The organism is Mesorhizobium oxytropidicola, assembly GCF_056174625.1.
Map to the genome: position 1 here is coordinate 3796170 of NZ_CM149692.1, position 113217 is coordinate 3909386.

Below are 113217 nucleotides of genomic sequence, written 5' to 3' on the forward strand. Positions count from 1 at the left end.
GTGAGTTCACGAAATCTTTTCGGGTTTGTATTACTGGAAATCACGGGGTGGGTGCGCGAGCATGAAATATATCGTCTTCATTCTCTTTACGGTCATGACCAATGCCGCTGCGCAGCTGATGCTGAAGCAAGGCATGATGTCGCTTGGGCCAATCTCGTTCGAGGGCGTCAATCCGCTCGTCAAGCTGCTGCGGATCGTCTTCAGCCCCTGGGTGTTCCTCGGCCTATGCACCTTCGTGATCTCCATGGCCTCGCACCTCTATGTGCTGTCCAAGGTCGAGCTTTCCTTTGCCTATCCCTTCCTCAGCCTTGCCTATGTCGCTGTCGCCATCTTCGCCTATTTCGTCTTCCGCGAAGACCTCAATGGCTGGCGCATCGCCGGCATCGCCTGCATCTGCGTCGGCACCGTGCTGATCGCGCAAAGTGGGCGAGGGCATGAAGACCAGACCGCTTCCATCACGCCCGACAAGATCCCAGCAAACGAGATCGTTCGATGAGACATGTGATTTTCGGCGGTGACGGTTTCGTCGGCCGTCACCTTGCCCGAAACTTGTGGCCGATGGCGAAGAGGTCGTCGTCGCCGACATCGCCAGGAGCGAACTTGCGCACTACCGCAACGTCCGCTTTATCCAATGCGATGTCACCGATCCGGGTTCGGTCGCCGCGGTCGGGCTCAAGGCTGACGACATGGTCTACAATCTGTCGGCCAAGATGCTGTCGCCGATCCAGGTGCGGGCCAAGCGGCACGACTTCTTCTTCCCGGTCAATTTCCACGGCACCGAGCACATCATGCAGGCCATGGACAAGGCTGGCGCACTAAGGCTCGTCCACTACACGACCGACATGATTTACGGCCACACGGTCACCCAGCCGATGACCGAGGAGCATCCGGTCGCGCCGCTTGGCGAATATGGCTGGTCGAAACAGAAGACTGAGGAACTGGCGGCCGAATGGCGCAAGCGCGGCATGTCGATCTCGCTGTTCCGGCCGCGTCTGATCATCGGCCCCGGCCGGCTCGGCATTCTCGAAAAACTCTTCAAGCTGATCGACTGGAATCTTCCGGTGCCGATGATTGGCTCCGGCAAAAACCCCTATCAGTTCATCTCGGTGTTCGACTGCGCGGAAGCTGCCCGCGCGGCCTGGAAGGCCGGCGTGCCCAACGAGGCCTATAATCTCGGCTCGCTCAACCCGCCGCCGGTGAAGAAGTTGCTCGGCGACCTGATCCGCCATGCCGGATCGAAATCGATCCTGATCCCGACACCGGGCTGGGCGGTCAAGCGCACGCTCGACCTGCTCGACCTGATGAACATGCCGATCATGGATCCGGAGCAATATCTGATCGCCGACGAGGAATGCGTGCTCGATGTGTCCAAGGCCGAGCGTCAGCTCGGCTGGGTGCCGCAATATCGCGACGAGGACATGCTGATCGCCGCCTACAGCGAATACCGCGCCAAGAAGGCCGGGCACGCCATCGCCACCAAGCATGTGCCCGCCGAATAGTGGGCTCGCCAAACAGTTTACGGCGCACGACGCTGGTCGTAGCGCGGACAGGAGATTGAAATGACCGTCATGGCCAAGCCGGAACAGACGAATGCACGCACCATGGTGAGCGCGCCGGCGCTGTCGCCCGCTACCATCGCCAAGCCCGATCTGATCAGCGTCGAGCAGGCCAAGGCGATGGACGTCGCCCGCATGACCGACCTGTTCAAGGCGCATCTCAACCCTGGCCAGCTGCATTTCATGAAGCTGCTCGGCTTCCACAAGATCAAGATCGAGCGCGCCGAGGGCATGTTCTACATCGACCAGAACGGTCGCAAGATCCTCGATTTCTTCGGTGGCTTCGGTTCGCTGGCCTTCGGCCACAACCATCCGCGTATCCTCGAAGCGCGCAAAAAATTCCAGGAGGAGAAGCGCCAGGAAATCGCCATCGCCTTCATGTCGCAATACGCGGCAGCGCTCGCACACAATATCGCCAAATGCTCGCCCGGCGATCTCGACATGGTGTTTTTGGGCTCGTCCGGCTCCGAAGCGATGGAAGCGGCGGTGAAGCTCGCCGAACGCGCGGCGGGGCCGAAGCGGCCGAAGGTGGTCTATGCCGAAAATTCCTTCCACGGCAAAACCAAGGGCGTGCTGGGCATCACCGACGGCCAGCTCTACCGTGCCGACTTCAAGATGGCCAACAATACGGTGCGCATTCCGTTCGGCGATATCGAGGCCGTCGAGCGCCTGTTCCGATCCGATCCGGAGGTCGGCGTCATCGTGCTCGAAACCATCCAGGGCGGCGGCGGCATTATCCAGGCACCAGCCGAATACTGGCAGAAGCTGCGTGCGCTCTGCGACCAGTATGGCGTGCTGTGGGTGGCCGACGAAGTGCAGTGCGGCTACGGCCGCTCGGGCCGCTTCTATGCCTTCGAACATTACGGCGTGGTTCCCGACGTGACTGCGCTGGCGAAGTCGCTTGGCGGCGGCAAGGCAGCGGTCGGCGCGATGATCGCCAGGCGAGATGTCTACATGAAGGCCTATGGCACGCCAAAGACGGCGATGATCCATGCCATGGCCACCTTTGGCGGCATGGGCGAGGCCTGCGTCACCTCGATCGAGGGCCTCAACGTGCTCTATGACGAGGGGCTGATCGACAACGCCGCCGTTACCGGCGATTATTTGCTCGCGCGCCTGCAGGCGCTTAAGGACAAATATCCGAAGATCATCAAGGATGTGCGCGGCAAAGGCTTTATGGTCGGCCTTGAGTTCCACGACTTCTCGCAGACCTTGCCGATGGTGCTGCGCCCGATCGTAAGCGTGCTCGACGACAAGCTGAAGGGCTCGCTGTCCGGCTTCGTCGGCGCACTGCTCTTGCGCGACTACGACGTGCTCGTCGCCTTCACCGAATACAACCGCAACGTCATCCGGCTCGAGCCGCCGCTGATCTGCCAGCGCGAGCATGTCGACCGCTTCGTCGATGCCTTCGACAGTCTTTTGTCGCGCGGCATCGTGTCGATCGTGAAGGATTTCGTCAAAAGCCAAGTCCGTTAAAAACGAAAGTCCGTTGAGCAACGATGCTGACCAAGTCACCCGCTCCGCAGAACATGCTCGACCGCCTTGTCCAGGCCGGTCTGGCGTGGGGCGAGGGGAGTTATGCGCGGCTGGCCGCACCGATCGGTGCGGCGGCCTTCGCGCTCTACATCCTTCTGACGGCATTCACGGCATGGGTGATGCCCGACGCCAATTGGGACATGCTGCCCTATCTCGCAATATCGGAGGAAGGCAGCTATCCCGATGTGCAGGCGCTGCATGATTACGCCTACAGCACCGTCAAATCAGGCGTGTCGGCGGGAGATTACAAAGCGCTGACCGACGATGGCGGCGGCTTCCGCAGCCACATGACGGAGAATGCCGCCGACTTCCATTCTCTGCTCGGCATGTACCGAATAAAATTCCTCTACGCCGAGATCCTGTCGACGCTGAGCGCGGTGATGTCGCCGGTCGAGGCGATGCGCCTGGTGCAGCTGTTTTCGGTGCTGTTGTTCGGCGCGATCGCGCTGCTCTGGTTGCGCTCTGAAAAGGCCTTGGCGCTGGCGCCGGTGGTCGGTGCGGTCCTGATCATGGCTGGTTTGGGCGATGCGGCGCGGGCCTCGACGCCGGACCTGCTGACGTCGGCGCTGCTGCTCGGCGGGCTCTACGCCTATGTCAGAGGCCGCGAGGTGGCGACGGCGATCTTGCTCTTCCTCGCTTTCATGGCGCGGCCGGACAATATTGTTTTCCTTGCCGTTTTCGCGGTGCTGCTGGTCGCTTTCCGGCAAAAGGCCTGGGGCGCGCTGGCCGGCTTTGCCGCGTCCTTCGTCGCCTATTTCGCCATTTCGCACTGGGCCCATCATCCCGGCTGGTGGCCGCATCTGTGGTTCTCCAGCATCGAGCAGCACTACAATATGGACGGCTTCGAGCCGGCGTTTTCGGTCACCGCCTATCTCAGGGCGTTTGCGGCCTCGCTGCTGCGTGCCGTCAATCTGAACAGCTGGGTCGGTGTTTCGGTGCTGGCACTGGCCGGCTGGTTCGCCGCCAGCCGCGCCGGCTTCCGCCTCGACCGCCGCGCCGGCATTTTGTTCGCGGCGCTGGTGCTGGGGGCACTGGCCAAGTTCACGGTCTTCCCGATCCACGACACGCGCATCTATTTTCCACACCTGATCCCGCCCTTCCTGCTGCTGGCGACGCCGTTCATGGCGCTGTGGGCAGCGGTGGCGCGCGGCCAGCATCGCGCCGCCTTGCACATCATTCCCGGAGACAAGCCATGAGTTCGCTATCCAATCTGGCGCGCATCGCCTTGTCGCTCGGCCTTCCCTCAGGCCTGCTCGATCGAGGGCCTTCGCTGCGCGGTACGAAATTCCTGGCCAAGGCGGCGCTGAAGGCACGCTTCGGTGGGGCAGGGCAGCCGTTCCAGATGGTCAATGTCGGCGCTTGCGACGGCGCGCTGTTCGACGACGTCACGCCATGGCTGCACAGGATATCCGGCGCCCGCGCCATGCTGGTCGAGCCGATCCCGTACAATCAGAAGCGGCTGCGCGCCAACTATCCCGACACGAACCGCTTCATCATCGAGCCGGTGGCCGTCACCAAGGCGAAAGGCACGATCACCGTCCACACCTTCGATGCCGCCGCGCTCGAGGCGGGCACGCTGCCGATCGAGTTCATCGGCTGCTCCTCGGTTACCGACACCAATCTGATGTCAGGCAAGAACGCCTGGGGCGAGGCCGACGCGAACTTCAACAAATTCGCGCCACACCTGAAAGACATCGAGGTGCCCTCGGAAACGCTGCAGACCTTGCTCGATCGCAACGGCATCAGCCACATCGATGCCTTCCTCGTCGATTGCGAAGGCGCCGACTGGATCGTCTTCGAACAACTCGACCTCAAACGCTATCGTCCGGGCATGATCAAGGTCGAGGTTGGTGCGTTGCCGGCCCCGGAGATCGGCCAGGTCGTGGTCAAACTGAAGACGGCGGGTTACCAGGTCGGCTTCCAGGCCGAGGATATCTGGGCCTTCGCCTGAGCTTCGCCGCCGACCTTCGTCCACAACAGCAATCAGTCCCGGTTGCCGCGCCGGCCAAATGCGCTTGACAAAATAGCGCCGGCCCATTCAACTTGGAGCATTCACCAGGGGAGTCCCGGCAAGGGGCTGAGATACTGCTGGCTTCGCGGCGCAGTGACCCGTTGAACCTGATCCAGTTCATACTGGCGTAGGGACGGTGCAAGCGCTTTGCGGGAGTTCACGCCCGAAGTCCTGTTTTTCAAGCAGGGCGACCGAAGCGTCTCATCCTTCCGGCACAGAACTGGGTCTCCAATGCAATGAGCAAAGGAGCCTCAAGATGAATGCCCTCACCCCAGCCGTCTCGACGGGACCGCTGCCTGCCTCACGGAAAATCCACAAGTCCGGCGTCCTCCATCCGCACATCAGGGTGCCGATGCGCGAAATCTCCGTCCATCCGACGGCAGGCGAACCGCCCGTCACCGTCTACGATCCGTCCGGCCCCTATACGGACCCGACTGTCGAAACCAGCATCGAAAATGGCCTCGCCCGGCTTCGCCACGAATGGATTACGGCACGCGGCGATGTCGAGGCCTATGACGGCCGCCATGTTCGGCCCGAAGACAATGGATTCGCCGTGGGCGAGCGCCTGACGCCGGAATTTCCGGTCCGCAACCGGCCGCTCAGGGCCAAGGCTGGCAAGGCAGTGACCCAGCTTGCCTACGCGCGCGCCGGCATCATCACGCCCGAAATGGAGTTCGTCGCCATCCGCGAGAACCTTGGACGCGAGATCATGCGCGGCAAGCTGCCGCGCGACGGTGAGAGCTTCGGCGCGGCTATTCCCGATTTCGTCACGCCGGAATTCGTGCGCGACGAGGTGGCGCGCGGGCGGGCGATCATTCCAGCCAACATCAATCATCCCGAGAGCGAACCGATGATCATCGGTCGCAGTTTCCTGGTGAAGATCAACGCCAATATCGGTAACTCGGCGGTCACCTCATCGATGGCCGAAGAGGTCGAAAAAATGGTCTGGGCGATCCGCTGGGGCGCCGATACGGTGATGGACCTGTCGACCGGCCGCAACATCCACAACATCCGCGACTGGATCGTTCGCAATGCGCCGGTGCCGATCGGCACGGTGCCACTCTATCAGGCGCTCGAGAAGGTCGGCGGCATTGCCGAGGACCTGACCTGGGAGGTGTACCGTGACACGCTGATCGAACAGGCCGAACAGGGGGTTGACTATTTCACCATCCACGCCGGCGTGCGGCTGCACTACATCCCGCTGACCGTTGACCGGGTCACGGGCATCGTGTCTCGCGGCGGTTCGATCATGGCCAAATGGTGCCTGCACCATCACCGGGAAAGCTTTCTCTATGAGCATTTCGCGGAGATATGTGACATCTGCCGCGCCTATGACGTGTCCTTCTCGCTAGGCGACGGCCTTCGTCCCGGCTCGATCGCCGATGCCAACGACGCGGCGCAATTCGCCGAGCTGGAAACGCTCGGCGAGTTGACGCAGATCGCCTGGGCAAAGGACTGCCAGGTGATGATCGAGGGCCCCGGCCACGTGCCGATGCACAAGATCAAGGAGAACATGGACAAGCAGCTCGCCGTCTGCGGCGAGGCGCCGTTCTATACGCTCGGACCGCTGACGACCGACATCGCGCCGGGCTACGACCACATCACCTCAGGCATCGGCGCGGCGATGATCGGCTGGTTCGGCACCGCCATGCTCTGCTACGTCACGCCGAAGGAGCATCTCGGCCTTCCCGATCGCAACGACGTCAAGATCGGCGTGATCACCTACAAGATCGCCGCCCACGCCGCCGATCTGGCGAAGGGCCATCCGGCAGCAAAAGTCAGGGATGATGCCCTTTCCCGCGCGCGCTTCGAGTTCCGCTGGGAGGACCAGTTCAACCTCTCGCTCGATCCCGAAACCGCGCGGTCTTTCCACGACCAGACCTTGCCCAAGGAGGCGCATAAGGTGGCACATTTCTGCTCGATGTGCGGACCGAAATTCTGCTCCATGCGTATCTCCCACGACATCCGCGCCGAGGCACAGAAAGAGGGCATGGCGGCGATGGCGGCGAAATACCGCGAGGGTGGCGATCTCTACATGCCGGCTGACAAGACCGGCGTACCGCTCATGCCAGAGGTGCCGGAGCCGTCATGAGGGTGCTCGTCAAAGGGGCTGGCGTCGCCGGCCTCACCGCGGCCTTCGAACTCGCGATCCGAGGCGCGGCGGTGACCGTCGTCGAGACCCGGCATTGCCTCGGTGGCAATGCATCGTGGTTTGCCGGCGGCATGCTGGCGCCATGGTGTGAGCGAGAAAGCGCCGAGCAGCCGGTGCTGGATATCGGACGCGACACCGCTGACTGGTGGGATGCGGTGCTGCCGGGTCAGGTGACACGGGCCGGAACGCTGGTCGTGGCCGCCCCGCGTGATGCTGGCGAGCTCGACCGGTTCGCCAGTCGCACGTCGGGGCATCGGCGTGTCGATGAAGACGAAATTGCGCTCCTGGAGCCCGACCTCGCCGGCCGCTTCCGGCGCGGATTGCTGTTTCCCGATGAGGCTCATCTCGACCCGCGCCAGGCGATGGCAGCACTTCATGACAAGCTCGTGGCCATGGGCGTCGAATTCCGCTTCGGGGCCGACGCCCAGCCTGTTTCCGGTTTCGAATGGCAGATCGACTGCACGGGAATGGCAGCAGCCGATGACAGGCTGCGCGGCGTTCGCGGCGAAATGCTGATCCTGCGCACGCCTGACATCTCGCTGTCGCGCCCGGTCCGGCTGCTGCATCCGCGCCTTCCGCTTTATGCGGTGCCGCGCACTGACCAGCGTTTCATGATCGGCGCAACGATGATTGAAAGCCAGTCCGCCGGACCGGTCACGGCGCGTTCCATGATGGAGCTGTTGGGTGCTGCCTATGCCCTCCACCAGGCCTTTGGCGAAGCCGAGGTCGTTGAAACCGGTGTCGGCGTTCGTCCGGCCTTTCCCGATAATCTGCCGCGCGTCGAAACGAGCGGAGACATCGTTGCAATCAATGGGCTTTACCGCCATGGCTTTCTTCTCGCCCCCGCCATGGCGCGCCAGGCTGCCGACCTGGTTTTCAGCCAAGACAGAACCAGGGAGCTTGCTCATGAAACTGACCGTCAACGGCGAAGCGCATGAGGTTGCCGCCACCACGCTGGCGGAGCTGCTTGCCGTGCTCGACTATGAGGGCGATTGGCTCGCCACCGCCGTCAACAGCGACCTCGTGCACAAAGCCAAGCGGGCGGAGTTCCAGTTGAGCGACGGCGACCGGATCGAAATCCTCTCGCCGATGCAGGGAGGCTAGCATGTTCGATCTTCTTGGAACCACGCTTCCTTCCCGCCTGCTTCTCGGCACGGCGCAATACCCTTCGCCGGCCATCCTTGCCGATGCGGTCAAGGCGTCGGGCACGTCGGTGGTAACCGTCTCGTTGCGCCGTGAAATGGCAGGCGGCAGGGCTGGCGAACAATTCTGGTCGTTGATCCGCTCGCTGGGTGTAAAAATCCTGCCCAATACCGCCGGCTGCCACTCCGTCAAGGAAGCTGTCACGACCGCGAAAATGGCGCGCGAAGTCTTCGGTACTGGCTGGATCAAGCTCGAAGTGATCGGCAATCATGACACGCTGCAGCCGGACGTGTTCGGCCTAGTCGAAGCTGCCCGTATCCTGTGTGAGGACGGTTTTACGGTATTTCCCTATACCACCGACGATCTTGTCGTCGCCGAGCGGCTGCTGGAGGCGGGCTGCAAGGTCTTGATGCCATGGTGCGCGCCGATCGGCTCCGCCCTCGGACCTGTCAACATCATGGCGCTGCGTTCGATGCGCGGACATTTTCCTGGGGTCCCGCTGATTGTGGATGCAGGGCTCGGACGTCCGTCGCACGCGGTGACTGTCATGGAACTCGGCTTTGACGCTGTGCTCCTGAACACAGCGGTCGCCAAGGCGGCCGATCCGGTCGGCATGGCGCGCGCATTCGGCAAGGCGGTCGATGCCGGCCGTGAGGCCTTTTGCTCGGGCATGATCGAGCCGCGCGACGTCGCCGTGCCATCGACGCCGACGATCGGCAGGCCAGTTTTCTCATGAAGCTCGATCCCTTCTACCTGATCGTCGACAGCGCCGCCTGGATCGAACGGCTGGTGCCGCTCGGCGTCAAGCTGGTGCAGCTTCGCATCAAGACCATGGATGATGCCGGGTTGCGCGCCGAAATCAGCAAGGCGAAGGCCTTGTGCGCCGAGCAGCAATGCCAACTCATTGTCAACGACCACTGGCGGCTGGCGATCGAGGAAGGTTGCGACTTCGTGCATCTTGGCCAGGAGGATTTGCAGACCGCCGACCGCGCGCGGATTCGGGCAGCCGGTCTAAGGCTTGGACTGAGCACACATGATGATGTCGAACTGGAAACGGCGATGGCCGCCGAGCCTGACTATATCGCGTTGGGGCCCGTCTATCCCACGATCCTGAAGAAGATGAAATGGGCGCCGCAAGGGATAGAACGGATCCGCGAGTGGAAGCGCCGGGTCGCACCGATACCCCTGGTCGCCATAGGCGGCCTCAACCCTGACCGGCTCGACGGTGTCTTCGCCTCAGGCGGCGACAGCGCGGCGGTGGTCACCGACATCACATTGAATGCCGATCCCGAAGCGCGCACGCGGGAATGGATCGAAAAGACGGACCGATGGCGCTGAAGCGAGACCCTTATGTGCTTGTCGTCGGTGGATCGGACTCCAGCGGTGGGGCTGGAATTGCACGCGATATCGAGACGATCTCTTCCATTGGCGTGCGCACCTGCCTTGCTGTCACTGCACTAACGGTGCAGACGCACGAAGCCGTCACGGCAATCCATCATGTGCAACCCAGTCTGGTCGCAGATCAGATGCGAGCGGCGTTGCAGGCCAACCATGTGGCGGCCATCAAGATCGGCATGCTCGCAACCGCCGAGATCATCGCTGCCGTTGCCGCCGTGCTGCGCGAAAATCCGCAGGTGCCGGCAGTGCTCGATCCCGTGCTGGCCTCGACGTCAGGCCGGGCGCTCCTGGAAGCAGGTGCCATCGCCGCCATGAAAAGTGATCTGATGCCGCTTTGCCGTCTCGTCACACCCAATCTCGTCGAACTGGCGCTCCTTGTTGGCTCGGAACTGGCGGTGGACGAGGACGGCGCAGTGTTGCAAGGCCAGGAATTGATGGCCGCCGCAGCGCAGGCCCTGGTGATCAAGGGCGGCCACGCATCGGGGCCTCGATCAACTGACATTCTGTTGCGCTCCGATCAAGAGCCAATCCGCTTCGACACACCGCGCCTTGCCGCATCGATGCGCGGGACGGGCTGCATGCTGGCCAGCGCGATTGCGGCGCATCTGGCGAAGGCGAACCCGCTTGAAGACAGCGTGCGCGAAGGCAAGCGGCTTGTCTTCGAGAAGCTCCTGGGGAGTTTCGAATGCGAATCCAACTCTGTCGCGTAAAGGAATCCCCACCAGTGCTGCCAGGGGAAGCGTGTTCGGCCCTCAGGGTCGCTCGGCTTTTTGCCAATGTCGCAAACAGGCTTCATCAGGCCTACCGCTCCGCCCTATAGTCCGCCCGCTTTATCACTTTGGAGTCGCGGGCAATGGCAGAGTTTCCGAAAAAGGCGAAGGTCGTCATCATTGGCCTCGGCGGTATTGTCGGCGCATCGATCGCCCACCACCTGATCGAGCGGGGATGGGACGATATTGTCGGCATCGACAAGTCGGGCATCCCGACCGATATCGGCTCGACCGCACATGCCTCTGACTTCTGCTACACGACCAGCCACGATTTCCTGTCCTGCTGGACGACGCTCTATTCCATCGATTTCTACGAGAAGATGGGCCATTACGCGCGCATCGGCGGTCTCGAGGTCGCGCGCGTCGGCGATGACAGCCGCATGGACGAGATCAAGCGCAAGATCGCCTCGGCGAAAGCTTTTGGCACACGCGCGCGCCTGATCGAACCGGCCGAGATCAAGGAGAAATTCCCACTGATCGAACAGGACATGGTTCAGGGCGGCCTGTGGGACCCGGATGCCGGCCTCGTCATCCCGCGCTCACAGACCGTCGCCGGCAAGCTGGTCGACCAGGCGGAAGCGTCGGGCAAGCTGAAATCCTTCGCCAACACACCGGCCAAGTCGCTCGTGGTCAAGGACGGCCGCATCAGCGCCGTGGTGACCGACCGCGGCACCATCGAGGCCGACTATGTCATCGTCTGCGCCGGCATCTGGGGCCGGCTGATCGCGGAAATGGTCGGCGAGGATTTGCCGGTGATGCCGATCGACCATCCGCTGACTTTCTTCGGACCCTACAACGAGTTCGCCGGCACCGGCAAGGAGATCGGCTGGCCGCTGCTGCGCGACCAGGGCAACTCGGCCTATATGCGCGACACCGGTGATCCCAAGACCGCCGAAGGCGGCCAGATCGAGTGGGGCTACTACGAAGAAAACAACCCGCGCCTTTGCCATCCGCGCGACCTGCTCGAAAAGCATGAGGCGCGGCTGTCGCCGTCGCAGCGCGACCTCGACATGGAGCAGATCCTGGCGCCGCTCGAGCGCGCCATGGAACTGACACCGATCCTGGGCGAACTCGGCTATAACGAAAGCCATTCCTTCAACGGCCTGCTGCAGGTGACCGCCGACGGCGGCCCGTCGATGGGCGAAAGCCAGAAGGTGAGGGGTCTCTGGTATGCCGTCGCCATCTGGGTCAAGGACGGCCCGGGCATGGGCAAGCTGATCGCCGACTGGATGACCGACGGCCGCACCGGGATCGACCACCACGCCATCGACTATGCGCGCTTCTATCCGCACCAGACGAAGGAACAGTTCATCTGGGATCGCTGCACCGAAACGGCGATGAAGGTCTATAATCCGGCGGTGCATCCGCGCGAGCCGTTCTCCAAGGGCCGCAACATCAGGCGCTCGCCGTTCTGGGAGCGCGAGAAGGAGCTCGGCGGCTATTTCATGGAACTGGGCGGCTGGGAGCGCGCCCACGGCTATGCCGCCAACGAGCACCTTCTGGAGAAGTATGGCAACCGGGTACCCGTACGTGAGAACGAGTGGGACAACCGCCATTTCTGGCGCGTCTCCAATGCCGAGCACCTGGCGATGAGCGAGGATTGCGGCATCGTCAACCTCTCGCACTTCTCGATGTATGACGTCGAAGGGCCAGACCATGTCGCGCTGCTGGAATGGCTGTGCGCAGCCAAGATCGGCGGCGACAACAACATCGGCAAGGGCATCTACACCCACTTCCTCGACGAGGAAGGCATGGTGCGCGCCGATTTCACCGTCATCCGCATGGCCGATCGCTGCCGGGTGATCGACGGCGCCGACGCCGGCCCGCGTGACTTCCGCTACATGCAGCGCACCGCGCAGGACAAAGGCTTTGACGCCACTATCACCGATGTGACCGAGAAATACGTCACCATCGGCATCTGGGGCCCGAATGCCCGCACCACCTTGCAGAAAGTGGTCGAGAATCCCGAGGGCCTTTCGATAGAAAACTTCCCGTTCGCGGCGATCAAGCCGGTCAGGATCGGCGGCAAGGATGTCACCGCGTTCCGCATCTCCTATGTCGGCGAGCAGGGCTGGGAACTGCATATGCGCTACGAGGACGGCCTGGCCGTCTGGGACGCGCTGCGCTCGACCGGCGTCATGCCGTTCGGTGTCGAGACCTATGCCAATACGCGGCGCATGGAAAAGAGCCTGCGGCTGCAGAACGCCGACCTCTTGACCGAGTACAATCTGCTGGAAGCCGATCTCGCCCGTCCGAAGGTCAAGGAGAACGATTTCTGCGGCAAAGCCAAGCATGTGGAATACCGCGCCCGCGAGCATCAGCCTGCGACCTTGTGCACGCTGGTGATGACCGAAAACACCGATTCCAAGGGTGTGGCGCGTTATCCCGTGGGCACCATGCCGGTGCTGGATCCCGCCACCGGTGAGACGCTGGTCGACGAACTCGGCCGCCGCTCCTTCACCACATCGGTCGCCTATGGCCCGACCATCGGCAAGAACATCGCGCTTGCCTATCTGCCGCGGGCGTATGCGCAGGAAGGCCGCAAGCTCAATGTCGAGTATTTCGGTGAGACCTATCCGGTCGAAGTCGCAGGCGTCGGCTACAAGCCGCTCTACGACCCGGAGAACCTCAAGCCGCGCAGCTGAGGTTTCGGCCGGAGCAACGGACTGATCGCAAAAGCCTGGCTTCGAGCCGGGCTTTTGTCTTTTTAAGCGTGCGATTTTCGCTTACCCTTGCGGCATGTCTGCTTTCCCTTGTGCAAGACATCTCCTTTCCGGCTGTGCGGCGCTGGCGTTGCTGCTCTGGCTGGCGCCTCCGTCTCGCGCAGACGAGCCGGTCGATGTCGAGCTGGTGCTGGCCGTCGATGTTTCGCTGTCGATGTCGGCGGACGAGCTCGAGATCCAGCGTCACGGCTACGCGGCGGCGCTGACGCATGACAATGTGCTGCAGGCGATCGCCGATGGCGCCTATGGCAAGATCGCCGTCACCTATGTCGAATGGGCCGGCACCACATGGCAACGCGTCATCGTGCCATGGACGGTCATCGCCAACCGTGCCGATGCGGAGCGGGTGGTCGCGCAATTGTCCGCCCAGCCGCCGAACAGCGCACGACGCACCTCGATCTCCGGTGCGTTGGAGTTCGGCAGCGACCTTTTCGCCGAAAGCGGCTACCAGGGGACCAAGCGGGTCATCGACATTTCGGGCGACGGACCCAACAATCAGGGCGCGCCGGTCAATCTCACCCGCGATGGCGTGGTCAGGCAAGGCATCATCATCAACGGCCTGCCGCTGATGACCCGGGGCGGCTTTTCCGGCGCCTACGACGTCAACGATCTCGACCGCTACTACAGCGACTGCGTCATCGGAGGGCCTGGCGCCTTCATGATCCCGGTCAACGACTGGACGCAATTTCCCGAAGCCATACGCCGCAAGCTGGTGCTGGAACTTGCCGGTCCGGCGTCACCGCAATGGGCGGCGGAGGAGGCGGATCATCCGCCAGTGGTACTGGCGCAGGACAAGCCACCCGCCGACTGCCAGATCGGCGAGAAAATGTGGCGCAACCGCAGCTGGATGTTGGACAGTCGCTAGCTCGGGCTGCGGGCTGGAGCATTGGCAAACGGTCCGGACCGCGCTATCCAGCGGTGGGGACCGCGGTCGAAACCGAGGAAATAAGAGATGAAACGCCTTGCCATCCTGACAGCTGTCGCGTCCGTGCTTTTTGCCGACGGCGCCAGCGCCCAATACAACGACCAGCCTGCCTGCGTCATGTTCGAGCACGCGAATTTTCGCGGACGATCCATCGAAATGGCGCCCAATGATTCGGTAAGTTTTCGTGGCGGTCAGTTCTGGAACGATCGTGTGTCGTCGGTGTTCGTTAGCCGCGGCTGCACGCTCATAGCCTATGAGGATACGCGGATGGGCGGCAGTTCGATTGAGATCAGCCGCAGAGCCCGCTATCTCGGAGGCGACTGGAACGATCAGATCTCGTCCGCCGAGTGCGTCTGCGACGGCTATTGACGGGCACGGCTTCTGCCCGGCTGAGCGTCGGCGACGAGGCAATCGCGGCGACCGTGCCGCCGAACACGTTCCTGTTGATTGACAAGCCGATTGGCGTCTGTGAACAATTTCCCTCAAGACAAACAAAAGGGGAACTCACATGAACCGGATCGCCGTTTTTGCCGCGACTTTGACGCTTGCCGCCAGCCTGTCCGCGCCGGTGATGGCCGCCACATCGGTCACCATCGGCATCAGCGGCTGGACCGGCTTTGCACCGCTGACGCTTGCCAAGCAGGCAGGCCTCTTCGAGAAGCACGGCCTCGACGTGACCTTGAAGAAGGTGCCTCAGGCCAGCCGTCCGCTCGCTATCGCCAGCGGCGACCTGCAATGCGCCGCCACCACGGTCGAGACCTGGCTGGTGTGGAACGCCAGCGGGGTGACCACCAAGCAGATCTTCCAGCTCGACAAATCCTATGGCGCCGACGGCATTGTCGTGCGCAACGACATCAAGACCGTCGCCGATCTCAAGGGCAAGAACGTCGCCTCCTCGGCGCCCGGCACGTCGCCCTATTTCATGCTCGCCTGGGTGCTGAACAAGAACGGCATGTCGACCAAGGATGTGACGGTCGTCAATCTAGAGCCGGACGCGGCGGCGCAGGCCTTCCTTGCCGGCCAGAACGATGCCGCCGTCACCTATGAGCCGTTCATTTCGGCGGTGCGTGACAAGGCCGACCAGGGCCACATACTGGCGACCACGCTCGACTACTCGATGGTGCTCGACACGGTCGGCTGCACGCCCGAATTCCTCAAGGCCAATCCCGATGCGGCCAAGGCGCTTGCCGACAGCTATTTCGAGGCGCTCGACCTGATCAAGAAGGACCCGCAGAAATCCTATGAGATCATGGGCGCTGACGTGAAGCAGTCGGCCAAGGAATTCGAGGATTCGGCGAAGTACCTGAAATGGGCCAACAAGGCCGAGAACAAGCAGTTCTTCACCAAGGAATTCCTGGACTTTTCCAAGACCGCCGGCGACTTGCTGCTGCAGATGGGGCTGATCAAGGAAGCGCCCGATGTCGCCACGCTGGCCGATACCAGCGCGGTGTCCAACTGATCGTCCGGCCTTTGCGCATCCTGCGGCGGCGCCTGGCGCCGCCGTCTTCTCCTGGACAAGTGACGATCTGAAGATGGGGACGATTTGAAGATGCGCCCCTTGCATCCAGTCTCGCCGGCTTTGCGAACCGTGCTCGGCATTGCCTTCTTCGTTGTGTTCATTGCCTTCTGGGCCTGGATCACCCTTGGCGGCCACGTCAACCGCATCTTCCTCGCCGATCCGCTGTCGATGCTGCGGGACGGCTGGCGGCTGCTGGTCGAGGACCGTTTCTGGCTCGACATACTGATCACCATCTGGCGCGTCTTCGGCGGCTTCGTGCTGGCCTCGGTCGTCGCCGTGCCGATCGGCATCGCCATGGGCGCCTGGAAGCCGGTGGAGGCGTTCCTGGAACCCTTCGTCTCCTTCGCCCGCTATTTGCCGGCCTCGGCCTTCATTCCTCTGCTCATCCTGTGGGCCGGCATCGGCGAGCTGGAAAAGTTGCTGGTCATCTTCGTCGGCTCGGTTTTCCAGATCATCCTGATCGTCGCCGTCAAGGTCGGGTCAACACGGCGCGACCTGGTCGAGGCCGCCTATACGCTGGGCTCGACCAACAACGGCATCGTCAAACGGGTGATCATGCCGGCCAATGCGCCCGAAATCGCCGAGACGCTCCGGCTGGTGCTCGGCTGGGCCTGGACTTATGTCATCGTCGCCGAACTGATCGGCTCGTCCTCCGGCATCGGCTACATGATCATCAACAGCCAGTCGCGGCTGGCGACCGGACAGATCATTTTCGGCATCATCGTCATCGGGCTGATCGGGCTGTTGTCCGATTTCGCCTTCAAGGCCTTCAACCGCTGGCTCTTTCCGTGGAGCCTGGCGTGAGCAAGCTTCTCGTCGAGGGTGTCTCGCGCACCTTTGCCGGCGTGCGCGGCAGCCAGCCGGTCAAGGCGCTGATGCCGATCGATCTGGCGGTTGCCGCCAATGATTTCATCACCATCCTGGGGCCGTCCGGTTGCGGAAAGTCGACGCTGCTGAGGATCGTCGCCGGTCTTGAGGCGCCAAGCGAGGGCCGCGTGCTGCTCGACGGCAAGGCGGTGACCCGACCGGGGCCGGATCGCGGTATGGTCTTCCAGTCCTACACGCTGTTCCCGTGGCTGACGGTGGCGGAAAACATCGCCTTCGGCCTGCGCGAACGCGGCATGGCGCAAAAGAGCGGGACGGGATCGTCGCGTCCTATGTCGATCTGGTCGGGCTGAAGGGGTTCGAGAACCATTGGCCGAAGCAGCTGTCCGGCGGTATGCAGCAGCGCACCGCGATCGCCCGGGCGCTCGCCAACGATCCCGAGATCCTGTTGCTGGATGAGCCGTTCGGCGCGCTCGACAACCAGACACGCGGGCTGATGCAGGAGCTTTTGCTCGGCATCTGGGAGCGGCGCAAGAAGACCGTGCTGTTCGTCACCCACGACATCGAGGAGGCGATCTTCATGGCCTCGCGGGTCATCGTGATGACGGCGCGGCCCGGCCGCATCAAGTCGGATGTCGCCATCGACCTGCCGCATCCCCGCCACTACACGCTGAAGACCAGTCCGGAATTCTCGGCGCTGAAAGCGCGGTTGACCGAGGACATCCGCGTCGAGGCGATGCACACGGCTCAGGCGCAGTCCGCCGAGATCTGATCTGCGGATCAGGCCGCCAGCAACTGCTTGCGGTCGACGCGCTCCTGCTGCGGCGAGCGGGCATAGAGCTCGCGGTAGCATTTGGAGAAATGCGAGGCCGAGACGAAGCCGCAAGCGACAGCCACTTCGACCACAGGCATCGACGACTGGATCAGCAGATGCCGGGCGCGGTCGAGGCGGATTTCCAGATAATAGCGGGCTGGCGACCGGCCCATCTCGGTGCGGAACAGCCGCTCGATCTGGCGGCGCGACAGGTCGACATGGTCGGCGATCTCGATCAGCGAGAGCGGTTCGGAGAGATTGCCTTCCATCAGCTCGATGATGGTCAGCACTTTCGAGTTCTGCACGCCAAGGCGCGCGCGCAACGGCAGGCGCTGGCGGTCGGTCGGGCTGCGCACGCGATCGGTCAGCACCTGCTCGCAGACCCGGTTGACGAGGCTCTCGTCGAAATCGTCGCCGATCAGCTTCAGCATCATGTCGAGCGCGGCGGTGCCGCCAGCGCAGGTGTAGATGTTCTGGTCGATCTCGAAGAGGTCGGCAAAGACATTGGCCTTCGGGAACGCCTCGGAAAAGCCCGGCAGGTTCTCCCAATGGATGGCGCAGCGCTTGTTGGACAAGAGGCCGGCCGCGGCGAGGATATGCGCGCCGGTGCACAGGCCGCCGACAGCGACGCCACGATTATATTCCTCACGCAGCCAGGCGAAGGCCGACTTGTTCTGATAGCGCTCGACATTGATGCCGCTGCAGACGATGGCCATGTTTGGCCTGTCGGGCCCGGCCATCTTCTTGCGCTCTTCCTCCAGCGAGGTGTTGACCGCGCATTCGACGCCGTTCGAGGCGCGCACCGGCTTGCCGTCGATGCTGGCCAGGCGCCAGCGATAGGCCTCGTAGCCGAGCATGCGATTGGCGGAGCGCAGCGGGTCGAGTGCGGTCGCAAAAGCGATCATGGTGAAATCAGGAATAAGGAAGAACACAAACGATCGCTTGATCGGATGCTTGACGGCGTTCACGGGAACCTCATCTGGCCATGACGCGAACAGGATGTCGCGAATAGCATAGCGACATCAGGAAAAACCTTGGCTGTCAATTGGCTACGCTGCCTCAGTGAGACAAAATTTGCGACATGGGTCGCAAATGGGCAATTGCTGTGCGGCCATGCTCTTGGAACATGCAGTCATGTTCCGGGGGAGCAGCATCAATTGTTCAAGCGACAGGCAAAATGTGCAAAGGCAAAACAAAAACGCCGCCGTGGCTGGAGCCAGGCGGCGTTACAGTCTTGAAGCAGCGGCAGGGAGGCGCTGCCCTGGAAATTGTCAGGCGACGAAGCCGAGGCGCGCCGCGGCCATCGCGCCGGTCTGGCCGGGCATGGTGTTGGCAAGGCGCTGACGCTCGAGAGCGGTGGTCAGGTTCATTTCGCGGCGGGCGAAGAGGCGGGCAAAAAGCTTCATAATCATCTCCTATCGGTTGCTCAGACGGGTCGCCTTCGCTTGATGGAGTGGGGCAGCTCGTTTGCTGGTGGTCATATAGGCTTGTGCTGCGTGAAACTAAATCGCAAAAGCGAAGCGCTTGATATGAAATGCGACACCGAATGCGACAAATTTGGGCAATCTGCTCGAAATTTGTGATTGTTTACAAGGCATTAATTCGAAATCAGAGCCGCTATGCGGCTTGCTCATATGCGCCATGCGTCGGCGACATGGCTCCCAAACTCATTTGAATGCAAACAAAATGCGGAAGGCCTGGGCAAAATAGAGAAGGCCTGCCGGGCTGGGTCCGCGCGGCAGGCCTTCAGCATTTGCTACACACGGTTTACTTCGCTCCAGCCCAGGATCCAACGCCGTTGCGAATGCCGGTCTTGGTGTCGGAAGCCTCGGGCCAGCCGATATCCTTCTGCAGTTCGATCGGCAGTGAGCGGATGGCGCGTTCGGTCTGGTAGCGGGCGCGGGCCGCGCTGAATTCAGTCGCGATGCGACCGAGGGACGACAGGATAGACATTTCATTCTCCTTTGGTGGCGGGCCGGAGACATTCCGACCTTTGAGGCTTGGGGCCTTACACGCGGCGTGTTTCAACCCCATTTCATGTCGATTGCAGGTCTGTGACATGGTCGTTTCGTGGCTGCTTGTGGCAGCAACCTGCCTCGATGGAGTTGACTATCCTCCCAATTCGGTGTTCAATCAAACGAAATGGAATGATGCTTTGTATCAGAAAAATTGAAGGTCAGTTCCCATGAACGCCCCACTCAATCATCCACTGCCGCTGCTTGATCTCGACGTTTTGCGCACTTTCGTGGCGATTGCCGAGACCGGCAGCTTTACCACCGCCGCCAATGCCGTCTTCCGCACGCCGTCCGCGGTCTCCATGCAGATCAAGAAGCTGGAGGACATTCTTGGCCGCTCGGTGTTCGCGCGCGACGCCCGCTCGGTGTCGCTGACCACGGATGGCGAGGTGCTGCTCGGCTATGCCCGCCGGCTGCTGTCGATCAACCGCGAGGTGGTGTCGAAGTTCATCATTCCCGAGATTGTCGGCGTGGTGCGGCTCGGTTCGCCGGATGATTATGGCGAGCGCGTGCTGCCGCATGTGCTGAAGCGTTTCGCGCAGTCGCATCCCTCGATCGCCGTGGACGTCACCATCGACCAGAGCAGCAATCTGCGCCGGCGCATGGACGACCGCGCGCTCGACATCACGCTCCTGACCAACTCCTACAAGACCAGCGCGCTCGGCGCCGAGGTGCTTTTGACCGAACCGATCGTCTGGGCCGGTGCCAAGGGCGGCTGTGCGCATCTGCGCGAACCGCTGCCGGTTTCATTGTGGGAAGAGGGATGCGCCTGGCGTGCCGGTGCGCTCGAAGCGCTGGGGCGCGAGGGCCGCAACTATCGCGTCGCCTATATGAGCGCGCACACGGCCGGCCAGCGTGCCGCAATCATGGCCGACCTCGCGGTCGCGCCGCTGCCGCGATCCTTCCTCGGCAACGACATGGTCGAACTCTGCCCGAAGGACGGCATGCCCGATATCGGCACCTACAATCTTGCCATGGTGGTGGCGCCGGACGCCAGCGCGCCGGTGAAGGCGGTGGCCGACCATATACGCGCGACCTTCGAAGTGTTCCGGGAAACCGGCAAGTTCTGATCCGTCAACAGGATCGGACCGAAAGCAGAAGCGCTACTGCGCCGCCTCGGCGGAGGGCGCTTCGAACCTTGTTTTCCTATCTGACCTGACCGGCGAGCGCTTCTCGCTGAGAAACGCCGCGATGTGCTGGCGTGCGCGTCGTGCTTCCGGCATGTCGATCAATGGCCAGGCATGGAACATGCCTTCCTCGTGGACGACATCAATCTCGACACCGGCGGCCCGCGCCTTTTTCGCGAAGATCAGGTTGTCGGGCGTCAAGAGATCGTGCGAGCCGGTCAAAAGCAGCGTTTTCGGCAGCACCGACAGGTCGCCATAGATCGGGCTGATGTGCCAGTCGCTGCGATCGATGCCGGCGCTGTACATCCGGATCGCTTCGAGGCCGCCGGGGATACCGAGCCAAGGGTCGTTGCGCTCGGCCTCGAACAGCTCGGGGTTGGAAAGCGACATGTCGAGGCCGGGTGAGATCAGGACGTGGCGCGAGGGCAGGGGCAAGCCTTCTTCCGCGGCCATCATGGTCAGCACCACGGCCATGTTGCCGCCGGCGGAATCACCCATGAAGATGATGTCTTGCGCCTCCGTCTCGTCGAGCATCTGGCGATAGACGTCGCCGACCATGCCGAACATGGCGTGGAAGTCGTGTTCCGGGGCGATAGGATAGATCGGCACGGTGATGCCGTAGCCCAGCCGGTCGGCCATGTCGGCGATCAGGTGCCAGTGATAGGGCGTGATCTCAAAGACATAGGCGCCGCCATGCAGATAGAGAATCCGCCTCTGCTCGCCGGCCCTCGGAGCGATCTCATAAACCGGAAAGCCGTCGACCGTGCGCGTCTGGATGTCGAGACGCTGCTGCAGCGAGACCGGGGGGTGATGGTCCTCGGTCTTGCGCGCGGCCGCGATCCAGCGCTGCAGGTTTTCCGGGCTGGAAAAGGCCTTTTTGCGGCTGTACCTCAGCACGAAGGATACGAAGTGGCTTTTCAAACTTGGCATGCGGACACGCGAACTTCGGCTGCAGCCGACTAAGAGAATTCCCCTCTTTTGCGAAGATCGTACCTTGGCCAAAAATGTCAAGTTTTACGCAGTGGTCCACACGGCGGCGTGATGCACGCCGGCGTCAGCGGCGCGGCAAAAGTGCCGCGCGCAGCCGGTTGCTGGTTGCCGCCGGGGATATCCGAGATCCCCGGCGCCTGCCGAGCAATTTGCATTTGTCGGCGAAGGTCATCAGCGCGCCGTACCCAGAAGCAGCGACGTGAGCGCGGCCTGCGGGTCGGTGGGCGGCGATGCCGGCCAGCCAATGTCCTTCTGGACATGCGCCGGCAGGCTGTTCAGCGCGCGGATCGCCTTGTTCCTGGCATGGGTCTGCCTGATGGTCACACCGAAGCGGCCGAGATTTCCAAACATCGACATTTTCATCTCCCTTGAAGAACAGCGGGAGCCGAGGATTATCTTCGGCCGCCGTTCGATGCGGGGTAAATGCGCCTGCCATGTATCGGGTGGATTTCGCGAAAACAGCGGTTTGGTTTCCGGATCGATTCGATCCGGAAACATTTGCATGCAAATGAGTTTGGGATTTCGAGGCGACCTGTGAAGGTTGCTTCTATTCCCGGCTGCGCCTTGCCGCGTGGCCTTCGCGTGAGCGCCGGCGTGGGGTGGCGTCGCCGGCGACACCGTCCTCGCTAACCGTCTTGCGCGGCGGCAATTTCACCGCCGCCGACAGTTTCGGGAACGGATCGACCTTGTTAGGCAGCGCCATGGCGTAGACGAAATGCTCCTGGAATTTCGGTTCCAGCGCGGTCTCGATCTTCTCGATCTGGCTCACCGTCTCCTCGATCTCGCGGCGATAGCCGCGGTTCAGGAGCGCCATGCGGGCACCAGCACCCGCGGCGTTGCCGACGGCGGAAACCTTGTCGAGGTCGCAATCGGGGATCAGGCCCAGCACCATGGCGTATTTCGGATCGATGAACGAGCCGAAGGCGCCGGCGAAGTGGATGCGGTCGACATGCTCGGTGTTCTGCTTTTCCATCAAAAGCTTGGTGCCGGCATAGAGTGCTGCCTTAGCGAGCTGGATGGCGCGCACGTCGGTCTGGGTGATGGTGATCTTCGGCTCGCCTTCCTTCAGCACGTAGGAGAAGGTGCGGCCGTTGGCGACGACCCGCGGCGAGCGCGCGGCAAGTGAGCCGTCGACGACGCCATCCTCCGAGATGATGCCGGCGAGATACATCTCGGCCACGATCTCGATGATGCCGGAGCCGCAGATGCCGGTGACGCCGGTCGCCTGCACGCTGTCGAGGAAGCCCGGTTCGTCGGACCACAGTTCCGAGCCGATGACGCGGTATTTTGGTTCCAGCGTGCCTGGATCGATGCGCACGCGCTCGATAGCGCCGGGCGCCGCACGCTGGCCGCCGGAGATTTCGGCGCCCTCGAAAGCTGGGCCGGTGGGCGAGGAGGCGGCGACAACACGCGTGCGATTGCCAAGCACGATCTCGGCATTGGTGCCGACGTCGACGATCAGCATCATCTCGTCCTGGCGATGCGGACCTTCCGACAGCGTCACGGCTGCCGCGTCGGCTCCGACATGGCCGGCGATGCAAGGCAGCATGTAGAGGCGGGCACCCTGGTTGAGCTTGAGGCCGATGTCGGAGGCCTTGATGCGCACCGCGCCCCAGACGGCGAGCGCGAAGGGCGCGCCGCCGAGTTCGGTCGGATCGATGCCGAGGAACAGATGGTGCATGATCGGATTGCCGACGAAGACGGAATCCAGAATGTCGTTGCGCTGGACATTGCCTTCCGCGCAGACCTTGTCGACGAGGCTGGAGATCGCCTCGCGCACGGCAACCGTCATGCCTTCGCGGCCATCCGGGTTCATCATCACATAGGAGACGCGGCTCATCAGATCCTCGCCGAAGCGGATCTGCGGGTTCGAGGTGCCGGACGAGGCGGCGACGCGGCCCGACAGCAGCGACACCAGATGCATGGCGATGGTGGTCGAGCCGATGTCGCAGGCCAGCCCATAGGCCTCGTTCTTGAGGCCCGGCCACAGCGCGATGACGCGCGCGATGTCGCTGTCGGCATCCTTGTGGATGGCGGCGGTGGCGGTCCAGTTGCCCTTGCGCAGGATGCCTTGCACCTGCGGCAGCAGGTAGAAGTCGAATTCGAGGTTCTTGAAGCCCCAATCCTTCATCAGCGCGATCTTCAGCCGGTCGAGATCGCCGAGCGGCTTGTGCATGTCGGGCTCTTCGATTTCGACATAGCACATGCGGATCGCCGTATCGCGGGCGATCACCCTTGTGTCGGCATCCTTGCGGATGGTCTGAGCATTGATGACGGTGTCCTGCGGCACGTCGATGACGAGGTCGCCCAGAATCTGCGCCGAGCAGGAGAGGCGGCGCCGTTCAGGCAGGCCGCGCACGCGTTCGTAGCGCTCTTCCTTGGGTCCCTTGGGCGAGATGTGGTCGTTGGAGGAGACGATCTTGTGCTTGGCGAAATTGCCTTCCTGCACCTCGATCTGGCAGCGCCCGCACGTGGCGCGGCCGCCGCACACGCTCTCGACATAGACGCCAAGCTGGCGCGCGGCATCGAGCACCGGCGTGCCGACTGGAAACCGCCCGCGCTTGCCCGACGGCATGAACAGCACGAGTGGATCGGTGATGTTGGCAGGTGAATTCACGATTGCGCGCTTATCCCCGGCCCATCCGGGCCTCACGGCCGCCACGGCGGCGACCGCCATTGCCGGCGCCCTCGCCAGGGGCGTTGACCGCCGTCGGCGCCGCGACCGCATGGCCGCCTTCGGCCGGCTTGTAGTCCTTGTAGGTTCGGATCCAGTTGGTGCAGTTCTCGTCGGTGCCGTTGAGCACATTGGCGCCGCGCACGGCTTCCATTTCCTGCGGCCGCACCGGGTTCATGATCGCCGAGGTCATGCCGGCGCCGATCACCATGGGGATGAAGGCGGCGTTGATGCCGTGGCGATGCGGCAGGCCGAACGAAATGTTGGACAGGCCGCAGGTGGTGTTGACCTTGAGCTCCTCGCGCAGCCGACGCAGCAGCGCGAACACCTGGCGGCCGGCGTCACCCAGCGCGCCGATCGGCATGACCAGCGGGTCGACGACGACGTCATGAGCGGGAATGCCGAAATCGGCACAGCGCTGGACGATCTTCTTGGCGACGGCGAAGCGCACGTCCGGATCCATCGAAATGCCGGTCTCGTCATTGGAGATGGCGACGACCGGCACGTTGTATTTCTTGATCAGCGGCAGGATGGCTTCGAGTTTTTCCTCCTCGCCGGTGACGGAGTTGACCAGCGGGCGGCCCTTGGCGACCTTGAGTGCTGCCTCGATCGCGGCGGTAACCGAGCTGTCGATCGACAGCGGCAGGTCGACGAGGCCCTGGACGATCTCCAGCGTCTGCACCAGCAGCGCCGGCTCGGTCGCATTGGGGTCGACGGCGGTGACGCCGGCATTGACGTCGAGCATGGTGGCGCCGCAGGCGGCCTGCTCCAACGCGTCCTTGATGACGGTCTCGAAATTGCCGGCGACCATCTCGGCGGCGAGCTTCTTGCGGCCGGTCGGGTTGATGCGCTCGCCGATGACGCAGAAGGGCTGGTCGAAGCCGATGATGATCTCTCGTGTCGCCGAGGCGACAATGGTCCGGGTCATGAAGTCTCTCCGCCTTGATATAAAGTGCTTCTTTATATCGTCTCTGGTTTCGTTCCAGGGTCTGGTGACCGGCCGCGCTTAGTGCGCGGTCTTTACCATGTCCACCTGCGTTTCGGTAATCTCGTCGTGCAGTATATGATCGAGCCGGTCGGCAACCATCTGGTCGTCGCGGCGGATTTCGCGCTTCCAGGGCTGGCGGCCCTTGAGCACGCCCGATTCATCGACGATCTCGGCGACATATTCCTCCTGCCGGTAGGCCATCACATGGATGCCCGAGATACCGGGGATTTCCTTCACCTCGTTGATGATGTCGATGCAGAGCTGCTTGCCTTCCTTCTTCTGGTCCTGGGCGCCCTCCAGCCGCTTGATGATGGCGTCCGGAATGTGGATACCCGGCACGTTGGAGCGGATCCACTTGGCGGTCTTGGCCGAAGCGAGGGGGCCGACGCCGCACAGGACGAACACTTTTTCGGTGTGGCCGAGATCGCGCGCCTTCTGCATGAAGGTCCTGAACATCGGCACGTCGAAACAATACTGCGTCTGCACGAACTGTGCGCCGGCGGCGATCTTCTTGCCGAGATGGATCGGGCGGAAATCGAAGGGCGGCGCGAACGGGTTGACAGCAGCACCCAGGAAGACCTGCGGCGGCGTCGTCAGCTTGCGGCCGGACAGGAACTTGCCGTTGTCGCGCATGATGCGGACGGTTTCGAGCAACGACATGGAATCGAGGTCGAACACCGGCTTGGCGCCGGGCTGGTCGCCGGCCTGCACGCCGTCGCCGGTCAGGCACAGCATGTTGGCGACGCCCATGGCCGCGCCGCCCAGCACGTCGCCCTGGATGGCGATGCGGTTCTTGTCGCGGCAAGCGATCTGCATGATCGGGGCATAGCCCATGCGGGTCAGCAGCGCGCAGATGCCAACCGACGACATGTGGCAGTTGGCGCCCGAGGCATCGACGGCGTTGATGGCGTCGACCCAGCCGTCGAAGATTTTCGCCCTGTTATAGACGTCCTCGGGGTCGGCGCTGTCGGGCGGATTGAGCTCGGTCGTCACCGCGAACTCGCCGCGCCGCAGCACACGTTCCAGCCGGCCGCGGGACGAGTGACCGGGCAGGGGATCGAGCGGCAGGTGAATGCCGGCGGGGTTCTCGTCGCGCTGACGGGCGGTCATGCGGCGGCTCCGGTCTTCGGCGCGGCCGCGGCTTCACGGGCGGCGGCCGCCTGCGCGGTGACCCGCAGCCAGGCCGAGGTTTCGCGCAGCGACTGGTCGACCGGCTTCTGCACGGCCAGGATCTTGTCGGAATTGACCATGTTCTGCGAACCTTCCCAGGCCTTGACCCAGACGCAGGGCATGTCGGGCTCAACCTCGCAATTGCCGTTGGCGCGCACGCCGCCGCAGGGACCGTTGCGCAGCTGCTCGGGCAGTTCATCGGGCATGACATGCCGGTCGAGGACAGGATGCACTGGCCGCACATGCGGCAATCGAACATGAAACCCTTGACGCGCTTTTCGACGAATTTGATCGGGGCCTCGACGCGACCGTAGCCGATGCCCTTCCACAGAGGGTGGAGGAGCAGAAACATGTCGGCGAAACGGGAATAGAACCATTCGAGCAGGCGCGAATGCCGGATCGACCACAATCTCACCGCGAAAGAGCGCTGCACGCGCCGCTGCGGCGACACGTCGGCCGGCTTGTAGTCGGACTTCGGCGCTGCCTTCTTGACCAGAGTGGCCTGGGTAACCGCCGGATTTGTCTCAGACATTGTCTTTGCCGCCTGCCTTGACCAGAGCGACCAGCCGCTCGCGGTCATATTTCGTGTCGAGGTCCAGAAAAGCCTTCTCGACCTCGGCTTCGAGATCGTCGCCGACGGGAACCGGATCGGCCTTGCGCCATTCGGCCAGATAGTCGTCGGTGCCGCCGGCGCCGGTGCGCATGGCGCACATGTCGATGGCCTCGGTGAAGCGCAGCGGCAGTTCGCGCTTGGCGTTCTGCCGGCCCTTCTTGACGATGACCTGGGCAGGAATGTCGCGCCAGTAGACGACGATAAGATCGGCCATGAATTCTCGCTCCTCGAACTGTCGAGCATTGCCGCATGCGCAGTGGGGCCGCTTGTTATGGGACGACGCGCGCGCATTCAAAAGCGACGCATTTCAATGTCGTAAAATGAAAGGTGCGTTTATTCGTCCGCGGCGCGCACAGGAGGCAGGGTCGGCGCACCGAAAAAGCCGTCTGGCATTGTGTGACTCAGGGCTGACAAAGCCTACCAGATTCCGGTTCTGAGGCCGGTCCAGACGTAGAACCAGATCGTCGGATGATACCATTGTTTCGAAGGCAGGCCGGGATCGATCGTCGTGAGTTTTCCAGCCAGCGCATCGCTGATGGCCTCGACGCATATGTCGCGCGAGAACGCCGCCTGGCGTAGCGCGTGACTTGAGATGGTGTCGCCTTTTTTCGGTCTGCCGCACGCCTGCTTCAGCACGCCGCCAGTGTCGACGCCGGCGTCGACGAGGTGGACAGTCGTGCCGAAATTCTGCGCATCACCTGATACCAGAGCCCAATAGCCGCCGTTCATGCCGCGATATTTCGGCGTGATGCCCGCATGATAGTTGAGCACCGGGCAGGGCATCTTGCTCAGCATCCCGGCCGAGATCAGCCGGCAACCGTTGAGCAGCACAACGCCTGGCTGGATTTTTTGGATCGCCTGCAGGCACTCAGGCCCATTGGCCGAGGCCACTCGGATGATTTCCTGGTCTGGTCGCGGCTCAACGTCCAGTTTCTCCTCCGCGATCAATCGCGCGCTATGGCTAGCCAGGAGCCGCTTGCCCAGCCTGCTCAGCACCATGGTGCCAAGCTGGCCGATGGCCGAGACCCAGCCCTGGCGGCGAGCCCGACCGCGCAGCAATTGCTTTTTGGATTCAGGGGTTTCGAGGACGACGCTGACAGGACCAACGCGATCGGCGATTGCGTTGATCATGGCCCAGACATGCTGGCCGCCGCCGGTCACGACGACGATCGGCGCGCTGGTTCCAACCGGTGAAGACATAACCTGCTTCCCTGCCTTGCACGCGGCCGCCTGCCGCGCATTGCTGGCCGGAATTTGTGCCGGAATGGGGTTAAATCTTGATGACCACGCTCAGCGCTTGAACTCGATGATGTCGAGCTTCGATTCGTAATAGGGCGCGGGAAGTTCGATGCGCCATTCCCTGGCGCCGGTGCGGAAGGCGTAGCCGACCTGGTCGGTCTGCGGACCGCTGCCATAGGGCTTTGCCCGATCGTCGTTGACGGAGCCGGAACCGAGATAGATCGAGCGCTTCTCGCCATCGTCGAAGAAGCGGCCCTGGGTGCGTTGCGAGCCGCTGATCTTTTCCAGCCGCCAGCCGGAGCCATCGTCAGTCACCTTGCACTTGAACCAGCCATAGATGACAAGCGGGCTCAACCCGCCCGCCTTGATTGTGCGGCACTTCCAGTTGCCGGTCAGGTCCTTGTCGGAGAACGATACCAGCGGCTTCGCCAGCAAGGCATCGAGCTGTTTGACGTCGGCCGGGTTGCCGGCCTTCGCCTCGGCGAGCGCCGCCTTGCGCGTCTCGCCATATTTGTCGAGGCGGGCCTTGTCGGCAGGCGTGATCAGCTTCTGCACCTGGCCGTCGGCAAGGGCGGGCAGGGTGCAGCAAAGCAGGCCGATGGCTGCAAGCAGTGGACGAAGGATCATCTGGAACTCCCTGGATAAAATGGCAGTGATAAAAATGGCAGTTAATGTCTGGAGCGGCGCCGTTGCCGGCCGATGCCTGATTTTATCGGGTCGCCCGCGCCTGTCATCCGTGCTTAACAGCGTCACCGTCAAAAATCATGGTGACGCATGCGAATCTTGCTCACGGGATCGTCGGGTTGGCTGGGCAGCGCGCTGGCGCCGCGCCTGCGCGCGCTTGGCCATGAGGTGATCGGTCTTGACCCGGTTCCATCTGTTGAAACGCAGATAATCGGCTCGATCGCCGATCGTGACCTGGTCATGCGGGCGGTCGGGGACAACGGAATCGAAGCCATCATTCACAGCGGCGCGCTGCACAAGCCCAACATCGAGCATTTTGAGAACGCGGACTTCGTCGCGACGAACGTTCAGGGCACGCTGAATCTGCTCGACGCGGCGGTGGCGGCCGGCGTGCAGCGCTTCGTCTTCACCTCGACGACTTCGCTGATGATCTCGCAGGCGATACGTGACGGGTTCAAGGGCGGTGCCCGCAAGGCCGCCTGGCTGACGGAAGAGATGTCGCCCGAGCCGCGCAACATCTATGGCGTCACCAAGCTTTCAGCCGAACATCTCTGCCGCCTCTATCATCTTCAGCATGGCCTGCCGGTGGTCGTGCTGCGCACGGCCCGCTTCTTTCCTGAAGCCGATGACATGGCGCATGCGATCGAACAGTCCGATGCCAACACCAAGGCAAACGAATTGCTGTTCCGCCGGCTGACGGTGGAAGATGCGGCGGAAGCCCATGTCGCCGCGTTGGAGAAGGCGCCGCAGCTGGGCTTCGATATCTTTATCGTCTGCGCGCCCACGCCTTTCCAACCGGAAGACTGCGCGGAATTGATCGCCGATGCGCCGTCGGTTGTAACACGCTACTTCCCGGATTATCCGCGGCTCTATGCCAGGAGGGGCTGGACGATGTTTTCATCGATCGATCGCGTCTACGATCCGTCGCGGGCCAAAGAGCGGCTTGGTTTCGTCTGCAAGGCGAGCTTCGCGGATGTGCTTGCGGCGCTGGCGATCGAATAGAAGCACAGCTATTGTTGCGACCGTTTCTCGGGGAGGCGTACGTGGGAGTGACAATCCACTTTGAGGGGCAACTGCTTGACGACGACAAATATGCTGCGCTGTTGCAGGAAGCGGCGGCGGTTGCCGCCACTCGGGGCTGGCCATTTCGGGAAATAAATGAAGCCCAAATGGTTCTCAATCGGGTCATTGATGAACGCAGCGTGGACTATCTCGGCCCGGTTACAGGAATGGAACTTCTGCCGCATCCCCGGGCGGATCCTCTGCGGTTCGAATTCGACAGACACCTCTTCATGCAGCAATATTGCAAGACCCAGTTTGCCGGGTCGGAGGCTCATATTGAAATCATAGGGCTGCTTCGTAAAGTTGCCCCTATTTTTCAGAAATTCGATGTCTTCGACGAAGGCCAGTACTGGGAATCCGGCGACCGCTCAATTCTGCAGGGAAACCTCGACACTGTCGACGCCATGATTGCCGAAGCGATGCGCAAAGACCGGTCCGCAACAGGCCCACTCCGGCTCGAAAGCGGTCGCGTTGTCGACTTCGTGTCGGATCCCCAACCAAGATCTGATGATCCGAGCGTCTAACGCAATTCCTCCGCATGTGCTGATGCCCGGACGAGCTCGGGCGTCAGGTCGCCGTAGCCGGTCGCCCGGCGCTCATAGGCGAGGCCGAGCAGGGCGGCGGCCTTTTCCGCGACCTTGTCGAGTTCCGGGTCGTTGGTCTGGGCGAGATAGACCAGCTTCTCGTAGTTGCCGAAATAGTCCTTGATCAGCTCGGGGTGCTTGTCGAGGCCGAGCGGCTTCATGAAGAAGGCGTCGAATTGGCGGCACAGGAAGTCCGTCATGTAGAAGGACATCATGTCGTCGTCGGCGACCTTCGCATAGGCCTCCATGCCTTGATAGAAGGCGAAGCAATGCGGGCCGGCCATGCGCTCGACGCCATGCTTCTCGATGACGCGGTCGAGCAGGCCGCCAGTGCCGCAATCGGCATAGCCGACGAAGATGTGCTCGTAACCTTGCGCCTTGGCCTTCTCGATCGCCTTGTCCATGGCGGGCGCGATGCGGTCGGGATAGAAATGAAACTCCGCCGGCAAACAGGTCAGTTCGAGGTGATCGAGCCCGAGCTGTTCCTTGACGGCCAATACCTCACGCGCAATCATCCCGCAGGCGATGACGAGCAGCCTGTCGTCTTGATTCGGTTTCGTTTTCTGTGTTTTGGCCATGGAACCAGTCAAGCCGGCCTTCGTTGCTATGGGGCTAATTTATCTGTTGAGGGAGACACCGTCCATGAAACTGCTGCGCATCGCACCGATTGCCATTCTTGCCTGTGCCTTGGCCCTTACGGCTTGCGCGAACACCGTCCGCGGCGTCGGCAAGGACGTCAAATCGACGGCAAGGGCGGTCAAGGACACTGTCGCCAACTGATCGGCAGCCTCGTCCATCATCTGGGAACGAAAAAGCCGCGCTGCAAGGCGCGGCTTTTCTTGTCTTTCCATCCTGATGCCTTGGGTCAGGCGGAAGCGCGAACGTTATGCTTGCGCTTCATGAAGTCCTTGGCGGTCTCGACCGCCACCGCGGCATCGCGGCAATAGGCGTCGGCGCCGACGGCCTTGCCGAATTCCTCGTTGAGCGGCGCGCCGCCGACCAGCACGACATAATCGTCGCGGATGCCCTTTTCCTTCATCGTGTCGATGACGACCTTCATGTAGGGCATGGTGGTGGTCAAAAGCGCCGACATGCCGATGATGTCGGGCTGATGCTGCTCGATCGCATCGAGATATTTTTCGACCGCATTGTTGATGCCGAGATCGATGACGTCGAAACCGGCGCCTTCCATCATCATGCCGACCAGGTTCTTGCCGATGTCGTGGATGTCGCCCTTGACGGTACCGATCACCATCTTGCCCTGCTTCGGCGCGCCGGTGGCGGCGAGCAGCGGACGCAGGATAAACATGCCGGCCTTCATGGCGTTGGCGGACAGCAGCACTTCGGGAACGAACAGGATGCCGTCGCGAAAATCCTCGCCGACGATGCGCATGCCTTCGACCAGCGCCTCGGTCAGCACCTTGTAGGGCACCCAACCGCGCTCCAGCAGGATGCGCGTGCCTTCCTCGATCTCTTCCTTCAAGCCGTCATAGAGATCGTCGTGCATCTGCTGCACCAACTCGTCGTCGGAAAGTTCAGAAAGGATGATCTCGTCGTCGGACATTTTTATCCAGCTCCTCACGGCATCGCGACTGTGTCGCAAGGCACAAAATTTTGGCGTTCATACCTACCCCGCAATGGGCGGGTATCCATAGCTGATTTGCGACTTCCCGCAAAAGGAAAGCGACTGGAAAATCTATTGGTTTTCTTGTCGATTTTGCGACAGGCGTTGGCGCGGACGGGCCGTTTCGAATAGGGTGCATGGCTACGATCCGGCGAAAGCCGCGCCATGCGGCCGCAACGGTTACGGACCAGCCATCGTCAGGCCAGGCCATATTCAGGGAAGAGCGATCATGAGCGAACACGCGGCAGTCGACCAGGAAGCGTCAAACGCGCGACGTGGGCGCGGTGCGAGCGGCGGAGCGGCGGCCAGGCGCGCGGCGCGCTCCGGCGGCGGACCCGGCACGCAGCTCACCTATATCAAGCGCAAGATCAACGTCTATGAGGTGCTCGACGAGGAAGGCCTGGCGCTGATCGAGAAGAACACCGATACGGTGCTCGAGGAAATCGGCATCATCTTCCGCGATGACGCCGAAGCGCTGCAACTGTGGAAAGAGGCTGGCGCCGACGTCAAGGGCGAGCGCGTGCATTTCCCGAAGGGGCTTTGCCGTTCGCTGCTGAAGACCGCGCCGTCCGTCTACACCCAGCATGCCCGCAATTCGGAACGCTCGGTGCAAATCGGCGGCAACGCCACTGTTTTCGCGCCGGTCTATGGCCCGCCCTTCGTACGCGACCTCGACGGCGTCCGCCGCTACGCGACGATCGAGGATTTCCGGAATTTCGTGAAACTCGCCTATATGGCGCCGTCGATCCACCATTCGGGCGGCACGGTGTGCGAGCCGGTCGACGTGCCGGTCAACAAGCGCCACCTCGACATGGTCTACAGCCACATCAAATATTCCGACAAGCCGTTCATGGGCTCGGTGACGGCGCCGGAACGCGCCGAAGACACCGTCGCCATGGCCAAGCTCGTCTTCGGCGACGATTTCGTCGAAAACAACACCGTGCTGACCAGCCTGATCAACGCCAACTCGCCGATGGTGTTCGACGAGACCATGCTGGGCGCGCTGAAGGTTTATTCGCGCCACAACCAGGCCTGCATCGTTACCCCGTTCATCCTGGCCGGCGCGATGAGCCCGGTGACGGTGGCTGGCACGCTGACGCAGGTTCTGGCCGAAGTGCTGGCTGGCGCATCGTTCACGCAGCTGATCCGGCCGGGCGCGCCGGTGCTGTTCGGCACCTTCGCCTCGTCGATCTCGATGCAGTCCGGCGCGCCGACCTTCGGCACGCCGGAGCCGTCGCTGGTGTCCTATGGCGCCGCACAGCTCGCACGCCGGCTCGGCCTGCCGTTCCGCACCGGTGGTTCGCTCTGCGCGTCCAAGGTTCCAGATGCGCAGGCGGCCTATGAAAGCGCCAACACGCTGAACTCGACGATCCTTGCCGGCACCAACTTTGTCCTTCACTCGGCCGGCTGGCTCGAAGGCGGGCTGGCGTCCTGCTACGAAAAATTCATGATGGACATCGACCAGCTCGGCATGACCCAAAAATTCTCCGAGGGCGTCGACCTGTCGGAAAACGGCCAGGCGATGGACGCCATCCGCCAGGTCGGCCCGGGCAGCCACTATCTTGGCTGCGACCACACCCAGGCCAATTTCCAGACGGCGTTCTACCGCTCCAACATTGCCGACAACAATTCCTACGAGCAGTGGCTGGCCGAGGGCGAGAAGACCGCGCCGCAGCGCGCCAACGAACTCGCCCGCCGCTGGCTGGAAAGCTATGAGGCGCCGCATCTCGACCCGAGCATCGACGAAGCGCTGAAGGAGTTCATCGCCAAGAAGAAGGGGTCGATGCCCGACGCCTTCACTTGAAAGGAGCCCGAGTCAGGCGGGGCTAAAGTCGCCAACATCATCCACAAGGAAGTCTGGCGGAGCGCCTTCTCCGATCCGGACAAGAAGGGATGATTCTTGCGCGCGGCATGATCGAAGGGATCACGGCCGCGCTTGGCGCCAACGGCCTCATCCTGCGCGGCGTTTTTGTTTTTTCCGATAACGACGACGCCGCGCATGGCGCCTCGGGCGTACCGGCAAAATCCGTGCTGCTGGTCGGGCAAGCGGGTGCGGCGCCCTGGCCGCATTTCCTGCGCTGGCGCGAAAGGCAGCCACAGCAAATCGCCAATCCGCTCGACAGCTGGTCACGGCAGGTCATCGGCGATGTGGCGGCGGCATTCGGGGCACGCGCCGTTTCACCGTCCGACAAACCCTATCTGCCGTTCCAGCAATGGGCGATGCGGGCCGAGGGACTGAAACCGTCGCCGCTTGGTATTCTCATGCACCCGCAATACGGGCTTTGGCATGCCTATCGCGGCGCGCTGCTGTTCGAGGACGAGATCGCGCTTCCGCAGCAGGGCGAGATGATCCATCTCTGCGACGCCTGTGTCGCAAAACCCTGCCTGAAATCCTGCCCGGTCGATGCATACTCCAGGGAAGGGTTCGCCTATCAGGCCTGCCTTGCGCATGTTCGGGGAGCGAATGGCGGACCATGCCGGAGCGGCGGTTGCCTCGACCGCAATGCCTGTCCCTATGGCACGGAATATCGCTATCCGCCTGATGTCCAGGCCTTCCATATGGCGAGCTTCGCATTGGCCGCCGGTTGATCCAGCCTTCCACGTCGAGCCTCGGGAGTCTGCGAGCGCGTCACGCCATCCTGCACGAAATGTTGACGGGTACTTTCAAGGAATGCCTTGCCGTGGCAGCTCGCGCGGATATGTATCGCGCATCTGAAAAACGGAGCAGGCAATGACCAAGCAGGACCTTCGGATCAAGACCCATCACGGCGTGGCGAAGGCGGGCCTGTTCGGCTCGGCCAAGGCGTCCCCGGCCAAGGCCGGTGTCATTCTCTACCAGGATGCTTTCGGTCCGCGCCCGGCGCTTGACGGCATGGCCGAGCGGCTGGCGGGCGAAGGTTATGCGGTGCTGGTGCCGGACCTGTTCTACCGCAACGTGCCCTATGGTCCGTTCGATGCCAAGACCGCCTTCACCGAGGAAAAGACCAAGGCGGCGCTGATGGCGCTGGTGACCGGGACGACGCAGGAGATGACCATCGGCGACAGCGCGGCCTTTCTCGATGCGCTCTCCGTCGAGGGCGTCACCGGGCCGATCGGCACCGTCGGTTATTGCATGGGCGGCGCGCGGGCGCTGAACGTCGCCGCGGCCTATCCAGACCGGATCAAGGCCGCCGCCAGTTTCCATGGCGGCAATCTCGCCAGCGATGCCGCCGACAGCCCGCACCGCAAGGCGGCGTCCATCAAGGCGCGCGTCTATGTCGGGATGGCCGGCGTCGACAGGAGTTTCCCGCCGGAACAGTCGACAAGGCTGGAGGAAGCACTGCGGAACGCCGAAGTCGACCACGCGATCGAGAACTATGTCGGCATGGCGCATGGCTGGTGCGTGCCGGACCACAGCGTCTACAACGAAGCCGGCGCCGAGCGGCACTGGCAAAGGCTGATCACGCTGTTTGCCGAAACGCTGCTGTAGGTTTTTGCGTACCTGTTGGCACCAACTTTCGAGAGTTGGCGCCGCCCCTCATCCGCCCTTCGGGCACCTTCCCCCCGTAGAACGGGGAGAAGGAAGAGGGCGCCTGCCAAAAAAATCTTTCCATCATCCCAAGGATTAGCCATTAGCCTTCGTCCAACAGGCAAATGATGGCGATGATGCTGGATGAGAGCGAAGCCTCCGACGCCGAACTGATCGGGCGGGCGAAGGGCGGAGACAGGGGGGCCTTCGGCACATTGCTGGAGCGCCACTACGACTTCGTCTATCGCGCCGCCTATCGCTGGTGCGGCAAGAAGGCCGATGCCGAAGACATCGCCCAGGAAGTCTGTGTCCGGCTCGGCAAGGCGATCCGCGACTATCGCGGCGGCGGCGCCTTCACGACATGGCTCTATTCCGTGACGATGAATGCGGCGCGCGATATGATGCGCAAGACCGCGCGCGAGACGGTGAAGACCGAGGCCTATGGCGTCCATGCGCTGATTTCGGGCGAGGCTCCGGCCGAGAGCGAGGATCCGGCCGAGGCGCTGTGGGCCGCCGTGCGGCAGCTTCCGGACAAGCAACGCGACGCCGTGCTGCTGGTCTATGGCGAGGGCTTGAGCCACGCGGCCGCCGCCGAGGCGATGGCGATCTCGGAGACGACGGTTTCCTGGCACATCCATGAAGCGAAGAAACGGCTGAAGACGCTGATGCGTTCAGCCGGGGAAGTGTGACCATGGTCGACGACAACGAACTCAACAGGCTGCGCGATATCGCTGCACCGGCGCCGGGCGAGAGCGCGAAGGCGCGCGCCTTCGAAGCCGCCCTGCGCGCCTATGATCAGGAAAATATTTCCGCCGTCACCCAAGGATCGGTCGGCGGTCTTCGTCTCACAGAGCGAGCACAAAAGCTCTGGAGCGAGATCATGCAAAAGAAACTCATTGCCACGCCGGCCATTGCCGGGCTCGTCGCCCTGCCGATCGCCGGATACGCCACCTTCCATCTGCTGAGGGAACAGCCGCCCAAATTCGGCGGCGACGAAAAGATCACCGAGACGCTGGCCGACAAGCCGGCGACGTTGAAGCCGGCCGAGCCGAAGCAGGCGCCGACAGAGTTGGCAAAGGACAAGGAGGCCGACGCGGATGTGGAAAGCCGCGACGCCAATGACGTGCTGGCTACGCCGGTCGCACCGCCGAAACCCGAATCGACTGCCGTTGGCGGCGTGGCGCAGCAGAATGCGCAAGGACGTGGTGTGCCGGCTGATGCCCCGGCAACAATCAACCAGCCGGAGTCGGACACTTTGCAAGCTTACAAGCCGGCGCCGGCGCCGGCCCCGACAGGCGAGTTCGCGTTGGATGGCACCACGACCGCGCCCTACGCATCGCGGGTTGCCCGCGTGCCGGCTGCCGAGTCCAAGCTGATGGCGCCACAGCCGACCATGGCGCCGGCGGATCAGGTCGCACCGCAGGAGGAGAACCGCAACCGCGTTCAGGATTTCAAGACCAATCCGGTGCATGCGGCACTAGAGGATCCGGTCTCGACCTTCTCGATCGATGTCGACACCGCCTCCTATTCCTTCGTGCGCCGTTCGCTGAAGGAAGGCTCCGTGCCGCAGGCCGACACGGTGCGTGTCGAGGAGATGATCAACTACTTCCCCTATGACTGGAGGGGGCCGGACTCGGCGTCGACGCCGTTCAACTCGACCGTCAGCGTCATGCCGACGCCGTGGAACGAGCACACCAAGCTGATGCACGTCGCGATCAAGGGCTTCGACATCAAGCCGACCGAGCAGCCGAAGGCCAATCTTGTCTTCCTGATCGACGTTTCGGGCTCGATGGACGAACCGGACAAGCTGCCGCTGCTCAAGTCGGCGTTCCGGCTGCTGGTCAGCAAGCTCAGGGCTGAAGACACGATCTCCATCGTCACCTATGCCGGCGAGGCCGGCACCGTGCTGATGCCGACCAGGGCTGCCGAGAAGGACAAGATCCTCAATGCCATCGACAATCTGACGCCCGGCGGTTCGACCGCCGGCGAGGCCGGCATCAAGGAAGCCTACAAGCTTGCCCAGCAATCCTTCGTCAAGGATGGCGTCAACCGGGTGATGCTGGCCACCGATGGCGACTTCAATGTCGGCCAGAGCGACGACGATGATCTGAAACGCCTGATCGAGCAGGAGCGCAAGAGCGGTGTCTTCCTGTCGGTGTTCGGCTTCGGCCACGACAATCTGAACGACCAGATGATGCAGACCATCGCCCAGAACGGCAACGGCACGGCAGCCTATATCGACACGCTGGCCGAGGCGGAAAAGGTGCTGGTCGAGGATGCCTCCTCGACGCTGTTCCCGATCGCCAAGGACGTGAAGATCCAGGTCGAGTTCAACCCGAACAAGGTCGCGGAATACCGCCTGATCGGCTACGAGACCCGGGCGCTCAACCGCGAGGACTTCAACAATGACCGCGTCGATGCCGGCGATATCGGCTCTGGCCACTCGGTCACCGCGATCTACGAGATCACGCCGAAGGGCAGCGGCGGCGAGCAGATCGACCCGCTGCGCTATGGCCAGGCCACGGTCAACAATGGCGGCGTCGCCAATGCGGACGAATATGCCTTCGTCAAGATCCGCTACAAGCTGCCCACCGAGGACGTTTCGAAGCTGATCACCACGCCGGTGACCTCGGCCAACGAGGTGGCGTCCTTCGACCAGGCCAGCACCGACCAGCGTTTCTCCGTCGCCGTTGCCGCCTTCGGCCAGAAGCTGCGCGACGAGGATGCGACCGCGAAGTTCGGTTACGACAGGATCATGGAGATTGCCACTGCCGCCCGAGGAGCCGACCCGTTTGGGTACAGGTCCGAGTTCCTCTCGCTTGTGCGCCTTGCCTCGGCGCTGGGCGGTAACCGGTAGTGGCGATGACGGCCGGTTTCTTTCAGATGGGATCGTTCTGACAGGGGAAACCGGCCTACGGGCGGGTGAGGCAGGCCGGCGAGGGGTCATTCCCTTGCCGGCCTTTTTTTCCAAATTTTCAGATCGTTAAATTGCGCGGTATTTCCGGTACCGGATCGCAATTTCCTTTTGTTACACCAGCCATGTTTACAGGGCTTGAGGGAGCCGGAATTGCAGATCAGGACTATCGCCAACTCGATACCGCCGGCACGCGACGCTTCGCCGGTTTCATCCGCCCCGTCAGCTGAATCCAAGCGTATCAGCGACGATGTCGCACAGGCGCGCCACACCGCCCTGTCGGCGCTGACCAACGACCGCTTCCGCGCCATGCTCGAACAGATCACCGATCCGGCTTCATCCGGCGCGCTGATGACGATGCGCGGCGACAATGTGGTCGACTTCAAGTCGGCGCAATCGAGCTACGCCGACAACAGCGAATAATCGAAATCTATCGCTTCAGGCCCGGCTGCGGCGACGCTCGCGGCGGGCTTCGCTGGTCTCGGCGGTGTTTTCCGTCGCCACCTTGTTGCGCATCGGGCCGATGCGCTCGACGATTGTTTCCACTGTCGGACGATCCGCCTTGGTGTGGGCGTCGAGCGCCTTGCGCATGGCGGCAAGATGCTGGAACGAGGTGCCGCAGCAGCCGCCGACGATTTTCGCACCGGCATCGACGGCGAGGCGGACATAGTCGGCCATCAGTTCCGGCGTGCCGGAATAATGGATCTCGGTGCCGCGGAATTCGGGAATGCCGCAATTGCCCTTGACGATCACGGTCGCCAGCGGCTTCGCCTCAGTCATGTCGAGCAGCGAGGCCAGGATATCGGAGGCACCGACGCCGCAATTGGCGCCAACGCCGAGCGGTGCCTCGGACAGCCCGTCAACGACGCCATGGATATCCTTCGGCAGCAGGCCCATCATGGTGCGGCCGGCGGTGTCGAAGGAGCCGGTATAGGTGTAGGGCAGGCCGACGCGGATCGCCGCTTCGGCGGCCGCGCGGATCTCGTCGGGCGCCGACATGGTTTCGATCCAGGCGACTTCGGCGCCGCCTTCCTTGAGACCCTCGATCTGCTCGGCGAAAGCGTCGACCGCCTCGTCATAGGTCATGGCGCCAAGCGGCACCAGCAATTCGCCGGTCGGGCCGACAGAGCCGGCAACGATCACCTTGCGGCCGGCCTTGTCGGCAACGGCCCGGGCAATCTCGGCGGCGCGCTTGTTGAGCGCATGCACGCGGTCCTGCGCATGGTGGAGTTTCAGCCGGTGGCGGGTGCCGCCGAAGGAGTTGGTCAGGATGATGTCGGCGCCGGCATCGACGAAATTCTGGTGCAGGCTGGTGATGGTGTCGGGCGCCGTCTCGTTCAGCAGTTCCGGTGCCTCGCCGGCCTCCAGGCCCATCGCGAACAGGTTGGTGCCCGTGGCGCCATCGGCCAGCAGCACACCCTTTTCAGCCAGCAAGGCATCGATCGGATTGGTCGTGGTCATCGGATTGGCTTTCGTGTTTCGAATTCGAATAAGGATATAAAGAAGTCTTTATGTCCAGTCAATGATTTGCCGCGACCTTTCGGCAATGTGATTGACCTGGTCCTTGGCCATATCGACGGCCAAGGCCGGTCGACTGGCCCCGATTGCTATCGATCAGGCAGAGCCTGATGGAAACGACATCCCGGCCAGATTGCGCGCGTAGGCGGCGGCCTCGTGTGGGTTGATGTCGGCGGCGCGGATCAGATTGTCGAAATGCTGGGTCAGCGCCTGGATCGGCTGGGTGGCGTTCAGCACGACATACATGTCGCCGACATAGATGGCGGCGCGGTAGGGGCCGAAGATGGTAAGCGGGATCGAATAGCGCATGCGGCCGTCGTAGAGAAACAGCCGGAAGGTCGGATAGAGATCGTCGAGCAGCGTCGCCATATGGGCGAGCTGCTGCCGGCGGTCGGCCTCGGGAAAACGGTCCCAGACGCCGAGGCCGCGCGCAAAAATCTCCAGCGTGTGGCGCGGCATGCAGACTTCCATGTCGGTTTCCGGGCGCCGGTTGTATTCGATGCGGTATTGCGTCTCGCTGGCCTGCGCCAGGCGGCTCCTGTTGGTGATGTTGGCCTCGTAGTCGACCAGCGCACGGGTGCGCAGCAGGTCGGGAATGCCGGCCGGGACGTAGCGGATCTTGGTGCCCGCGGCCTCGGCGAACCATTTGGCGAGCAGCGTGCGGTCGAAACCGTCAGGCGCTTCCTCGATCTCCAGGCTTTCGCGGATTTCGCCGGTGACGCCTTCGTCCTGGCTGAGGCCGAGCAGCCAGTCCAGCGACACCTTGAATTCGGCGGCGATGTTGAGCAGCGTTTCGGCGCGCGGCAGGCGCGTCGACGCGCCTGACATCAGCTGTGACAGCGCCGACCGATCGATGCCGACCGCTGACGCGAATGCCGACTGGTTGAGGTCGGACCGTGTCAGGAGCAGCTTCAGACGCTCCCGAAAGATTGCTGACAGGTCGCGTTTGTCCATCGTCCGGTCCTCCGAATCTTGAGGAAAAATTTGCGTCGGAGCAGCCCAGCGGGGCGTCTCAGGCGTAAATGAATCCCTAAGCTTGTTTACAATGTGTAACATGTGCGATCAAATATGCGCAATCGCAACATTTTGTATACTTTGTCGCGTTGAGTGGAATCACTTCTCCTGACACTATGCTGTCAGGAACCATCGGGGGTTCCGGCGACTGAAGGACAGTGGTCGATAGCATGACAGGCAAGAGCATCAAGCGACGCAACGCACCGGCCATCGAGTGGCCGACCGTGGTTCTCGCTTTCTTCTGTTACGGAACATGGCTCGCCACCGGTTTCCTGCTCTGGTCGTCCTATCCCATCGTGGCTCTCGCTCTCCTCGGCTTTATCCTGGCACTGCAGTCGTCGATCATGCACGAAGTGCTGCATGGCCATCCGACGCGCAGCGCGCTGATCAACGAAGCCTTCGTCTTCCTGCCTATCGGCCTCGTCTGGCCGTTCCGCCGCTTCAAGACGCTGCATTTGCGCCATCATGCCGACGAGCGGCTGACCGATCCGCTCGACGATCCCGAGAGCTATTACCAGGCGCTGTGGCAGCACGACGATTTGCCGCCGACGATGAAGTTCCTGCTCAAGATCAACAACACCATGGCCGGCCGGTTCTTCCTCGGCCCCTGGCTGTCCTGCATCGGCTTCTTCATCGACGATTTCAAGCAGATGATGGCTGGCGACAAGGCGATCCGCAAAGCCTGGCTGCTGCATGCGATCGGCCTAGCCATCGTGGCGCCGATCGTGCAGTTCGGCTTCGGCATTCCGATGTGGCTCTACATTCTGGCTCCGGTGTGGCTCGGCCAGTCGCTGATTGCGATCCGCACCTTTGCCGAGCATCAATGGTCCGAGCACCCGGAAGGCCGCACGGTGATCATCGAACGCTCGCCGCTGTCGTTCCTGTTCCTCAACAACAATCTGCACTTCGTCCACCACAAGACCCCGACGGTGGCTTGGTACAAGCTGCCGAAACTGTTTCGTGAGCGCCGTGACGAGTGGCTGCGGATGAACAATGGCTATGCCTATCCGAACTATTTCGCGCTGATCAGAGCCTATGCCTTCAAGGCGAAGGAGCCGATCGTGCACCCTGTGCTGCGGCGCGCGCCTGAGCATGGCCGGGCGTTCAAGCCACGCATCCGGGCGCGCAACATCAATGGGCTCGGCACCGCGCCGGTGCCCGCCGAGCCGCCCAAGGAATAATTCTGGGCATCCCCGGGTCCCGTGTCGGCCAATTCTGATTGGGCGCCGCGTTTTTGCGATCCTTTCTCCAGACGTGATGATTTGATATCGGCATGAGTGAATCGATTGCGGCTCTGCCGATGTATGATGGGACGTAAGGCCAAGAATTGCGCCATTGCGGCCGTCGAGTTGTACTTTTGTTGTACGGCATTGTGAAGGGGCGGACAGACGGGTAGCATACATATGAAGTCAGATGCAGCCGTGATTCGCGGCCAAGCCTCTCTGACCAATCCGGCACCCCGCCGTTATAGGGCTTAAACCTAATTCACTGCAGATCGATCTGCGTTCCCGGTTTCGTTGCCGGTGCGCGCCCGGCCTTCCGAAAGGAAAGCCAAAAATGGAATTCACCTTCCTTTATGGGAGAGGCTTCCGTCTGCGGGTAGATGCCCGCTTCATAGTGGCCGTCGCAGCATTTGCGGCCATGTTCGTCTGACATGGTGGCGGGCTTCGGCCCGCCCGGTCGACCTATCCTGCAGGAACCTTCCACGGTCCAACAGGTTGAGTCTCGTGACGGCGGAGCATTTGTTTGTCCCTCAACAGCGATGCCGGGCCTCGTAACCCTAATTCGCCGTCACGCCGCACAACAAGAAACCCCGCTTCGGCGGGGTTTCTATTTTCGGTGACCTTTGTAGGTCAGGCGGCGACCCGCGGATCAAGCGGCGTGTTGGCCAGCAAGCAATCGGCCCAGTCTGGATGATCGTCTGCCATCAGGACCAGGCTGTCCGCCAGTATCATGCGATCCCGGCATGGATCCACGTCCTTAAAGGACCGCAATCCATAAACCTCGTGCCCCTTGGTCGTTCGAACCCGCCCCATAACAAGCGACGGCAAGCTCTGGTCTTTGTGTGTGATCCATTCGCCGAGCTTGAAGCGCCAAGTTTCTGTCGCAATCCAGCCGTCCGGACTGAGCGGTTCCTCTGTCTCGCCGCTTGTCGGTACTGACTGCACTTCAATACGCTCTGCCGATTCGCATGAGTCCACTTTCCCCAAGTCGATAATCATGATGTTTCCCCAAACCGTGCCGATTGCACGGTGAGCAGAATTGCGTGATTCCAAGTAATCGTCAAGTTCAACTTTTTGTTGCACAAAAAATGTGAAAACGCCTAGTTTGAATAGCGTTTACACATTTTAGCGCGAATGCGAAAACGCCTATTTTGGTAAGTACAAAAATGCGAAAACGCCCAGTCGACACTATTCAAAACCTCCAAATAATCCATATGGACTCCATCGTTATTTTATGGAATCCATATGCATCTGAACGATGCAGGGATACGGCCGTGAAACACGATCATGTCTTCGATGAACTCTCAAAAGTCATCGTGCAGCCCCGCAGGGATTGGCGCGACACAGTTGCCGCCATTGCCGTCGACCTTGGCGGCAAGGTCGCTACCGGCTTGGCGATTGGAATTGGAATTGCTGTCGGTCGCGCGCTGGCGGGGTGAGGCAAACTCCCTTCGGGGAGCCGGCTTGCGTTTACCTTAAGACCCGGCGCCCGGTGAGGCTGAGGAATGTGGAATGATCTTGGATGGAGAAAATTCAGGGGCGCCGAACCGATGTCTCCTGAAAATGATTCGGGCCGGGGGTATGCCGACCCCCGCCCGTTGGTATGAAAAAATGTTCATGACGCTTCAGATGATATCGAAGAGAACCTAGAGGCGCAAGGGGCGGGTAATTTTAGCGCTTCTTCGGCTTCGGCGTGATCTGCTCGACGCGCACCTTGTCGCCGATTTCCTTGGCCATATCCAAAGCCGCCTGTTTGTCCTTGGTGGTGATCACTGTGCGCCAGTGGGGCATCGAAGACGCTGACGACGTAGGTTGTTACAGGCGTCTCGGCCATCCCTGTCCCCTATATTGCGCAAAAGCCCGCGCCACTTGCGGGAGGCGCGGGCCGATCGGAAGCCGGTGAAGATCCCGATCTTCGGCAGTGATGAGTGAAGCATCGCTTGCCGCAAGCAAAAATAGTTAGAGATTGCTAATGTTCCGTCAAGTTGCGCTCTGGAACATAGGCGCGGATCAGCGATCACTCTAACGAGGTAATCCGAGATCGCCACTGCCGACGTGGCCGACTGTTGCCGGCGCCCTGATTGATGGCGACAATGCCAGCCACAATAGAACTAAGATGAAAGCCGCAGCCATAAGACACGCTAATAGGTCCACACTGCGTGTCGTCAGCAAGATACTGTGTCGCCATCTCATGAAGTCATCTCTTTTTCAGTGACCGTCTCTGTGCAGCGGCTGACTGGGGAACGACCTGGTGTTTGGTGGATTCCGGAGTAGGCTCCTCCGTCTGCTCTTGCTTAATGTCTCTCCGCCCATAGACCAGCCTGAAAACAAGCGCGAAGTACCCGACCTGCAATAAAACCGCAGCGATGATGCCCCAGGCAACAGCCTTCCAGATAGATCCTGTGGCCACATAGGCCCAAGCCCCGACGACGCCAGACGTCGTCAGCATTCCCACCAGAAATTGCGGAAAATACATTGCCCCAATCCCCTTTGCCGTTCCCCAACGGCTCCCTCCTGCAAAATCTCATTATTTTAGCAAGTGCGCAAGTAAAGGCCCGCCGCCTCATTTGCGAAGCGACGGGTCCTCACCCAACCCCACATCTGTCAATGCAATTGCGGTGCCAGACATATTGACCCGTTATGGGGCACCTTGCAGGGGTAGCCCGCCTCGATAAGGGATGAGGACGGCGTGACGATTGACCTGGGGCCGCTGGTGACGGTCAAGACCGACAAGGTGCGGCTGCTGAAGAAGTACCGCGCGCCTACACGCAGGAAGCGGCTGCGCGACGAGGTCGACTAGTTGCCCTTCGCCTTGCCATAGGCGTTCGGCGACGTGTCCGGCGTGTAGATCAGGCCGACATCGTTGCTGCTGCATTTCTTACAGCGAAGCTTCGGCCTGATATCCCATTCCATTGCCGGCGCGTCCGGGCCGAATCGGTCGCGGAGCTTCACCAGGTCGAGCACTTGCTTATGATGACAGGCCGAGTTGTTGCAGAATGCCGTCACCGTCATCTTGCTGTCGACCAGAGATTGGAACGTCCAGCCTTTTGTCATTGAGGGCGATCATATCCGAGCACCTATCAGTCAGCCAAGCCAGGGTCGTGATGGACGATCGCGTCCAGGATCGCCTCGTACACGCTGCCAGTGTCTTCCTCGATCTCGTTGCTGCTGATGCCTGCGGCCTTGGCTTCCGCGAATAGCTGCTCGGTCAGTTCGGCGACCGAGATGACATCGGCGCCCGCCGTTTTAGGGACGTGCTTTGAAATCCACTTGTAAAGAAAGTCGGTGCCGCGCGTGCTCATGGCCGACATAAGCCGAAGGCGGGCATAAGGTTCCACAGAGCCCCGCCAGCGCGCATCCCGGCCAGCCGCTGTTCCTACACCACCGAAGCGCCACGCGCGTCCTGGCGCCCACCTGATGGCCAACGGCATAGGCAGTACAATTGCTTTGTTAAAAACGTACAGTCCAACCCCGTTGAACCCGACAAGGAACGGTTTATGAATCCGTTCTGTCTTTTGGTTGCGCGAGGGCTACCATCATGGACCAGAGCAATACCGGCGAGCACGTCTCGGCTTTCGACTTCGATATCGTGCGCGAAGCTTTCAGGAAGTCAGTGAGAGAGTTGAACCTGGCTGAAGAGCATTGGGCGGCGCATGCTAAGACGCTCTTTCAGGACTTCACCGGCAGCGAGCCCGACGAGGCCATGGTCAACCATATCATCGGGCGCTAGGTCAGTTACCGGCCCTTCATCATCCGCGCCTCTCGCAACAGCGAAGACCAACTGTGTGCGCCGAGAATGGCGACAAGCTCATGAGCTTGCGCTTCGGTAATGCCTGCCTCAGCCACCAGCCGCCTAACGATAAAATCAATCTGTTTGGTGCGTGCTTCGTCCTGTTCATCGGCCATCAGCACAATCTCCTGAACGGCCAAACGCACTCATCAGGCGCTTGTTCCGCGAGAATTGTAAGGCTCGTACAGAGGCGCTAGGCGAAAGGGCCGTCGGTATTGGAATGGCCATAGCAGGTTAGCCCGTTGCCGCCAGTACATCCGTGATCGCCGACGGTGCCAGGGCAAGCCCCTGCGATCCTTTAGAACGGCCACGCTAGCGCCAACACGACGCTAGCCGAGAGCATGAAGGCGAGCTTGGCCAGGCCGTTATCGACCACGGTAAGCCCTCATCGCATCCTGTACCGCCAAGACCGTCTGCCGACGCATGTCGGCCACGCTCTCCTTGGACGGAGGCGCATTGCCATTCCAGTTGTGGGTCTGGCTGATGTTGACGATCGTCCGGTTGTCGCCACCACCGCTACCCGAGCCTGACCGCACATCTGCGAACTGGTCAGGTCGCGCAATGATGACCTTCTCGCCGGGACTCTTGAAGAACTCGACGTGTTGGGTATCTCTGCTGTCGATGCCGCCCGTGGCAAAGCCATAAACGGCCTTATGTCGGCGAACCTCTTGTTGGTACATAGATATTGCGGTCTGAGTGAGCGTCTTTTCGTAGCCGTTGGCGCCCGGAATGCCGACACCGCCGCCGCCGTTGTAGGCAATATTTGCAGCGATCTGCTGCGGCGTTGCCGCCAGACCGCTTGCGCCGTATCCGACAATGCCCATACCGCCGATAGCGGAATAGTTGGACATGGCTGATTTAAGGACGCTGTTGAAGACCGCCACCTGTTGCGCCGTATGGCCGCCAGAATTCAGCCCGTTCGAATCGTAGAGTTCACCGCCGATACGGGTCATCGTGCCAGCGGTAGAGCCCGACGAAGACCCGCCGCTGCCGCTGCTAAATGCGCCGGCTAGTCTTCATGTCATCGAGCGCGTTGAACGTCTTGCGCGTGTTCGCCTCGATGTTCATGAAGACGGTATAGTAGCGAGTGTTCTCTGTGGTCGGATCGCGGCCAGTGAAGCCTGATTGCGGGTTGGCAAGAGCGGACATTTGCCCGGGCGTGAAGATGCCGACTGTTTCCGCAGTGTTCTTAAAGAATGACACACGCTGATTGTCGCCGGGGTGGATAATGCCGCCTGTAGCGAAGCGAGTGACGTTGACTCCACTACCGCCACCTGAACCCGAACCGGTATTGACCATGCCGCCTTGACCGGAATCGTAGGTCGGCACGGAATAGGAAGTCATCGACGGGCCGGATTGCTGCGCGGGATCACCGCCATAGCGGGTGACGCCAACAGGGCCGCCAGGCACATCGTATATCGACTGAGTGCCTGAACCTACTTTCTTGGTGACAACAGTGATGGTGACTGTCTTGTCGGGAAGCGACTTGATGGCCCTTCCCAATTTATCCACATCGCCCGTCAGGCGGTCGCTTTCTGTCCTGGCGTAAATAAGGCTTTCTATAAACTTACGGACTGGACCAACATTAAACCCGTCATTAACAAGCGCCTGTTTTATCTGCTCAATTCCGGCAAAAACATCCTTAGCGCTCTGAGTACCATTATCGAGCTGATCAAAAAGCCTCATTACTGATTTGGTAGCGTCGTCTATCGCCGAGCCAGCACCCTTGATGTTCGATGTCTCACCAAAAAACTGCTGGATATTTCGCTTGTCGCTCGAGTTGGCGATAGCATCTTGCCAGTAGCGGACTTGCGAGGTAGTGGCCTGCAATTGCACTTGCAGGTCGGTGTATGATTTTAGCTGAGCCTGTCGGGCGTCTTGGGTTGCCTGTTTTATATCTTCAAATCGCCCTGCTACATCGCTCATGGCGCCTGACAAGCTGCGCAAAGATCCAACTTGGGTGGATACATTAAATCCGCCAAAGATTTTCGCTATTGCGCCGTCAGCGTCGCGAGCATGTGCCGCAAAGTTTTCGACCTCCTTGCCTGCGGCATCAAATAGTGACGGGAGATCGCGCACCTTGTCGACAACAAGGCCCTTTATTCCCTGATCCTTGCTCAGTGTGTCGGCGAGTTTCTTCGCTTCAAGAGCCGCAGCCTGGATACCTTCGGCAAAATGCTTAGCGTCTGGTGTGAGCGACGGATCAAGCCGGAGGTCGCCGATCGACGCCACGAGGGCATCAACATTGACATTGCCTGCGTCGATGGTGTCCGCAAGTTTGCCGAATGCTTCAGAGCCAGCCGAGCCGACCACGTCAGACGCACGCTGAAGGTCTCTCAGGTCGACCTTAAGGTGGTCGAGCGAGGCAGCCAACGACCTTTGATCGTTCTCTATCCGTGTTTTTGCATCGGCAGCGATAACGGAGCCGGGAAGCTTGGCGGCCTCATCGGCATACTTCTTCAAGGCTTCGGTCAAATGCGGGTATGTGTTAGCCACCTCGTCGAGCAACTTCTTGTGCCCTTCAAGAATCTCATCGACTGACTCGATGTCTTCACGCGTCGCGGCCATGTAGAGTGCGACCGCGCCAACTGCTGCAACACCCGCGGTGGAAAGCATGCCGGGAAGCGTCGTTAGCCAAGTTCCGAATGCCGCCCTCACGCCTGCGCTGGCCGCAATGATGCCCTGCGGTCCACTCATGGCGTAGGACAAGTGATTGGCCTGCTGGGTCATCACCATCATCGGCGATTGACCCATGGCGATGCTTTCAGCAGCAGAGCGTGCAGCGTGGCCTAGCGATGCCCATTGAGTGGCGCCGAGGGCTGACGCGTGAGCACCTTCCTCGACTGCTACGGCGACGCCAAGGTGTTTGGTCTTGGCAAGATCCATGACGCGGTTGATTTCGTTCTGGTCAACGCCGAGCTTTTTGGCCGCAGCATCGGCCGTGATCAGAGCGCGTTCCATGCGCTGGGTGGCTGCAAAGACCGGATCGACGCTGGCCTTGAAGCGGTCCCAAGCCTTGGCAGTGGATGAGATCGAGCCCGCGGCGCCAGTCATGACCGTGGTCTGTTTTGCAACCGCCTCAGTCGCAGCGTTGGCGCTATCCATCGCCTTGTCGTAAGCGGCCTGCGCGGACTTCATCGCTTTGACGTAAGCGGCTGAACCGGCCTCAGCTCCGCGCGAATCGATGGTTAATTCTGTAACTATGACTTCGTCGGCCATGGTCAGTGAGCCTGCGCATCTGCAGGGCCGAACATCGCGGCAGACCATTCCACCTGATACGTCGGCAAGGTGATCGGTCCAAGTCAGGGACTGCGGCCATCCGCGCCAGCAGTTCGCGCGCTGCGCGCTTCCTGCCACTCTGGAAAAGATTGCTGGCGGTTCGAATATCGGACTTGAGGATGCGGACCAGTTCTTCAAATGAACCGACCGCGGCGGCAGCGGCGTTCATCCCTTCGAGCGCATTGCCGAAGGCGTAGTGCATACGCTCGAGTTCGTCAGCCATGTCGAGTGCGTGCTCGGCAATAGCGGCCTTCTTCATAGATTTGTGTGCCGTGGCGAGCATTTCGCGTGCGGTTTTCATGGAATTATCCTGTGATTTGGTGGCTATTGCGGCTAGTTAGTGGGGGATCACCCCGCCACTGCGGCGAGCGCCTCGTCGATGATGTCTGATGCGTCCTGCCAGGGCTTAATGCTCAGCGCCGCATATACTTCGACGGTGTGCGCGATCAGTTCATCGTGCCGGCCGTCTGAATAGAAAGTCTGGTCGCCACCCCGAATTGCGGCCAGATGTTGGCCCTGCAACAAAACCAGGCGCTCGACGATGGGCAGCAACTCCGCAGTGATACGCGTGATGCGCTGTTTCCGGTTTCGTCTTTTGACGGGCATCGTCCTACCTATTGCTTCGGATTGCCGGTGGCCGGGAGCTTTCGCCCGGTCCTTCGCCGTCCAGATCAAGCTCTCGCACAAGCCTTGCAAAACGGATCATGCTGTCACGCTCGACCGCGACCTCGGGGCGAGTTTTCGGATCGCCCTTGGTGTCCGCATACGTCAGCCCATGATCGGCGAGAGCCGTGCGCGCTTGCTGGCCACGATCCCAAGCCTCGCATGCTCCCTGAAGGAGCCGTAGGTGGTGCGATTCCAACTGGAAGTCGGCGACCACCTCGTTCCACCAGCGGCGCGTCGCCGTGGTCAAGTGCCTCGGAGCCGAAGGACCCTTGCGCGCGGCCTTTGCAGGCGTCGAAGCGATGGGAACAACAGCAAGTTCTGCGGCGGATTTTGGTCCTCTAGAACCCATTTTCAGGCCTCTTCGCGCGCGTGTGTTGAACCGGGGATACGAAACCCAAAGGTAAGCCCCGAAGCGGTCTAAGTCCCCGTCCTTCGCAAATGCGAAGACCCCCATGGGTGCACTGCACCATCAGGCTGGCTCGAGATAGCCGGCGAGCACGTACTCATCCGCGATGTCGGTGGGGGAGAGGATGGCGGCCGAACCTTGCTTTGCCATCTTCAGCGTCTCAGGGGATCGGATATGGACGCCAGACCCTTCAACGAACGTCACCTGACCAGCGCCAAACTGATGCACCGTGACCGGTGCCGCAAGCGCAATGCCAAGTGGCACCGTAATGGACACTGGGCTGCTGTTCGTGGTCTTGACTAGCACTCCCGCTTCGAGCGGCGAGATGGCATGCGCGGTTAGCGGGAACGTCTTCCAAGTGGGCATGACCTCTACGAGCGCGCCAGCTTCAGCCAATAAGCGTCCGCCGGCTTCGACCGTAAGAACGCCGCCTGATTCAACAACCATGCGATCATCGCCGCCTGTCTTATGGACCTTGCCGCTCATCAGTCCATGACCTCGACGTTCACCGCGCGCTGCTTGCCAGTGCGCTGGTCTAGTTGGGCGACGTATGAAACGCGCTGGCCAACGCGCAGGCCGTCCATGCCGTCGTTGAGTGCCGTCACATGCGCGAACAGATCGGCGCCACCATCATGGGGCGCGATGAAGCCATATGCCGAGCCGGGGATCCACGTGACGACGGTGCCGTGCTGTCGGTCTTGGTTATGCATAGTTGTATCCTTGTTGCGAAGAGAAAGGCCGGCGGTTGAGCCCATCATGAACCCTGCCGCCGGCCTTGGGTTTGCCCGTCTCGTGGCTTCCCAAACTTATGATTATGACCGGCCGGTCAGCGCCAGAAAGCGGCGCTTGGCTGCGTCCAAGCGGGGCGTCGCCGTGCCTATCTCTAGGGCGCGCATGTGAGATGTGGGGATCAGGCCTTTCGAGCGCGCATCGGATAGTGCGTTTGGATTCGCCGGCACTGGAGTCACAGAGAATTCGAGAAGCTGCTGCTTCAGGAAATCGACACCACCCTTTCGACTCTGGTCGGTCGAGAACTTCCACTCGAGCGGGACGAAGCCCACAGATCCGGCGCGGAGGTAGCCGCCCTTTACTAGACGAAAGATCGTGTCGGCGAACGCGTAGGTCTCCGCATCGGCGAACTCGACGTCGCCGATCAGCCTCCCGCCCACCACCTGCAAGCCAGATAGTTTGCCGATGGGTGGCTCATCGCTTTTATGCCCGAACAGCACGACCGGGTTGCGCTTGATCTCATCAAGCTGCCAACCATTGGGATTGATCGTGTCCGACATTCGGTCGACGCTCCCGTCGGACAGGACGTAGCGAACCTTGCGGTTTCCTGCAGATGCCTCTGGCATGGCGCGTGCGGTTGCCCGCACGCCTTGTCTGCCGTCGAGCCGGCCGTAGCCAGCTCTGCAAATTTGGCTGATGGAACGAACATCGTCATTGGCGCTAATTACCGATCAGCGCAACCATGGCGCCAGCCGTTGTTGCATCGCCGAGATCGTTGGCAACGATGTCAACGCGTTCAGTGACCCGGATCATTGTCGCGTCATTTTCAAACGTGCTGCCGAGTTTGGATTGCGCGATCGTCATCTGCCGGCGATCACCCATGACCGCCGCAAGGCGGAGATCGCCGAGCAACAGCATCGATTGGCCACTGATATCGCCTGTGTCTGTCGGCAGCGCCGGAGTGGTCCGGATTGGGAAATTCCAGAAATGGGGCTCGTTATTCAAAACGGTAATGCCGCCTGCGCCAGCGGCCAGCCGGGCAAACACGAGGGCGTAGCCAGGCTGGCTGCAGTACCAGGCTGCGCCGCCCATAGCGCGCACCGGGAGCCGGGCGAGCAGTGTGGCAAGATCGGTGATGTCGATCTCTGCAAAAGTGTCATGACCGCTGGTCGGCGCTACGACGCCACCCGCATGGCTGCCATCTGCCAGGATCTTCGCGATTCCCATCTTGCCGAACGAAGCGGCAGTACCATCGCCCGAAAAGCCGAGGGTGTCTTCCGACTGTGCGAACGCGCGGGCGCTTTCATCTGCCACTTCGTTGGCCAGGTCAGGAGCATCTTCAAGCGATTCGCTGCTGACCTTGAACAATGTCGCCAGCTTGGTGGCACTGAGGTGGACATTTCCCCAAGCGAGGCTCGACTCGGTAATGAGGCCTCCCTGGGTCGGGCTGTAAACTGTCGCCCCACCGGTCCTGTGCGGATGGTCTTTGCTCCCGCTTTTCATCTGCGACGGCATCGCAAAGCGGCGGAACAGGCCGTACTGCTCCAGCAGCGGAGGCAACACTTCGCCCAGCTCAGATGGCATTAGATAGGCGCCCGCCGGACCTGTATTTTCGGATGAGGCCTTCAGCTCGATCCCGCGCACCTGACACCACTTCAGGGACGCTTCGTCCCCGAGAGCGGCCCGGATTTGCATGCCGACACGTTCGGCTACTGCTGGATTGTCGAAGGCGCGAACACGTGCGCCGTTAAAGAATTCGTGCTTCATGATGTTCAAATTTCTTTCCTGTTGAGTATCCCGGCAGCGATAGCCGCCTCCAAAAACTGGTAAATCGGATCGCCGACGACCTTCGGGCCGAAGACCGGACCCGTGACGACATCGCAAACCAAACTGGGTGTGGATTTTCCGAGGCGTCGTAGGCGATCCCTGAAGCTGGCCGCTTCCTCGTTCGCTTTGCGCAACTCGAGAACTGCCTCAGCCCTGCGCCGAACGATTGCCCGCCATTCGTCGGCCGTCTCCCGAAGCGCTTCCGCAACCGCGAGCCTGCGTGCTTGGTTCGCCTGCTCGGCCAGATCGTCTAACGCGAATGCAACCGCCTGCTGTTCAATAATGGCCTGGTGAAGCTGCATCCCCGGTGTCGGTGGGCGAACGGCTGGCAGCGCAGAACCATCTAGCATCGAGGCCGCTAGATCGCGGACGCTGTGCCCCGAGACTGGTAGCTCAGGCTTAATTCCGGCTTGTTCGAACTCGATCCGCGCGGCGAGCAATTTCTTACCGCGCTCTTTAAGGGCTGCAGCCTTTTGCTGAATCGCCTCGATCTCTTGCGCGGGGGTTGGTTCTGGTGGTTTCGGGGTGGCCATTCATGGTCCTCTCATTGGGGAAAACGGTACTGCCAGCCTTTAACCGTCGGGTTTGAAGGCTGGCAGTCGATCGACGACCGCCGCCATTGGCAGTCGGATTGCTAAATCGGGTGATTAAGGCGACCACACTTTGGCTGCCTCTTTTGTGATTTCGGCGACGATGCGGCCGATGGGAATGACGATCTCTGAGCGCTCAAAATTGAGCCGCGGCACATCTCGGTCGGGGATAAGCCGCGGCAAGCCACATCCACGCCTGATGACGGCTGGTGCGATCAGCAGCGAGTCCGGATCTGGCGGTCTTTCGAGATTGTCGAACGCCGTGCCGATCGCCATCAACCAAGAACGACCGGCGCGCTCGAGTTCGTGAGCGATGCGCAGGACGCAAACGTCTTTTACGGAAAACCAGCGCTTGCTGCCACGCCGTTCGGTGAAGAGCGCCGACACCCCACGGGCGCGATGCGTAAGCACATCCAACGTGCCGCGCGGCATCCCGCACAGGGTCGCCGCTTCATCGCGCGTGTAGGCGCGGTGGAGCCATGCGTTCATTGGTTTTCCTCTGTAAGTTTTTTGGGAAGGCAAAAAGGGGGTTGCCGCCACCTGTGGCGGGGTGGCGGCGAAGCATGGCGACCTGGGGAGGCACCGTGCTATTTGTCGCTGAGTACCGTCCTTGGATGGCGCCCAGCGCCGGGCTAACCCGGAACTAAAAAGGCCGCCTCACAAGGAAGCGGCCTGTATCTCTCACTATAACTCTTGGGACGCCACAATGGGTATGCCCACTATGCGAGTCCTGCTTCCTCGGCGAGACGCTTGCAACGGCTAGCCTTGCGCGCAGCGCCGATCTTGTATTCGCGCCATGCGCGTTCCACTACTTGGAAGCCGAGAAACACTAACGCTCTGCCTGCGCCCTTTGCGCCAGTTAGATTGCCAACCCAGTGATCGCGCCCGATAGTCTCAAGCTTGTCGCCGCTGACGACGGCGGCCTCGAACGCATCCCGTATCGGCCCAAGGCTTTTGCGAAGGTGAGATAGAACCGGCTCGGAATCCATCTTGTGCAGAAGCGGCCAGTCGCCCTGCCATTTTCTAGGCATGGGCTTGCCTTTTTCTTGGTGATGTCCGGGTCAGCGATATCGGCTCGGGTTGCCAGAGCTTCTGGCTTCGCACGCTTGCCGGTTAGCGTCTTGGCGCCCTTGTATAATATCTTGCCGGTGCTGTCATCGAGCGTCGATTTCTGATCGAGCACATAGATGTTGTCGACGTCGGTTCCGCGAAGCTCGACCTGGCAGATGTCGACTAAAGCCCGATATCGATTGGCTAGCGCCAGATATCCGTCGTTTCGCTACCGTCTTTAGCAGTCCGCCCAATGGCCAGTTCTGATTATCGCCCGACGGCCGGTTCCGCCATTTCGAAGACGAGTACCACGCGATGCCGGTATTGATCCGGCGTGAGAGCGTCGGCCCGTCACCTTCTAGGCGGATAGGCTGGCCGCGCTTACGTGGTTGTTTCGGCGGCGACCATTCGCCCTTGGCGAATAGTGACACCAGAACCTTGCCGCGGTCGAAGATAGGCACATCATGGTCGCGGATCCATGGAACGTTGTCATTCGCGGCAATAGGGTATGCGTCCGCGCGGCGTGCGCCGTTTGCGATAGTCATGGTTGGAAAGTTCCCCAGATTGAGAGCGGCCTGCCACGGCCGTAATATGCTAGATGTAGGCTTCAGACGATAAAAAAGACAGTCTAGGCCCTAGATGTTGTGCGCTTTTGCGGGAGGCTGGCGACTTATGTCAACGCCCGGCTCATTGTCGTTTGCAGGTTTTAAGTCGGGTCTAAGCTTCCATAGCGACTGCCAGGAAATGCGGCGAACTTGAACGGTTTCGCCATTGGTCTCGACGGTTCTTGCTGCAGCCACTGGCGCCCTCCAATTATTCGTCAACCCGCCGCACGGACGGCAGCGAGGTGGTGTATAAATCGCCATCTTCGGTTTCGGTCACCACGATAAACCTGCCTTCTTCGAGGGCGCCCTCATGCAGTAAGCCGAAGACGCGGCAAGGATACCAATTGGTTTTGCCGCCCACCTGCCGGACTGGATAGGCAGCGTCGAACGGTTCGATTGCAATTACATTGCTCATGCTGTGCTTTCATCATGTGTTCTCCTCTGGTTTCTTTTTGAACGTCACCAACCGTCCCTTGCGTGCGTGAGGCGATTGAAAAATCAACGTCCGAATGTATTAAAAAGCGAACGAAGATGGTTTCTGTCTCACGCGCACAAGGGACACTCGGTGACACTTGCCTAAGCTGATTGTTTCAGGCCCCCGGCGTCCGCAATTATCTCGCGAACCTTCCGCCTGCGCTCCGCTTCTTCTTTTGCGCGGTAGGCGAACAGCGTATGCACAGCGGGCCGTACGGTCCATTGCATGCTGTCCCGCCTTGCGCTTGGGACGGGCTCTAGCCACCCGAAGGCGTCAAGCCGTTCCAGCACGGCTTGCGCCTCGTAGTTATCCATCGCACGCATGACACTATCGCCGCGGCGGACGCTCCGAACGGTGACGCTTGGGGGCTGGTGCGCAAGAATCCAGCCCGCTGTCGCCAGCAACGCATCGTGGCGCTCGGAAAGGCCTAGCACGTCCGCGTAGAAGGCAATGGCGTGCGGGAATAGGAAGTCGTGCAGGAACGCTGCAACACGGCGCGCAGTATCCTCCTTCACCTCGGATGCTGGACGGTTCCCCGTAGATTCGACGCAATGCCAGATGGCACATAGCCGAGCGAACAATCCGTCGTACTTTCCAATGTGGGCGGCAAGTTTCTTGTTTACCGCCTCCCAGCCCGCCGCCATCGCGTGGTGTTTTTCCTCCAGTTCATTGCGGATAGCTTGCGCTCCCTTGTCAAACCGCAGCGGCACTTCCACCAGGCTGCCGACAAGGGGTTTGCTGAGACCGTGGAGCCTATCGACAAGAGCCGCGTACATGGCAACGACTGGCGGTGTGGGCTCGTCCTTCCCGATGGACGCATTGCCCAGCACGATAGGAAACAGCCGCTGAAGCAACCCGTCATCAACGGCATCGCCTGCCACTTTCCGCATCGGTTCCGGCTGGATCCCGCCAAGCATTGAGACGGAAAGATTGTCAATCCAGACATCGCCCCGGCCTATCCGGTTGACAGTATAGTTCCCGCCGTTGAAGGACTGGAGCCAGAAAGCGCGGTCTTTCGCGGCACCGCGGTTCCCGGAGTATTTGTCCATGGAACCGAACCAGCCAGAAAGCTCATCCTGAAGGCAGAGAACGCCGTTCGGGCTGTCTTTCAAAACCTCTTGCGCCGCCTCAATGGTGGTGTCCTCGAGCCGGAGTCGAACGTGCTTCGGTGCCGCCGCGGTCTTCTTTGGTTCTTTTTCGAGCGCATCGTATTCGGCCTTGGCCTCGACGTAAGCGCGGTAGAGTTCACGATCGATTTTTTTCAGCGGAGCCGTGGCGTTCGCGATTATGGGGCTTTTCTTAGTGCTCGGGCTGCCAACTAACGCGACCCAAATTCTCGGCGATTCCATCCAGTCGTCATGGCGCTTCACCTTCAACTGGATGCTGTCGGGAATTGCCGCCGCACAGACGGCCAAAGCCGCCGCAGCAAGCCCACCAGCATCGACGCCCATCATCTCGGCCTGGACGCGAGCGTATTCCTCGATGACAGGAGGAAGCAACCCGGTCGGCAACGGGGGGTGCGTGTAGCGCGCCCAAAGGTCAACGGGCTGGTTGTCGTTGTCAGCCTTCGGCTTCCTTGGCGGCGGTTCAGGAACGTCCGATGGTGACAGGTAGTCCATGAATGCGAAACTAACCGTGCCGCATCCGTCGAATTTTACTTGACCACCAGGCGACACGACCTTGACGACTGTTCCATGGCCTAACTTGGGGTGCTCGACGCGATCGCCAACATTATAGGGACAGGTTTCAGGCTGCGTTGCGCCCTTAGGATTGGTGCTGGACAAGGGCGACTGCCTCCGCTGCGATTTGGTCTGCAATAGCGATTGGGAAGGTGACAGCAGCGCCGCCGTGGTGTTGCGGGCCGTAGACGCGCCAGCCAGTACGCGCCTGGACGAGCTTCAAATCGTACAGGCGGATACCGTCATCCATCTCAACGTCGAAGCGTGCACGCACGGCTCCGCCGCCCGGTGGTTCCGGTCGAAGCGATAAGATTTTCAAAAATGATTTCCCATTTGGAAGTGGCCGCCGTTGGTTCGGCGGTGGTTTTTGTAGGGCAGGGCGGTTAGGCGGCCTTCGCCGCAGCGCGAGCATTGTCGTTCGCGTGGTCGTAAATCGCAGTTCGGCGGCACCCGGCGAGCCAGGCATCGAGATCAGCAACGTCATAGCTGACACCCGCGCCAGCCTTGTAGTAGACCGGGCCAGTTCCAGACATTCGCGACTTGTTCAGCCATGACGCCGATTTTCGAATGTAGGCAGCCGCTTGGGCCGTGCTCATTTTCCCAGTTGACATTTATCCCCGCACTGCTAGGATGTTGACGCTCCTGCTATATTTGGCGTATAGAGTGCTGAAGCGGATTCGCAAACTAGGCGTTTTCACATTTTTTGTCAATCCCTGTCAGGCGGTTTCCGCCGACGGCGCGACGATGTCCAGCCACTTCCATCCCGCCCACTTGTCGCCCGTTTCGCGAATATGCGTGTAGCGCTGCAGGTTTTGCCAAGAGCGATGGCCTGAGACTGACGCGACCTGCGGAATTGTTCGGCCAAGTTCGAACAGCCGTGACACCCCCTCGTGCCGCAAGTCGTGAAACTTCAGGTCTGCAATGCCAAGCATGTTGCACGCGTTGCGCCATGCGAAGTTGATGGTGTCGCCTTTGTAGGGGAAGATTAGTTCGCCCGACTTCGGCGCTGCCTTGATGATAGCCAGCGCCTCCGAGGTAAGCTCCGTCCATATGTTATTGCCGGTAGAGCCGCGCGGATCCTTGGCGTCACGAACCAAAATACGGGAGTGCGCCTCGTCTAAGTCATCCCACCGGATGCGGACTATCTCGCCCTCGCGGCGCGCACTGTACAACGCGAATGCTGCTATCCGCTCCATCGGGAGGCTGCGTGCCGTGCGGGCAGCAAAGAAATCCATAATGCGATTCATCTCGCCCACGGTCGGGCGCCGATCGCGCTGATTGGAGCGGCCAGTCATCTCAAGTTTAGACGCCACGGTGGTCGCGTCTGTCATCGCTTTTTCGTCTAGCGGATAACCCCAAGCTGGACGCGCAATCTTGAAGACGCCAGAAAGAAACGTGAGATACCCCGCAACCGTCGAAGGGCGTCGAGTTTCCGCAAGTTCACGCGCCAGTGCAACGATATGATCAGAGCGTATCTCGGAGCACCGTTTGGAAGCGATGTCGAATTCTTTGAGGCTCTTTAAGACCGCAGCCTTGGTGCGACCAAGCCGCTTGGCTTCCCGCTCGTATCGTCCTATGGCCTCGCCAAGGGTTGGGTCTTCTTTCTTGATTTCCTCAACGACGCCAGGCTTCGATAGCTCGCCCTCACGGAAAGCTCCCCCACGCCGCTGCCTCTCGCCGTTTTGGGAACGTCTTGTTCTCACGGTGGACCGTCTTGCCGTCGCGCTTGATAACTATTTGGGCCATAAACGACGGCGAACCGTCTTTTCGTTTCCGCTCTATGATGCTGGCCATACCCGTACAACATGCCTCCGGTTCGGTACGACATGTTGTACTATATATGAAAAACCGTGCAATAGCGGGAATTTCGCTGACACCGACTGACACGCTAACGACTTGATTTAGAAAGAAAACTTAATGAATCCGATTGCGGCTCTGCCGATGTATGACTGGCCTGAGGTGCGCGGCGAGGTTGACGCGCAATGGGCGCGGTTGCGCGACGCCTTCCGGCAAAAGGGCATCGATGCGCCGCAAACCATCGTGCGCCGCAATGGCGATTTGCCCCCTGTGCCGGGCGGCATCCGCGACGCCGAGGGAGCCTTGATCGCGCCGGATCCGGCGACACTGTCGCCCGACGAACTCGATTACCACCAGCTCTGGCTGCACCCGGCGCTGCTGTTCGCGCAGACCTGCTGGGGGCCGATGGAACTCGGCCTGTCCAGCCATGTGCAAGTGGTCGGCCAGCCAAGCTATGACGCCTATGAGGGCGGGCAGGGCGAGCTTTATTCGAGCGCGTTGGTGATGCGGACAGGCGAGGAGCCGGAGGCGCGATCGCCCGCGGACGGAAAGGCCTTGCTGCCGCTCGAGCTGATCCGTGGCAAGCGCTTCACCTTCAATAGCCTGGATTCGATGTCCGGCATTGTCGGGCTGACGCGCGATCTGCAGGCGGCCGGCGAAAGTCTCGATATCTTTCCTCGCGCAGCGCAAGCGGCGGTCATCGCGCCTCGATCGTCACTGTCGCCGAGGGCAGGGCTGACATAGCCGCGATCGACTGCGAGAGTTGGGCGCTGGCGCAGCGTTTCGAACCGGCGGCTCACAAGGTCGCGATCGTCGGTTGGACGGCGCGCCGCAAGGGCCTGCCCTTCATCACCGCCAGGACGACGCCGGAAAAGACAGTCCAGGCAATGCGCGAAGCGCTTGCCGGGTTAGCCGAGCAGCCTCGCATCCAACGGGTAGGTTGATAGCTGCTCGTTACCGGTCTCGGTGATCAGGATCTGCTCCTCGATCTTGACGCCTTCGCGCCCGCCAAGCCTGCCGATATAGCTTTCCACGCACAACACCATGCCGGGTTCGAGCACACCGTCGGGCGTGTCCGGTGTCCAGTCGCTCGCATGCGGCAGCGTCGGGTATTCGTCGGCCAGGCCGACACCGTGATAGAGCACGCCGTAGCGGGTCGGGAAGCAGTCTCCTGGCGGCACGGCCGAGCGTTCGACAAGGTCACGGAACGAAGTGCCCGGCTGCATCAACTGCGTGTTGTGCTCGATCTGGTCGGCGGCGATGCGAAACAGATCACGCTGCTCATTGGTCGGCTTGGCGTCGCCGCAAAGCCAGGTGCGCGACAGGTCCGCGCAGAAGCCGTAGGGGCCGATCAGGTCGGTGTCGAAGGCAACGAGGTCGCCCGCTTCGATCACGCGCGACGAGCATTCCTGGAACCAGGGATTGGTGCGCGGGCCCGACGACAGCAGCCGCGTTTCGATCCACTCGCCACCGCGCGCAATGTTGCCGCGATGAAGCTCCGCCCACAATTCGTTCTCGGAAATGCCGGGCTTCAACGCCTGTTCCATCTCGCCCATCGCCGCCTCGCAGGCGACGATGGCGCGGCGCATGGCGAGGATTTCGTCAGGCGATTTGATCAGCCGCGCATTCTCCATCACCGCTTCGCCATTGCCGATGGAGACGCCAAGCCGCGCCAGTTCCTCGACGCCTTCCGGATTGAGGTGGTCGATGGCAATGCGGCTGTTGCCGCCGCCATGTTCCCTGACCAGATCGGCAATGCCCGCGGCCCAGCGGCGGACCTTTTGCTCGGTGAGTTCGCCGCCATAGAGATACATCCAGGAGACAGCCGGGCGGACCTCATCGACGACGCCGGAATGGTCGGACAGATGCTCGCAGGAGAAATAGTCGAACAGAACCACCGGTCCTTCGGTGGCGACGAAACAATGCCGTGTCGGGTTGTGCGCCACCCACAGCTGCATGTTGGTCGAGTCGGTCGCATAGCGGATGTTGACGGGGTCGTAGAGCAGGGCCCCGGCATAGCCGCGCCGTTTCAGCTCGGCGCGGATGCGCTCCAGCCGGTATTTTCGCATCGCGGGAAGATCGGGGGCGGCAATGCCTGCCGCCGCCCACTCCGCTTCAGCCTGCGCGCCATAGCCCAGCACATGCTGATTGAGCGAAGCCGCCTTCTGGCGGGAGGCGTCGCGCAGGGCCTCGATCGAGCCGGGCTCGAACGGCATGATCTTGCGGTGGCGGCCAAAGCTGCCCTTTGGCCCAGCGCTGTCCATGGTCGAACCTCAGGTCCGCATCTTCTCGCCGCTCGGGTCGAAAGGCGCCTCGACGTTGATGCGCGCCGGGCGACGGTGGCCAAGATCTCGATCTCGAACAGGCCGGCGCTTTCGTCCTCGGCAAGGGCTGCCGGCACATAGCCTTGCGCCATCGACTTCTGGACATAGTGGGCATAACCGCCCGACGTGACCCAGCCGACCACGCGCCAGTCGCCATCGACGATGCCGCGCACGGCGGAAGCGCCTTCGGCAGCCTTAGAGCCACGCACTTCCTTGCCTGATGTGTCGAAGCGCGGCGCACCGTAGCCATGCGGCTTTTCCACCGTGCCAAAATCCTTGCTGACCTTGGCCCAGATCGGCTCGTCGCCCATGACGTCGGCATCGGCAGCGTCGACGATGAAGGAGACACGGCGCAGTTTTGGCCCCTCCGCCTGTTCCTTGGCGGCAGCCTCGCGGCCGATGAAATCGTTCTTCTCGAGCTTGATGAAGCGGTCCATTGAGCCTTCGAACGGCCCGTAGATCGGCCGCAGTTCGCGGAACCAGGTCGGGAAGTTCTTTTCCAGGCGCATCGACAGCAAAGCGCGCATGCCGAAATCGACAAGGCCGAATTCCTCGCCGGCGTCCTTGATCGCCTCATAGACCAGGCGCTGATAGGCCGGCGCCATCCAGATCTCGTAGCCGAGATCGCCGGTGTAGGTGATGCGGTTGACCATGCAGGGCGCGCCGCCGACCGCCATCTCGCGGAAATCCATGAAGCGGAAAGCCTTGGTCGAGATGTCGACATCGACCAGCTTCTGCAAGAGGTCTCGCGACTTCGGTCCGGCGATCGACAGGCCGACCAGCGTCTGGTCGAAGCGGTGAATGCGCACCGAGCCATCCTTCGGCAGGTGCTTCTCGAACCAGCGCATATGATATTTTTGCGCGGCCGACGAACCCCAGATCATGAAGCGGTCTTCACCGGCCTTGGCGATGGTGAAGTCGCCGATCAGCTTGCCGAATTCGTTGATCATCGGCGTCAGCACAATGCGGCCGGTCTTCGGCATGCGGTTGGTCATCAGCCGGTTGAGGAATTCTTCCGCACCCGGTCCCGATACTTCGTATTTGGCGAAGTTGGCGATCTCGGTGACGCCGACGCGCTCGCGCGTGGCGCGCACTTCCTCGCCGATCGGGCCGAAATCGTTGGAGCGATGGAAGGACACGATGTCTTTCGGTTCCTTGCCTTTCGGCGCGAACCACAGCGGGGTTTCGAGACCCCAGCTATCGCCCATGACGGCGTTGTTGGCGAGCATGGTGTCGTAGAGCGGCGTCGTCTGCGCCGGACGTGCCGCCGGCAGCTCCTCATTGGGGAAGCGGATCGAGAAGCGGCGCGAATAGTTTTCGCGCACCTTGGCGTTGGTGTAGCGCAGGCCGGCCCATTCGCCGAAGCGGGCGACGTCCATGCCCCAGACGTCGAAGCCGGGATCGCCATGCACCATCCAGTTGGACAGAGCGAGGCCGACGCCGCCGCCCTGGCTGAAGCCGGCCATGACGGCGCAGGCGCACCAGAAATTGGTCAGGCCCTGCACCGGTCCGACCAGCGGGTTGCCGTCGAGCGCGAAGGTGAAGGGGCCGTTGATGATCTGCTTGATGCCGGCCTTCTCGATGCCGGGGAAATGCTTGAAGCCGATTTCCAAAGACGGCGCGATGCGGTCGAGATCCGGCGGCAGCAGTTCGTGGCCGAAATCCCATGGCGTGTTGACCGGCGACCACGGCTTGCAGGCCTTTTCATAAGTGCCGAGCAGGATGCCGTTGCGCTCCTGGCGGGTGTAGATCTCGCCCTTGAAGTCGAGCACGCCGATCATTTCGCGACCGGTCGACTTGTTGAATTCCTCGACCTCCGGCATCGGCTCGGTGAGCAGGTACATGTGCTCCATGGCCAGCACCGGCAGTTCGACGCCGACCATGCGGCCGATCTCGCGTGCCCACAGGCCGCCGCAATTGACGACATGCTCGGCGTGGACCGTGCCCTGCTCGGTGACGACGTTCCAGGTGCCGTCCGGCTGCTGCGTGAGATCAACGACGCGGTTGCGCAGCACGATTTCGGCGCCGAGTTTCTTGGCAGCCTTGGAGTAGGCGATGGTGGTGCCGGACGGGTCGAGATGGCCCTCGACCGGATCCCACATGGCGCCGACGAAGTTCTTCTCATCCATCAGCGGGAACATCGCCTTGGCTTCGGACGGCGTGATCAGCTCGGTGTCCATGCCGAGATAGCGGCCCTTGGCGTGGGCAAGGCGCAGGAAGTCCATCCGTTCCGGCGTATCGGCCATCATCACGCCGCCGGTCAGGTGCAGCGAGCAGGACTGGCCGGAGATTTCCTCGATCTCCTTGTAAAGCTGCACCGTGTAGGCCTGCAGCTTGGCGACGTTGGGGTCGCCGTTCAGCGTGTGGAAGCCGCCCGCCGCGTGCCAGGACGAGCCGGAGGTCAGCTCCGAGCGCTCGATCAGCATGATGTCGGTCCAGCCGGCCTTGGCCAGATGATAGAGCACCGAGCAGCCGACGACACCACCGCCGATGACAACCGCTTTTACATGGGATTTCATGAAGATAGGTCCGTTTTTAGAGAAATTGAATCGGATGAGCGTGGCGTGAAGACAAAGCGGAGGTCGGAGGCGACCGTATCTTCGGCCAGCCTGCCGTCAAGCGCGGCAAGGATGGTTTCACAGACGGAAGTACGATGTTTCAGGACGTCATGGTTCCAGACGCGCAGGATCGAATAGCCTTGGGCGCGCATGAAGTCGTCCCGGCGGCGGTCGTAGGAACTGTCAGCGTGTTGATGGCCGTCGATTTCGACGACGAGCCATTTTTCGCGGCAGGCGAAGTCTGCGAAGAAAGGTCCGATGGAGAACTGACGTGTGAAGCGATAGCCGCCAAGTTTGCGGGCTTTCAACTCAAGCCAAAGCAGTGCTTCGGCCTGGTTGTCACCTTGCCTGAGTTTTCTTGCTCGCTGGGTGGTGCCCGTTTTGCGGCGACTGCGGGTTTGATCAGCGGCTTCCCCCACTCCGTCGCCGCTTCGCGGCGCCACCTCTCCCCCCTCCGGAGGGAGAGGAAGGGAGCCAGCCGTTGCACGCTCGCGCCTTTCCTCTCCCCCGTCGATCGGGGGAGAGGTGTCGAGCGCAGCTCGACGGAGTGGGGGTCGACCGTTCATCAGATCCATACGAATGATCAGTTCATCAACTCGGCACGATCAGAAATCGGTCGGCGCGCCGCCTTCGGCCGTGCGCTTTTCGACGAAGGCGTTAAGCTCCTCGCGGATCGCCGGGTCCATATAGGGTTCCTCGTAGGACGCCAGCCGCTCCTTCCAGACCTTGTTGGCCTTTTCCAGCGCCGTCGGCGAGCCGGCTTCCGCCCAGGTCTCGAAATTGCGCCAGTCGGAAAGGATCGGCGAGTAGAAGGCGGTCTTGTAGCGGTCCTGCGTGTGCTGGGTGCCGAAGAAATGGCCGCCGGGGCCGACCGACTGGATGGCGTCGAAGCCGAGCGCCTCCTCGGACAGGTCGAGCGGGGTCAGGAATTCGGCCACCATCTGCAACAGATCGATGTCCAGAATGGTCTTTTCGTAGGAGCAGCGCAGGCCACCTTCGAGCCAGCCGGCGCCGTGCATCATCAGATTGCCGCCGCCCTGGATGGCGCCCCACAGCGAGAACACGCTCTCATAGGCGGCCTGCGCGTCGACCGTGTTGGCGGCGCAGGTGTTGGAGGTGCGGTAGGGATGTTGTAGCGGCGGGCAAGCTGGCCGCCGACGAGTTGCGCCTTCATATATTCGGGCGTGCCGAAGGCCGGGGAGCCGGACTTCATGTCGACATTGGAGGTGAAGCCGCCATAGCCGACAGGCGCGCCCTTGCGCACCATCTGGGCAAAGGCGATGCCGGACAGTGCCTCCGCGTTCTGCTGCACCAGCGCGCCGGCGATGGTGACCGGCGCCATCGCACCCGACAGGGTAAAGGGCGTGACGACAACGACCTGGCCCTTGCTCGACATCTGGATGATGCCTTCCATCATGGGCACGTCGAGCTTGAGCGGCGAGTTGGTGTTGATGATGGTGAAGACGGACGGCTCCTCGAGCAGTTGCTCGTGGCTGATGCCGCGCGCGATCCGGGTGATCTCGATGCCGTCGACATTGCGCTCCTTGCCGAGCGAATAGATGTGGAACACCTTGTCGGTCAGCGTGGCGAGGTCGCGGATGCATTCGAGGTGGCGGACCGACGGATGGATGTCGGTCGGCTCGACCGGATAGCCACCGGTGCAGTTCAGGATGTTGTGCATCTGCGCCAGGCGCAGGAAGTTGCGGTAGTCTGCCTGGTTGCCGGGTCGGCGGCCGCGATCGATGTCGGAGCAATTCGGCGCCGACGCCATCATCGACAGGATCACATTGTTACCGCCGAAGCGGACATTATGCGCAGGGTTGCGGGCATGGATTGTGAATTCCGACGGGCAGTTCGAGATCAGATCGAGGATCATGTCGCTGTCGAAGCGCACGCGCTCCGAGCCTTCGCGCACATCGGCGCCATGCGCCTTCATGATGCGGCGGGCCTCGTCGTGCAGAACGTCGACGCCGATTTCCCTGAGCACGCGCAAGGAGGCGAGGTGGATCGATTCCAGCTCGTCCTCCGAGACCAGCTTGGTTGGCGTGAGCGGGTTTCTGAGCTGGCGGAAAGCCGGCTGCTCGAACGCGGCCGAGCCTCCGGCGCGCTTTCCGGCGCGGCCGCCACGGCGGGCACGGTCGGGTGCCAAAGCCGGTTCTAAGGGGTGTAGGGCGGCGGTCATGATGGGCCTCGTAAGATGCGAACAGCGGGCGGCATAATGGACCGCCGGCCCGCCGGCCATTGCGGAGGCGGCGACCACTAGGGCGAGGGAAGCGACATGCCGGAACGGCAGCCGTGTGGCCGCGACATTCGCCCGATCACCGCCCTGTTGGTGCAAGCGGATTTCCCTTGCCGGCCCTTTCTTTCCCGGATCGAACCGGTAGCTGGTGAGCCTTGCCGGCCGGGAGGCTGCCGGCACCTCACATGGAATGACGGAATGGTGGCAACCGACTCGAGCGAAGGCGAAGCGGGAACGCAGTGGGCAGCGCTTGCCGGCGTCACCGCCGCACTCGCCATGTTCGGCGCCGCGCAAGGGCTGAGCTCGCCGCTGTTCACGCTTCTGATGCAGAAGCAAGGCCTGTCGCCCGGGCTGATCGGCCTGTCGGCGGCGATGATGCCGCTTGGGCTGATCCTGTCGGCATCGTTCGTGCCGGCGGCAGTGCGGCTGGTCGGCGCGCGCAACCTGGCGGTCGGCTGCTCGCTGATCGGCGCGTTGTGCTTCCTCGGCATCGGCTATCTGCAGAACTGGGTGGCCTGGTACCTCATCCGCTTCATCATCGGCGTCGTCATCAACCCGCTCTACATCCTCGGCGAGGTCTGGGCGCTGTCGCTGGCGCCGCCGTCGCGGCGCGGCCGGGTGATGGGTGTGTTCAACACACTGATGGGCGCCGGCTATGCGGCGGGACCCTTCACCTTGACCTTCGTCGGCACATCGGGTTGGGCGCCCTTCAGCGTCGGCATTGGCGGCTTCGTGCTTTGTGCGGTCATTCTGCGCCTGGTCTCTTCGAAACTCACAGGATTCGAGGATGACGGTCAGCCAGCCGGCAGCTTTGTCGGTTTTGCCCGGCTGGCGCCGGCGCTGCTGCTGGCCGTGCTGGTCTCGGCCGCCGTCCAGCAAAGCACCTATGCGTTGGTCCCGGTCTTCGGCGCCGGCTATGGCCTGCCGGAGGCCGTGCTCGCCGCGCTGGTGATGGCGCTGTCCCTCGGCAACATCCTGCTGCAGATCCCGCTCGGCCTGCTGGCGGAGCGGTTCGGCGGCCGCCCGATGATCGTGGCCTGTGCGGTGGCGACGGCAATTTGCGCGGCGCTGCTGCCGCTGCTGATCATGACACCGCTGATCTGGGGTGTGCTGCTGGTGATGGGTGCTGTCGGTTACGGCGTCTATACGATGGCGTTGGTGGAACTCGGCAGCCGCTTCAAGGGCACGCTGCTCGTCACCGGCAATGCGGCCTTCGCCTTGCTGTGGGGCGTTGGCGGCATTCTCGGCCCGCCGGGCGCCGGCCTCTTGATGCAAGGCATCGGTCCGCTGGGTCTGCCCGTAGTGATCGCCGGTCTCGACGCGGTCCTGGTCGCCTTCGCTCTGTACCGTTCCTCGCAACGCCGGGCCTCCTGACATGGGTCTGGCTGGAGCAAGCGCTTTCCGCCGGCGGGGCTTACCGCTGTTTGGCCGAACCGCTAATCCTGCCGCGCACCAACGGTAGGACCATGGCCGCGGCGGATTCGGAAACTGGCGAAGAAATGCAATGGGCGGCGATCACCGGTGTGATCGCGACGGTCTCGGTGTTCGCCATCGCGCAGGGGCTGTCCTATCCGCTGTTGAGCTTCATCCTGCAGCGCCAGGGCGTCTCGCCGGCGATGATCGGCCTGTCGGCGGCCATGACGCCGATCGGCTTCATCGTGTCTTCGCCGCTCATCCCGGGGCTGGCGCAGCGGTTCGGGGCAGGGCGCACCGCGCTCACTTGCGCCGCGCTCTCGGCTGTCGTGCTGGCGCTGATCGGCTGGACGCAGAATGTCTATCTCTGGTTCCCGCTGCGCTTCCTGATCGGCGTGGTGACCAACCCGCTCTATGTCTTGAGCGAGATCTGGGTGATCGCCCTGGCGCCGCCGGTCCGGCGCGGCCGCATCATGGGCGTCTATCGACGATCATCTCGGCTGGATTCGCGGCCGGCCCGCTCTGCCTGCTTGCCGTCGGTACGCAGGGGTGGCCGCCCTTCCTCGTCGGCATCTGCGCCTTCGTGCTGTGCGGCATCTGCCTGGCGTCGGTGCTGCCGCGCCTGCCGAGGGTGGACGAAGCCGGGCATCAGGTTTCCGTCCTGGGCTTCGTGCCGATGGCGTGGCTGCTTCTGTTCGCGATCATCGTGGCCGCGGGTTTCGAACAGGGGGCGCTGGCCTTGCTGCCAGTCTATGGCACCCACTATGGCATCGCGGAAGTCCGCATGTCGGCGCTGCTGTCGATCATGATCGCCGGCAACATCGCCATGCAGGTGCCGCTAGGCCTGCTAGCAGAGCGGCTGACCGCACGCCTGGTGCGGCTTGCCTGTGTTTCCCTGACGGTGCTCGGATGCCTGCTGCTGCCGCTTCTCATCGAAACACCGCTGATCTGGCCGATGATCTTTGTCTGGGGCGCGGTTTCCTACGGCATCTACACGATGTCGATCATCGAACTCGGTGAGCGCTTCACCGGCTCGACACTGGTCGCCGGCAATGCTGCCTTTTCGCTGATGTGGGGCGTTGGTGGCATTGCCGTGCCGCCGCTGGCGGGGAGCGCGATGGACTTGCTTGGTGCAAGAGGCCTGCCGATCACGCTTGGCCTCATGTGCCTGGTCCTGGCGGTCGCGAGCGTCGCTGGTCGCGGGAAGGCCTGAATCCTCTGCTGAGATGCCGTCGCTATTGAATATCGGACACGGCATGTCGATGTTGCATGCCGAACAATGCCTATCGGAGATTCCATGACCAAGCCCATCGCCAAACCAGAAGCCAGCGCCGCGGACCCCTTCCTCTGGCTGGAGGACAGGACCGCCAAACAGTCGCTGGACTGGGTTCATCGCCAGAACGAGATCACGGTTGGCGAATTGCAGGGCGATCCGTCCTATCAGGCGTCGTTCGAGACGGCGCTCGACCTGATGACGGCCGAGGACAACATTGCCGTTGGCGCGGCAATCGCCGGCCATGTCTATAATTTCTGGCAGGACAAGACCAATGCGCTCGGCCTGTGGCGCCGCACGACGGTCGCTTCCTACAAGACCGAGAAGCCGGCCTGGGAAACGATCATCGACTTCGACCAGCTTGCGGCGAAGGAGGGGATAAAATGGGTGTTCAGCGGCGCCAGCCGGCTCTATCCGGACTTCAGCCGCTGCCTGTTGTCGATGTCGCCGGATGGCGGCGACGCCAGCGAGATGCGTGAGTTCGATATCGAAACCAAGTCGTTCGTAGAAGGCGGATATCACGCGCGAGCCTCGAAGTCGGGCTTCAGTTGGCTGGACAAGGACACTGTCATCGTCTCGGCGGCCTTCGAGGACGCTGACAAGACCGAGTCCGGCTATCCGCGCGTGATCAAGCTCTGGAAACGCGGCACCGGGCTCGAGGACGCAACACCGATCTTCGAGGCACAGAAAGACGATCTCGCCGCCGGCGCCGGCGTCGAGTTCGACGGTGACAAGCGTCACGTGTTTCTGGCGCGGGCAATCGATTTCTTCGCGTCGCACAGCTTCCTGCATCTCCCGTCCGGCGAAAACAGGCGCATTCCGCTGCCCGACGATGTCACCGACACATCGCTTTTCAAGGACCAGCTCTTGTTCGGGGTGCGCACGCCATGGACGGCGCCGGACGGCACGGTGTGCCGGCCAGACGGGCTCTATTCGCTCGATTTCGCCCGCTGGATCGAAACCGGCAGTTTTGGCGCCATCGAGACTCTGCTGGCTCCGGCCTATCGCGTGTCGATCGGCGGCATTGCCCGCACGCAGGATCGCTTGTTCATCAGCCTGATGGACAATGTGCGCGGCAAGGTGCTCGTCTGCGAGCGAAAGGGTGGCACCTGGTCGCTGAAGCCCGCCGCGCTGCCCGAGAACGGCACCGTCGGCATCAGCCATGCCGAGCATTTCGGTTCGAGCGTGTCCTTCTCCTTCACCGATTTCCTGACGCCGAGCTCAATCATCTGGTCCGACGACGATGGCGAGACGCTGGAGACGGTGAAGTCGCAGCCGGCGCGGTTCGACGCCGCGCCCTTGATCTCGGAACAGTTCGAGGCACGCTCGAAGGACGGCACGATGATCCCTTATTTCGTCGTCCGGCGGCGCGACCAGAAGGGGCCGGTGCCGACGCTGCTCTACGGCTATGGCGGCTTCGAAGTGCCGCTCTTGCCCGGCTATGCCGGCGTGCGCGGCAGGCTGTGGCTGGAGAAGGGCAATGCCTATGTTCAGGCCTGCATCCGTGGCGGCGGCGAATTTGGGCCAGCCTGGCACCAGGCGGCGCTGAAAGGCAATCGCCAGAACGGTTTTGACGATTTCGCCGCTGTGGCCGAGGACGTCGTCAGGCGCGGCATCGCGACGGCAAGCTCGCTCGGCATCCAGGGCGGTTCGAATGGCGGCCTGCTGACCGGCGTTTCGCTGACGCAGCACCCGGAACTCTTCGGCGCCGTCATCATCGAGGTGCCGCTGCTCGACATGCTGCGCTACACCGAGTTGCCGCCCGGCGCCTCCTGGATGGCCGAATATGGCGATCCGTCGAAGCCGGAAGACGCCAGGTGGCTGTCGGCCTATTCGCCCTACCAGCACGTCAAGGCCAATGCTGCCTATCCGCCGGTGCTGCTGACGACCTCGACCGCCGATGACCGCGTCCATCCCGGCCATGCCCGCAAGATGGCGGCTCGCCTGCAGGAGGCCGGCCACGCCGGGACGCTGTTCTTCGAGGAAACGGAAGGCGGGCATGGCGGGCGAGGTGACCGGCGGCCGCAAGCGGCGCAGACCGCGATGAAATATGTCTTCCTGCAGCGGGCACTCAGCACCAAGGCATAAAGCGCCTCGCGACGCGCTTTATGCCATTGTTCTTATGCATGTCGTTCTCCTAAAACCGGGACCACTTTAGGCGACATGCGTAGAGTATTCCGTCATGGGCCAAGCAAAGGGTGGTTCACCTCGGCCAGCCTTTGCTCTAAGGTGCCGTCTATGGCTCCTGCTATGACCTTTGTCTGCACGTTCGGGGTCGCGGTGACACCGTCGCCGCGCACGCTGCGCGCGGAGCTTTTGCGGCTGTGCGCCCGCATCGGTTATTCGCCGCCCGCCAGCCTCTGATGCATTCGCCCCGGCGCCTGCCGGACTGAATTCAGAGGAAAGATCCAGACATGACCTATCAGAATTATTCGCTGAAGCAGCTTCAGCAGATCGACGCCGCGCATCATCTCCATCCCTTCACCGACCACAAGGAATTGCGTGAGGCGGGTTCGCGCATCATCACCCACGCCAATGGCCCGTTCATCTATGATTCCGAAGGGACCGAGCTGCTCGACGGCATGGCTGGCCTGTGGTGCGTCAACATTGGCTATGGCCGCGACGAACTCGCCGAGGCCGCCTATGCGCAGATGAAGGAACTACCTTACTACAATTCCTTCTTCAAATGCTCGACGCCGACGCCGGTGCTGTTGTCCAAGAAGCTGGCCGAGATCGCGCCGAAGAACGTCAACCAGGTCTTCTACGGCTCCTCCGGTTCGGAAGCCAACGACACCGCATTGCGTCTTGTCCGCCACTACTGGGTGCTGGAAGGCAAGCCGGAGAAGAACCGCATCATCTCGCGCAAGATGGCCTATCATGGTTCGACCATCGCCGGCACTTCGCTCGGTGGCATGGATGCCATGCACAAGCAGCTCAACGGGGCGGTGCCCAACATCGTCCATGTGATGATGCCCTATGCCTACGAACTGGCGCTGCCGGGCGAGAGCGATCATGATTTCGGCCTGCGCGCGGCCAAATCGGTTGAGGATGCCATCCTCGAAGCCGGCGCCGACAAGGTCGCAGCCTTTATCGGCGAGCCGGTAATGGGCGCGGGCGGCGTCAAGATCCCGCCGGCGAGCTACTGGCCGGAAGTGCAGCGCATCTGCCGCAAATATGATGTGCTTTTGATGCTCGACGAGGTCATCACCGGCTATGGCCGCACAGGTGAATGGTTCGCGGCGCAGACCTTCGGCATCGAGCCGGATACCATCACCACGGCAAAGGCGCTGACCTCGGGTTACCAGCCGCTGTCGGCACTGCTGGTCGGCGACCGCATCACCTCGACGCTGGTCGACAAGGGCGGCGAGTTCAACCACGGCTACACCTATTCCGGACACCCGGTGGCGTGCGCCGTGGCCTTGAAGAACCTGGAGATCATCGAGCAAGAAGGCCTGGTCGACCGCGTCAGAAACGACACCGGCCCTTATTTCGCCAAGGCCCTGCAGGAGCGCATTGCCGGGCATGACCTGGTCGGCGAGGTGCGTTCGATCGGCCTGATGGGCGCGATCGAGATCGTCAAGGACAAGGCGACCAAGGAACGGTTCCTGCCGTCGGGAAGTGCGGCGGTGACGGTGCGCGACCATGCCATCGCCAACGGCATGATGCTGCGCGCCACCGGCGACACGATGATCCTGTCACCGCCGCTGATCTGGACCCGCGACACGATCGACATGGCCTGCGAGCGGATCGGCAAGGCACTGGATCTGGCACAGGCAGATCTGCGCGAGCGGTAAGGCAAACCTCGACCGGGCGTTCCTTCAAGGGGACGCCCGGCCTCGAGAAACATGCTGTCGCAATGGGGGAACAAACCTCATCCTCCGCGCGTAGTGTGTGTCAGGCAGCGGCCAGCTCGGCTGCGACAAGGGGTTCATTTCCATGAGAAAAACCGGCAAGAGCCGACGGCCGCGAGAAGCGGCCAGCATCGGTGCGGACCTGATGCTGGCACCCCTGGTGGCGATGATGCGCCTGCCCTTGATGGCGATGGACGCCAGCAGCAGCCAGCCCTGGGGCACCGAAACCGCGCGTGCGGTGAACGAGAAGACGGCTGCCATGGCCGAAGGCGCGTTCGCGGCGCAGATGTCCTTCCTGCAGTCGGCATCGCGATTCTGGCCGGAACTCCTTTCGGGCCGCACGCCGTCGCTGTTCAACGGTGTCGCGGCGGAACGGTCGATCAGTGCCGCGCTGAAGCCGGCGAGCCGCGCAGTGAAGGCGAACTTTCGCCGGTTGTCGACAAAAAGCTGATTGAAGCGTCGGGTCGGACAAGGCCGCCGTGCCTCTGTCCGAGACGGACGTGAAAACCGATTCCGGTTTTTGCGGCGTCTGCGCTAGAATCCGTCGGGCAGTCTTTGCCGATGGGGGACATCATGGCCGTACAACCGCTTAACCAGCCCGCAGAAATTCCGCCCGAACTCGACCGTTGGAACTGGGGGGCGTTTTTCTTCAACTGGATCTGGGGCATCGCCAACAACACCTTCATCGCGCTGCTGATGTTCGTCCCGCTGGTCAACATTGTCATGCTCTTCGTGCTGGGCGCCAAGGGCAGCCGTTGGGCGTGGCAGAATGTTTCCTGGCGCGATGCCGAACATTTCCGCAGGGTCCAACGCAACTGGGCGATTGCCGGTTTCATTGCATTTGGGCTCGGGCTCGCCGGTGCCGCCGCCCTGGTCGGCGTCGTCCCTGGTCTCCTGAAGAACAGCGACGCCTACCGGCTAACCATGGATGCTGTTCGCGCCGATGGTCGCGTCAAGGCTGCACTCGGTGAGAATATTGACGCCGGCTATTGGGTGCTAGGCAGCGTCCAGACCTTTGGAAACGAGTCTGGCGACGCGCAGTTCAGCATGCGCATCCATGGCAGCCGTGGATCGGCCTGGGTGATGTCGCATGCTCTGCGCAGCGCAGGAAAATGGAACCTGCGCCTGCTTGTCGTCATGGCGGGAGGGGCACCAATCGTGCTGGTCGATGAGGACCATTTCGCCAGTCCAGATGCCGCAACCAAAATATAATCTGACGACGCAGCAATAGTTCCAGAAACGCAAAAACCGCGTTCCATCGGGAACGCGGCTTTGCCAGATACGCATGGCGTTTCGCTACGCAAACACTTGGCGAAACTTACGGGCTCCGGTACGCGAGACCTGATCCGGAGCGCCGGGCGGATGCGATATGTCCGCCTCGCCATCTGTTTTATAGGGACATCGTTACCGCGGAGTTATCGAGAGCTTAAGCAAATCTAAATTTGCGGTCTTTCTGCCGGATGGATCCGGAAAAGCCGATCAAATCCGTTGGTTACGCAGGGTCACCCCTGAGAAAATTAATTATGCCGGAGAAATCGGCGCCGCCATGCCCTTGGGCGTTGAACAGGGCGTAGAGCTGTGCCGCCTCGGCGCCAAGCGGGGTCACCGCGCCTGCGCCAAGTGCTGCTTCCTGGGACAATTTCAGGTCTTTCAGCATAAGGGCCGCGGCAAAGCCGGGCTTGTAATCCCTGTTGGCGGGCGAGGTCGGCACCGGGCCGGGCACCGGGCAATAGGTGGTCAAGGACCAGCACTGGCCCGACGAGGTCGAGGCGACGTCGAACAGCGCCTGATGCGACAGGCCGAGCTTTTCGGCCAGCACGAAGGCCTCGGCGACGCCGATCATCGAAATGCCGAGGATCATGTTGTTGCAGATCTTTGCCGCCTGGCCGGCACCGTCACCACCGCAATGGACGATGCGCCCGGCCATCGGCTTCAGGATCGGCTCGGCGGCGGTGAAGGCATCGTCGGAGCCGCCGGCCATGAAGGTCAGCGTGCCAGCCGTCGCTCCGCCGGTGCCGCCGGAGACGGGTGCGTCGATGGAGAGCAGCCCATGCTTCGCGGCAATCGCATGCGCCTTGCGCGCCGAGTCCACATCAATGGTCGAGGAATCGATGAACAGCGCGCCCTTTTTTGCCTTGGCCGCGATGTCTTCGTAGACCGACAGCACGTGCTTGCCGGCGGGCAGCATGGTGATCACCACATCGGCGTCCTTCACTGCGGCCAAGGCGTTCGCCATGATCGTCACGCCATGTTCTTTGGCGACGGTGAGGTTTTCCGGCACCAGGTCGAAACCATTCACCGCATGTCCAGCTTTGACCAGATTGGCGGCCATTGGATTGCCCATGTTACCGAGGCCGATGAAGGCGATCGTCGTCATTGTCTCACTCCCGGAGTTTGCTGGCTTCAGCGGCCGATCAGGGCGCGCGCGATAATGACGCGCATGATCTCGTTGGTGCCTTCGAGAATCTGGTGGACCCTGAGGTCGCGCACCAGTTTCTCGATGCCGTAGTCATGCAGATAGCCGTAACCGCCCAGCAATTGCAGCGCGTCGTTGGCGACGTTGAAGCCGGTGTCGGTGACGAAGCGCTTGGCCATGGCCGACCATTTGCCGGCATCGGGCGCCTTGCGGTCGAGCTTCGAGGCGGCGGCATAGAGAAAGATGCGCGCCGCCTGCAACTCGGTCTCCATATCGGCCAGCCTGAACTGCAGCGCCTGGAACTGGTTGATCTTCGAGCCGAAGGCCTTGCGCTCGGCGGTGTAGGACAATGCCTTGTCGAGCGCCGACTGGGCGCCGCCCAGCGAACAGGCGGCGATGTTCAGCCGGCCACCATCGAGCCCGGCCATGGCGATGCCAAAGCCGGCGCCTTCGCCCGACAGAAGGTTTTCCGCCGGCACCTTGCAGTCCTCGAAAATGACCTGGCGGGTCGACTGCATGTGCCAGCCCATCTTGTGCTCGTTGGCGCCGAAGGAAAGGCCTGGCGCGTCTTTCGGCACGACGATCGTGGAGATGCCTTTCGGCCCGTCGGCGCCGGTGCGCACCATGACGGCATAGACATCGCTGTCGCCGGCGCCCGAGATGAATTGCTTGGCGCCGTTGAGCACATAGTCGCCGCCGCTCTTCACCGCGCGCGTTTTCAACGCGGCGGCGTCCGAGCCGGAGCCCGGCTCGGTCAGGCAGTAGCTGGCCAGCCATTCCATCGAGGTGAGCTTCGGCAGGAAGCGCTGGCGCTGCTCGTCATTGCCGAAGCGGTCGATCATCGAGGCCACCATGTTGTGGATCGAGATGAAGGACGAAAAGCCCGGATCGGCATGCGACAGCGCCTCGAAGATCAGCACGGCGTCGAGCCGGCCGAGCGCGGAGCCACCGACATCGTCCCTGACATAGATGCCGCCGAGGCCGAGCGGCCCGGTCTCGCGGATCACGTCGGCCGGGAAATGCTTCCTGCGATCCCAGTCGAGCGCATTCGGCGCGACGCGGTCGGCGGCGAATGCCTGCGCCATCTCCTGGATGGCGCGCTGTTCCTCGTTGAGTTCGAACTGGCTGGTGCTCGCATCGACCGCGGCGTCCATGGCGTTCTCTCCCTATATGCCAGCTAGCCCGCTGGCCTGTCGTTTTTGGCTTTGCGCGCGTACCAATCTAGACCAATGATGCCGCCGCGCAACCCGACCCGCTGCGGAGCGGCTGTGCATCAATGCATGTCCGGAGCGAGATGTGACGACAAAATTCGATGAGCTGCTTGAACGATTCCACGCCTATCTCACTTCCGTGGACAACGCCCTGGTGCGCGACGCCGTGGCGCGGGTCGGCTGGGACATGCCGGCCCGCGCGCTGGAGCCGCATCCGCTCGGCTGCCTGCGCCATCTCGATCGCGCGGCAGACGTGGCGCCGATGGCTGCGAAGCCGCTGGTGCAATGGCTGGCGGAGCATTGCAACGCATTGTACTGGGGGCAGACCTACAGCGAGGCCGATTTCGGCAAGGCCTTCATCGACAATTACGGCTGGCTGGAAGTCTTCGGCACGCGTGGCCATTTCGCCAATGACGAGGTGGCGGCCGGCCTGCTGATCCTCGGGCCGAGATCGTCTACCCCGACCACCATCACGTCGCCGAGGAAATCTACATTCCGCTGACCGGCGGTACGGAATGGCGCATGGGGGAGGGCGGCTTCCGCAAGCGGCAGGCCGGCGAAGTCGTCCACCACGCTGCCAATGTCAACCACGCCATGCGAACCGGCAAGGAACCGCTTTTGGCGCTCTATATCTGGCGCGGCGGGCCGCTGGCGCAGAAATCCACGATCACCGGAACCGTTACGCAGGGCCGAAGCTGATGGCCAAAGCGATCATGCTGCAAGGCACGGGTTCGGATGTCGGCAAGACGGTGCTGGTCGCCGGCCTCTGCCGCGCCGCGAAGAAGCGCGGCCTGAAGGTGCGGCCGTTCAAGCCGCAGAACATGTCGAACAATGCGGCGGTCGCCGATATTCCCGGTGACAACAACCAAGGCGGCGGCGAGATCGGCCGCGCGCAATGGCTGCAGGCGATCGCTTGCGGCGTCGCGCCATCGGTGCACATGAACCCGGTGCTGCTCAAGCCTCAGACCGATGTCGGCGCGCAGGTCATCGTCCAGGGCAAGGTGTTCGGCGAGGCGCGGGCGCGCGACTACCAGGCGCTGAAGGGCCGCCTGATGGATGCGGTGCTGGATTCTCGGGGCAAGGTCGGCGAGGACGCCGATCTGGTCATCGTCGAGGGCGCCGGCTCGCCGGCGGAAATCAATTTGCGCAGCCGCGACATCGCCAATATGGGCTTTGCCACGCGTGCCAATGTACCGGTGGTGCTGGTCGGCGACATCGATCGCGGCGGCGTTATCGCTTCGGTCGCCGGCACGCATCTGATCCTGCCGGAAGAGGACCGGCGCATGATCGTCGGCTACCTCATCAACAAGTTCCGTGGCGATGTTTCGCTGTTCGATGACGGTTTGAAGGCGATCGAGAATTTCACCGGCTGGCGCTGCTTTGGCGTCGTGCCGTGGCTGACGGCGGCGGCGCGGCTGCCGTCGGAGGATTCGGTGGTGCTGGAACGCCTGGCGTCGGGTGAGGCGCGGGCACTGAAGGTGGCGGTGCCGATGCTCGGCCGTATCGCCAATTTCGACGATCTCGACCCGCTCAAGGCCGAGCCTCAGGTCGAGGTGGTTTTCGTGCCGCCGGGAAAACCGCTGCCGGAGGATGCCGGGCTGGTGGTCATTCCCGGTTCGAAGTCTACCATTGGCGATCTCCTGAAATTTCGCGAGAATGGCTGGGACCGGGATCTGGCAGCACACCGCAAGCGCGGCGGCCATGTCGTCGGCATTTGCGGCGGTTTTCAGATGCTTGGCCACCGCGTGCGCGATCCCGATGGCATCGAAGGCAGCGTCACCGAGACCGAAGGGCTTGGCCTGCTCGATATCGAAACGGTCATGGAGCCGGAGAAGACGGTGCGCAATGTCAGCGCGCGCTCGGTACAATTCGACCTACCCCTCGAAGGCTACGAAATCCATCTCGGCCGCACCACCGGTCCGGACACGATGCGGCCGTCGGCGATCATCAATGGCGTCGCGGATGGCGCGATCTCGGCTGATGGCAAGGTCTTGGGCACCTATATGCATGGCCTGTTCGGTGCCGATGGCTTTCGCGGGAAGTTCCTCGAAAGCCTCGGCATCAAGGGCGGCGGCATCGACTACCGCGCCGACGTCGAACGGGCGCTGGACGACGTCGCGGCCGAGCTGGAAACCCATCTCGACTGCGACGCGATTTTCGCGTTGGCGCGGTAATTTCGCGACGCAGGCGATTGGCTGGAACGCCCATCGCTTCGTCATCCACGGGCGGAGCAAGGAGCGTAGCGACGCAGCGCAGACCCGAGGATCCATGCCGCGACTTCCACGCGCCGCCGCGGTCCAGAATTCTGCTCCGCTGCACTCTATGACCAAGGTCACGGAATGGATCCCAGGGTCTCCGCGACGCCGCTTCGCGGCTGCTTCGCCCTAGGATGACGAAGTTGGGAAGCTTCGGCCAATCATCGATGATGGCTCGCCGAAGCCAATGCTGGCGTTCAGCCCTTGTCTCCCGCCTTCGGCCAGTAGGTACCAAACGACCAGACGCTGCCTTCCGGATCGCGGCAGATGAATTCGCGGCTGCCATAGTCGCGGTCGGTCAGTTCCTGGATGATCGTCGCGCCAGCCTTTTTCGCCCTGGCATAGGCGGTATCGGCATCGTCGACGGCGACATAGATCGACTTGCCGCCGCCGGTGCCGGGTTCGCCGACCATCTTGCCGTAATCGTCATCGCGCGCACTGCCCAGCATGATCATCGAGGCGCCGAAGACCAGTTCGGCATGGTGCACGACATCGCCTTCGCCGTAGCGGGCGCGGACGCTGAAGCCGAAGGCTTCGCAGAGCCAGTCGATCATTTTCGCCGCGTTTTTGTAGCGCAGGGCGGGGTAGAGGCGGGGGGCTTCAGTGGTGGTGGGCATGGGAACCTCCTTGATCTGGGTTGGGTCGATAACCCACTCTGTTCGAAGGCCGTTGCAGCGTCTTGAAGAAATGTTACCTGCTGACAAGTGCCGTCGGCGTCTCGCCGGCAAGGTCGCGGAACTCGCGTACCAGATGCGCCTGATCGGCATAGCCGCAATCGGCGCGATATCGGCCCAGCCGGCCGTCGGCTGTCGTGACAGGCCGAGCGCCCGGTTGAAGCGAACGATGCGCGACAGCGTCTTGGGGCCGATGCCGGTTGCGTCGGTAAATTTTTCGGCGAGGTGCTTGCGGCTCCAGCCCAGTCTCTCGGCGATCGATGCAATGCGGGTTCGGCCGCCCGATGCGATGATGCGGTCATAGGCCCAGGCGATTTCGAGCGGCGTTTCGGCGGCGCTGGCGAGACGCGCGGTGACGAAGGCTTCGGCAAGGTCGAAACGCGCCGTCCAGTCCGGTGCATTGCCAAGCTGTTCGCGAAGCGCCATACCCTCAGCGCCCAGCACGTCGTCGAGGACGACCATGCTGTCGGTCAGTTCGCTCATCGGCAAGCGGAAGAAACGGCGTGCGCCAAGCGGCGTGAAGTTGATCTGCACGCAGCAGGCGGTACCGAAGGATTCGATCATCACCGGTCCGGCGAAAAGCCCGGCGGCGAAACTGGCGAAGCGGTCATTGTCGCCGGGCGCCTTGCCGAGGCCGATGGCGAAGGGTTCGGCGAAGCTGATGACGAGCGGCACCGTCAGCGAGGCGTATTCGACATTGCGGAAATGGCCGGGTGCGGTTTCGCGATAGCCGCAAATGTCCGTGACGATGCCATCAAGCACGGGATCGGGAAGGCGCCGGCGCATCTCGAAGCGCCCTGCGATGGAGCGGTCCTGTTCCTCCCGGCGCTGCATCTCGATCGGCATTGGCCATCCTTCTGCCCGGCAAGCCTAGCAGAGCCTCGGTCAGAATCAAAAGCGCCCGGCTTTTGGCCGGGCGCTCTCCGTCCCCACTTCAAGGGAAACTTGTCAGGCGCCGCGCATCAGGCAGCCGGCGGCGAGCACGATGTAGGCAATGAGAACGATCCACACCGATGCGAGCGGGATAAAGGCGAGAACGCCAAGCGCGGCGAGAATGCCGATGATGGCGATGACCAGGGAAATGATGAAAACGATCTGGGTAGGCGCGCTGAGATTCATGCGTGGCTCCTCCAACATGATTCGAACAGCGCCATAGTAACAGGCGCGTGATCACACACCAATCATGACACGCAGCGGGTTGGCGGGATCGGCCAGCAGCTTCACCGCGAGCGCCACGCAGACGATCACCAGCAGCGGCTTGATCAGCCTGGCGCCTATGCGCATGGCAAGGCTCGCGCCGACGCGGGCGCCGAGGAACTGGGCAACGCCCATCATCAGGCCGATCTTCCAGGAGATGACGCCGACAGCGGCGAAGACAATGAAGCCGCCGATGTTAGAGGCGAAATTGAGCAGCTTGGTATGCGCCGTCGCCTTGAGCACGCCGTAGCCGGCAAGAGCGACGAAGGCCAGCATGTAGAAGGAGCCGGCGCCGGGGCCGAACAGGCCGTCATAGAAGCCGATTGCCGGCACCAGGGTCAGTCCGAACAGGAATGGCGACAGACGCTCGGCCCGATCGACATCGTTCATGTTGGGCTTGAGCGCGAAATAGAGTGCGATGGCGATCAGCACCAGGGGCAGCAGGGCGCGCAAGAGATCGCCCGGAACGATGGTGGCCAGCAAGGCGCCAACGACACCCCCAGTAGCCGCCAGCAGCGCCGACGGCAATTGCCGACGCAGGTCGACATGGCCCTTGGAGGCATAATGGATGGTCGCCGACCCGGAGCCGAACATGCCTTGCAGCTTGTTGGTTCCAAGCGCCGCGACCGGTGAGAACCCGGCAAGCAAAAGCGCCGGGATGGTGATCAGCCCACCGCCGCCGGCAATCGAATCGACGAAGCCCGCGGCAAAGGCGGCGAGCGCAAGCATGACGATTGTCTGGGTGGTGAGGTCGATCATCTGATGTGCGGAGACGTCCGGTCGGCGGGATAACCGCGTTCGACCACGACAGCCCTGTTTGCGCAAGGCCGATTCCGCGCTACCTCTATCCAAGCGCATCGCGCTTGGATTTGGTTAACCCGGAAAGAGGCCCTGATGGCATTCGCATTGCTGGACCAGATACGCTCCATCTTCGACGGCGACCCGGGCGTGCGCAAGGTCGCCGACGATCCGGTCCTGTCGGCTGAACTTCTGATGCTGTTCCGCATGATCCTCGCCGACGGGACGGTCAGCGAGAGCGAGATGGTTGCCTTCCGGCGCATCTGCAAGGACGCCTTCGGCATTCAGGAAACCAGCATCGACGCCGTCATCGAATATCTCAACGAGTTCGGCTACGAGACCAACGGCTCGCAGGCGATTGCGCTGTTTCGTGATCTCGATGTCGAACGGCGCAAGCAATTGGCCCAGCACATGGCTGAGATCGCCAAGGCGGATTCGCAACTGGCCGAGAGCGAGGTGCGCCTCTTGCGCCGCACGCTCGACCTGCTCGACATCAGCCCGGTCGATGCGGTGAAGCCGGAAGAGTAGCGCTCCCACTCACCCTTGCTCTTGCATCTTCCGAGCGATCGCCCGATGCAAATCGGGCGCGGCGCTGACAAGTGCCTTGGCCGCTTCTGATCGCGGATGGTCGAGCACCTCGTTCGTCTTGCCGCGTTCGACGATCTTGCCGTCATGCATGACCAGAACCTCGTCCGTGATGGCACGCGCGACGGTCAGGTCGTGGGTGATGAAGAGATAGGCGATGCCGAGTTTCTGGTTGAGCTCGGCGAACAGATCTAGGATCTGCGCGCGGATCGACACATCGAGCGCCGAAACCGGCTCGTCGGCGACGACCAGCTTGGGGCGGGTGATGATGGCGCGGGCGATCGACAGGCGCTGGCGCTGGCCGCCGGAAAACTCGTGCGGGTATTTGTCCATGTCGCGCTGGTCGAGACCGACCTCGTGCAGCGCATGCGCTACCATCTCGCGGTACTCGGCGCGCGTCGGTTTCTTGTCCAGCACGTGCAGGGGCTCGGCGACCAGCCTTTCGACCTTTTGGCGCGGATCGAAGGAGCCATAGGGATCCTGGAACACAACCTGCATGTCGCGCCTGGCGGGTTTCAGTTCGGCTTCGCTCTTGCCGGTGATCGTCTGGCCGCGAAAGCGGATCGTGCCTGAACTGGGCTTGTCCAGCGCCAGGATCATGCGGGCAAGCGTTGACTTGCCGCAGCCGGAGCGGCCGACCAGCGCCACCGATTGGCCCGGCGCCATCGACAGCGATACCTCGTCAACGGCGCGAATGGTTGGCGCGCGCCGAAACAGCGAGGCGCGGCGGCCGGGATAGTCGCGGGTCACGCTTTCGACCTGGAGCAGGGGCTTGCTTTGGCTTGCGTCATGCGGTCTCGCACGTGCCGGCACGTGCATCGAGGCCTGCGCCAACTGGCGCGTGTAGGGGTGGAGCTGTTCGGACAATGTGCGGGCGGTGTCGCCGGCCTCCATCACCTCACCGCGGCGCAGGATGGTGATGCGGTCGGCCATCTCGGTCACGACGGCGAGGTCGTGCGAGATCAAGAGCAGGCCCATACGGCTCTCCGCGACAAGGTCGAGCAACAAGTCGAGGATCTGTGCCTGCAGCACCACGTCGAGCGCCGTGGTCGGCTCGTCGGCGATCAAGAGCTTCGGTTTCAGCGCGCAAGCGATGGCGATGACGACACGCTGACGCTGGCCGCCCGACAGTTCGTGCGGATAGCGCGACAGCGGGAATTTCGCCTCGGGCAGACCGACGCGGTCGAGCATTTTGCGCGCCCGCTCCTCGGCTGCCGCGCGCGTGGCCTTGGTATGCCAGCGTATGCCTTCGGCCACCTGTTCACCGATGGTCTTGACCGGGTTGAGGGCCGTCATCGGCTCCTGGAACACCATGCCGATGTCGTCGCCGCGCAGCGCGCACATCTGGTCCTCGCTTGCCGCGAGGATATCGATGCCATCGAACGAGACGCGGCCGGTGGCGCGCGCGGCATACGGCAGAAGCTGCATCACCGTCAGCGCCGTCATCGACTTACCGGAGCCGGATTCGCCGACCAGCCCCATCACTTCGCCGGGCGCGACGGAAAGCTCCATGTCTTTCAGGATCTGCGTCTCGCCGATGGTCAGCGACAGGTTCTCGATCTCCAGCAGGCTCATCGCTGCCGCCGCGATTTCGGGTCGAGAATGTCGGCGATGCCGTCGCCCAGAAGGTTCAGGCCGAGCACGGTGATGACGATCGCCATGCCGGGAAAGATCGCCATCCACGGCGCCACCACCATGCGCGTCTGCGCATCGAACAGCATGCGGCCCCAGCTCGGCATTGGCGGCTGCGCGCCGAGGCCGAGATAGGAAAGCCCGGCTTCGGCCAGGATGCCCAGCGCGAACTGGATGGTGCCTTGCACCAGGAGCAGCGTGGCGATGTTGGGCAGTACATGTTCGATCGATATCTGCGTGCTGCTTTTTCCCGCGGCACGTGCGGCCAGGATGAACTCGCGCGGCCAGATCGCCAACGCGCCGGCGCGGGCGACGCGGGCAAACACCGGAATGTTGAAGATGCCGATTGCGATGATGGCATTGACGGCACCTGGCCCGAAGATGGCGGTGATCATGATGGCCGACAGCAGTGCCGGGAAGGCGAAGACCAGATCGTTGATGCGCATCAGCGCTTCATCGACCAAGCCGCCACGCGCGGCGGCGAAAGCGCCGAGCGGCACGCCTATGCCCATGCCGATGCCGACCGCGACAAGCGCCACGGCGATTGAATTGCGGGCGCCGACCATGATCATCGACAGGATGTCGCGGCCGAAATGGTCGGTGCCGAACCAATGGGCCAGCGAGGGGCCTTGCGTCTTGTCTGATATGACCAGCTTCGTCACATCGTAAGGCGTCCAGATATAGGAGACGACAGCCATCGCCAGGATCAGCAAGGTGATGACGAAGCCGGTGACGAATGCTGTGTTCCTGAAAGCCTTGGCCAGGATGGAGCTGAACGTCTCCTCAGGGATGTCGATGTGCAGCGTCATTGCCGGCTTCTCAGGCGCGGATCGACGACCGCATAGGAAAGGTCGACGATGAGGTTGACGGCAATGACGGCGGCGACCAGCAGCATGACGACGCTTTCGACGACGATCAGGTCGCGCTGGGTGATCGCCTGGAACACCAGCCGGCCGAGGCCGGGGAGATAGAAGACATTCTCGATGATGATGGTGCCGGCGAGCAGGAAGGCGAATTGCAGGCCGAGTATGGTCAGCACCGGGATCATGGCGTTGCGCAGCGCATGCCGCCACAGCACGGCGCGATAGGGCAGGCCCTTGGCGCGGGCGGTGCGGATATAGTCCTCGTTCAACACCTCGATCAGCGCCGAGCGGGTGACGCGCGCCAAGATCGCCGCCTGCGGCAAGGCAAGGGCGATCGCCGGCAGAAGCAGCGATTTCAGCGCCGGCCAGACGCCGGCGCTCCAGCCGGGAAAGCCGCCGGCCGGGACCAGCCGCAGCCATACGGCGAAGATGTAGATCAGCATCAGCGCGAACCAGAAATTGGGCACGGCGACGCCAAGCTGTGCCGCGCCCATGGAAATCGTATCGCCGGCGCGTCCGCGCCGGCTGGCGGAAAACAGGCCGACGGGTATCGCGATGATGGTGGAGAGCGCCAGCGCGATCAGCGCCAGCGGCAGCGAGACGGCAAGCCGTTCGCGCACGAGATCGATGACCGGCACCGAATAGGTGTAGGAGCGGCCGAAATCGAGGCTGAGCAGGCCGCTGGCCCAGTGCAGATAGCGCAGCGCAAGCGGGGCGTTGAGGCCCATCTGGTTGCGCAAGAGTTCGACCTGGTCGGCGCTGGCGTTCATGCCCAGCATCAGCCGCGCCGGGTCGCCGGGCAGGATTTCGAGCACGGCGAACACCACGATGGACGCCAGCACCAGCGTGGCAAGCGAGATGGCGAGGCGCTTGAGGAGGTAGGTGGTCATCCGTTCCAACGTGCCGGAAAAAGGCGGGCTCCGGAAGCAGGTTTACTTCCGGAGCCACGCATTTCTCGGAAGGGCGAAATCAATCCGACCACTTCACCTTGGTCAGGTCGTTGGCGGGGATTGGTGCGTTTTCCCACAGGCCTTGCAGCTTGGCGTCCCAAACCCCGACCTTGGGCAGTTCGTAGAGGAAGCCGACCACGGCGTCGTCGGCCAGGATCTTTTGCGCTTGCGCATACAAGTCCTTGCGCTTGGCCTCGTCGGACGTCAGCTCCAGATCGGCAATGACCTTGTTGAAGGCAGGGTTGTCGTAGTTGAAATAGTAGTCCTTGCGTGCGTAGATATCGATGTCGTTCGGCTCGGTATGGGAGACGATGGTCAGGTCGTAGTCCTTCTTGGTGAACACCTGGTCCAGCCACTGCGCCCACTCGACGGGGATAATCTCGAGGTTGATGCCGACATCGCGGAGCTGCGAGGCGATGATCTCACCGCCGAGCCGCGCATAGGAGGTCGGCGGCAGCCTCAACGTGGCCTTGAAGCCGTTCTCCAGTCCTGCCTCCTTGAGCAGTTCCTTGGCCTTGGCCACGTCGTGCGGATAGCGGCCGGTGAGGTCGACATAATATTTGTTGGCCGGCGACATATGCGAGCCGATCGGCAGGCCGAGCCCGGCCGAGGCGCCGTCGATGATCGCCTTGCGGTCGAGCGCGTAGGAGATCGCCTGCCTCACCTGCAGCTTGTCGAAGGGCGGCTTCTTGTTGTTGATGGACAGGATGGTCTCGCCTTCGGTCGCGCCGACCACCACCTTGAAGCGCGGATCATCCTTGACCTGGGAGACGCTGTCGGGATCGAAGAAGGGGAAAGCCTGTATGTCGCCGGAAAGCAGCGCCGGCACCGCCGCCGCGGCATCGGGAACGATGCGGAACTCGACCTTTTCGAGGAAAGCAGGGGCGCCCCAGTAATGATCTGATTTCACCAGGGTGATCGATGAACCCTTGGCCCAGTTCTCGAACTTGAAGGGGCCGGTGCCAACAGGCTTTTCCTTGTTGGTGTCGGCGGATTTCGGCGACACGATCACCGCGTCGCCCCAGCCCATATTGTAGAGGAACGAGCCCTGCGGGTGGGTGAGCGTCACCTTCACGGTGGCGGGGTCGACCACGTCGACCTTGTCGATGGCGGCAAAGAGCTGCTTTTGCGCGTTGACGGAGTTTTCCGCGCGGGCACGGTCGAGCGAGAACTTCACGTCGTCGGCGCTGAAATCGCTCCCGTCGTGGAATTTCACGCCCGTGTGCAGCTTGAAGGTGTAGACCTTGCCGTCATCTGAAACGGTCCAGCTCTCAGCCAGATCCGGCAGGACTTCGCTGTTCGGGCCGATACGCGTAAGACCTTCGAAGATGTTGGCGTAGGTGACCTCCCGGATTGCCGCGGCCGCTCCCGCTGTCGGGTCGAGATGCGGGGGTTCAAGCGGAATGCCGATGACGAGATCGGTCCGGGCGGCAAACGCCGAAGTGGCGGTTGCGAGCGCCAGCACGGCAGCGGCCAGAAGGGTCTTCCACAGTTTCATCGCTGAACTCCCCATGTGCTCAAATGCTTAAGCCTGGGGATAGAAGCGTGATTTCGCGCGGGAGTAAATTGCGTTTCGTGCTGTCGCGCCGCGCCAGGAGAAATGTTTTTGCGCCGCAGGCCGATCATTCGGTTGTGCCGCGCAGCAGCACGTTGAGGCCGATCGCCATTACCTTGGCCGATTCCACCATGTCCGCTATGCCGACCCACTCGTCCGGCCGGTGGGCGAGGTCGAGAATGCCGGGCCCATAGGCGATGCAGTCGTAGATGTGGCCGATGCGGGCAATGTGCTTCTGGTCATAGGTGCCGGGCGAGATGACGTAGTCGGGCTCGCGGTCGAAGATCGCGTGAATGCCTTGCGCCACCGCCTTGACCACCGGCGCGTCGCGTTCGGTCATCAGCGGCAGCACTTCCATCAGGTCGCGGATCTCGTAGTCGAACTTTTTGCGCTCGCGCTTCAGCCGCTCGAGAATGCCGGTCACTTCGCCTTTGACCGTGGCGAGATCTTCCTCGAGCAGGAAGCGGCGGTCGATGGTCAGCCGGCAGGAATCGGGCACGTTGGGCGAGGGCAGGCCGGGCCGGAAATCCTCGGTCTGGCCGCCATGGATGGAATTGATGTTCATGGTTGAGCGTTTTGCACCTTCGGGCACCACCGGCATGCGCGTCATCTTGCGGTCGAGCGCCGGGAACAGTTCGTCCTCGAAGGCCTGCAACACGGCACCCATGTGGCGCACCGCATTGTCGCCGAGGAACGGCATCGAACCGTGCGCGATCTCGCCCTTGGTCTCGATCTCCGCCCACCAAACACCGCGATGACCAAGGCAGATGCGGTCCTTGTTCAACGGCTCAGGAATGATGACGTGGTCGACCCTGGGTTTGGAGAAATAGCCGAGCCCGGCCAGATGGGCGACACCGCCGAAGCCGCCGGACTCCTCGTCGACGGTGCCCGATATCTCGATGGCGCCGGGAAAGTCGGGATAGACGTCCATGAAGGCTTCGGCGGCGATGATCGACGCAGCCAGGCCGCCCTTCATGTCGCAGGCGCCGCGGCCATAGACCCTGCCGTCCTTGACGACGCCGGCAAAGGGATCGACCGTCCAGCCGTCACCAGCCTCGACCACGTCGATGTGTGAATTGAAGTGGACGCAGGCGCCGGGTGACCGGCCGTCGAACCGGGCCACGACATTGACGCGCGGGTAGCGATCGGTGTCGCCGGGCGTGCCTTCGGCGCGGATGAATTCCGTTTCAAAACCACGCTTCCTCAGCCGCGCGCCAAGATATTCGGCGCATGGCCGGTAGGCTTCGCCGGGTGGGTTGATGGTCGGAAAACGGATGAGGTCGGCGGTCAGCGCGACGACATCGTCGCGCCTGTCATCGATTGCTTGGAGGAGTCTCTCGTTCATCGGTAGAGTTGAGCAGCGATCGACGTTGCATTGCAAGCCCGCCGGCAATCAAGTCCCTGCGACGTGTCGTTACGGCAACTATCGCGGGAAATCGTTCAAATTCGCTGCTTTGGATTGGCGAATTGATCAAGGACTGTGTGCTATTTGTTCACTGCCATTAAAAAGGTGAAAAACAACGTGATGGCAAGCAGGCAAGGGGCAATCAAAGGGGTTTGATCGCATGAGGAAGTTCTTTCTCGTAGCAGCGGCGATGTTGGCAACCGCGCTGTTTGGTACGCCGTCCGCAAGTTACGCGGCGATGTTGGAAGCGAATATCGACGTGTCGTCGCAGACGATGACGGTGCGATACGGGTCGGAGGTTTATCGCTGGGTCGTATCGACCGCGCGTCCGGGTTATTTCACGCCGCGTGGCACGTACCGACCGCAGCGGACCGCACGGATGTGGTATTCGCGTAAATACGACATGTCGCCGATGCCTTATTCCGTGTTCTTCCATGGCGGCTATGCCATCCATGGGACGGGCGCCGTCAGGCAGCTCGGCCGTCCGGCCTCGCATGGCTGCGTGCGGCTGCACACGGCCAATGCCGCGACCTTCTATTCGATGGTGCGGGAAGTGGGCTTCGGCAACACGCGCATTGTCGTGACGAATTAATTGAAGCGCGAATTCTCGTTGCCGGGCCGGTGCCCGGCGCGAGACTTTCTACTGGCGGCTACAACAATCGGCCAAGGTTCTACCTGTTCCGATACAGACGGCTATTGCCGAGGGATAAGGGGTGTGCTTTCCATGCCATTGCCTGACTAAGGACAATCAGCAGTACCGGGCGCTTTGAATTATTAGAGGTCGCTTAAATATTGCAGGCGGTCAATCGGTTCGCCGGGAAACTTGCCATCGCGTGCCGTTTGCCGGAATTGACAGATGCATCCCCAGCCAGAGATGGACGATCGTCTTCCCAACCGGTCCGCCGGGGTGCTCATTCTTGGCGGGGCGCACGGGACGCTGGCGCTGGCCAGGAGCTTCGGCGCCCAGAAAGTGCCTGTCTGGCTGGTGAGCAACGACACCCCGTTGCCCAGCTTTTCGCGATATGCCCAGCGGACAATGACGTGGCCCGGCCCTGATAACGGTGGTGCCGTCGCCTTCCTGCTCAATCTGGCCAAGGTTCACGGGCTGGGTGGCTTCCTTCTGATCGCCGGTGGCGATCCTGAAGTTCGTTTTGTGTCGCAATCGATCGACCAGTTGTCCGCCGTATTCGACGTGGTGCTGCCGCCATGGCAGCAGCTGAAATGGGTTTGTGAAAAGCCGCTGCTCTATCGCCGGGCGCACGAACTGGGGCTTGCCGTTCCGCTGACCTATGAGATCACCTCGCTCGAGCAGGCAGCGGCAGCCGAACTGCGCTTTCCCGTCATCCTGAAACCGAACACGGGCGGGCGCAGCCGGTTCGCGCGCGCCAAGGCCGTTCTGACCCATGACAAGGCATCGTTTTTGACGGCCTACAGCTGGGGTGCCGAAGAGATCGGCGGCGGAAATGTCGTGGTTCAGGAAATGATACCGGGCGGAGGAGAGAGCCAGTTCTCCTATGCGGCGCTCTGGAATAAGGGCGCGCCGGTGGCGGAATTCACCGCCCGTCGTACGCGGCAATATCCGGTCGACTTCGGTTACACCAGCACGTTCGTGGAGGTTGTCGATGAACCGCAACTGATCGACGCCGCGCGCCGACTGCTTGGGTCGATCGCGCATCACGGGCTGGTCGAGGTCGAATTCAAGCGCGACGCGCGCGATGGTTCGATGAAGGTGCTCGACGTCAATCCACGGCCCTGGACATGGTTTGGACTGGGCCCCGCCGCCGGCGTCGACCTTGGCGCTATGCTTTGGGCGATCAAATCGGGCCAAACGGTGCCGACAGCCTCAGCCCGGCCTGCTACGTCGTGGATGTATCTGGTTCGGGACATGGTGGCGGCCGGCAGACTGATCTCAAGCGGCCGGCTGACGAAGCGGGCCTATTTCAGCTCATTCGCCAAGGTGCGGGCATGGGCGACATTCCAGGCAAAGGACCCAATGCCGGGCCTGATCGACGTGCCCTTGACGGGCTGGAGAGTGCTGACGCGGCGGCTACTTCGGCTTTTGTGAGTCGAGCAATAGCCGGAGGAAGCCTCTCTTTCCGCAATCTTAACCGGGGAATGTTTAGGACGGCCGCGTAACTGAGTGAGTTCCACGGCTGCAGAAACAGACAGGCGAGACCACTGAGATGACCGCTTTCATGCCCAGGACCGACTGTGAGGTGGCCGTGATCGGTGCTGGCCCGTTCGGGCTGGCCGCCGCTTCCGCCCTCAAGGCGGCAGGCGTCGATACGCTCACGCTCGGTGGCGCGATGTCCTTCTGGCGCGACCATATGCCGAGAGGCATGAGGCTGCGTTCGCCCTGGCACGCGACCTATATCGGCCACACCAAAGGTCCGCTCTCGCTTGATTCCTACGCGAAGGTCCTCGGAATCTCGCCCCGCGAACCGCTGTGGCTCGAAAACTTCGTCGACTATGGATTATGGATCCAGGCCAAGGCGGTTCCGGATCTGGATACACGCAGGGTCGGCCGTGTTGAGAAGGCGAACGGTGGATTTCGTCTGGCACTGGCCGATGGCGCTGCCGTCAAGGCGCGCCGCGTCGTCGTTGCCACCGGCCTGATGAACCAGCAACTGATCCCCGCCGTCTTCAACGGGATCCCACAAGAACTGGTCAGTCATGCCAGTGAACATACTGGCTATGAGGCCTTCCGCGGCAAGCGCGTCGCCGTCATCGGGCGCGGGCAAAGCGCCTGCGAATCCGCCGTGCTGCTCAAGCGCAGTGGCGCCGACGTCGAACTCATCTGCCATGGCGACATCCATTGGTTGGGCTATCGGGCGCTGTCGGGAAAGCAGAGCTGGAGCTTGCGCGACTTCCTGTCGGAGCGGCTCGCATCGCCTTCCAGGGTCGGCCCGTTCCCGATTTCCTGGCTGGTCGAAGTCCCAGGCTTCGTGCACCGGTTTCCGGAGCCAGCCAGGGCCTGGCTCAACAGACGCAGCCTCGGCGCCGGCGCGACGGGTTGGCTGAAGCCGGATTTCGATGGGATAAGGGTCAATGCCGGCAGCAGGATCGTCGCCGCGTCTGCCAAGGACAATGGCGTCGAACTGCGGTTCGAGAAGGATGCGGCCACGTTCGACCACGTCCTGCTCGGCACGGGCTACCGGATCGATATCGCCAAGCTCGGCCTGTTCGCGCCCGATATGCTTGCCGCGATTGCCCGCCGGGAGGGGCTGCCGGTGCTTTCCGCAGGGTTCGAATCCAGCATTCCCGGGCTGCATTTTGTCGGCGCGAGCGCGGTCGGCAGTTTCGGCCCGCTGATGCGGTTCACCGCCGGCACGCCGTTTGCCGCGCGCACTGTTGCGCGGTTCGTTCAAAGAGCAAAAGACAGAAATTACGCCGCGGCCTGAACCTGAAAGACCGCATAGTCGATGGTGCGGATCGCATCGCGGAAACCGGGCATCGCCGGCACGGGCAGTTCCCTGAAAATACCGGTCTCGAGGATGGCGGGCCTCGCCCAATCGATGGCGCGGTGGCTCGAGCTTCCATAGACGATGAAACAATCCCGCCGGGCGTCGCTCAAGCGACGACACGAGATTTTTCAAGACGATGTCGAAAACGTCCTTGGAAAAGGGATTGTAGAAATAGACCACCAGCGGTGCGTCGGGGAAATCGTATGCCGCCGCGTCGGCCTCGACGACGCTGAGTGCCCGGCATTTCTGCGAAGGGTCCTGGAAACGCTCGATGTTGCTTCGGGCGATGTCCACCAATTCCCTAGCGAATTCCACGCCGATGATCCCGGCGAAAGGATATCGTGACGCCAGCAGCAGCGTTCGCGATTTTCCGGAGCCGATGTCGATGAATGTATGGTCACCGAGATCGCGAGGCAGCGACTTCATGATGAAGTCGAAGGTTTTCGGCGAGGTGCAGACGGCTTCGTTGCCCTTGGCGCGGTGCGGGCCGACGACATTGAGGGCACCGAGCTGGATCGAGCCGGCCGTGTCGACGTTGTGCCGGCAGTCCCATTTCCTGGCGAGACGGTCGGCGACGATATGCCTGATGTTGCGCCGGACAAAGCCAAGGCTTGCGCCGAGGCCATGTCGATGGACGAGCCTTATCGGCTCAAGCAAGCCATGCTGACGCAGATGCGACCATGCCCGGCCAAGACGGCCGAACGAACGATCTTCGACGCCATCCCGATCCAGGCGCGGCATTTCGATATTCGTCATGCCACGAGCTCCATTCCAGTCGAGGAACATCTCCTGGGGTATCTGCACCGCGCTCGTTTAAGATTCCCTGACCAGCAATGTTACGAATGTCTGGATCGTAGGCCCATCAGTGCCGGAAATTGCTGCGGCACGCACTCCACAGGAGGCGATCAGCTGTTCGCGGCCGGCGCCTTTGCCTGCGACCGCTTCTTGCGCCGCCAGTTGCTGATCTCCCACCTTTTGTGGAACCACATCCACTGGCCGGGATCCTCGCGCACCCAGCGCTCGACCACGTCGTTCAGCATCTGGGTGGTGGCGTGGACATCGACGCTGCCGTCAGCGGTGCGCGGCAAGACCAGCTTGTCTTCGATTTCGAGCCGGAAGCGGTTGCCGGGCAATCTGATGCAACGCGCCGGATAGACGTCGCAGTCATAGTGGCGGGCAAGGGTGCCGAGCACGCGGTTGCTCTGGCAGGGACGGCCGAAGAAGGTCGTATCGAGACCGTTGGAGAATTTCTGGTCGACGAGGACGCCGATGTTGCCGCCATTCTCCAGGACGCCTGCCAATGCGAATGAGGCTCCGGCCATCGACGGCAGCAGCGATCCCATGGTCGAGCGCCGCGTCGAAAGGATGTAATCGGCAAGATACGGATTGTTGGGTGGGCGAAACAGCGCCGTGATGTTCATGCCGAAGGTGGCCGCCGCCACCGGCAGCAGCTCGAAATTGCCGAGATGGCCGGTGAAGACGATGTGCGGCTGCTTCTCGGCGGCGATCTCGACGAAATGCTCCGTGCCCTTGACCTCGACGCGGCCGGGCTTGCTGGCGGCCGGGTCATAGTCGAACAGGGCATCCAGGAAGATGTATTCGGCGGCAAGGCGGGCCATGTTGCCCCACATATCGGAGGCGATGGCCTGGATCTCGGCCTCGCTCTTGTCCGGATAGGCCTTGTGCAGATTGTCGATGGCGACCTGGTGCCGTCCGACCCGGGGACCAATGAGGCGCGCAACGCGGTCGGCGAAATTCAGCGCGCTGTCGACCGGCAGCAGGCGCAGAACCGAGATGATGATCATCGCCGCGCGGGCAACCAGCCAGTAGTTCAGCTGGCGCAGCTGCCTGCCGTAGCGAAATTTGAGATCGCGGCGAAACTTCTTGAGCACCGAAGTCAAGGCCTTAGGCGACGCGCAGGATGATCTTGCCGAAGACGTCACGGCCTTCCATGCGCTTCAGTGCGGCATCGATATCGTCGAAGCCGACCTCGGTGTCGATGACCGGCGCGACCTGTCCCGCCGCCATTTTCTGCATGGCGTTTGCCATGTTCTCCATACGGCAGCCGAAGGAGCCCAGCAGTTTCAATTGCTGCTGGAAGAGCTGCATCAGGTTGATCTGCGTCGACACGCCCGAGGTCGAGCCGCAGGTCACCAGGCGGCCACCGCGCTTCAGGCACAGCATCGAGCCGGCAAAGGTGTCGGCGCCGACATGTTCGAAGACAACGTCGACGCCCTTCTTCTTGGTCAGCTTGCGCACCACGCCCTCGAAACGGTCGTCGCGGTAATTGATGACATGGTCGGCGCCGAGCGCCTTGGCCTTGTCGATCTTGTCGTTCGATCCGACTGTGGTGATGATCGTGCAGCCCATCCGCTTCGCCAGCTGGATGGCCGCCGAGCCAATGCCGGAGCCGCCCGCATGGACGAGGATGGTTTCGCCGGGCTGCAGCTTGGCATTGTCGAACAGCATGTGCTCGACCGTCCCGAAAGTCACAGGCGCCACAGCCGCGCCGATGTCGGTCACGCCGGGCGGGGCGGGACGAGCAGGCGCGCCGGCAGGTTGATCTTCTCCTGCGCGAAGCCGTCGAGATGGAAACCGTGAACGCCCGAAACATGTTCGCAGAGATTGTCGCGGCCTTCACGGCAGGCCCGGCAAAGGCCGCAGGTGCGCGCGCCGTAGATCGACACCAATTGTCCGGGCAGCAGGTTGGACACGCCGGGGCCGACCGCTTCGACCTCGCCGGAAGCTTCGGCGCCGACGACCAGCGGTAGTTTGCGTTTGGCGAAGGCCATGCCGCGCCAGCCCCAGACGTCGATGTGGTTCAGCGCCACCGCCTTGATGCGCAGCGTGACTTCGCCGAGTGCGGGTGGCGGCGGGGGCGGCAGGTCCACCGTTTCAAGACGGCGGTCCTCGATAAGTTGCAGTGCGCGCATAAGGCCTGTCGGTTTGGTTCGAGCGGAAAGCGCTCGCTTAGACCGGTTCCCGCGCCATGACAAGGCAAGTGTTCTGGCCGCCGAAGCCGAAGGAGTTCGACAAAACGCTGCGAACCTCGGCATTGCGCTTCTTGTTCGGCACCACGTCGAGCACGATCGCCGGGTCGGGATTGTCGTAATTGATGGTCGGCGGAATGACACTTTCGCGCATCGTCATCAGCGAGAACGCCGCCTCGACGGCGCCCGCCGCCGACAGCGTGTGGCCGATCATCGACTTGTTCGACGAGACCGGCATCGAGCCGATCCGCTCGCCGAACACGGTCGACAGCGACAGGTGCTCCATCTTGTCGTTTTCCGGCGTCGAGGTGCCATGGGCGTTGACGTAGTCGATCTCGTCCTTGCTCAGGCCGGCGTCGGCGAGGGCAGCGCGAACCGCAGCGATTGCCGGCGAACCGTCAGGCTTGGAGCGGGTGCGGTGGAAATCATCGGCCTTTTCGCCGCAGCCGCGCAGGATGCCGAGAACGCTGGCGCCACGAGCAAGGGCGGCTTCCAGTGATTCCAGCACCAGCGCGCCGGAGCCCTCGGCCAGCACGAAACCGTCGCGGTCCTTGGAAAACGGCTTGGACGCCTTTTCCGGAATGTCGTTGTGGGTCGACAGCGCCGACAGAAGCGAGAAGCGGATCAGCGCCTCGGCGGTGGCCGAACCGTCGGCGCCGATCGACAGCGCCCGGTCGCATTCGCCACGGCGGATCGCCTCGACGCCGAGCTGGATGGCGGTGGCGCCCGACGCGCAGGCGGTCGACAGCGTGATCGGCAGGCCGCGCGTTCCGAACCGGTCGGCGAGACGATCGGCGATCGAACCGAACTGCGTGGTCTCGAAAATGTCGAGTTCCTTCAATCCGCGCGCCACCCGCAGCAGCCTTTCGGCGCCGGCGTCAACCTTGTCGGAATTGTAGAGTGAGAAGCGTTCGTGCCAGTCGAGTTCGACCGGCGGCGAGGCGAGGAAGAGCGGACCGCCGAAATCGCTGGAATCGAGGCCGGATTCGGCCACGGCTTCATGCGCGGCGGTTTCGGCCAGCTCGTAGGTGAGGGGGCTGGCGCCTTTCGAGCTCGAGTCCAGGAAGTCGACCATGCCGGAAATGCGGGTATTGAGGTGGTCGACCGGAAAGCGGGTGATCGGATGGATGCCCGACTTGCCCGAGGTCAGCGCCGCCCAATTGTCGGCTTTGCCGACACCAAGCGAGGTCACCACGCCGATGCCGGTGACGGCGACGATCGGCCTGCCCATGTGATCTTTGAATTTGGTCATCGGGAAGCCCTCGAGCGGTTTATCTCTGCAGCATGCGGGCGCCGCCTTACGCGGCGTTGACCAGCGCCATGCCCTCGAATTGGTGATAGCCGATCGCCGTTGCAAGGATGCTCGCGGGGATGCCGTCAAACGGCTTCTCGGTTGCGGCATCAAAGACGGGGTAGGCGGCCTTGCGGTCGACGGCGAGTGCCGCCAGCGCAACGGCGAACGGAAACTGCGCTTCCTTCATATGCCCGGTCAGCGTCGAGAAGCCGCGCGCTGATATCGCCGGATTGGCATCGAGCGCTGTTTTCTCAGCAGTGGTCGCGGTATGCGCGCCCGAGGCGCCCGAAAGTGCGAGCAGCTTGCCGTTTGGCAGCGCCGCCTGGCTCAGCAGTGCGGCGATCTCGGTGTCGAGTTCTCCGCGCGACCGCCTGGCGCGGCCTGAGACCACCGGTCCGAGCTCGGCATAGATCTTGCGCCCGCGGCTCATCGCGTGTTCGCGCTGTTCCAGCACCAGGAAGGCACCGCCGGAGCCAGTTACAACACCGCCGCCCTCGGCGCCCTGTCTTTGCCAGACAGGTTTCCAGGCGCCGCGATGCAAATAGCCGGCCAGTTCGTAGCCGAGCAGCATGTCGGAATGTTCGGTCTGGAAGGCACCGCCCACCAGGACGTGCGTGGACTGGCCGGAGCGGATCCGTGCGGCCGCCGTCTCGACGGCGGAAACACCGGCACCTTCCTCGCCCATGAAGGTGCGCGACGAGCCGGTCACCTTGTGGACGATGGAGATGTTGCCGGCGAGCAGGTTGGAAAGCTGCGCCAGGAACAAGGTCGGCCGCAGTTCGGTGGTCAGCTTCTCGTTGAGCAGCACGTCGCGGTCGTTGCGGCTCTCGGATGCGGCCAGAATGACGGTATCGACAGCCTCGTCGCGCTCGCCGCCGCCGGCGGCGACAACCATATCCATGGTCGTGCAAAGCTCGTCATTGCCCTTGATGCCGGCGTCGTCCAGCGCAAGGCCGGCGGCATAGGTGCCGAGCCGCTGCCATGTTTCCATCTGCCGCTGGTCGCCGCGTTTGGCGATCTGCAGGTTCCAGTCGATCTCCGGCAGCGGGTGGACGGTGTAGGGCGCAAAGCGCGCGGCTTCGAGCACCGGCTGCAGGCCCGGCTGCGCCAGCTTCTGCCAGTGGGCGTCAGGGCCTTCCCCCAGCGAGGAGACAAGGCCGATACCAGTGATGACGACGTCGCGGGGGCTGCTCATGAGCGGCTTTGTGTGTCAGGCGGTGGAGCGCGTCAAGGTCGCGCGCTCAACTTGACGTCAGGCGGTCTTGGCGGCGACCAGCGCGTCGATCTTGGCGCACAGGTTCTTCATGACGAAGTAGTCGTCGGTCGAAGCCTTGCCGTCATTGACTTCCTGGGTCCACTTTTCCAGCGGCACCTTGATGCCGAATTCCTTGTCGATGGCGAAGACGATGTCGAGGAAATCGAGGCTGTCGATGCCGAGATCGTCGATCGTGTGGCTCTCGGGCGTGATGGTGTCGATATCGATCTCGCTGGTGTCGGCAATGATCTTGGCGACTTTGTCGAACGTGGTGGACAAGGGCTTTTCCTTCTTTGCGGGCGGAATCTGTCCGCATCTTGTTTGGGCGCTGTCTAATCGGTTTTTCCCGGCAGGAAAAGGCCTGATAGTCCGGGCGCAGATGGGAAGCGTGCCCAAGAAACGCAAGAAGGGCCGCCGGTCAACCCGGCGGCCCTTCCCATTACGTCAGGTTAGTCTTTGTTTCGATGCATGTCGTTTTCCCAAAACCGGGAACCACTTTTCGGGCGACATGCATCAGCTGTCGCGGAGCTTGACCAGGTCGTTCAGCAGTCCGCCCGTTCCGTTGTGGACGGTCAGCCGCTCGACCTTGCCGGCGATGGTTTCCAGAGCCTCGAGCTCCTTCAGCCGCAGCATCACCGGGTTCTCCGCCATCACCCGGGCCGTGTTGAGCAGCGAACGCGTGGCGTTCGTTTCCTCGCGGCGGCGGATGACGTTGGCCTCGGCCTGCTTTTCGGCCGACACCACCTGGTTGAGGATCTCGCGCATCTCGCCCGGCAGGATGACATCCTTGAGCGTGATATCGCTGACCTCGACCCCGATCTCGGCCATGTCGGCACGGACCTTGGCCGCGGCTTCCTCGTCGATCGTCACCTTCTTTTCAAGGATCTGGTCAAGCGTCAGCCCGCCAAGCGTCTTGCGGAAGGCGTACTGGAGGGCGCGGTAGAGGGCTTCGGAGAAGTCCTTCACAGCACTCACCGCCTTGACCGGATCGACGACCCGATACTCAGCGGCGATGTTGACACGGATCGTGACGCGATCCTTGGTCAGCACTTCCTGCCCGGCGACGTCGAGCGACTGGCGCTTGAGGTCGACGACCTTGACCTGCACCATGCGTCCGACGTTCCAGAAGCCATGCACGCCCGCAGCCAGCGTCCGGACCGGGACGCCGTCGACGAACAGCAGCCCGGCCTGGCCGTCGACAACCGGGTAGACGGACATCAACTCCGCCTTCCGGGCTTGGCCCAGCCGGCGCATGACCGCCGGATCGATGGCGAGGTCACCCGAGGTGTCGACCATCGTCACCTTCCACGGCCCGGCATCCGTCCACAGCACCAGCTTGCGGTCCGGCGCCAGCACGGCATGCAGATTGCCGTCACGCTCGATGACGGCGACATCCGTGCGCCCGGTGCGAACGACGGTCAAATGACGCGCGGCCACATCCGGGAGCTTGTCAAACAACGCCTTCTCGTATGCCGAAACGAATTCCGGGTTCTTCAGATCGTGCCGGGATACTTCCAGGCTTCCGCGCCGGTTGGCGAGCCAGTGCTCGCCCGGCAGCAGGACGGCCTTGATCTCCCCCTTGTAGAGGGTGAGGGCACGTTCGTTTTCCTTAACAAGGACGCGCTCGCGTCCAAGAACCTTATCGAGAACAGTCATTGTCTTACTCCTGTCGGGCATGGCCCCATGCGAGGCGTCAACTCATGCGTCGATCTTCACTTCGTTTCTCGTTTCACGTCGTCATGGTCCGGGCACGAATGATCCGGAGACCAGTGGCATCAAATCGCAGCGGGCCTTCGGGAGCGGATCGCGGGTCAGCGAAGCGGGCGCCGGAGGCCGAAGCCTCCCTTGCCGGCGACACTGCGCCTTGACCATCACCGCGGGCCTGGCCGCGAGCCGATGGCGTTGGACCTTTCGGAACGGCCTTGGCCCGAAGGCTTCGGTCATTCGTCAGGTCTTCGGCATTCCAGTCCTCGGACCGTTTTCAGATAACACCTGGCAGGGTGCTGGCTTATCAGGCCAATGGAGAAGGAATCGAACCTTCGACAGTCAGATTAACAATCTGATGCTCTAACCAAACTGAGCTATCCGTGGTGCAGACAGCAGGATTCGAACCTGCGACCTCCGGATCCAAATCCGGCGCTCTCCCAAACTGAGCTACATCCGCGATCCCAATCCCCAAAGCGGCGCCGTATACAGGACGGCAATGCCGCCTGCACGGGCGGAGACGAAAGCTCCAACCGTTGTGCTCACTTCGGTTTTCGTGACCGGGAGCGCGGCTATAGAGCCTGCGACGGGTTGTCGCAAGCGGCATTGTCGCGGCGAATTCGTGGCTTCTTTCGGCAGTTGCATTTCGGCAACATATGGGTCAATCCAGTTGATTGTACCAATGTACCATGGTAGGAGCGCGACATGAACATCGAGCGTGTACAGACTGGCGTGCGCCTGGAAAAGCGGTTGGTGAAGGTGCTCAAGGCCCTGGCGGAGCATCGCGACATGAGCCTCGGCGATCTCATCGAAGGTATCGTGCTGCATGCTTTCGAAGGGCAGGCGCCGTTTTCGCCGGAGACGCTCGAAACGATCAGCCAGTTGAAACGCATCTACGGGTTGGAGCTTGGCGCGGCGGACAGCCACCGTCTGACTGAAGCGCCATCTTCTAACTGAGCGGAAAGGGAAGGCGGATGACGAGCCATCTTGAACGCAGCCACAGCATCGTCCTTTCCGGGCCGGTCGATCGCGTCTTTCCGCTGTTCACGCCGATCGGCGAGACCTTGTGGGTGGATGGCTGGGACCCGGAATTCCTGCACCCGCAAGGTGGAGAAACACGGCAAGGCATGGTCTTTCGAACCGTCCACGGCGACGAGACAACGCTCTGGGCCTGCGCCGACTGGGATCCAGCCGCGCATCGTGCCCGCTATGTCAGGGTCACGCCGGACTCGCGTTTCGGATTTGTTGAAGTGGCCTGCCGCTCGGCTGCCGATGGCGGCACCGAAGCATCGATTGCCTATACGTTCACGGCTCTGAACGCGGCGGGAGAATCCTATCTGTCTGAACTGACGGAGGATGTCTTCGCGCACATGATCGAGACATGGAAAGTCCGCATCGACGCGTGGCTGCTCAGTGAGATGTCAGCTGGCTCCGGTCATCGTTAGAAAGTGACGCGGCCGAGCACGCGCAGACCATCGCCTTGCGGCTCGACCACCACGGCTTCGCCCTCGCGTGGCGAGATGCCGGTGAGCGCCACGATGTCTTCCAGATGAGTGACCATGACCAGATTGTCGGAGCCGGTATAGGCGCGGATTTCCTTTATGATGGCGGCGATCTGTGCTGCCTTCTGCGCATCGTCGCCTTTCAACAGATCAAGCGGCGCAAACAGCTCCGGTTCGGCCTCGAAGGCGATGCGCGCGGTGTCGAGGCAGCGGCAGTAGCGGCTGGACAGCACGCGCTCGATCGGCGCGGCGCGAGCGGCAAACAAGGCGCCGATCTTGCTCGCCTGCTGCTTGCCGCGCGCCGACAGGTTCATCTGGGTGGCGCAGCTATCGATGTCGAAATTGGCGGGGTCGGTTGTGCCGGTGACCATGGCATGACGCAGCAGCACGACATGGCCGCCATCGCGCAGCAGCGCCCAGCCGGCATCCGTGGCATGGGCGGCGACGGGAATGACGAGCAGGAGCAGGGCCAGGGCAAATCGGATCATCGCAGTCCTTCCAGGAGCCGACATCGGTTCCGGCGATTCGCATATAGGGATCGGAACGCCGGCACAAAGACAAGCGGGCGTTGCAGATGTCCCAGCCTCACTTTTTGGCGATTTGCTTTTTCACCAGATCGATCTTCTGGTCGGTCAGCGGGATGGGGATGGTGTAGCCGGCCTCGGTAAAACCCTGCTTGGCGTTCTCGAAGAACTCGATGGCCTTGAGATACTCGGCCTTGCCGCCGCCATAGCTGGCGCGGTTCCAGTGGATGTCGCCGAGATTGTTCTGTTCGAAGGCCCATTGCAGGGGCTGGCTCTCCCTGGTGAACACTTTCAGCGTCGCCGTGAAAGCCGCCTCGGCCTCGTCGAGATATTTGCCGGTCCGTTCGATATTGCCGAGATTGAGCAGGCTCATGCCGATGCCATTTTGAGCGTTGGCCCAGTCGACCGGTGCCGTCTCGATGGTCAGCACTTCCAGTGCTGCCCGCCGCGCGGCGATCGAATCCCGCAGGATCTTGGGATCGGCATTGCTCATGCTCAGCCAGTGCAGCGTCGAACCGAGACCGGCCTGGGCCAGCGCCCATTGTCGCGGATTTGTCTCGCGCTTGTACTCGCGCAACGCATTGCCGTAGGCGTCGACCGCCTCGCTGTAATGCTCGGGCTTGTCCGTCACGCCGCCCAGCAGCTGCAGCGTGTTGCCGAGATTGTAATAGCACATGGCCCAGTCGAGCGGGAATTTCCGCCTGACATAGACCTGCCGAGCCGCCTGGAACGCTGCCACCGACTGTTCGAGCCTGGCCGCATCGCGGGTCCGCTGGCCAAGCGTCTGGTAGATCGAACCGAGATTGTTCTGGGCGGACGCCCAGTCCATCGGGAAGCGCTGGCGGGTAAACACCGTCAGCGCGTCGTCATAGGCCGCGGCGGCCTCTTCGAGCGTGTCCGTGCCCAGGTCGAAGCGGGCGACACCACTCAGCGCGTTGCCGAGGTTGAGCCGGCTGGTTGCCCAGGAAACCGGGAAGGTCTCGCGGGTTCGCACTTTCAGCGCGGCGCGGAAGGCATCGGCCGCGTCGTTGATCTTGGCCTTGTCGTTGAGCTGGATGCCAAGCGTCACCAGCGTGTTGCCGAGATTGTTCTCGACCATCGCCCATTCCACCGGGGCTTTTTCGCGCGTGTATTCCTCGAGAGCCAGCCGGTAGGCAGCTTCCGCGTCCTTCAGATGCTCGCCGGCGGGTTCCCGCTCGGAAAGCGCATAGAGCACCAGGCCGAGATTGTTCTGCGACGCGGCCCAGTCGAGCGGTAGCTTGTCGCGCGGGCGCTTTTCCAGCGCGGCGCGCATCGCCGCCACCGCCTCATCGAGGCGCTTCGGATCGCTCTCGCGTTCGCCGATCTTCAAGAGCACATTGGCGAGATTGTTCTGCGCGGCCGCCCAATTGGGGTCGTCCTTCTCGCGCTCGAAGACGACAAGCGAATCGCGGAAGATCTGCGCGGCTTCTTCTAAATGCGCCGTCTCGGTCTCGCGCTCGCCGATGGTCTGCAGCACCACCGCCATGTTGTTGCGGGTGATCGCCCAGTCTCTGTTCTGCTCGCCATTGGGAATGAAGTTCAGGATGACATGATAGGCTTCGATCGCGCGCTGGAGTGCATCAAGATCGCCGGTGGCGTAGCCGTGGGCGTTGAGCGCCTCGGCTTCCTGGTTCTTGTAATTCCAGCGCAGCTTGTCGTCCCATTTCTCGACCAGCGAGAAGGACTTGGCGTAGTCGTTGGCGGCGGATTTGTAGTCGAAGACCAATGCGGCGGCATCGGCGCGTTTGGCATAGATCGAGGCGTCGGCGATGCGTTTTTGCCTGACCATTTCCTCGGCGTTGTCAACGGCACCGCTGTTCTGCTCGACCCTGCCGACGGCGTCATCGAGGAATTTGCGTGCCGTCACTATGGCGCCCTGGCCGATCGCCTTGTCGGCGGAGGCGACCAGGCGCTTGATCTCGGGATCGTCGGTGCGCAGTGCGGCTCGTTCCGACATCATTTTCTTCAGGCGCTCGGCCTGGGCGCCAAGCACCTTCTGAAGGTCGGTCGGATCCTCGGGGATCTTGTCCGTACCGAGCGCCCTCAGCACGCCATAGAGCGCGTCGAGCGGCACGCCATCCTGCAGCGAGGCCAGTTCCACCTGCGCCCGCTTCGGATCGGGCAGGTCGGAAATGGTCAAGAGCAACTGCCGCCTCTCGCCCGTGATCAGCCCGTCATCACCGGTCGGCTCCGGCGGCGCGACGCCGAAATAGAGCAGCCGGCGCAGGCTTTCATTGACCCAGGGGCGCTGCTTGGCCTTGGTGTCGAGATAGACTTCCTCGGTTACCATGCGCATGACGGAGCCGAACTCCGTGCCTTTCATCGCCGCGAGGTGGCGCAGCAGGGCGGCGGCGTAAGGGCTGTTTTCGCCGGCCGCGCCATCGAGCGCCGGGCGACCCGGTTCGGCGGCGAAACCGACCACCGTGCCGAGGCTCGCATCTTGCGCCGACGCATTGGCGAGGGTCTTGGCGCCACGCACCGGTTCCAGCCCGCCGGCACCGATCGGCTCGGCGGAAGCGGTCGGAGCCCGGCGCACCACGGCGTCCGCCGGGAACGGATTGGTGCGGCAGGCATCGAGCAGCACGATCGTCACCGGCACGGTCTTCTTCAATTCGTCCATGACCGAGGAAATCGGCACCAGGGCCTGGCCTGCGTCCTTGAGCGACGAGACGTCGGCGTCGACCGGAACCAGATAGTTCTCGCCGCCGGCTTCGATGCCGTGGCCGGAGTAATAGATGAAGGCGACGTCGGCGCCCTCGGCATCCTCGACGAAGCGCTCGAGGTCACGCTTCAGCTTGGCGGCATCGCGATCGGTGACGTTGCGGGCGTCGAAGCCGAGGTCGGTCAGCATCTTGGCCATGTCGCGGGCGTCATTGGCAGGGTTGGGCAGGGCAGCGATGTGCAGGTAGTTCGACTGGCCGATGATCAGCGCCACGCCCTTGAGGCTCTTCGTCTCGGCAAATGCAAGCGCCGTCGCGGCAAGACAAAACAGCGCGGCGACGAAGGCCGTCAGCCACATCCGCGCTAGAAAATTGCGTCCTGAGGTTTCGACAAAGGTCATTTGTCGCTGGTGTCCGCCCTGATACTCCAAACCCTCTATAACGCTGCCAGTGTAGCATGATCAAATTTGGGCATGATCAAAATCGGGCGTGATTGCGCCGCGCGCGTGGCTCGCCTATCCCTGAAAAATGTCTCCGCTTACAGAAACCGTCCTATTCGTCTTCAGCCTGGTTGCGCTCGGCTATCTCGCCGGGTTCACAGGCTATCTCAGGCCGGCGAGCGGCGAAGGGATATCGGATTTCGCGGTCTCGGTGGCGATGCCGCTGCTTCTGTTTCAGACGATGGTGAACGCCGATTTCCACGGCGTCGCGCCATGGCCGTTGTGGGGAGCCTATTTCACGGCGGTGGCGATCACCTGGGCCGCCGGCCATATCGTCACCACGCGGATCTTCGGGCGCGATGCGCGCGCCGGGGTCGTCGGCGGCGTGTCGTCGGCCTATTCCAATGTGGTGCTGCTCGGCGCTCCCTTCATCCTTGGCATATTCGGCCCGAGCGGTTTCGAAGTGCTGTCGCTGCTGGTCTCCGTGCATCTGCCTGTGATGATGATGGCCTCGATCGTGCTGTTCGAGATGTTCGGCCGCGGCAGTGGCGAACATGTGCATCCGCTGCGCGTGCTGCGCAGCTTCCTGCGGCGGCTGTTCATCAACCCGCTGATTATCGGCATTCTGCTCGGGCTGGCGTGGCGGCTGAGCGGCGTGCCGCTGCCCGACCTCGTCATGCGGCTGGTCGATGCGCTGGCCGACACGGCCGGGCCGGTGGCACTGTTTGCCATGGGGCTCAGCCTGCGCCGCTTAGGCGTTTCCGGCAATGTCCGCCCGGCGCTGGCGCTTTCGGTGCTGAAACTGTTCCTGATGCCGGCGCTGGTTCTTGCCTTCGTCTGGCTGCTCGGCCTGCCACCGATGACCGCCAAGGTGGCGGTCGTGGTCGCGGCGCTGCCGTCAGGCATCAATTCCTATCTGATCGCCGTGCAGTTCAACACCGGCCAGGCGCTGGCATCGAACCAGATGACCATCGCCACCGCCTGCGCCGCCGTCACCACGGCTTTCTGGCTGACGGTGGTGGTTCATGTCTTTGGTTAGGTCTCAGCTTTTTAAACTAATTCACATGTGAAGGACTAGCCTTGGGCTGGCCCAACCCCTATATGCCATCTTGCGATTGCTTGCGGGCCTTGCCCTAGGTAAAGAGCAGTGGCTCCGGCGTGCCGGCTTCAATCATGGCGCACGCTCACCGAAGATTTCACAGACCGGCCCGTCAGTGCGCCGAACGGAGGATAGACCATGCTTCAGAAAACCAGCCATTTCATGCGGCAGGCCAATCTCATTAACGGCGAATGGGTGCAGGCAGACAGCGGCCTGACGGTCGACGTCAACAACCCCGCTACCGGCCTGAAGATCGGCACCGTGCCGAAGTCGGGTAAGGCGGAGACCCGCCGCGCCATCGAAGCCGCGGACGCCGCCTTCAAGACCTGGCGCAAGACGACCGCGCTCGAGCGCTCGAAGCTGCTGCGCAAGCTGCATGACGCGATGATGGACAATCAGGACGTGCTGGCCGAGCTCTTGACCATCGAGCAGGGCAAGTCGCTGTTTGAATCGAAGGGCGAGATCGGCTCGGCCGCGGCCTACATCCTTTGGTTTGCCGAGGAGGGCCGCCGCACCTATGGCGACGTCGTGCCCTCGCCATGGGCGGACCGCCGCATTCTGGTGACCAAGGAGCCGGTCGGCGTCATCGCCGCCATCACGCCTTGGAATTTCCCGTCCTCGATGCTGGCCCGCAAGCTCGGTCCCGCACTCGCCGCCGGTTGCACCGCCGTGGTCAAGCCGGCTTCGCAGACGCCTTACTCCGGTCTCGCATGGGGTGCGCTGGCCGAGGAAGTCGGCTTCCCCAAGGGCGTCGTCAACATCCTGACCGGTTCGGCCAGCGAGATCGGCGACGAAATCTGCGCCAACCCCCTGGTGTCGAAGATCACTTTCACCGGATCGACCGAGGTCGGCAAGCTGCTCATCCAGAAGTCGTCGGTCACCGTGAAGAAGGTGTCGATGGAACTCGGCGGCAACGCGCCGTTCATCGTCTTCGACGACGCCGACATTGAGCGGGCCGTCGCCGGCGCGATCACCGCCAAGTACCGCAACTCCGGCCAGACCTGCGTCTGCACCAACCGCTTCCTGGTTCAGGCCGGCGTCTACGACAAGTTCGTCGAGAAGCTGGCCGCGGCCAGCAACGGGCTTAAGGTCGGTTCCGGCCTCGAGGAAGGCGTTCAGCAGGGGCCGCTGATCGACGAGAAGGCGGTCGAGAAGGTCGAGGAGCTGATCGCCGACGCAACCTCGAAGGGCGGCAAGATCGTCGCCGGCGGCAAGCGCCATGCGCTGGGCGGTTCGTTCTTCCAGCCGACGGTGATCGCCGACGCCACGCCCAAGATGCGCTTCATGAAGGAAGAGATTTTGGCCCGGTTGCACCGGTGTTCAAGTTCGAGACCGAAGCGGAAGCCATCGCGCTCGCCAATGACACCGAATTCGGTCTCGCCTGCTATTTCTACACCGGCGATCTCGGCCGCGCCTTCCGTGTCATGGAAGGGCTGAAATACGGCATGGTCGGCGTCAATGAAGGCCTCATCACCACGCCGGAAGCGCCGTTCGGCGGCGTCAAGGAATCCGGCCTTGGCAAGGAAGGCGGACATCAGGGCATCGAGGACTACCTCGATACCAAATATGTCTGTATCGGCGGCCTCGGCCTCTGATACCTTATTCCCAGGGTCGGCGGGCCAGGCCAGCCGACCCTGGGGCGAGAACCAGCCGAGATCTTCTGAACTAACTGGCGTTTGCGGGCATGACGATGAAGGACGGCGAGGTTTTCGGCACGACGCAGGCGGGTGAGCCAGTGCGCCGCTTCACCATCAGGGGCGGCGGTCTCGCCGCCAACATCATCGGCCTCGGCGCCATCATCCAGGATTTGCACCTGACCGGCCATGATGCGCCGCTGGTGTTAGGCTACGACACTTTGCAAGCCTATGAGGCCGACAACGCCTTCTTCGGCGCGGTGGTCGGCCGCTATGCCAACCGCATCCGCGACGGCCGCTTCACCATCGCCGGCCACCGCTACCAGACCGAGCAAAATTTCCTCGGCAAGCATACGCTGCATGGTGGTTCGCAAGGCTATTCGCACCGGCCGTGGGCGGTTTCGCTGCATGGCAGGGACTTCGTCACGCTGACGCTGCACGATCCCGACGGCGCGATGGGCTTTCCCGGCGCGCTCGACGTCACCTGCACTTATCGGCTGAAGATCCCCGGCACGCTCAGCGTCGAGCTGACGGCGACCTGCGAGGAGCCGACGCTGTGCAATCTCACCCAGCATTCCTATTTCAACCTCGATGATGGCGGCGCCGGCGACATTCTCGACCACAGGATGATGCTGAATGCCGGCGCCTATTTGCCAGTCGATAGCGATATGATCCCGACCGGCGTGGTCAAGCCGGTCGACGGCACGCCCTTCGATTTCCGCCAGGCGCGGCCACTTCGCATGGAGACCGAGGGCGAGCAGCTGCCCTATGACCAGAACTTCTGCCTTGCTTCGACGCGCGGGCCGCTTCGGCAAGCGGCATGGACGCAAGGGGCGACTTCCGGCGTCGAGATGGAGGTCTGGACCACGGAGCCCGGCGTCCAGCTCTATACCGGCCAGTATGTGACGCCGCGCAAGGGGCTGGAAGGGCGGAACTACAAGGCGTTTTCAGGCTTCTGCCTGGAGCCGCAAATATGGCCGGATGCACCAAACCGGCCGTATTTTCCGCAGGCCACGCTGTGGCCGGGCGCGATCTATCACCATGTGACGGAATATCGTTTCCGCCTCCCATAGTTTTCCAGGCGGCTAGTTTTCGAACGCCGCCCGTAGCGTCTCGAACGGCGCCAGCGCGCCGCGAACCTGCACCACGGCGGCGGCGACGCGATGGGCCCGGCTTGCCGCTTCCCGCGGGTCATGGCCGGCAAGACGCGCTGCGAGATAGCCGCCATTGAAAGAATCGCCGGCGCCGGTGGTGTCGACGGGGGCCGCGACATGGATCGCCGGCACGTCGTGCAATGTTCCGCTCTCGGCAATCAGCGCCGGCTGTTCGCCATTCTTCACGACGACTTCTTGACCACTTGCCCAAGGCGGTCAGCTGTTGCCTGCGGCGTCTCATCCCCAAACAGCATCTGCTCGTCGGGAAAGGTCGGCAGCGCGATGTCGGTGACGGCGAGTGCCTCGACGATCGCCGCCTGCGCGTCCTCGCGCCGACGCCAGAGCCGTGGCCGGTAATTGGGATCGAAGGCGATCAGCGAGCCCGCCGCCCTTGCCTTGGCCACAGCCGCCAACAACGTTTTGCGCGCGGCATCGTCCAGAATTGCCAAAGTGATTCCGGAAAAGTACACAAGCGCCTGATTTTCAAGGTTTTTCGACAGTGCGACGGAATCCGAGGCAAGCTGCCGCGCGGCGGCGTCTCCGCGCCAGTAGGTGAAGGAGCGCTCGGCACCGGTCAGCGTGATCGCGTAGAGGCCGGGGCGCGCGCCCGCTATCACCGGACTGGAACCGACGCCGATGCCGTTTTCGGCGAAGAAGCCAATCTGGCCTTGTGAGAAGGGGTCGTCGCCGAAGGCCGAGACATAGGTCGCCGGACGGTCACCGCTCAGCGCATGCAGCGCCCACAGCGTGTTGAACGTGTCGCCGGCAAAACCCATGCGCCAGTTCGGGCCGGTCTGGCCCGACAGTTCGAGCATGCATTCGCCGATCGAGGCGACGCCGTTTCCCGCCATCTGCAATCCTCCAGTGATTTCGGTGCTGTAGCTTTTTGCCGGCGGCAGCGCCATGGTTGGCAAGACGGGTTTTTCAGCCACAGCGTTTTCCCACAGGCTGGCGGGACGCGATCCACCCGGCAGAGCGTTGTCCGCAGAAGAGGAACCGGTTTGGCATCGATATGGCGTTATCTCTTGGCGGGTCTTGGTCTGGCTGCGCTGCTAGTCGGCGTTCTCGCGGTCGTCTATCTGACGGCGCCGCAAAGCGCGCAGCTTGCTGGCCCGGATGTCTCGCGCACGAAGAAAACCGACAACGGGCTGTACATGGCGAGCTTCGTACCGGAACGGGGCGTGGTGCGGCAGGGCGAACTGGAATCCTGGCTGCTGACGCTGAAAACAAAGACAGGGGCTTCGGTGGAGCGAGCCGCGATCGCCATCTCCGGTGGCATGCCGCAACACAATCACGGCCTGCCGACCAGCCCGCAGGTGACCGATTACCTGGGCGAGGGCCGTTACCGCATCGAGGGGCTGAAATTCACCATGAGCGGCTGGTGGCAACTTCGGTTCGCCATCTCGTCCGGCGCCGGCTCCGACACGGTGCTGTTCAACGTGGTGCTATGAGCAATCGATGAAGCGCCTTTTCTGCTTTCTGGCGCTGATGGTCGCCGTCATCCTCGTCGGCTGCGGCAAGCCGGATTTTTCCGACGCCGAGAAGAAGACCATCGCCTCGCTGGCGCTGAACACGCTGCCGTCGTTGAAGCCCGACACCACCAACCGCTTCGCCGACGTGCCGGCGGCAGCCGCGCTTGGCTCGACGCTGTTCTTCGATCTCGGTATGAGCCGCGACGGCACGGTGTCGTGCTCGACCTGCCACAAGATCGACCGCCAGTTCCAGGACGACCTGCCGCAAGCCGTCGGCGTCGGCCGCACCAATCGGCGCACCATGCCGCTGGCCGGCGTGGCGCGCGACCCCTGGTTCTTCTGGGACGGCCGCCGCGACAGCCTGTGGGCGCAAGCGCTGACGCCGCTGGAAAACCCGCTAGAGCAGGCGGGAAACCGCGCGGCTTACGCGCACTACATCAAGGCGCGCTTCGGCGAGCGCTATGAGCGCATTTTCGGGCCGCTGCCCGACCTTTCCGGCATGCCGCTGAAAGCCAGCCCGCTCGGAAACGAGGTCGAAAGGGCTGCGTGGAACGCGATGAGCGATGCGCAGCGCGACGCCATCAACCGCGTCTATGCCAATATCGGCAAGGCGATCGCCGCCTTCGAACGTTCGATCGAGCCGGCGCAGACGCGCTTCGACCGCTTTGCGCTGGACCTTGCCACCGGCGCCGAACCAAAGGGCGACGCGGTCTTTACGCGGGAAGAAATCCTCGGGCTGAAACTGTTCATCGGCAAGGCCAATTGCGTGACCTGCCACAACGGCCCGCGCTTTACCGACAACAGCTTTCACAACACCGGCGTACCGCCCGTCGCGGACCTGCCGCCGGATCGTGGCCGCATCGATGCGGTGGCACAGGTCCAAGCCGATCCGTTCAACTGTTTCGGCGCCTATCGCGATGGCGACGTCGCCGCCTGTGGCGAATTGCGCTTCATGGTCAAGGATGCGCCGCAACTGATCCGCGCCTATAAGACGCCGTCGCTGCGCGGCGCGGCCACGCGGCCGCCCTACATGCATGCCGGGCAGTTTTCGTCGCTCGACGAAGTGGTGGCGCATTACGCCAAGGCGGCACCCAGTGTGGAGGGGACAACCGAGATCCATCCGCTGCAGCTTTCAGACCGTGAACGCGCTGCGCTGGTGGCGTTCCTGAAGACGCTGTCGGAGTAGGCTCTTGTTGACCATGATCTTGTCCGAAAACCGGCCTCCACTTTTCGGGATCATGGTCATCGATCCTTCACCGTTTCCATCGCCACAAAGGTCGAGGTCTGAGCGACATGGGGGAGGGCCGAGATGCGCTCGCCGAGCACGCGGCGGTAGGCGGCGATATCCCGGGTGCGCACCTTCAGCAGATAGTCGAAGCTCGACGCCATCATGTGGCACTGTTCGATCTCCGGCACAGCCTGCACCGACCGGTTGAAGGCGTCGAGAGCGGCGGAACGGGTGTCGGACAATTTCACCTGGACGAAGGCGACATGGCCTTCGCCCATGCGCTCGCGGTCGATGATTGCCTGATAGCCCCTGATATAGCCATCCTTCTCCAGCCGCTTCACCCGCGCCTGCACCGGTGTCTTCGACAGACCGACCTTTGCCGCCAGTTCCGACATCGAAAGCCGGCCATTGCTTGCCAGCGCCGACAGTATGTTCCGGTCGATGCGGTCCAATTGGTCTTCTGTCATCGAAAGTGCAGTCCATATGCTGATATTTCAGGCGTGATGATAGATCGAATGACCTACGAAGTCGATTTCTTTGGACCGACCAAAATCTGCACCTGTGCTAGCTTGCGCCATTCGGTCCGGTGACCGCCGGCCCGCTCCCTGATGCTTGCTCCACAGGACCCGCCATGCCGCTCGACACCATCCGCCAGCAGATCCGCGCCAATTATCTTCCCGACGAAGACGAGGCCGTGAAGCGGCTGGCCGAGGCGACAGGGCTTTCGGCTGGGGATCGCGATGCGATCTCGGCGCGCGCCGCCGATCTGGTACGGGCGGTGCGCGGATCGTCCGATCCAAGGCTGATGGAAGTTTTTCTCTCTGCCTACGGTCTCTCCACCAAGGAGGGTGTGGCGCTGATGTGCTTGGCCGAAGCGCTGCTGCGCGTGCCCGACACCGAGACGATGGACGATCTCATCGCCGACAAGATCGCGCCGCATGACTGGTCCGCCCATTCCGGCGGATCGAGCTCGATCTTCGTCAACGCCTCGACCTGGGCGCTGATGCTGACCGGCCGTGTCCTCGACGAGGGCGAGGGCGGTATCGAAGGCACGTTGCGCTCGATGGTGCGCAGGCTGGGCGAGCCGGTGATCCGCAAGGCGGTGGCCGCCGCCATGCGCGAAATGGGCGAACAGTTCGTGCTCGGCCGGACCATCGCGGAGGCGGTCAAGCGCGGCCGGCCGATGACGCAGAAGGGCTATCTCTATTCCTTCGACATGCTGGGCGAGGCGGCCCGCACCGAGGCCGATGCATTGCGCTACCACAAGGCCTATGCCGACGCGATTTCCTCGCTGGATTCCGGCTCCAACGGCCCTGACATCCGCCAGAACCATGGCATCTCGGTCAAGCTCTCGGCGCTGCATCCGCGCTACGAGGTGGCGCAGAAGGAGGAGATGCTGCCCGTGATGGCCGAGCGGCTGCTGTCGCTGGCGCTCGCCGCCCGGCATTCGCGCATGGGGCTCAACATCGACGCCGAGGAAGCCGATCGCCTCGATCTGTCGCTCGACGTCATCGAACGCGTGCTGGCAGAGCCGGAGCTCGCCGGCTGGAACGGTTTTGGTGTGGTGGTGCAAGCGTATGGGCCACGCGCGGCCTTCGTCATCGACTGGCTCTACGCGCTGGCCAAGAAGTACGACCGCACCATCATGGTGCGGCTGGTCAAGGGCGCCTATTGGGACACCGAGATCAAGCGGGCGCAGACGCTCGGGCTCAACGGCTACCCAGTCTTCACCCGCAAGGCCAACACCGACGTGTCCTATATGGCTTGCGCGAAAAAACTGCTTGGCATGACCGACCGCATCTACCCGCAGTTCGCCACCCACAACGCCCACACCGTCGCCGCCATCCTGTCTATGGCTGATAATCGCGATGCCTTCGAGTTTCAGCGTCTGCATGGCATGGGCGAGGCGCTGCACGAGACGGTGCGCCAGGCCGAAGGCACGCGCTGCCGCATCTATGCGCCGGTCGGCGCGCATTCCGACCTGCTGGCCTATCTGGTGCGCCGGCTGCTCGAGAACGGCGCCAATTCCTCCTTCGTGCATCAGCTGACCGACGAGGACGTCGAGCCGGAGGATATCGCGCGCGATCCGCTGGAGACCGTCGAGGACCAGGGCCCTGCCGCCAATCCGGCGATTGCCCGGCCGTCTCAGATTTTCGGGATCGGCCGCCGCAATTCGAAAGGCTTTGACATCACCGACACGGTGACGCTGGCGGCGATCGACAAGGCCAGGGCGGCCTTTGCCGGACCGGATCGCTGGCATGCCAAGCCGATTACGCGCGCCGCCGGCTACGGCAAGCAGCGCCCGATCGTCAATCCGGCCAAGCCCGATGAAGTGGTCGGCACGGTTCACGAGGCGTCCGCCAAG

Annotated in this window: 103 protein-coding genes, 2 tRNA genes, 12 pseudogenes and 1 riboswitch (1 of these 118 cut by a window edge); of the genes and pseudogenes, 52 read left to right on the forward strand and 65 right to left on the reverse strand. The window is 62.4% G+C overall.

Annotated features, from left to right (window positions below):
• Positions 1-61: 61 nt before the first annotated feature.
• The 17 genes and pseudogenes from AC0V8S_RS18910 to AC0V8S_RS18990 all read left to right on the forward strand — a co-directional run bounded on the left by AC0V8S_RS18910 (position 62) and on the right by AC0V8S_RS18990 (position 17330).
• Positions 62-496, forward strand: coding sequence for an EamA family transporter (locus AC0V8S_RS18910; protein ID WP_475432773.1), 435 nt, complete (start codon positions 62-64; stop codon positions 494-496).
• Positions 493-1499, forward strand: a pseudogene (locus AC0V8S_RS18915) (NAD-dependent epimerase/dehydratase family protein). Before AC0V8S_RS18910 ends, AC0V8S_RS18915 begins: the two are co-directional and overlap by 4 nt.
• 102 nt (positions 1500-1601) lie before the next feature.
• Positions 1602-3032, forward strand: coding sequence for an aspartate aminotransferase family protein (locus tag AC0V8S_RS18920; RefSeq protein ID WP_183464947.1), 1431 nt, complete (start codon positions 1602-1604; stop codon positions 3030-3032).
• A 23-nt stretch (positions 3033-3055) separates the two neighbouring features.
• Positions 3056-4288, forward strand: a complete 1233-nt coding sequence (locus tag AC0V8S_RS18925) for a hypothetical protein (protein WP_475432774.1) — start codon at positions 3056-3058, stop codon at positions 4286-4288.
• On the forward strand, positions 4285-5043 hold the full coding sequence (locus AC0V8S_RS18930) for an FkbM family methyltransferase (protein ID WP_475432775.1): 759 nt from the start codon (positions 4285-4287) through the stop codon (positions 5041-5043). Before AC0V8S_RS18925 ends, AC0V8S_RS18930 begins: the two co-directional genes overlap by 4 nt.
• Before the next feature lie 96 nt (positions 5044-5139).
• Positions 5140-5255, forward strand: a riboswitch (TPP riboswitch).
• A 104-nt stretch (positions 5256-5359) separates the two neighbouring features.
• The gene (thiC, locus tag AC0V8S_RS18935) at positions 5360-7195 is read left to right on the forward strand and encodes a phosphomethylpyrimidine synthase ThiC (protein ID WP_183460452.1); all 1836 of its coding nucleotides are present in this window, start codon (positions 5360-5362) and stop codon (positions 7193-7195) included.
• Complete coding sequence (gene thiO, locus AC0V8S_RS18940) at positions 7192-8193, forward strand: glycine oxidase ThiO (protein WP_475432776.1); 1002 nt, start codon at positions 7192-7194, stop codon at positions 8191-8193. The genes thiC and thiO overlap by 4 nt, the downstream gene beginning before the upstream one ends.
• Positions 8162-8359: a sulfur carrier protein ThiS gene (gene thiS / locus AC0V8S_RS18945; RefSeq protein WP_183460448.1), complete on the forward strand. Its 198-nt coding sequence runs from the start codon at positions 8162-8164 to the stop codon at positions 8357-8359. Before thiO ends, thiS begins: the two co-directional genes overlap by 32 nt.
• Position 8360: 1 nt before the next feature.
• Positions 8361-9134 carry a thiazole synthase gene (locus AC0V8S_RS18950; RefSeq protein ID WP_475432777.1) on the forward strand — a complete coding sequence of 258 codons (774 nt, stop codon included), beginning with the start codon at positions 8361-8363 and terminating at the stop codon, positions 9132-9134.
• The gene (locus AC0V8S_RS18955) at positions 9131-9736 is read left to right on the forward strand and encodes a thiamine phosphate synthase (RefSeq protein ID WP_475432778.1); all 606 of its coding nucleotides are present in this window, start codon (positions 9131-9133) and stop codon (positions 9734-9736) included. The genes AC0V8S_RS18950 and AC0V8S_RS18955 overlap by 4 nt, the downstream gene beginning before the upstream one ends.
• Positions 9727-10506 carry a hydroxymethylpyrimidine/phosphomethylpyrimidine kinase gene (locus tag AC0V8S_RS18960; protein ID WP_475432779.1) on the forward strand — a complete coding sequence of 260 codons (780 nt, stop codon included), beginning with the start codon at positions 9727-9729 and terminating at the stop codon, positions 10504-10506. The genes AC0V8S_RS18955 and AC0V8S_RS18960 overlap by 10 nt, the downstream gene beginning before the upstream one ends.
• Before the next feature lie 143 nt (positions 10507-10649).
• Entirely contained in the window at positions 10650-13211 is a 2562-nt protein-coding gene (locus AC0V8S_RS18965) for a GcvT family protein (RefSeq protein ID WP_475432780.1), read from the forward strand.
• 94 nt (positions 13212-13305) lie between these two features.
• Positions 13306-14154, forward strand: coding sequence for a DUF1194 domain-containing protein (locus AC0V8S_RS18970; RefSeq protein ID WP_475432781.1), 849 nt, complete (start codon positions 13306-13308; stop codon positions 14152-14154).
• Positions 14155-14241: 87 nt separating this feature from the next.
• Positions 14242-14583: a peptidase inhibitor family I36 protein gene (locus AC0V8S_RS18975; protein ID WP_095199787.1), complete on the forward strand. Its 342-nt coding sequence runs from the start codon at positions 14242-14244 to the stop codon at positions 14581-14583.
• Between the two features lie 139 nt (positions 14584-14722).
• Positions 14723-15673 carry an ABC transporter substrate-binding protein gene (locus AC0V8S_RS18980; RefSeq protein WP_475432782.1) on the forward strand — a complete coding sequence of 317 codons (951 nt, stop codon included), beginning with the start codon at positions 14723-14725 and terminating at the stop codon, positions 15671-15673.
• Positions 15674-15763: 90 nt separating this feature from the next.
• Entirely contained in the window at positions 15764-16537 is a 774-nt protein-coding gene (locus tag AC0V8S_RS18985; RefSeq protein WP_475432783.1) for an ABC transporter permease, read from the forward strand.
• Positions 16534-17330, forward strand: a pseudogene (locus AC0V8S_RS18990) (ABC transporter ATP-binding protein). The gene AC0V8S_RS18985 and the pseudogene AC0V8S_RS18990 overlap by 4 nt, the downstream one beginning before the upstream one ends.
• A gap of 8 nt (positions 17331-17338) precedes the next feature.
• On the opposite strand, the gene AC0V8S_RS18995 reads toward AC0V8S_RS18990, so the two are convergent.
• From AC0V8S_RS18995 to AC0V8S_RS19005, 3 genes are all read right to left on the reverse strand, one after another.
• The gene (locus AC0V8S_RS18995) at positions 17339-18277 is read right to left on the reverse strand and encodes a GlxA family transcriptional regulator (protein ID WP_348647147.1); all 939 of its coding nucleotides are present in this window, start codon (positions 18275-18277) and stop codon (positions 17339-17341) included.
• Positions 18278-18643: 366 nt separating this feature from the next.
• Positions 18644-18778 (reverse strand): hypothetical protein, encoded by a 135-nt coding sequence (locus AC0V8S_RS19000; RefSeq protein ID WP_013894968.1) that lies wholly within the window; start codon positions 18776-18778, stop codon positions 18644-18646.
• A gap of 361 nt (positions 18779-19139) precedes the next feature.
• The gene (locus tag AC0V8S_RS19005; protein ID WP_095199791.1) at positions 19140-19325 is read right to left on the reverse strand and encodes a hypothetical protein; all 186 of its coding nucleotides are present in this window, start codon (positions 19323-19325) and stop codon (positions 19140-19142) included.
• 232 nt (positions 19326-19557) lie between these two features.
• Between AC0V8S_RS19005 and AC0V8S_RS19010 the strand changes: the two genes are divergently transcribed.
• Positions 19558-20457, forward strand: coding sequence for a LysR substrate-binding domain-containing protein (locus AC0V8S_RS19010; protein ID WP_199642438.1), 900 nt, complete (start codon positions 19558-19560; stop codon positions 20455-20457).
• Between the two features lie 33 nt (positions 20458-20490).
• Here AC0V8S_RS19010 and AC0V8S_RS19015 read toward each other — a convergent pair whose 3' ends face one another.
• The 9 genes and pseudogenes from AC0V8S_RS19015 to AC0V8S_RS19055 form a co-directional block, all read right to left on the reverse strand.
• Positions 20491-21444, reverse strand: coding sequence for an alpha/beta hydrolase fold domain-containing protein (locus AC0V8S_RS19015; protein WP_475432784.1), 954 nt, complete (start codon positions 21442-21444; stop codon positions 20491-20493).
• Positions 21445-21675: 231 nt separating this feature from the next.
• A complete protein-coding gene (locus tag AC0V8S_RS19020) occupies positions 21676-21861 on the reverse strand; it encodes a hypothetical protein (protein WP_475432786.1) in 186 nt (61 codons plus the stop codon).
• 190 nt (positions 21862-22051) lie between these two features.
• Positions 22052-24181 carry an ASKHA domain-containing protein gene (locus AC0V8S_RS19025; RefSeq protein WP_475432787.1) on the reverse strand — a complete coding sequence of 710 codons (2130 nt, stop codon included), beginning with the start codon at positions 24179-24181 and terminating at the stop codon, positions 22052-22054.
• Positions 24132-25106, reverse strand: a complete 975-nt coding sequence (locus AC0V8S_RS19030; RefSeq protein ID WP_095199794.1) for a methyltetrahydrofolate cobalamin methyltransferase — start codon at positions 25104-25106, stop codon at positions 24132-24134. Before AC0V8S_RS19030 ends, AC0V8S_RS19025 begins: the two co-directional genes overlap by 50 nt.
• 78 nt (positions 25107-25184) lie before the next feature.
• Positions 25185-26276, reverse strand: a complete 1092-nt coding sequence (locus AC0V8S_RS19035) for a methylenetetrahydrofolate reductase (RefSeq protein ID WP_095199795.1) — start codon at positions 26274-26276, stop codon at positions 25185-25187.
• Positions 26273-26868, reverse strand: a pseudogene (locus AC0V8S_RS19040) (methylenetetrahydrofolate reductase C-terminal domain-containing protein). Before AC0V8S_RS19040 ends, AC0V8S_RS19035 begins: the two are co-directional and overlap by 4 nt.
• Entirely contained in the window at positions 26861-27163 is a 303-nt protein-coding gene (locus tag AC0V8S_RS19045) for a virulence factor (protein ID WP_475432788.1), read from the reverse strand. The pseudogene AC0V8S_RS19040 and the gene AC0V8S_RS19045 overlap by 8 nt, the downstream one beginning before the upstream one ends.
• A gap of 203 nt (positions 27164-27366) precedes the next feature.
• Positions 27367-28149: a formyl transferase gene (locus tag AC0V8S_RS19050; RefSeq protein WP_475432789.1), complete on the reverse strand. Its 783-nt coding sequence runs from the start codon at positions 28147-28149 to the stop codon at positions 27367-27369.
• Between the two features lie 90 nt (positions 28150-28239).
• On the reverse strand, positions 28240-28815 hold the full coding sequence (locus AC0V8S_RS19055) for a DUF4893 domain-containing protein (RefSeq protein WP_475432790.1): 576 nt from the start codon (positions 28813-28815) through the stop codon (positions 28240-28242).
• Between the two features lie 147 nt (positions 28816-28962).
• Between AC0V8S_RS19055 and AC0V8S_RS19060 the strand changes: the two genes are divergently transcribed.
• Together AC0V8S_RS19060 and AC0V8S_RS19065 are read left to right on the forward strand one after the other, a co-directional pair.
• Positions 28963-29874: an NAD-dependent epimerase/dehydratase family protein gene (locus tag AC0V8S_RS19060; RefSeq protein ID WP_475432791.1), complete on the forward strand. Its 912-nt coding sequence runs from the start codon at positions 28963-28965 to the stop codon at positions 29872-29874.
• Positions 29875-29915: 41 nt separating this feature from the next.
• Positions 29916-30458 (forward strand): hypothetical protein, encoded by a 543-nt coding sequence (locus AC0V8S_RS19065; protein ID WP_475432792.1) that lies wholly within the window; start codon positions 29916-29918, stop codon positions 30456-30458.
• On the opposite strand, the gene AC0V8S_RS19070 is transcribed toward AC0V8S_RS19065, so the two are convergent.
• Positions 30455-31096: a DUF1638 domain-containing protein gene (locus tag AC0V8S_RS19070; RefSeq protein WP_475432793.1), complete on the reverse strand. Its 642-nt coding sequence runs from the start codon at positions 31094-31096 to the stop codon at positions 30455-30457. The two genes, AC0V8S_RS19065 and AC0V8S_RS19070, sit on opposite strands and share 4 nt — an antisense overlap.
• A 64-nt stretch (positions 31097-31160) precedes the next feature.
• On the opposite strand from AC0V8S_RS19070, the gene AC0V8S_RS19075 reads away from it, so the two are divergent.
• Positions 31161-31298 carry an entericidin A/B family lipoprotein gene (locus tag AC0V8S_RS19075; protein WP_095200255.1) on the forward strand — a complete coding sequence of 46 codons (138 nt, stop codon included), beginning with the start codon at positions 31161-31163 and terminating at the stop codon, positions 31296-31298.
• Positions 31299-31383: 85 nt separating this feature from the next.
• Here the strand turns inward: AC0V8S_RS19075 and AC0V8S_RS19080 are convergent, their stop codons facing one another.
• Entirely contained in the window at positions 31384-32082 is a 699-nt protein-coding gene (locus AC0V8S_RS19080; protein ID WP_027046950.1) for a corrinoid protein, read from the reverse strand.
• Between the two features lie 289 nt (positions 32083-32371).
• Here AC0V8S_RS19080 and AC0V8S_RS19085 point away from each other — a divergent pair, with 289 nt between their 5' ends.
• The 6 genes from AC0V8S_RS19085 (at position 32372) to AC0V8S_RS19110 (ending at position 38987) form a co-directional block, all read left to right on the forward strand.
• Positions 32372-33946 carry a trimethylamine methyltransferase family protein gene (locus AC0V8S_RS19085; RefSeq protein WP_095199801.1) on the forward strand — a complete coding sequence of 525 codons (1575 nt, stop codon included), beginning with the start codon at positions 32372-32374 and terminating at the stop codon, positions 33944-33946.
• A gap of 89 nt (positions 33947-34035) precedes the next feature.
• Complete coding sequence (locus tag AC0V8S_RS19090; RefSeq protein WP_475432794.1) at positions 34036-34731, forward strand: hypothetical protein; 696 nt, start codon at positions 34036-34038, stop codon at positions 34729-34731.
• Positions 34732-34873: 142 nt separating this feature from the next.
• Complete coding sequence (locus AC0V8S_RS19095) at positions 34874-35611, forward strand: dienelactone hydrolase family protein (RefSeq protein WP_475432795.1); 738 nt, start codon at positions 34874-34876, stop codon at positions 35609-35611.
• A 167-nt stretch (positions 35612-35778) separates the two neighbouring features.
• Positions 35779-36339 carry an RNA polymerase sigma factor gene (locus AC0V8S_RS19100; protein ID WP_095200256.1) on the forward strand — a complete coding sequence of 187 codons (561 nt, stop codon included), beginning with the start codon at positions 35779-35781 and terminating at the stop codon, positions 36337-36339.
• A 2-nt stretch (positions 36340-36341) separates the two neighbouring features.
• Positions 36342-38507, forward strand: coding sequence for a vWA domain-containing protein (locus AC0V8S_RS19105; RefSeq protein ID WP_475432796.1), 2166 nt, complete (start codon positions 36342-36344; stop codon positions 38505-38507).
• A 210-nt stretch (positions 38508-38717) separates the two neighbouring features.
• Positions 38718-38987: a hypothetical protein gene (locus tag AC0V8S_RS19110; protein WP_475432797.1), complete on the forward strand. Its 270-nt coding sequence runs from the start codon at positions 38718-38720 to the stop codon at positions 38985-38987.
• Positions 38988-39002: 15 nt separating this feature from the next.
• Here the strand turns inward: AC0V8S_RS19110 and bmt are convergent, their stop codons facing one another.
• Positions 39003-40025: a betaine--homocysteine S-methyltransferase gene (bmt, locus tag AC0V8S_RS19115; RefSeq protein ID WP_475432798.1), complete on the reverse strand. Its 1023-nt coding sequence runs from the start codon at positions 40023-40025 to the stop codon at positions 39003-39005.
• 153 nt (positions 40026-40178) lie between these two features.
• Positions 40179-41036 (reverse strand): helix-turn-helix domain-containing protein, encoded by an 858-nt coding sequence (locus tag AC0V8S_RS19120; protein WP_095199809.1) that lies wholly within the window; start codon positions 41034-41036, stop codon positions 40179-40181.
• 230 nt (positions 41037-41266) lie between these two features.
• Between AC0V8S_RS19120 and AC0V8S_RS19125 the strand changes: the two genes are divergently transcribed.
• The gene (locus AC0V8S_RS19125; protein ID WP_475432799.1) at positions 41267-42277 is read left to right on the forward strand and encodes a fatty acid desaturase; all 1011 of its coding nucleotides are present in this window, start codon (positions 41267-41269) and stop codon (positions 42275-42277) included.
• Positions 42278-42949: 672 nt separating this feature from the next.
• On the opposite strand, the gene AC0V8S_RS19130 is transcribed toward AC0V8S_RS19125, so the two are convergent.
• Positions 42950-43318 (reverse strand): hypothetical protein, encoded by a 369-nt coding sequence (locus AC0V8S_RS19130; protein ID WP_475432800.1) that lies wholly within the window; start codon positions 43316-43318, stop codon positions 42950-42952.
• A 275-nt stretch (positions 43319-43593) separates the two neighbouring features.
• On the opposite strand from AC0V8S_RS19130, the gene AC0V8S_RS19135 reads away from it, so the two are divergent.
• Positions 43594-43758, forward strand: a complete 165-nt coding sequence (locus AC0V8S_RS19135; RefSeq protein ID WP_475432801.1) for a hypothetical protein — start codon at positions 43594-43596, stop codon at positions 43756-43758.
• 758 nt (positions 43759-44516) lie between these two features.
• On the opposite strand, the gene AC0V8S_RS19140 is transcribed toward AC0V8S_RS19135, so the two are convergent.
• From AC0V8S_RS19140 to AC0V8S_RS19150, 3 genes are all read right to left on the reverse strand, one after another.
• A complete protein-coding gene (locus AC0V8S_RS19140; RefSeq protein ID WP_475432802.1) occupies positions 44517-44795 on the reverse strand; it encodes a hypothetical protein in 279 nt (92 codons plus the stop codon).
• A 320-nt stretch (positions 44796-45115) separates the two neighbouring features.
• Positions 45116-45373, reverse strand: a complete 258-nt coding sequence (locus tag AC0V8S_RS19145) for a hypothetical protein (protein WP_475432803.1) — start codon at positions 45371-45373, stop codon at positions 45116-45118.
• 26 nt (positions 45374-45399) lie between these two features.
• Positions 45400-45621, reverse strand: a complete 222-nt coding sequence (locus AC0V8S_RS19150) for a DUF768 domain-containing protein (protein WP_475432804.1) — start codon at positions 45619-45621, stop codon at positions 45400-45402.
• Positions 45622-45857: 236 nt separating this feature from the next.
• On the opposite strand from AC0V8S_RS19150, the gene AC0V8S_RS19155 reads away from it, so the two are divergent.
• Positions 45858-46049: a hypothetical protein gene (locus AC0V8S_RS19155; protein WP_475432805.1), complete on the forward strand. Its 192-nt coding sequence runs from the start codon at positions 45858-45860 to the stop codon at positions 46047-46049.
• A 5-nt stretch (positions 46050-46054) separates the two neighbouring features.
• On the opposite strand, the gene AC0V8S_RS19160 is transcribed toward AC0V8S_RS19155, so the two are convergent.
• The 17 genes from AC0V8S_RS19160 to AC0V8S_RS19240 all read right to left on the reverse strand — a co-directional run bounded on the left by AC0V8S_RS19160 (position 46055) and on the right by AC0V8S_RS19240 (position 59118).
• Positions 46055-46225 carry a hypothetical protein gene (locus tag AC0V8S_RS19160; RefSeq protein ID WP_475432806.1) on the reverse strand — a complete coding sequence of 57 codons (171 nt, stop codon included), beginning with the start codon at positions 46223-46225 and terminating at the stop codon, positions 46055-46057.
• 249 nt (positions 46226-46474) lie between these two features.
• On the reverse strand, positions 46475-47062 hold the full coding sequence (locus AC0V8S_RS19165) for a hypothetical protein (RefSeq protein WP_475432807.1): 588 nt from the start codon (positions 47060-47062) through the stop codon (positions 46475-46477).
• A 43-nt stretch (positions 47063-47105) separates the two neighbouring features.
• Positions 47106-49328: a hypothetical protein gene (locus AC0V8S_RS19170; protein ID WP_475432808.1), complete on the reverse strand. Its 2223-nt coding sequence runs from the start codon at positions 49326-49328 to the stop codon at positions 47106-47108.
• On the reverse strand, positions 49276-49689 hold the full coding sequence (locus AC0V8S_RS19175) for a hypothetical protein (protein ID WP_475432809.1): 414 nt from the start codon (positions 49687-49689) through the stop codon (positions 49276-49278). Before AC0V8S_RS19175 ends, AC0V8S_RS19170 begins: the two co-directional genes overlap by 53 nt.
• A 47-nt stretch (positions 49690-49736) precedes the next feature.
• Complete coding sequence (locus tag AC0V8S_RS19180) at positions 49737-49994, reverse strand: hypothetical protein (RefSeq protein WP_475432810.1); 258 nt, start codon at positions 49992-49994, stop codon at positions 49737-49739.
• Positions 49995-49998: 4 nt separating this feature from the next.
• Positions 49999-50508, reverse strand: a complete 510-nt coding sequence (locus tag AC0V8S_RS19185; RefSeq protein ID WP_475432811.1) for a P27 family phage terminase small subunit — start codon at positions 50506-50508, stop codon at positions 49999-50001.
• 15 nt (positions 50509-50523) lie between these two features.
• Positions 50524-50946, reverse strand: a complete 423-nt coding sequence (locus tag AC0V8S_RS19190; RefSeq protein ID WP_475432812.1) for a hypothetical protein — start codon at positions 50944-50946, stop codon at positions 50524-50526.
• Positions 50946-51170 carry a cold-shock protein gene (locus AC0V8S_RS19195; protein ID WP_475432813.1) on the reverse strand — a complete coding sequence of 75 codons (225 nt, stop codon included), beginning with the start codon at positions 51168-51170 and terminating at the stop codon, positions 50946-50948. Before AC0V8S_RS19195 ends, AC0V8S_RS19190 begins: the two co-directional genes overlap by 1 nt.
• A gap of 102 nt (positions 51171-51272) precedes the next feature.
• A complete protein-coding gene (locus AC0V8S_RS19200; RefSeq protein ID WP_475432814.1) occupies positions 51273-51749 on the reverse strand; it encodes an HK97 family phage prohead protease in 477 nt (158 codons plus the stop codon).
• Between the two features lie 160 nt (positions 51750-51909).
• Positions 51910-52956 carry a phage major capsid protein gene (locus tag AC0V8S_RS19205; RefSeq protein WP_475438658.1) on the reverse strand — a complete coding sequence of 349 codons (1047 nt, stop codon included), beginning with the start codon at positions 52954-52956 and terminating at the stop codon, positions 51910-51912.
• 5 nt (positions 52957-52961) lie between these two features.
• The gene (locus AC0V8S_RS19210) at positions 52962-53549 is read right to left on the reverse strand and encodes a hypothetical protein (protein WP_475432815.1); all 588 of its coding nucleotides are present in this window, start codon (positions 53547-53549) and stop codon (positions 52962-52964) included.
• Positions 53550-53663: 114 nt separating this feature from the next.
• The gene (locus AC0V8S_RS19215; protein WP_475432816.1) at positions 53664-54095 is read right to left on the reverse strand and encodes a hypothetical protein; all 432 of its coding nucleotides are present in this window, start codon (positions 54093-54095) and stop codon (positions 53664-53666) included.
• 230 nt (positions 54096-54325) lie between these two features.
• Positions 54326-54637, reverse strand: a complete 312-nt coding sequence (locus AC0V8S_RS19220) for a hypothetical protein (protein ID WP_475432817.1) — start codon at positions 54635-54637, stop codon at positions 54326-54328.
• 832 nt (positions 54638-55469) lie between these two features.
• Positions 55470-55676: a hypothetical protein gene (locus AC0V8S_RS19225; protein ID WP_475432818.1), complete on the reverse strand. Its 207-nt coding sequence runs from the start codon at positions 55674-55676 to the stop codon at positions 55470-55472.
• A gap of 161 nt (positions 55677-55837) precedes the next feature.
• Positions 55838-57520 carry a DUF3987 domain-containing protein gene (locus tag AC0V8S_RS19230; protein WP_475432819.1) on the reverse strand — a complete coding sequence of 561 codons (1683 nt, stop codon included), beginning with the start codon at positions 57518-57520 and terminating at the stop codon, positions 55838-55840.
• A gap of 278 nt (positions 57521-57798) precedes the next feature.
• A complete protein-coding gene (locus tag AC0V8S_RS19235; protein ID WP_475432821.1) occupies positions 57799-57948 on the reverse strand; it encodes a hypothetical protein in 150 nt (49 codons plus the stop codon).
• 183 nt (positions 57949-58131) lie between these two features.
• Positions 58132-59118: a site-specific integrase gene (locus AC0V8S_RS19240; RefSeq protein WP_475432822.1), complete on the reverse strand. Its 987-nt coding sequence runs from the start codon at positions 59116-59118 to the stop codon at positions 58132-58134.
• Positions 59119-59332: 214 nt separating this feature from the next.
• Between AC0V8S_RS19240 and AC0V8S_RS19245 the strand changes: the two are divergent.
• A pseudogene (locus AC0V8S_RS19245) lies at positions 59333-60156 on the forward strand (phosphate/phosphite/phosphonate ABC transporter substrate-binding protein).
• On the opposite strand, the gene AC0V8S_RS19250 reads toward AC0V8S_RS19245, so the two are convergent.
• From AC0V8S_RS19250 to AC0V8S_RS19265, 4 genes and pseudogenes are all read right to left on the reverse strand, one after another.
• Positions 60121-61476, reverse strand: a complete 1356-nt coding sequence (locus AC0V8S_RS19250; RefSeq protein ID WP_475432823.1) for a M24 family metallopeptidase — start codon at positions 61474-61476, stop codon at positions 60121-60123. The pseudogene AC0V8S_RS19245 and the gene AC0V8S_RS19250 overlap by 36 nt on opposite strands.
• Before the next feature lie 9 nt (positions 61477-61485).
• Positions 61486-64055, reverse strand: a pseudogene (locus AC0V8S_RS19255) (GcvT family protein).
• Positions 64052-64537, reverse strand: a complete 486-nt coding sequence (locus AC0V8S_RS19260; protein WP_475432824.1) for an endonuclease domain-containing protein — start codon at positions 64535-64537, stop codon at positions 64052-64054. Before AC0V8S_RS19260 ends, AC0V8S_RS19255 begins: the two are co-directional and overlap by 4 nt.
• Positions 64538-64699: 162 nt before the next feature.
• Positions 64700-66276, reverse strand: a pseudogene (locus tag AC0V8S_RS19265) (trimethylamine methyltransferase family protein).
• 255 nt (positions 66277-66531) lie between these two features.
• On the opposite strand from AC0V8S_RS19265, the gene AC0V8S_RS19270 reads away from it, so the two are divergent.
• From AC0V8S_RS19270 to AC0V8S_RS19300, 7 genes and pseudogenes are all read left to right on the forward strand, one after another.
• Positions 66532-67707, forward strand: a complete 1176-nt coding sequence (locus AC0V8S_RS19270; RefSeq protein WP_475432826.1) for an MFS transporter — start codon at positions 66532-66534, stop codon at positions 67705-67707.
• A gap of 92 nt (positions 67708-67799) precedes the next feature.
• Positions 67800-68959 (forward strand): annotated as a pseudogene (locus AC0V8S_RS19275) (MFS transporter).
• An 84-nt stretch (positions 68960-69043) separates the two neighbouring features.
• Positions 69044-71107 carry a prolyl oligopeptidase family serine peptidase gene (locus tag AC0V8S_RS19280; protein ID WP_475432827.1) on the forward strand — a complete coding sequence of 688 codons (2064 nt, stop codon included), beginning with the start codon at positions 69044-69046 and terminating at the stop codon, positions 71105-71107.
• 150 nt (positions 71108-71257) lie between these two features.
• Entirely contained in the window at positions 71258-71383 is a 126-nt protein-coding gene (locus AC0V8S_RS19285) for a capsid protein (RefSeq protein ID WP_081293941.1), read from the forward strand.
• A 50-nt stretch (positions 71384-71433) separates the two neighbouring features.
• Positions 71434-72813 (forward strand): aspartate aminotransferase family protein, encoded by a 1380-nt coding sequence (locus AC0V8S_RS19290; protein ID WP_475432828.1) that lies wholly within the window; start codon positions 71434-71436, stop codon positions 72811-72813.
• A gap of 142 nt (positions 72814-72955) precedes the next feature.
• Positions 72956-73321: a hypothetical protein gene (locus AC0V8S_RS19295; RefSeq protein ID WP_475432830.1), complete on the forward strand. Its 366-nt coding sequence runs from the start codon at positions 72956-72958 to the stop codon at positions 73319-73321.
• 122 nt (positions 73322-73443) lie between these two features.
• Positions 73444-74082, forward strand: a complete 639-nt coding sequence (locus tag AC0V8S_RS19300) for a cytochrome c oxidase assembly factor Coa1 family protein (RefSeq protein ID WP_475432831.1) — start codon at positions 73444-73446, stop codon at positions 74080-74082.
• A gap of 280 nt (positions 74083-74362) precedes the next feature.
• On the opposite strand, the gene mmsB is transcribed toward AC0V8S_RS19300, so the two are convergent.
• A complete protein-coding gene (mmsB, locus tag AC0V8S_RS19305; protein WP_475432832.1) occupies positions 74363-75247 on the reverse strand; it encodes a 3-hydroxyisobutyrate dehydrogenase in 885 nt (294 codons plus the stop codon).
• Between the two features lie 26 nt (positions 75248-75273).
• Positions 75274-76440 (reverse strand): isobutyryl-CoA dehydrogenase, encoded by a 1167-nt coding sequence (locus tag AC0V8S_RS19310; protein WP_475432833.1) that lies wholly within the window; start codon positions 76438-76440, stop codon positions 75274-75276.
• A gap of 142 nt (positions 76441-76582) precedes the next feature.
• On the opposite strand from AC0V8S_RS19310, the pseudogene AC0V8S_RS19315 reads away from it, so the two are divergent.
• Positions 76583-77196, forward strand: a pseudogene (locus AC0V8S_RS19315) (dimethylsulfonioproprionate lyase family protein).
• Complete coding sequence (locus AC0V8S_RS19320; protein WP_475432834.1) at positions 77196-78671, forward strand: cobyric acid synthase; 1476 nt, start codon at positions 77196-77198, stop codon at positions 78669-78671. The pseudogene AC0V8S_RS19315 and the gene AC0V8S_RS19320 overlap by 1 nt, the downstream one beginning before the upstream one ends.
• A gap of 278 nt (positions 78672-78949) precedes the next feature.
• On the opposite strand, the gene AC0V8S_RS19325 is transcribed toward AC0V8S_RS19320, so the two are convergent.
• The 4 genes and pseudogenes from AC0V8S_RS19325 to AC0V8S_RS19340 all read right to left on the reverse strand — a co-directional run bounded on the left by AC0V8S_RS19325 (position 78950) and on the right by AC0V8S_RS19340 (position 81382).
• Positions 78950-79369, reverse strand: coding sequence for a VOC family protein (locus AC0V8S_RS19325; RefSeq protein ID WP_475432835.1), 420 nt, complete (start codon positions 79367-79369; stop codon positions 78950-78952).
• 73 nt (positions 79370-79442) lie between these two features.
• Positions 79443-80272 (reverse strand): annotated as a pseudogene (locus tag AC0V8S_RS19330) (helix-turn-helix domain-containing protein).
• Between the two features lie 102 nt (positions 80273-80374).
• A complete protein-coding gene (locus AC0V8S_RS19335) occupies positions 80375-80545 on the reverse strand; it encodes a hypothetical protein (protein WP_080511798.1) in 171 nt (56 codons plus the stop codon).
• Positions 80546-80596: 51 nt separating this feature from the next.
• Positions 80597-81382 (reverse strand): TSUP family transporter, encoded by a 786-nt coding sequence (locus AC0V8S_RS19340; protein WP_475432836.1) that lies wholly within the window; start codon positions 81380-81382, stop codon positions 80597-80599.
• Positions 81383-81517: 135 nt separating this feature from the next.
• Between AC0V8S_RS19340 and AC0V8S_RS19345 the strand changes: the two genes are divergently transcribed.
• Positions 81518-81949 carry a TerB family tellurite resistance protein gene (locus AC0V8S_RS19345; RefSeq protein ID WP_475432837.1) on the forward strand — a complete coding sequence of 144 codons (432 nt, stop codon included), beginning with the start codon at positions 81518-81520 and terminating at the stop codon, positions 81947-81949.
• A gap of 9 nt (positions 81950-81958) precedes the next feature.
• On the opposite strand, the gene AC0V8S_RS19350 is transcribed toward AC0V8S_RS19345, so the two are convergent.
• The 5 genes from AC0V8S_RS19350 to AC0V8S_RS19370 all read right to left on the reverse strand — a co-directional run bounded on the left by AC0V8S_RS19350 (position 81959) and on the right by AC0V8S_RS19370 (position 88351).
• Positions 81959-83581 carry an ABC transporter ATP-binding protein gene (locus tag AC0V8S_RS19350; protein WP_475432838.1) on the reverse strand — a complete coding sequence of 541 codons (1623 nt, stop codon included), beginning with the start codon at positions 83579-83581 and terminating at the stop codon, positions 81959-81961.
• Complete coding sequence (locus AC0V8S_RS19355; protein WP_095199826.1) at positions 83578-84447, reverse strand: ABC transporter permease; 870 nt, start codon at positions 84445-84447, stop codon at positions 83578-83580. Before AC0V8S_RS19355 ends, AC0V8S_RS19350 begins: the two co-directional genes overlap by 4 nt.
• Positions 84444-85391 (reverse strand): ABC transporter permease, encoded by a 948-nt coding sequence (locus AC0V8S_RS19360; protein WP_475432839.1) that lies wholly within the window; start codon positions 85389-85391, stop codon positions 84444-84446. The genes AC0V8S_RS19355 and AC0V8S_RS19360 overlap by 4 nt, the downstream gene beginning before the upstream one ends.
• Positions 85392-85470: 79 nt before the next feature.
• Positions 85471-86949, reverse strand: coding sequence for an ABC transporter substrate-binding protein (locus AC0V8S_RS19365; protein WP_183460372.1), 1479 nt, complete (start codon positions 86947-86949; stop codon positions 85471-85473).
• 124 nt (positions 86950-87073) lie between these two features.
• A complete protein-coding gene (locus tag AC0V8S_RS19370; RefSeq protein WP_475432840.1) occupies positions 87074-88351 on the reverse strand; it encodes an acetylornithine deacetylase/succinyl-diaminopimelate desuccinylase family protein in 1278 nt (425 codons plus the stop codon).
• Positions 88352-88571: 220 nt separating this feature from the next.
• Here AC0V8S_RS19370 and AC0V8S_RS19375 point away from each other — a divergent pair, with 220 nt between their 5' ends.
• The 3 genes from AC0V8S_RS19375 to AC0V8S_RS19385 all read left to right on the forward strand — a co-directional run bounded on the left by AC0V8S_RS19375 (position 88572) and on the right by AC0V8S_RS19385 (position 91812).
• On the forward strand, positions 88572-89003 hold the full coding sequence (locus AC0V8S_RS19375) for a L,D-transpeptidase (protein WP_095199830.1): 432 nt from the start codon (positions 88572-88574) through the stop codon (positions 89001-89003).
• A gap of 264 nt (positions 89004-89267) precedes the next feature.
• Positions 89268-90476 carry a carboxylate--amine ligase gene (locus AC0V8S_RS19380; RefSeq protein ID WP_475432841.1) on the forward strand — a complete coding sequence of 403 codons (1209 nt, stop codon included), beginning with the start codon at positions 89268-89270 and terminating at the stop codon, positions 90474-90476.
• A gap of 118 nt (positions 90477-90594) precedes the next feature.
• Positions 90595-91812: an NAD(P)-binding domain-containing protein gene (locus tag AC0V8S_RS19385; RefSeq protein ID WP_475432842.1), complete on the forward strand. Its 1218-nt coding sequence runs from the start codon at positions 90595-90597 to the stop codon at positions 91810-91812.
• Here the strand turns inward: AC0V8S_RS19385 and AC0V8S_RS19390 are convergent.
• From AC0V8S_RS19390 to AC0V8S_RS19430, 9 genes and pseudogenes are all read right to left on the reverse strand, one after another.
• Positions 91797-91985, reverse strand: coding sequence for a hypothetical protein (locus AC0V8S_RS19390; RefSeq protein ID WP_475432843.1), 189 nt, complete (start codon positions 91983-91985; stop codon positions 91797-91799). The genes AC0V8S_RS19385 and AC0V8S_RS19390 overlap by 16 nt on opposite strands.
• Before the next feature lie 795 nt (positions 91986-92780).
• Positions 92781-93767, reverse strand: a complete 987-nt coding sequence (locus AC0V8S_RS19395) for a lipid A biosynthesis lauroyl acyltransferase (protein WP_475432844.1) — start codon at positions 93765-93767, stop codon at positions 92781-92783.
• 13 nt (positions 93768-93780) lie between these two features.
• A pseudogene (locus tag AC0V8S_RS19400) lies at positions 93781-94808 on the reverse strand (zinc-binding dehydrogenase).
• A gap of 37 nt (positions 94809-94845) precedes the next feature.
• On the reverse strand, positions 94846-96117 hold the full coding sequence (locus AC0V8S_RS19405; protein WP_475432845.1) for a beta-ketoacyl-ACP synthase: 1272 nt from the start codon (positions 96115-96117) through the stop codon (positions 94846-94848).
• A 46-nt stretch (positions 96118-96163) separates the two neighbouring features.
• On the reverse strand, positions 96164-97354 hold the full coding sequence (locus AC0V8S_RS19410) for a beta-ketoacyl-ACP synthase (RefSeq protein ID WP_475432846.1): 1191 nt from the start codon (positions 97352-97354) through the stop codon (positions 96164-96166).
• 57 nt (positions 97355-97411) lie between these two features.
• A complete protein-coding gene (locus AC0V8S_RS19415; protein WP_010909964.1) occupies positions 97412-97693 on the reverse strand; it encodes an acyl carrier protein in 282 nt (93 codons plus the stop codon).
• A 234-nt stretch (positions 97694-97927) separates the two neighbouring features.
• Positions 97928-99070, reverse strand: a complete 1143-nt coding sequence (locus AC0V8S_RS19420) for a slipin family protein (RefSeq protein WP_475432847.1) — start codon at positions 99068-99070, stop codon at positions 97928-97930.
• A 360-nt stretch (positions 99071-99430) separates the two neighbouring features.
• Positions 99431-99500: transfer RNA gene (locus AC0V8S_RS19425), tRNA-Asn, on the reverse strand.
• A 2-nt stretch (positions 99501-99502) separates the two neighbouring features.
• Positions 99503-99578 (reverse strand) — tRNA-OTHER (locus AC0V8S_RS19430).
• 245 nt (positions 99579-99823) lie between these two features.
• Between AC0V8S_RS19430 and AC0V8S_RS19435 the strand changes: the two genes are divergently transcribed.
• A complete protein-coding gene (locus AC0V8S_RS19435; RefSeq protein ID WP_475432848.1) occupies positions 99824-100075 on the forward strand; it encodes a hypothetical protein in 252 nt (83 codons plus the stop codon).
• Between the two features lie 17 nt (positions 100076-100092).
• Positions 100093-100563 (forward strand): hypothetical protein, encoded by a 471-nt coding sequence (locus AC0V8S_RS19440; RefSeq protein WP_475432849.1) that lies wholly within the window; start codon positions 100093-100095, stop codon positions 100561-100563.
• Here the strand turns inward: AC0V8S_RS19440 and AC0V8S_RS19445 are convergent.
• Together AC0V8S_RS19445 and AC0V8S_RS19450 are read right to left on the reverse strand one after the other, a co-directional pair.
• The gene (locus tag AC0V8S_RS19445; protein WP_475432850.1) at positions 100560-101108 is read right to left on the reverse strand and encodes a histidine phosphatase family protein; all 549 of its coding nucleotides are present in this window, start codon (positions 101106-101108) and stop codon (positions 100560-100562) included. The two genes, AC0V8S_RS19440 and AC0V8S_RS19445, sit on opposite strands and share 4 nt — an antisense overlap.
• 97 nt (positions 101109-101205) lie before the next feature.
• Positions 101206-104226, reverse strand: coding sequence for a caspase family protein (locus tag AC0V8S_RS19450; protein ID WP_475432851.1), 3021 nt, complete (start codon positions 104224-104226; stop codon positions 101206-101208).
• A gap of 127 nt (positions 104227-104353) precedes the next feature.
• On the opposite strand from AC0V8S_RS19450, the gene AC0V8S_RS19455 reads away from it, so the two are divergent.
• The 3 genes and pseudogenes from AC0V8S_RS19455 to AC0V8S_RS19465 all read left to right on the forward strand — a co-directional run bounded on the left by AC0V8S_RS19455 (position 104354) and on the right by AC0V8S_RS19465 (position 108071).
• Positions 104354-105304 carry an AEC family transporter gene (locus AC0V8S_RS19455; protein WP_475432852.1) on the forward strand — a complete coding sequence of 317 codons (951 nt, stop codon included), beginning with the start codon at positions 104354-104356 and terminating at the stop codon, positions 105302-105304.
• 198 nt (positions 105305-105502) lie between these two features.
• A pseudogene (locus AC0V8S_RS19460) lies at positions 105503-106959 on the forward strand (NAD-dependent succinate-semialdehyde dehydrogenase).
• Between the two features lie 89 nt (positions 106960-107048).
• The gene (locus tag AC0V8S_RS19465; RefSeq protein WP_475432853.1) at positions 107049-108071 is read left to right on the forward strand and encodes an aldose epimerase family protein; all 1023 of its coding nucleotides are present in this window, start codon (positions 107049-107051) and stop codon (positions 108069-108071) included.
• 12 nt (positions 108072-108083) lie between these two features.
• On the opposite strand, the pseudogene AC0V8S_RS19470 reads toward AC0V8S_RS19465, so the two are convergent.
• Positions 108084-109003: pseudogene (locus AC0V8S_RS19470) on the reverse strand (sugar kinase).
• 150 nt (positions 109004-109153) lie between these two features.
• Here AC0V8S_RS19470 and AC0V8S_RS19475 point away from each other — a divergent pair.
• A complete protein-coding gene (locus AC0V8S_RS19475) occupies positions 109154-109603 on the forward strand; it encodes a FixH family protein (RefSeq protein WP_095200265.1) in 450 nt (149 codons plus the stop codon).
• Positions 109604-109610: 7 nt separating this feature from the next.
• Positions 109611-110810, forward strand: a complete 1200-nt coding sequence (locus AC0V8S_RS19480) for a cytochrome-c peroxidase (RefSeq protein WP_183460352.1) — start codon at positions 109611-109613, stop codon at positions 110808-110810.
• 56 nt (positions 110811-110866) lie between these two features.
• Here the strand turns inward: AC0V8S_RS19480 and AC0V8S_RS19485 are convergent, their stop codons facing one another.
• A complete protein-coding gene (locus tag AC0V8S_RS19485; RefSeq protein WP_064988817.1) occupies positions 110867-111319 on the reverse strand; it encodes an Lrp/AsnC family transcriptional regulator in 453 nt (150 codons plus the stop codon).
• A gap of 164 nt (positions 111320-111483) precedes the next feature.
• On the opposite strand from AC0V8S_RS19485, the gene putA reads away from it, so the two are divergent.
• Positions 111484-113217, forward strand: partial view of a bifunctional proline dehydrogenase/L-glutamate gamma-semialdehyde dehydrogenase PutA gene (gene putA, locus AC0V8S_RS19490; RefSeq protein ID WP_475432854.1) — the start only. 1875 nt of this gene lie beyond the right edge of the window; 1734 of the gene's 3609 nt are visible here — the first part of the coding sequence; the start codon lies at positions 111484-111486; its stop codon lies beyond the right edge, outside the window.

Coding starts and splice junctions, on each gene's coding strand:
- AC0V8S_RS18910 (WP_475432773.1), top strand. CDS start 62: ATGAAATATATCGTCTTCATTCTCTTTACGGTCATGACCAATGCCGCT.
- AC0V8S_RS18920 (WP_183464947.1), top strand. CDS start 1,602: ATGGTGAGCGCGCCGGCGCTGTCGCCCGCTACCATCGCCAAGCCCGAT.
- AC0V8S_RS18925 (WP_475432774.1), top strand. CDS start 3,056: ATGCTGACCAAGTCACCCGCTCCGCAGAACATGCTCGACCGCCTTGTC.
- AC0V8S_RS18930 (WP_475432775.1), top strand. CDS start 4,285: ATGAGTTCGCTATCCAATCTGGCGCGCATCGCCTTGTCGCTCGGCCTT.
- thiC (WP_183460452.1), top strand. CDS start 5,360: ATGAATGCCCTCACCCCAGCCGTCTCGACGGGACCGCTGCCTGCCTCA.
- thiO (WP_475432776.1), top strand. CDS start 7,192: ATGAGGGTGCTCGTCAAAGGGGCTGGCGTCGCCGGCCTCACCGCGGCC.
- thiS (WP_183460448.1), top strand. CDS start 8,162: ATGAAACTGACCGTCAACGGCGAAGCGCATGAGGTTGCCGCCACCACG.
- AC0V8S_RS18950 (WP_475432777.1), top strand. CDS start 8,361: ATGTTCGATCTTCTTGGAACCACGCTTCCTTCCCGCCTGCTTCTCGGC.
- AC0V8S_RS18955 (WP_475432778.1), top strand. CDS start 9,131: ATGAAGCTCGATCCCTTCTACCTGATCGTCGACAGCGCCGCCTGGATC.
- AC0V8S_RS18960 (WP_475432779.1), top strand. CDS start 9,727: ATGGCGCTGAAGCGAGACCCTTATGTGCTTGTCGTCGGTGGATCGGAC.
- AC0V8S_RS18965 (WP_475432780.1), top strand. CDS start 10,650: ATGGCAGAGTTTCCGAAAAAGGCGAAGGTCGTCATCATTGGCCTCGGC.
- AC0V8S_RS18970 (WP_475432781.1), top strand. CDS start 13,306: ATGTCTGCTTTCCCTTGTGCAAGACATCTCCTTTCCGGCTGTGCGGCG.
- AC0V8S_RS18975 (WP_095199787.1), top strand. CDS start 14,242: ATGAAACGCCTTGCCATCCTGACAGCTGTCGCGTCCGTGCTTTTTGCC.
- AC0V8S_RS18980 (WP_475432782.1), top strand. CDS start 14,723: ATGAACCGGATCGCCGTTTTTGCCGCGACTTTGACGCTTGCCGCCAGC.
- AC0V8S_RS18985 (WP_475432783.1), top strand. CDS start 15,764: ATGCGCCCCTTGCATCCAGTCTCGCCGGCTTTGCGAACCGTGCTCGGC.
- AC0V8S_RS18995 (WP_348647147.1), bottom strand. CDS start 18,277: ATGATCGCTTTTGCGACCGCACTCGACCCGCTGCGCTCCGCCAATCGC.
- AC0V8S_RS19000 (WP_013894968.1), bottom strand. CDS start 18,778: ATGAAGCTTTTTGCCCGCCTCTTCGCCCGCCGCGAAATGAACCTGACC.
- AC0V8S_RS19005 (WP_095199791.1), bottom strand. CDS start 19,325: ATGTCTATCCTGTCGTCCCTCGGTCGCATCGCGACTGAATTCAGCGCG.
- AC0V8S_RS19010 (WP_199642438.1), top strand. CDS start 19,558: ATGAACGCCCCACTCAATCATCCACTGCCGCTGCTTGATCTCGACGTT.
- AC0V8S_RS19015 (WP_475432784.1), bottom strand. CDS start 21,444: ATGCCAAGTTTGAAAAGCCACTTCGTATCCTTCGTGCTGAGGTACAGC.
- AC0V8S_RS19020 (WP_475432786.1), bottom strand. CDS start 21,861: ATGTCGATGTTTGGAAATCTCGGCCGCTTCGGTGTGACCATCAGGCAG.
- AC0V8S_RS19025 (WP_475432787.1), bottom strand. CDS start 24,181: ATGGCGGTCGCCGCCGTGGCGGCCGTGAGGCCCGGATGGGCCGGGGAT.
- AC0V8S_RS19030 (WP_095199794.1), bottom strand. CDS start 25,106: ATGACCCGGACCATTGTCGCCTCGGCGACACGAGAGATCATCATCGGC.
- AC0V8S_RS19035 (WP_095199795.1), bottom strand. CDS start 26,276: ATGACCGCCCGTCAGCGCGACGAGAACCCCGCCGGCATTCACCTGCCG.
- AC0V8S_RS19045 (WP_475432788.1), bottom strand. CDS start 27,163: ATGGCCGATCTTATCGTCGTCTACTGGCGCGACATTCCTGCCCAGGTC.
- AC0V8S_RS19050 (WP_475432789.1), bottom strand. CDS start 28,149: ATGTCTTCACCGGTTGGAACCAGCGCGCCGATCGTCGTCGTGACCGGC.
- AC0V8S_RS19055 (WP_475432790.1), bottom strand. CDS start 28,815: ATGATCCTTCGTCCACTGCTTGCAGCCATCGGCCTGCTTTGCTGCACC.
- AC0V8S_RS19060 (WP_475432791.1), top strand. CDS start 28,963: ATGCGAATCTTGCTCACGGGATCGTCGGGTTGGCTGGGCAGCGCGCTG.
- AC0V8S_RS19070 (WP_475432793.1), bottom strand. CDS start 31,096: ATGGCCAAAACACAGAAAACGAAACCGAATCAAGACGACAGGCTGCTC.
- AC0V8S_RS19075 (WP_095200255.1), top strand. CDS start 31,161: ATGAAACTGCTGCGCATCGCACCGATTGCCATTCTTGCCTGTGCCTTG.
- AC0V8S_RS19080 (WP_027046950.1), bottom strand. CDS start 32,082: ATGTCCGACGACGAGATCATCCTTTCTGAACTTTCCGACGACGAGTTG.
- AC0V8S_RS19085 (WP_095199801.1), top strand. CDS start 32,372: ATGAGCGAACACGCGGCAGTCGACCAGGAAGCGTCAAACGCGCGACGT.
- AC0V8S_RS19090 (WP_475432794.1), top strand. CDS start 34,036: ATGATTCTTGCGCGCGGCATGATCGAAGGGATCACGGCCGCGCTTGGC.
- AC0V8S_RS19095 (WP_475432795.1), top strand. CDS start 34,874: ATGACCAAGCAGGACCTTCGGATCAAGACCCATCACGGCGTGGCGAAG.
- AC0V8S_RS19100 (WP_095200256.1), top strand. CDS start 35,779: ATGGCGATGATGCTGGATGAGAGCGAAGCCTCCGACGCCGAACTGATC.
- AC0V8S_RS19105 (WP_475432796.1), top strand. CDS start 36,342: ATGGTCGACGACAACGAACTCAACAGGCTGCGCGATATCGCTGCACCG.
- bmt (WP_475432798.1), bottom strand. CDS start 40,025: ATGACCACGACCAATCCGATCGATGCCTTGCTGGCTGAAAAGGGTGTG.
- AC0V8S_RS19120 (WP_095199809.1), bottom strand. CDS start 41,036: ATGGACAAACGCGACCTGTCAGCAATCTTTCGGGAGCGTCTGAAGCTG.
- AC0V8S_RS19125 (WP_475432799.1), top strand. CDS start 41,267: ATGACAGGCAAGAGCATCAAGCGACGCAACGCACCGGCCATCGAGTGG.
- AC0V8S_RS19130 (WP_475432800.1), bottom strand. CDS start 43,318: ATGATTATCGACTTGGGGAAAGTGGACTCATGCGAATCGGCAGAGCGT.
- AC0V8S_RS19140 (WP_475432802.1), bottom strand. CDS start 44,795: ATGTATTTTCCGCAATTTCTGGTGGGAATGCTGACGACGTCTGGCGTC.
- AC0V8S_RS19145 (WP_475432803.1), bottom strand. CDS start 45,373: ATGACAAAAGGCTGGACGTTCCAATCTCTGGTCGACAGCAAGATGACG.
- AC0V8S_RS19150 (WP_475432804.1), bottom strand. CDS start 45,621: ATGAGCACGCGCGGCACCGACTTTCTTTACAAGTGGATTTCAAAGCAC.
- AC0V8S_RS19155 (WP_475432805.1), top strand. CDS start 45,858: ATGGACCAGAGCAATACCGGCGAGCACGTCTCGGCTTTCGACTTCGAT.
- AC0V8S_RS19160 (WP_475432806.1), bottom strand. CDS start 46,225: ATGGCCGATGAACAGGACGAAGCACGCACCAAACAGATTGATTTTATC.
- AC0V8S_RS19165 (WP_475432807.1), bottom strand. CDS start 47,062: ATGACCCGTATCGGCGGTGAACTCTACGATTCGAACGGGCTGAATTCT.
- AC0V8S_RS19170 (WP_475432808.1), bottom strand. CDS start 49,328: ATGGCCGACGAAGTCATAGTTACAGAATTAACCATCGATTCGCGCGGA.
- AC0V8S_RS19175 (WP_475432809.1), bottom strand. CDS start 49,689: ATGAAAACCGCACGCGAAATGCTCGCCACGGCACACAAATCTATGAAG.
- AC0V8S_RS19180 (WP_475432810.1), bottom strand. CDS start 49,994: ATGCCCGTCAAAAGACGAAACCGGAAACAGCGCATCACGCGTATCACT.
- AC0V8S_RS19185 (WP_475432811.1), bottom strand. CDS start 50,508: ATGGGGGTCTTCGCATTTGCGAAGGACGGGGACTTAGACCGCTTCGGG.
- AC0V8S_RS19190 (WP_475432812.1), bottom strand. CDS start 50,946: ATGAGCGGCAAGGTCCATAAGACAGGCGGCGATGATCGCATGGTTGTT.
- AC0V8S_RS19195 (WP_475432813.1), bottom strand. CDS start 51,170: ATGCATAACCAAGACCGACAGCACGGCACCGTCGTCACGTGGATCCCC.
- AC0V8S_RS19200 (WP_475432814.1), bottom strand. CDS start 51,749: ATGTCGGACACGATCAATCCCAATGGTTGGCAGCTTGATGAGATCAAG.
- AC0V8S_RS19205 (WP_475438658.1), bottom strand. CDS start 52,956: ATGAAGCACGAATTCTTTAACGGCGCACGTGTTCGCGCCTTCGACAAT.
- AC0V8S_RS19210 (WP_475432815.1), bottom strand. CDS start 53,549: ATGGCCACCCCGAAACCACCAGAACCAACCCCCGCGCAAGAGATCGAG.
- AC0V8S_RS19215 (WP_475432816.1), bottom strand. CDS start 54,095: ATGAACGCATGGCTCCACCGCGCCTACACGCGCGATGAAGCGGCGACC.
- AC0V8S_RS19220 (WP_475432817.1), bottom strand. CDS start 54,637: ATGCCTAGAAAATGGCAGGGCGACTGGCCGCTTCTGCACAAGATGGAT.
- AC0V8S_RS19225 (WP_475432818.1), bottom strand. CDS start 55,676: ATGAGCAATGTAATTGCAATCGAACCGTTCGACGCTGCCTATCCAGTC.
- AC0V8S_RS19235 (WP_475432821.1), bottom strand. CDS start 57,948: ATGTCTGGAACTGGCCCGGTCTACTACAAGGCTGGCGCGGGTGTCAGC.
- AC0V8S_RS19250 (WP_475432823.1), bottom strand. CDS start 61,476: ATGGACAGCGCTGGGCCAAAGGGCAGCTTTGGCCGCCACCGCAAGATC.
- AC0V8S_RS19270 (WP_475432826.1), top strand. CDS start 66,532: ATGGTGGCAACCGACTCGAGCGAAGGCGAAGCGGGAACGCAGTGGGCA.
- AC0V8S_RS19280 (WP_475432827.1), top strand. CDS start 69,044: ATGACCAAGCCCATCGCCAAACCAGAAGCCAGCGCCGCGGACCCCTTC.
- AC0V8S_RS19285 (WP_081293941.1), top strand. CDS start 71,258: ATGGCTCCTGCTATGACCTTTGTCTGCACGTTCGGGGTCGCGGTGACA.
- AC0V8S_RS19290 (WP_475432828.1), top strand. CDS start 71,434: ATGACCTATCAGAATTATTCGCTGAAGCAGCTTCAGCAGATCGACGCC.
- AC0V8S_RS19295 (WP_475432830.1), top strand. CDS start 72,956: ATGAGAAAAACCGGCAAGAGCCGACGGCCGCGAGAAGCGGCCAGCATC.
- AC0V8S_RS19300 (WP_475432831.1), top strand. CDS start 73,444: ATGGCCGTACAACCGCTTAACCAGCCCGCAGAAATTCCGCCCGAACTC.
- mmsB (WP_475432832.1), bottom strand. CDS start 75,247: ATGACGACGATCGCCTTCATCGGCCTCGGTAACATGGGCAATCCAATG.
- AC0V8S_RS19310 (WP_475432833.1), bottom strand. CDS start 76,440: ATGGACGCCGCGGTCGATGCGAGCACCAGCCAGTTCGAACTCAACGAG.
- AC0V8S_RS19320 (WP_475432834.1), top strand. CDS start 77,196: ATGGCCAAAGCGATCATGCTGCAAGGCACGGGTTCGGATGTCGGCAAG.
- AC0V8S_RS19325 (WP_475432835.1), bottom strand. CDS start 79,369: ATGCCCACCACCACTGAAGCCCCCCGCCTCTACCCCGCCCTGCGCTAC.
- AC0V8S_RS19335 (WP_080511798.1), bottom strand. CDS start 80,545: ATGAATCTCAGCGCGCCTACCCAGATCGTTTTCATCATTTCCCTGGTC.
- AC0V8S_RS19340 (WP_475432836.1), bottom strand. CDS start 81,382: ATGATCGACCTCACCACCCAGACAATCGTCATGCTTGCGCTCGCCGCC.
- AC0V8S_RS19345 (WP_475432837.1), top strand. CDS start 81,518: ATGGCATTCGCATTGCTGGACCAGATACGCTCCATCTTCGACGGCGAC.
- AC0V8S_RS19350 (WP_475432838.1), bottom strand. CDS start 83,581: ATGAGCCTGCTGGAGATCGAGAACCTGTCGCTGACCATCGGCGAGACG.
- AC0V8S_RS19355 (WP_095199826.1), bottom strand. CDS start 84,447: ATGACGCTGCACATCGACATCCCTGAGGAGACGTTCAGCTCCATCCTG.
- AC0V8S_RS19360 (WP_475432839.1), bottom strand. CDS start 85,391: ATGACCACCTACCTCCTCAAGCGCCTCGCCATCTCGCTTGCCACGCTG.
- AC0V8S_RS19365 (WP_183460372.1), bottom strand. CDS start 86,949: ATGAAACTGTGGAAGACCCTTCTGGCCGCTGCCGTGCTGGCGCTCGCA.
- AC0V8S_RS19370 (WP_475432840.1), bottom strand. CDS start 88,351: ATGAACGAGAGACTCCTCCAAGCAATCGATGACAGGCGCGACGATGTC.
- AC0V8S_RS19375 (WP_095199830.1), top strand. CDS start 88,572: ATGAGGAAGTTCTTTCTCGTAGCAGCGGCGATGTTGGCAACCGCGCTG.
- AC0V8S_RS19380 (WP_475432841.1), top strand. CDS start 89,268: ATGCATCCCCAGCCAGAGATGGACGATCGTCTTCCCAACCGGTCCGCC.
- AC0V8S_RS19385 (WP_475432842.1), top strand. CDS start 90,595: ATGACCGCTTTCATGCCCAGGACCGACTGTGAGGTGGCCGTGATCGGT.
- AC0V8S_RS19405 (WP_475432845.1), bottom strand. CDS start 96,117: ATGACCAAATTCAAAGATCACATGGGCAGGCCGATCGTCGCCGTCACC.
- AC0V8S_RS19410 (WP_475432846.1), bottom strand. CDS start 97,354: ATGAGCAGCCCCCGCGACGTCGTCATCACTGGTATCGGCCTTGTCTCC.
- AC0V8S_RS19420 (WP_475432847.1), bottom strand. CDS start 99,070: ATGACTGTTCTCGATAAGGTTCTTGGACGCGAGCGCGTCCTTGTTAAG.
- AC0V8S_RS19435 (WP_475432848.1), top strand. CDS start 99,824: ATGAACATCGAGCGTGTACAGACTGGCGTGCGCCTGGAAAAGCGGTTG.
- AC0V8S_RS19440 (WP_475432849.1), top strand. CDS start 100,093: ATGACGAGCCATCTTGAACGCAGCCACAGCATCGTCCTTTCCGGGCCG.
- AC0V8S_RS19445 (WP_475432850.1), bottom strand. CDS start 101,108: ATGATCCGATTTGCCCTGGCCCTGCTCCTGCTCGTCATTCCCGTCGCC.
- AC0V8S_RS19450 (WP_475432851.1), bottom strand. CDS start 104,226: ATGACCTTTGTCGAAACCTCAGGACGCAATTTTCTAGCGCGGATGTGG.
- AC0V8S_RS19455 (WP_475432852.1), top strand. CDS start 104,354: ATGTCTCCGCTTACAGAAACCGTCCTATTCGTCTTCAGCCTGGTTGCG.
- AC0V8S_RS19465 (WP_475432853.1), top strand. CDS start 107,049: ATGACGATGAAGGACGGCGAGGTTTTCGGCACGACGCAGGCGGGTGAG.
- AC0V8S_RS19480 (WP_183460352.1), top strand. CDS start 109,611: ATGAAGCGCCTTTTCTGCTTTCTGGCGCTGATGGTCGCCGTCATCCTC.
- AC0V8S_RS19485 (WP_064988817.1), bottom strand. CDS start 111,319: ATGACAGAAGACCAATTGGACCGCATCGACCGGAACATACTGTCGGCG.